This window comes from Enterococcus sp. 2STP (genome assembly GCF_032465635.1).
GTDB classification, from domain to species: Bacteria; Bacillota; Bacilli; order Lactobacillales; family Enterococcaceae; genus Enterococcus_B; species Enterococcus_B lactis.
The window spans coordinates 173,014-288,356 of sequence record NZ_JAWDJH010000019.1 but is presented as its reverse complement, the minus strand read 5'-3'; the positions used below and the strand labels follow the sequence as shown (position 1 = coordinate 288,356).

Annotated in this window: 107 protein-coding genes, 1 pseudogene, 1 riboswitch and 3 other annotated features (2 of these 112 only partly in view); of the genes and pseudogenes, 78 read left to right on the top strand and 30 right to left on the bottom strand. The window is 38.0% G+C overall.

Going from position 1 to position 115,343, the window contains the following annotated elements; translation table 11 throughout:
* From RWU19_RS09040 to RWU19_RS08980, 13 genes are all read left to right on the top strand, one after another.
* Positions 1-252, top strand: partial view of a winged helix-turn-helix transcriptional regulator gene (locus RWU19_RS09040; protein WP_070770432.1) — the 3' portion only. 120 nt of this gene lie to the left of the window's left edge; the window shows 252 of its 372 coding nt (coding positions 121-372); the start codon falls outside the window, past its left edge; the stop codon is at positions 250-252.
* A 122-nt stretch (positions 253-374) separates the two neighbouring features.
* A complete protein-coding gene (locus tag RWU19_RS09035; protein ID WP_002291148.1) occupies positions 375-701 on the top strand; it encodes a nucleotide pyrophosphohydrolase in 327 nt (108 codons plus the stop codon).
* 67 nt (positions 702-768) lie between these two features.
* Entirely contained in the window at positions 769-1,482 is a 714-nt protein-coding gene (locus tag RWU19_RS09030; protein WP_038398462.1) for a class A sortase, read from the top strand.
* Positions 1,483-1,790: 308 nt separating this feature from the next.
* The gene (licT, locus tag RWU19_RS09025; protein ID WP_002291144.1) at positions 1,791-2,642 is read left to right on the top strand and encodes a BglG family transcription antiterminator LicT; all 852 of its coding nucleotides are present in this window, start codon (positions 1,791-1,793) and stop codon (positions 2,640-2,642) included.
* 121 nt (positions 2,643-2,763) lie between these two features.
* Positions 2,764-4,629, top strand: coding sequence for a beta-glucoside-specific PTS transporter subunit IIABC (locus tag RWU19_RS09020; protein ID WP_123857995.1), 1,866 nt, complete (start codon positions 2,764-2,766; stop codon positions 4,627-4,629).
* A 13-nt stretch (positions 4,630-4,642) separates the two neighbouring features.
* The gene (locus tag RWU19_RS09015; RefSeq protein WP_123838136.1) at positions 4,643-6,085 is read left to right on the top strand and encodes a glycoside hydrolase family 1 protein; all 1,443 of its coding nucleotides are present in this window, start codon (positions 4,643-4,645) and stop codon (positions 6,083-6,085) included.
* A gap of 107 nt (positions 6,086-6,192) precedes the next feature.
* Positions 6,193-6,894 (top strand): GntR family transcriptional regulator, encoded by a 702-nt coding sequence (locus tag RWU19_RS09010; RefSeq protein WP_002308289.1) that lies wholly within the window; start codon positions 6,193-6,195, stop codon positions 6,892-6,894.
* A 540-nt stretch (positions 6,895-7,434) separates the two neighbouring features.
* Positions 7,435-8,775, top strand: coding sequence for a PTS sugar transporter subunit IIC (locus RWU19_RS09005; RefSeq protein WP_002308290.1), 1,341 nt, complete (start codon positions 7,435-7,437; stop codon positions 8,773-8,775).
* Between the two features lie 25 nt (positions 8,776-8,800).
* Positions 8,801-9,889, top strand: coding sequence for a DUF871 domain-containing protein (locus RWU19_RS09000; protein WP_002312111.1), 1,089 nt, complete (start codon positions 8,801-8,803; stop codon positions 9,887-9,889).
* Positions 9,890-9,897: 8 nt separating this feature from the next.
* The gene (locus tag RWU19_RS08995) at positions 9,898-11,010 is read left to right on the top strand and encodes an amidohydrolase/deacetylase family metallohydrolase (RefSeq protein WP_123838135.1); all 1,113 of its coding nucleotides are present in this window, start codon (positions 9,898-9,900) and stop codon (positions 11,008-11,010) included.
* Entirely contained in the window at positions 10,994-12,091 is a 1,098-nt protein-coding gene (locus RWU19_RS08990) for a DgaE family pyridoxal phosphate-dependent ammonia lyase (RefSeq protein ID WP_086323807.1), read from the top strand. The genes RWU19_RS08995 and RWU19_RS08990 overlap by 17 nt, the downstream gene beginning before the upstream one ends.
* A 13-nt stretch (positions 12,092-12,104) precedes the next feature.
* Complete coding sequence (dagF, locus tag RWU19_RS08985) at positions 12,105-12,845, top strand: 2-dehydro-3-deoxy-phosphogluconate aldolase (protein WP_123838134.1); 741 nt, start codon at positions 12,105-12,107, stop codon at positions 12,843-12,845.
* A gap of 10 nt (positions 12,846-12,855) precedes the next feature.
* On the top strand, positions 12,856-13,869 hold the full coding sequence (locus RWU19_RS08980) for a sugar kinase (RefSeq protein WP_104764126.1): 1,014 nt from the start codon (positions 12,856-12,858) through the stop codon (positions 13,867-13,869).
* 55 nt (positions 13,870-13,924) lie between these two features.
* Here RWU19_RS08980 and RWU19_RS08975 read toward each other — a convergent pair whose 3' ends face one another.
* Positions 13,925-14,374 carry a helix-turn-helix transcriptional regulator gene (locus RWU19_RS08975; RefSeq protein WP_123838133.1) on the bottom strand — a complete coding sequence of 150 codons (450 nt, stop codon included), beginning with the start codon at positions 14,372-14,374 and terminating at the stop codon, positions 13,925-13,927.
* A 315-nt stretch (positions 14,375-14,689) separates the two neighbouring features.
* Between RWU19_RS08975 and RWU19_RS08970 the strand changes: the two genes are divergently transcribed.
* The 3 genes from RWU19_RS08970 to RWU19_RS08960 all read left to right on the top strand — a co-directional run bounded on the left by RWU19_RS08970 (position 14,690) and on the right by RWU19_RS08960 (position 16,500).
* Entirely contained in the window at positions 14,690-14,869 is a 180-nt protein-coding gene (locus RWU19_RS08970) for a hypothetical protein (protein WP_002312114.1), read from the top strand.
* 222 nt (positions 14,870-15,091) lie between these two features.
* Entirely contained in the window at positions 15,092-15,268 is a 177-nt protein-coding gene (locus RWU19_RS08965; RefSeq protein ID WP_260241460.1) for a type II toxin-antitoxin system RelE family toxin, read from the top strand.
* Between the two features lie 269 nt (positions 15,269-15,537).
* Positions 15,538-16,500, top strand: a complete 963-nt coding sequence (locus RWU19_RS08960) for a zinc-binding dehydrogenase (protein WP_070770423.1) — start codon at positions 15,538-15,540, stop codon at positions 16,498-16,500.
* 301 nt (positions 16,501-16,801) lie between these two features.
* Here RWU19_RS08960 and RWU19_RS08955 read toward each other — a convergent pair whose 3' ends face one another.
* Positions 16,802-17,542, bottom strand: a complete 741-nt coding sequence (locus RWU19_RS08955) for a hypothetical protein (protein WP_123838132.1) — start codon at positions 17,540-17,542, stop codon at positions 16,802-16,804.
* Between the two features lie 443 nt (positions 17,543-17,985).
* Here RWU19_RS08955 and RWU19_RS08950 point away from each other — a divergent pair, with 443 nt between their 5' ends.
* The 10 genes from RWU19_RS08950 (at position 17,986) to RWU19_RS08905 (ending at position 25,307) form a co-directional block, all read left to right on the top strand.
* Positions 17,986-18,831, top strand: coding sequence for an acyltransferase domain-containing protein (locus tag RWU19_RS08950; RefSeq protein WP_024634940.1), 846 nt, complete (start codon positions 17,986-17,988; stop codon positions 18,829-18,831).
* 796 nt (positions 18,832-19,627) lie between these two features.
* On the top strand, positions 19,628-19,780 hold the full coding sequence (locus tag RWU19_RS08945; RefSeq protein WP_080263436.1) for a CAT RNA binding domain-containing protein: 153 nt from the start codon (positions 19,628-19,630) through the stop codon (positions 19,778-19,780).
* A 93-nt stretch (positions 19,781-19,873) separates the two neighbouring features.
* Positions 19,874-20,323, top strand: a complete 450-nt coding sequence (locus tag RWU19_RS08940; RefSeq protein WP_123838131.1) for a PTS sugar transporter subunit IIA — start codon at positions 19,874-19,876, stop codon at positions 20,321-20,323.
* A 15-nt stretch (positions 20,324-20,338) separates the two neighbouring features.
* On the top strand, positions 20,339-21,208 hold the full coding sequence (locus RWU19_RS08935) for a ketose-bisphosphate aldolase (protein ID WP_123838130.1): 870 nt from the start codon (positions 20,339-20,341) through the stop codon (positions 21,206-21,208).
* A 13-nt stretch (positions 21,209-21,221) separates the two neighbouring features.
* Positions 21,222-21,548 (top strand): PTS fructose transporter subunit IIB, encoded by a 327-nt coding sequence (locus tag RWU19_RS08930; RefSeq protein ID WP_002312117.1) that lies wholly within the window; start codon positions 21,222-21,224, stop codon positions 21,546-21,548.
* 1 nt (position 21,549) lies between these two features.
* Entirely contained in the window at positions 21,550-22,647 is a 1,098-nt protein-coding gene (locus RWU19_RS08925) for a PTS fructose transporter subunit IIC (protein ID WP_024634943.1), read from the top strand.
* Between the two features lie 10 nt (positions 22,648-22,657).
* A complete protein-coding gene (locus RWU19_RS08920; protein WP_123838129.1) occupies positions 22,658-23,164 on the top strand; it encodes a D-lyxose/D-mannose family sugar isomerase in 507 nt (168 codons plus the stop codon).
* A gap of 410 nt (positions 23,165-23,574) precedes the next feature.
* Positions 23,575-24,150: a TIGR00730 family Rossman fold protein gene (locus tag RWU19_RS08915; RefSeq protein WP_002293608.1), complete on the top strand. Its 576-nt coding sequence runs from the start codon at positions 23,575-23,577 to the stop codon at positions 24,148-24,150.
* Positions 24,150-24,590: a nucleoside 2-deoxyribosyltransferase gene (locus tag RWU19_RS08910; protein WP_002308312.1), complete on the top strand. Its 441-nt coding sequence runs from the start codon at positions 24,150-24,152 to the stop codon at positions 24,588-24,590. Before RWU19_RS08915 ends, RWU19_RS08910 begins: the two co-directional genes overlap by 1 nt.
* A gap of 15 nt (positions 24,591-24,605) precedes the next feature.
* Entirely contained in the window at positions 24,606-25,307 is a 702-nt protein-coding gene (locus tag RWU19_RS08905) for a deoxynucleoside kinase (RefSeq protein ID WP_002293604.1), read from the top strand.
* 487 nt (positions 25,308-25,794) lie between these two features.
* On the opposite strand, the gene RWU19_RS08900 is transcribed toward RWU19_RS08905, so the two are convergent.
* The gene (locus RWU19_RS08900; protein WP_024636132.1) at positions 25,795-26,220 is read right to left on the bottom strand and encodes a hypothetical protein; all 426 of its coding nucleotides are present in this window, start codon (positions 26,218-26,220) and stop codon (positions 25,795-25,797) included.
* A 229-nt stretch (positions 26,221-26,449) separates the two neighbouring features.
* Between RWU19_RS08900 and RWU19_RS08895 the strand changes: the two genes are divergently transcribed.
* The 7 genes from RWU19_RS08895 to RWU19_RS08865 all read left to right on the top strand — a co-directional run bounded on the left by RWU19_RS08895 (position 26,450) and on the right by RWU19_RS08865 (position 36,744).
* A complete protein-coding gene (locus RWU19_RS08895) occupies positions 26,450-27,775 on the top strand; it encodes a PTS sugar transporter subunit IIC (RefSeq protein WP_024636198.1) in 1,326 nt (441 codons plus the stop codon).
* Between the two features lies 1 nt (position 27,776).
* Positions 27,777-30,077 carry a glycoside hydrolase family 3 C-terminal domain-containing protein gene (locus tag RWU19_RS08890; RefSeq protein WP_123838127.1) on the top strand — a complete coding sequence of 767 codons (2,301 nt, stop codon included), beginning with the start codon at positions 27,777-27,779 and terminating at the stop codon, positions 30,075-30,077.
* Positions 30,078-30,083: 6 nt separating this feature from the next.
* Positions 30,084-31,055: a LacI family DNA-binding transcriptional regulator gene (locus RWU19_RS08885; protein WP_123838126.1), complete on the top strand. Its 972-nt coding sequence runs from the start codon at positions 30,084-30,086 to the stop codon at positions 31,053-31,055.
* A 21-nt stretch (positions 31,056-31,076) separates the two neighbouring features.
* Positions 31,077-32,474 carry a glycoside hydrolase family 1 protein gene (locus RWU19_RS08880; RefSeq protein ID WP_123838125.1) on the top strand — a complete coding sequence of 466 codons (1,398 nt, stop codon included), beginning with the start codon at positions 31,077-31,079 and terminating at the stop codon, positions 32,472-32,474.
* Positions 32,475-32,629: 155 nt separating this feature from the next.
* On the top strand, positions 32,630-33,253 hold the full coding sequence (locus RWU19_RS08875) for a hypothetical protein (protein ID WP_002346113.1): 624 nt from the start codon (positions 32,630-32,632) through the stop codon (positions 33,251-33,253).
* A gap of 312 nt (positions 33,254-33,565) precedes the next feature.
* Positions 33,566-35,659, top strand: a complete 2,094-nt coding sequence (locus RWU19_RS08870) for an LTA synthase family protein (RefSeq protein ID WP_024634950.1) — start codon at positions 33,566-33,568, stop codon at positions 35,657-35,659.
* Between the two features lie 218 nt (positions 35,660-35,877).
* Complete coding sequence (locus RWU19_RS08865) at positions 35,878-36,744, top strand: Rgg/GadR/MutR family transcriptional regulator (RefSeq protein WP_024636201.1); 867 nt, start codon at positions 35,878-35,880, stop codon at positions 36,742-36,744.
* Positions 36,745-36,765: 21 nt separating this feature from the next.
* On the opposite strand, the gene ndk is transcribed toward RWU19_RS08865, so the two are convergent.
* Complete coding sequence (ndk, locus tag RWU19_RS08860) at positions 36,766-37,203, bottom strand: nucleoside-diphosphate kinase (protein WP_024634952.1); 438 nt, start codon at positions 37,201-37,203, stop codon at positions 36,766-36,768.
* 171 nt (positions 37,204-37,374) lie between these two features.
* A riboswitch (M-box (ykoK) riboswitch) is annotated at positions 37,375-37,549 on the top strand.
* Positions 37,550-37,890: 341 nt separating this feature from the next.
* Between ndk and mgtA the strand changes: the two genes are divergently transcribed.
* From mgtA to nhaC, 7 genes are all read left to right on the top strand, one after another.
* Positions 37,891-40,539, top strand: a complete 2,649-nt coding sequence (mgtA, locus tag RWU19_RS08855; protein ID WP_260241447.1) for a magnesium-translocating P-type ATPase — start codon at positions 37,891-37,893, stop codon at positions 40,537-40,539.
* 87 nt (positions 40,540-40,626) lie between these two features.
* Positions 40,627-41,298 (top strand): HAD family hydrolase, encoded by a 672-nt coding sequence (locus RWU19_RS08850; protein WP_024636204.1) that lies wholly within the window; start codon positions 40,627-40,629, stop codon positions 41,296-41,298.
* Between the two features lie 76 nt (positions 41,299-41,374).
* Positions 41,375-41,608 (top strand) — a binding site (T-box leader).
* A 41-nt stretch (positions 41,609-41,649) separates the two neighbouring features.
* Positions 41,650-41,888 (top strand) — a binding site (T-box leader).
* Between the two features lie 58 nt (positions 41,889-41,946).
* Positions 41,947-43,020 (top strand): methionine ABC transporter ATP-binding protein, encoded by a 1,074-nt coding sequence (locus tag RWU19_RS08845; RefSeq protein WP_316002793.1) that lies wholly within the window; start codon positions 41,947-41,949, stop codon positions 43,018-43,020.
* Between the two features lies 1 nt (position 43,021).
* Positions 43,022-43,702 (top strand): methionine ABC transporter permease, encoded by a 681-nt coding sequence (locus tag RWU19_RS08840; protein WP_002312131.1) that lies wholly within the window; start codon positions 43,022-43,024, stop codon positions 43,700-43,702.
* A 16-nt stretch (positions 43,703-43,718) separates the two neighbouring features.
* Positions 43,719-44,558 (top strand): MetQ/NlpA family ABC transporter substrate-binding protein, encoded by an 840-nt coding sequence (locus RWU19_RS08835; protein ID WP_098041411.1) that lies wholly within the window; start codon positions 43,719-43,721, stop codon positions 44,556-44,558.
* A 31-nt stretch (positions 44,559-44,589) separates the two neighbouring features.
* Complete coding sequence (locus RWU19_RS08830) at positions 44,590-45,813, top strand: M20 family metallopeptidase (protein ID WP_123838123.1); 1,224 nt, start codon at positions 44,590-44,592, stop codon at positions 45,811-45,813.
* A gap of 403 nt (positions 45,814-46,216) precedes the next feature.
* A complete protein-coding gene (nhaC, locus tag RWU19_RS08825; protein WP_002293789.1) occupies positions 46,217-47,635 on the top strand; it encodes a Na+/H+ antiporter NhaC in 1,419 nt (472 codons plus the stop codon).
* A gap of 193 nt (positions 47,636-47,828) precedes the next feature.
* Here nhaC and RWU19_RS08820 read toward each other — a convergent pair whose 3' ends face one another.
* Positions 47,829-48,272, bottom strand: a complete 444-nt coding sequence (locus tag RWU19_RS08820; RefSeq protein WP_123838122.1) for a DUF305 domain-containing protein — start codon at positions 48,270-48,272, stop codon at positions 47,829-47,831.
* Between the two features lie 317 nt (positions 48,273-48,589).
* Positions 48,590-49,930: an amino acid permease gene (locus RWU19_RS08815; RefSeq protein WP_002374011.1), complete on the bottom strand. Its 1,341-nt coding sequence runs from the start codon at positions 49,928-49,930 to the stop codon at positions 48,590-48,592.
* Positions 49,931-50,198: 268 nt separating this feature from the next.
* Between RWU19_RS08815 and RWU19_RS08810 the strand changes: the two genes are divergently transcribed.
* A complete protein-coding gene (locus RWU19_RS08810) occupies positions 50,199-51,095 on the top strand; it encodes a hypothetical protein (protein WP_010732040.1) in 897 nt (298 codons plus the stop codon).
* Between the two features lie 142 nt (positions 51,096-51,237).
* Here RWU19_RS08810 and RWU19_RS08805 read toward each other — a convergent pair whose 3' ends face one another.
* The gene (locus RWU19_RS08805) at positions 51,238-52,179 is read right to left on the bottom strand and encodes a 2-dehydropantoate 2-reductase (protein WP_065763711.1); all 942 of its coding nucleotides are present in this window, start codon (positions 52,177-52,179) and stop codon (positions 51,238-51,240) included.
* 125 nt (positions 52,180-52,304) lie between these two features.
* Here RWU19_RS08805 and RWU19_RS08800 point away from each other — a divergent pair, with 125 nt between their 5' ends.
* The 6 genes from RWU19_RS08800 (at position 52,305) to RWU19_RS08775 (ending at position 59,950) form a co-directional block, all read left to right on the top strand.
* Positions 52,305-53,426, top strand: coding sequence for a glycerate kinase (locus RWU19_RS08800; protein WP_316002794.1), 1,122 nt, complete (start codon positions 52,305-52,307; stop codon positions 53,424-53,426).
* Positions 53,427-53,684: 258 nt separating this feature from the next.
* The gene (gene eat(A) / locus RWU19_RS08795; RefSeq protein ID WP_123838119.1) at positions 53,685-55,187 is read left to right on the top strand and encodes an ABC-F type ribosomal protection-like protein Eat(A); all 1,503 of its coding nucleotides are present in this window, start codon (positions 53,685-53,687) and stop codon (positions 55,185-55,187) included.
* Between the two features lie 66 nt (positions 55,188-55,253).
* Positions 55,254-55,781, top strand: coding sequence for a histidine phosphatase family protein (locus tag RWU19_RS08790; RefSeq protein WP_002320007.1), 528 nt, complete (start codon positions 55,254-55,256; stop codon positions 55,779-55,781).
* Positions 55,782-55,992: 211 nt separating this feature from the next.
* A complete protein-coding gene (locus RWU19_RS08785) occupies positions 55,993-57,054 on the top strand; it encodes a DUF871 domain-containing protein (RefSeq protein ID WP_123838118.1) in 1,062 nt (353 codons plus the stop codon).
* Between the two features lie 3 nt (positions 57,055-57,057).
* Positions 57,058-57,954, top strand: a complete 897-nt coding sequence (gene murQ / locus RWU19_RS08780) for an N-acetylmuramic acid 6-phosphate etherase (RefSeq protein WP_002306098.1) — start codon at positions 57,058-57,060, stop codon at positions 57,952-57,954.
* A 13-nt stretch (positions 57,955-57,967) separates the two neighbouring features.
* On the top strand, positions 57,968-59,950 hold the full coding sequence (locus RWU19_RS08775) for a glucose PTS transporter subunit IIA (protein ID WP_002308350.1): 1,983 nt from the start codon (positions 57,968-57,970) through the stop codon (positions 59,948-59,950).
* A gap of 69 nt (positions 59,951-60,019) precedes the next feature.
* On the opposite strand, the gene nrdI is transcribed toward RWU19_RS08775, so the two are convergent.
* Positions 60,020-60,466: a class Ib ribonucleoside-diphosphate reductase assembly flavoprotein NrdI gene (gene nrdI, locus RWU19_RS08770; protein ID WP_002308351.1), complete on the bottom strand. Its 447-nt coding sequence runs from the start codon at positions 60,464-60,466 to the stop codon at positions 60,020-60,022.
* Between the two features lie 209 nt (positions 60,467-60,675).
* Between nrdI and RWU19_RS08765 the strand changes: the two genes are divergently transcribed.
* Positions 60,676-62,100: a basic amino acid/polyamine antiporter gene (locus tag RWU19_RS08765; RefSeq protein WP_002306103.1), complete on the top strand. Its 1,425-nt coding sequence runs from the start codon at positions 60,676-60,678 to the stop codon at positions 62,098-62,100.
* A 176-nt stretch (positions 62,101-62,276) separates the two neighbouring features.
* Here RWU19_RS08765 and RWU19_RS08760 read toward each other — a convergent pair whose 3' ends face one another.
* The 3 genes from RWU19_RS08760 to RWU19_RS08750 all read right to left on the bottom strand — a co-directional run bounded on the left by RWU19_RS08760 (position 62,277) and on the right by RWU19_RS08750 (position 64,433).
* Positions 62,277-63,050, bottom strand: coding sequence for an ABC transporter permease subunit (locus RWU19_RS08760; protein ID WP_002308353.1), 774 nt, complete (start codon positions 63,048-63,050; stop codon positions 62,277-62,279).
* Positions 63,047-63,952, bottom strand: coding sequence for an ABC transporter ATP-binding protein (locus RWU19_RS08755; RefSeq protein ID WP_123838117.1), 906 nt, complete (start codon positions 63,950-63,952; stop codon positions 63,047-63,049). Before RWU19_RS08755 ends, RWU19_RS08760 begins: the two co-directional genes overlap by 4 nt.
* 160 nt (positions 63,953-64,112) lie before the next feature.
* Positions 64,113-64,433 (bottom strand): DMT family transporter, encoded by a 321-nt coding sequence (locus RWU19_RS08750; RefSeq protein WP_123838116.1) that lies wholly within the window; start codon positions 64,431-64,433, stop codon positions 64,113-64,115.
* A 438-nt stretch (positions 64,434-64,871) separates the two neighbouring features.
* Here RWU19_RS08750 and RWU19_RS08745 point away from each other — a divergent pair, with 438 nt between their 5' ends.
* Together RWU19_RS08745 and RWU19_RS08740 are read left to right on the top strand one after the other, a co-directional pair.
* A complete protein-coding gene (locus RWU19_RS08745) occupies positions 64,872-65,558 on the top strand; it encodes a DUF969 domain-containing protein (RefSeq protein ID WP_002308360.1) in 687 nt (228 codons plus the stop codon).
* A 1-nt stretch (position 65,559) separates the two neighbouring features.
* Positions 65,560-66,504: a DUF979 domain-containing protein gene (locus tag RWU19_RS08740; RefSeq protein ID WP_123838261.1), complete on the top strand. Its 945-nt coding sequence runs from the start codon at positions 65,560-65,562 to the stop codon at positions 66,502-66,504.
* Positions 66,505-66,682: 178 nt separating this feature from the next.
* On the opposite strand, the pseudogene RWU19_RS08735 reads toward RWU19_RS08740, so the two are convergent.
* The 3 genes and pseudogenes from RWU19_RS08735 to RWU19_RS08725 all read right to left on the bottom strand — a co-directional run bounded on the left by RWU19_RS08735 (position 66,683) and on the right by RWU19_RS08725 (position 69,969).
* Positions 66,683-67,369, bottom strand: a pseudogene (locus RWU19_RS08735) (putative bacteriocin export ABC transporter).
* A gap of 7 nt (positions 67,370-67,376) precedes the next feature.
* Positions 67,377-69,422 (bottom strand): bacteriocin-associated protein, encoded by a 2,046-nt coding sequence (locus RWU19_RS08730; RefSeq protein WP_123838260.1) that lies wholly within the window; start codon positions 69,420-69,422, stop codon positions 67,377-67,379.
* A gap of 88 nt (positions 69,423-69,510) precedes the next feature.
* Positions 69,511-69,969 carry a lactococcin 972 family bacteriocin gene (locus RWU19_RS08725; protein ID WP_260241437.1) on the bottom strand — a complete coding sequence of 153 codons (459 nt, stop codon included), beginning with the start codon at positions 69,967-69,969 and terminating at the stop codon, positions 69,511-69,513.
* A gap of 234 nt (positions 69,970-70,203) precedes the next feature.
* Here RWU19_RS08725 and pcp point away from each other — a divergent pair, with 234 nt between their 5' ends.
* Both pcp and RWU19_RS08715 read left to right on the top strand, forming a co-directional pair.
* Entirely contained in the window at positions 70,204-70,848 is a 645-nt protein-coding gene (gene pcp / locus RWU19_RS08720) for a pyroglutamyl-peptidase I (protein WP_123838259.1), read from the top strand.
* Between the two features lie 78 nt (positions 70,849-70,926).
* Positions 70,927-72,204 (top strand): hypothetical protein, encoded by a 1,278-nt coding sequence (locus RWU19_RS08715; protein ID WP_123838258.1) that lies wholly within the window; start codon positions 70,927-70,929, stop codon positions 72,202-72,204.
* A gap of 41 nt (positions 72,205-72,245) precedes the next feature.
* On the opposite strand, the gene pnuC is transcribed toward RWU19_RS08715, so the two are convergent.
* Entirely contained in the window at positions 72,246-72,995 is a 750-nt protein-coding gene (pnuC, locus tag RWU19_RS08710; protein ID WP_002287078.1) for a nicotinamide riboside transporter PnuC, read from the bottom strand.
* 331 nt (positions 72,996-73,326) lie between these two features.
* On the opposite strand from pnuC, the gene RWU19_RS08705 reads away from it, so the two are divergent.
* The 4 genes from RWU19_RS08705 to RWU19_RS08690 all read left to right on the top strand — a co-directional run bounded on the left by RWU19_RS08705 (position 73,327) and on the right by RWU19_RS08690 (position 75,188).
* Positions 73,327-73,707: a VOC family protein gene (locus RWU19_RS08705; RefSeq protein WP_123838257.1), complete on the top strand. Its 381-nt coding sequence runs from the start codon at positions 73,327-73,329 to the stop codon at positions 73,705-73,707.
* A 94-nt stretch (positions 73,708-73,801) separates the two neighbouring features.
* On the top strand, positions 73,802-74,311 hold the full coding sequence (locus RWU19_RS08700; RefSeq protein ID WP_024634973.1) for a hypothetical protein: 510 nt from the start codon (positions 73,802-73,804) through the stop codon (positions 74,309-74,311).
* A 76-nt stretch (positions 74,312-74,387) separates the two neighbouring features.
* Positions 74,388-74,567 carry a hypothetical protein gene (locus RWU19_RS08695; protein ID WP_002308376.1) on the top strand — a complete coding sequence of 60 codons (180 nt, stop codon included), beginning with the start codon at positions 74,388-74,390 and terminating at the stop codon, positions 74,565-74,567.
* Positions 74,568-74,621: 54 nt separating this feature from the next.
* Entirely contained in the window at positions 74,622-75,188 is a 567-nt protein-coding gene (locus tag RWU19_RS08690) for a GNAT family N-acetyltransferase (RefSeq protein WP_002346106.1), read from the top strand.
* A gap of 477 nt (positions 75,189-75,665) precedes the next feature.
* Here RWU19_RS08690 and RWU19_RS08685 read toward each other — a convergent pair whose 3' ends face one another.
* The 3 genes from RWU19_RS08685 to RWU19_RS08675 all read right to left on the bottom strand — a co-directional run bounded on the left by RWU19_RS08685 (position 75,666) and on the right by RWU19_RS08675 (position 78,685).
* Entirely contained in the window at positions 75,666-76,160 is a 495-nt protein-coding gene (locus RWU19_RS08685; protein WP_002308379.1) for a hypothetical protein, read from the bottom strand.
* A 1,114-nt stretch (positions 76,161-77,274) separates the two neighbouring features.
* Positions 77,275-77,790 carry an LURP-one-related/scramblase family protein gene (locus tag RWU19_RS08680; RefSeq protein ID WP_002375323.1) on the bottom strand — a complete coding sequence of 172 codons (516 nt, stop codon included), beginning with the start codon at positions 77,788-77,790 and terminating at the stop codon, positions 77,275-77,277.
* A gap of 25 nt (positions 77,791-77,815) precedes the next feature.
* Complete coding sequence (locus RWU19_RS08675; protein WP_123838254.1) at positions 77,816-78,685, bottom strand: Cof-type HAD-IIB family hydrolase; 870 nt, start codon at positions 78,683-78,685, stop codon at positions 77,816-77,818.
* Between the two features lie 125 nt (positions 78,686-78,810).
* On the opposite strand from RWU19_RS08675, the gene RWU19_RS08670 reads away from it, so the two are divergent.
* The 4 genes from RWU19_RS08670 (at position 78,811) to RWU19_RS08655 (ending at position 81,739) form a co-directional block, all read left to right on the top strand.
* Positions 78,811-79,491 (top strand): uracil-DNA glycosylase, encoded by a 681-nt coding sequence (locus RWU19_RS08670; protein WP_002308387.1) that lies wholly within the window; start codon positions 78,811-78,813, stop codon positions 79,489-79,491.
* A gap of 152 nt (positions 79,492-79,643) precedes the next feature.
* Positions 79,644-80,624, top strand: coding sequence for a phosphate acetyltransferase (gene pta / locus RWU19_RS08665; protein ID WP_002312157.1), 981 nt, complete (start codon positions 79,644-79,646; stop codon positions 80,622-80,624).
* Between the two features lie 124 nt (positions 80,625-80,748).
* Positions 80,749-81,222, top strand: a complete 474-nt coding sequence (gene tsaE / locus RWU19_RS08660; RefSeq protein WP_002308391.1) for a tRNA (adenosine(37)-N6)-threonylcarbamoyltransferase complex ATPase subunit type 1 TsaE — start codon at positions 80,749-80,751, stop codon at positions 81,220-81,222.
* A complete protein-coding gene (locus RWU19_RS08655; RefSeq protein WP_002344486.1) occupies positions 81,215-81,739 on the top strand; it encodes a GNAT family N-acetyltransferase in 525 nt (174 codons plus the stop codon). The genes tsaE and RWU19_RS08655 overlap by 8 nt, the downstream gene beginning before the upstream one ends.
* 494 nt (positions 81,740-82,233) lie before the next feature.
* On the opposite strand, the gene RWU19_RS08650 is transcribed toward RWU19_RS08655, so the two are convergent.
* The gene (locus tag RWU19_RS08650; RefSeq protein ID WP_123838251.1) at positions 82,234-82,767 is read right to left on the bottom strand and encodes a 3'-5' exonuclease; all 534 of its coding nucleotides are present in this window, start codon (positions 82,765-82,767) and stop codon (positions 82,234-82,236) included.
* Between the two features lie 616 nt (positions 82,768-83,383).
* Positions 83,384-84,136, bottom strand: a complete 753-nt coding sequence (locus tag RWU19_RS08645; RefSeq protein WP_123838250.1) for an exodeoxyribonuclease III — start codon at positions 84,134-84,136, stop codon at positions 83,384-83,386.
* A gap of 112 nt (positions 84,137-84,248) precedes the next feature.
* Between RWU19_RS08645 and RWU19_RS08640 the strand changes: the two genes are divergently transcribed.
* The 5 genes from RWU19_RS08640 (at position 84,249) to RWU19_RS08620 (ending at position 90,938) form a co-directional block, all read left to right on the top strand.
* On the top strand, positions 84,249-85,169 hold the full coding sequence (locus tag RWU19_RS08640; protein ID WP_024634976.1) for a Gfo/Idh/MocA family protein: 921 nt from the start codon (positions 84,249-84,251) through the stop codon (positions 85,167-85,169).
* Positions 85,170-85,241: 72 nt separating this feature from the next.
* The gene (gene murB, locus RWU19_RS08635) at positions 85,242-86,177 is read left to right on the top strand and encodes a UDP-N-acetylmuramate dehydrogenase (RefSeq protein ID WP_002375311.1); all 936 of its coding nucleotides are present in this window, start codon (positions 85,242-85,244) and stop codon (positions 86,175-86,177) included.
* Between the two features lie 298 nt (positions 86,178-86,475).
* A complete protein-coding gene (locus RWU19_RS08630; protein ID WP_096541031.1) occupies positions 86,476-87,954 on the top strand; it encodes a helix-turn-helix domain-containing protein in 1,479 nt (492 codons plus the stop codon).
* Between the two features lie 265 nt (positions 87,955-88,219).
* Positions 88,220-90,286, top strand: coding sequence for a bacterial Ig-like domain-containing protein (locus RWU19_RS08625; RefSeq protein ID WP_316002795.1), 2,067 nt, complete (start codon positions 88,220-88,222; stop codon positions 90,284-90,286).
* 82 nt (positions 90,287-90,368) lie between these two features.
* Complete coding sequence (locus RWU19_RS08620; RefSeq protein ID WP_123838248.1) at positions 90,369-90,938, top strand: GNAT family N-acetyltransferase; 570 nt, start codon at positions 90,369-90,371, stop codon at positions 90,936-90,938.
* A gap of 175 nt (positions 90,939-91,113) precedes the next feature.
* Here the strand turns inward: RWU19_RS08620 and RWU19_RS08615 are convergent, their stop codons facing one another.
* A complete protein-coding gene (locus RWU19_RS08615; protein WP_002340928.1) occupies positions 91,114-91,920 on the bottom strand; it encodes a hypothetical protein in 807 nt (268 codons plus the stop codon).
* A 138-nt stretch (positions 91,921-92,058) separates the two neighbouring features.
* Here RWU19_RS08615 and RWU19_RS08610 point away from each other — a divergent pair, with 138 nt between their 5' ends.
* Complete coding sequence (locus RWU19_RS08610; RefSeq protein ID WP_123838247.1) at positions 92,059-93,573, top strand: flavocytochrome c; 1,515 nt, start codon at positions 92,059-92,061, stop codon at positions 93,571-93,573.
* 281 nt (positions 93,574-93,854) lie between these two features.
* Here the strand turns inward: RWU19_RS08610 and RWU19_RS08605 are convergent, their stop codons facing one another.
* The 6 genes from RWU19_RS08605 to RWU19_RS08580 form a co-directional block, all read right to left on the bottom strand.
* Positions 93,855-94,838: an NAD(P)H-quinone oxidoreductase gene (locus RWU19_RS08605; protein WP_024635605.1), complete on the bottom strand. Its 984-nt coding sequence runs from the start codon at positions 94,836-94,838 to the stop codon at positions 93,855-93,857.
* Between the two features lie 4 nt (positions 94,839-94,842).
* Complete coding sequence (locus tag RWU19_RS08600; protein ID WP_002334895.1) at positions 94,843-95,490, bottom strand: NAD(P)-binding oxidoreductase; 648 nt, start codon at positions 95,488-95,490, stop codon at positions 94,843-94,845.
* An 84-nt stretch (positions 95,491-95,574) separates the two neighbouring features.
* A complete protein-coding gene (locus tag RWU19_RS08595) occupies positions 95,575-96,207 on the bottom strand; it encodes an ECF transporter S component (protein WP_002308409.1) in 633 nt (210 codons plus the stop codon).
* Between the two features lie 16 nt (positions 96,208-96,223).
* Entirely contained in the window at positions 96,224-96,775 is a 552-nt protein-coding gene (gene coaC / locus RWU19_RS08590) for a phosphopantothenoylcysteine decarboxylase (protein WP_002340924.1), read from the bottom strand.
* Entirely contained in the window at positions 96,772-97,509 is a 738-nt protein-coding gene (locus tag RWU19_RS08585) for a phosphopantothenate--cysteine ligase (protein WP_070769796.1), read from the bottom strand. The genes coaC and RWU19_RS08585 overlap by 4 nt, the downstream gene beginning before the upstream one ends.
* Entirely contained in the window at positions 97,506-98,495 is a 990-nt protein-coding gene (locus RWU19_RS08580; RefSeq protein WP_123838246.1) for an oxidoreductase, read from the bottom strand. Before RWU19_RS08580 ends, RWU19_RS08585 begins: the two co-directional genes overlap by 4 nt.
* A 268-nt stretch (positions 98,496-98,763) precedes the next feature.
* On the opposite strand from RWU19_RS08580, the gene RWU19_RS08575 reads away from it, so the two are divergent.
* Genes RWU19_RS08575 through RWU19_RS08555 form a run of 5 tightly spaced genes read left to right on the top strand, consistent with a single transcriptional unit; the run spans position 98,764 to position 103,124 of the window.
* Positions 98,764-99,306 carry a helix-turn-helix domain-containing protein gene (locus RWU19_RS08575; RefSeq protein WP_002287040.1) on the top strand — a complete coding sequence of 181 codons (543 nt, stop codon included), beginning with the start codon at positions 98,764-98,766 and terminating at the stop codon, positions 99,304-99,306.
* Between the two features lie 16 nt (positions 99,307-99,322).
* Positions 99,323-100,408, top strand: a complete 1,086-nt coding sequence (locus tag RWU19_RS08570; protein WP_002308416.1) for an ABC transporter ATP-binding protein — start codon at positions 99,323-99,325, stop codon at positions 100,406-100,408.
* Between the two features lie 11 nt (positions 100,409-100,419).
* Positions 100,420-101,226, top strand: coding sequence for an ABC transporter permease (locus RWU19_RS08565; RefSeq protein ID WP_002287038.1), 807 nt, complete (start codon positions 100,420-100,422; stop codon positions 101,224-101,226).
* A complete protein-coding gene (locus RWU19_RS08560) occupies positions 101,227-102,054 on the top strand; it encodes an ABC transporter permease (RefSeq protein ID WP_002308417.1) in 828 nt (275 codons plus the stop codon).
* The gene (locus RWU19_RS08555) at positions 102,051-103,124 is read left to right on the top strand and encodes an ABC transporter substrate-binding protein (RefSeq protein ID WP_002320232.1); all 1,074 of its coding nucleotides are present in this window, start codon (positions 102,051-102,053) and stop codon (positions 103,122-103,124) included. Before RWU19_RS08560 ends, RWU19_RS08555 begins: the two co-directional genes overlap by 4 nt.
* A gap of 534 nt (positions 103,125-103,658) precedes the next feature.
* Here the strand turns inward: RWU19_RS08555 and RWU19_RS08550 are convergent.
* Positions 103,659-104,558 (bottom strand): helix-turn-helix domain-containing protein, encoded by a 900-nt coding sequence (locus RWU19_RS08550; protein WP_123838245.1) that lies wholly within the window; start codon positions 104,556-104,558, stop codon positions 103,659-103,661.
* A gap of 207 nt (positions 104,559-104,765) precedes the next feature.
* On the opposite strand from RWU19_RS08550, the gene RWU19_RS08545 reads away from it, so the two are divergent.
* The 7 genes from RWU19_RS08545 (at position 104,766) to RWU19_RS08515 (ending at position 111,551) form a co-directional block, all read left to right on the top strand.
* Positions 104,766-105,671, top strand: coding sequence for a PqqD family peptide modification chaperone (locus RWU19_RS08545; protein ID WP_123857993.1), 906 nt, complete (start codon positions 104,766-104,768; stop codon positions 105,669-105,671).
* Between the two features lie 39 nt (positions 105,672-105,710).
* Positions 105,711-105,923 (top strand): hypothetical protein, encoded by a 213-nt coding sequence (locus tag RWU19_RS08540; RefSeq protein ID WP_002308423.1) that lies wholly within the window; start codon positions 105,711-105,713, stop codon positions 105,921-105,923.
* A 131-nt stretch (positions 105,924-106,054) separates the two neighbouring features.
* On the top strand, positions 106,055-106,822 hold the full coding sequence (locus RWU19_RS08535; RefSeq protein WP_002308425.1) for an ABC transporter ATP-binding protein: 768 nt from the start codon (positions 106,055-106,057) through the stop codon (positions 106,820-106,822).
* 265 nt (positions 106,823-107,087) lie between these two features.
* Positions 107,088-108,236 (top strand): hypothetical protein, encoded by a 1,149-nt coding sequence (locus tag RWU19_RS08530; RefSeq protein ID WP_260241574.1) that lies wholly within the window; start codon positions 107,088-107,090, stop codon positions 108,234-108,236.
* Positions 108,233-108,934, top strand: coding sequence for a thioredoxin family protein (locus RWU19_RS08525; protein WP_024635596.1), 702 nt, complete (start codon positions 108,233-108,235; stop codon positions 108,932-108,934). The genes RWU19_RS08530 and RWU19_RS08525 overlap by 4 nt, the downstream gene beginning before the upstream one ends.
* Before the next feature lie 213 nt (positions 108,935-109,147).
* Positions 109,148-109,375 (top strand) — a binding site (T-box leader).
* Between the two features lie 59 nt (positions 109,376-109,434).
* Complete coding sequence (locus RWU19_RS08520; protein WP_002312178.1) at positions 109,435-110,565, top strand: 5-methyltetrahydropteroyltriglutamate--homocysteine S-methyltransferase; 1,131 nt, start codon at positions 109,435-109,437, stop codon at positions 110,563-110,565.
* Between the two features lie 194 nt (positions 110,566-110,759).
* On the top strand, positions 110,760-111,551 hold the full coding sequence (locus RWU19_RS08515; protein ID WP_123853060.1) for a hypothetical protein: 792 nt from the start codon (positions 110,760-110,762) through the stop codon (positions 111,549-111,551).
* Positions 111,552-111,842: 291 nt separating this feature from the next.
* Here the strand turns inward: RWU19_RS08515 and RWU19_RS08510 are convergent, their stop codons facing one another.
* Together RWU19_RS08510 and RWU19_RS08505 are read right to left on the bottom strand one after the other, a co-directional pair.
* A complete protein-coding gene (locus RWU19_RS08510; RefSeq protein WP_123837930.1) occupies positions 111,843-113,456 on the bottom strand; it encodes an FAD-dependent oxidoreductase in 1,614 nt (537 codons plus the stop codon).
* A 194-nt stretch (positions 113,457-113,650) separates the two neighbouring features.
* Positions 113,651-115,343: the 3' portion of an ABC-F family ATP-binding cassette domain-containing protein gene (locus RWU19_RS08505; protein WP_070769788.1), read on the bottom strand. It continues 242 nt past the right edge of the window; only the last 1,693 of its 1,935 coding nucleotides appear in the window; its start codon lies beyond the right edge, outside the window; it ends in the stop codon at positions 113,651-113,653.

The window sequence follows — 115,343 nt, the reverse complement described above, 5'->3', positions numbered from 1 at the left end:
AAAATCCCTACGATCACACAAAAAATGCTGACCCAGCAGTTAAGAGAGTTAGAACAAGATGGTATTGTCCATCGAAAAATCTATAACCAAGTCCCGCCTAAAGTAGAATACTCGCTCACTGAAGAAGGAAAATCATTAAGAGAGATTCTAGTAGCGATGTCTGTTTGGGGAGAAGAACGTATCGAAAAACAAAAAGCCTCAGGGGAAGAAGTCACATTACTGCATACACATGGTGGCTACCTAAATTACTGATTTTCTATGACATTTATTTTAAATAAAAGAAAACAGGAGTTTTTTAAAAAGCATCATCTATTTTTTATGTAAAAAAATGGTATGATTAATCAAGTAAGAAATGATTGGAAGAAGGCAAGCAAATGAATAGTATGGAAAAAGTCAACCAGTTTAGAGATGAACGTAATTGGCGACAGTTTCATAACGAAAAAGATTTGGCTATCTCTATTTCTTTGGAAGCATCTGAATTGTTAGAACTTTTTCAATGGAAAACGCCGGAAGAAGTAAAAGAAACACAATTAGAACGAATCAAAGAAGAACTGGCAGATGTATTGATCTATTCATACATGATGGCAGACAATCTTCAATTGGATCTAGATGAGATCATTGAAGAAAAATTGATCAAAAATAATTTGAAATATCCTGTAGAAAAAAGCGCAGGTGTACGAAAAAAATACACAGAGTTGTAGAAATGTGTCATTCAGCTGTTGGAAAGAGCACAAGGAAAACAGTAAAATGAGACTGGAGGGGGAGAAGATGAAGAAAAAAGGAAAAGCAAAAAGATGGCTAGTCAATATCCTCTTGTTCCTCTTGTTATTAGTAGGACTAGCTTTGATTTTCAATGAACAGATCAAAGACTATCTTGTCAGATTAACAGGAGACAGATATGCTATAGCGAATGTAACGAAAGAAGATTTGAAAAAGAATAACGATAAAGATGTCAGTTTTGACTTTGACGCAGTAGAACCAATGACAACAGAAGGAGTGATGAGGTCACAAATGAGCGGAACAGATCTACCAGTGATTGCTAGTATCGCAGTACCTTCTGTTTCGATCAATTTACCGATTTTCAAAGGCTTGGATAATACTTCACTGCTTTACGGTGCAGGAACGTTATCTCCAGATCAAGAGATGGGAAAAGGAAACTATGCTTTAGCAAGCCATCGTGCAACAAATCCCGAATTGCTGTTTACACCGCTGGAAAATTTGGAAATGGGTGCCAAGATCTATTTGACGGATTTAGAAAATGTGTATACATATAAAACATTTTTTAAAGAAAAAGTTGCTCCTACAGATACACAATTATTGAACGAGGTCGAGGGAAAAGAAATCGTCACGCTGATTACTTGTGGCGACATGGATGCCGTCACGCGACTCGTTGTACAAGGAGAACTGGAAAGTGTCACACCGATGAAGGATGCGACCGATGATATGAGAACTGCTTTCAATCTAGAGACAAAAACATTTTAGGATACTGGGACATAAGTTGTTACAAATCAAAAACAGCCAAAGGATATGAATCGATAAGGAAAAACCGATTTGCTGAAAAAAGAGGAACGCAAAGAGGTGCATCTCTGATTTGGTTGTTTTCTAGATAGACTTGTGTTCCAGTATCTTTATTTTTTATATGAAAAGGCTTGCATAAATAAAAAATCGATGGTATGATGATTTTGAATAAGAAATGGATTGTTACTGTACGGCAGGCAAAACCAGAATTCAGCTAAGAAACAGTAGGCGAATTCTAGGTTTTTTTATTTTTCTTGAGAGGGCGAAGCAAAATGAAAATTGATAAAATTTTGAATAACAATGTCGTCATTTCGAAAAATGGATTCGGGGAAGAAGTCGTTTGTATGGGAAAAGGATTAGCTTTTCAAAAAAAGATTGGGGACGAGATTTCGCCAGAAGCGGTCCAAAAAGAATTTGTGTTAAGAGATTCTTTTGCTAAAAACCAATTCCAACAGCTGATGGCTGATATTCCGGCAGAGGAGATCGAATGGGTCAAACAAGTAGTCGAACTGGCTGAAGATAAACTAAAAGTTGAATTTTCGCCTAATATTTATCTGACATTGACCGATCATCTTCATTATGCGATCACACGGGCAAAAGAAAATATCCAACTGCCTAATCCATTATTATTTGAAACAAAAAAATTTTATCCGAAAGAATATCAAGCAGCGAAAGAGGCTCTTTTGTTCGTGAAACAAAAGACTGGTGTGGAACTTTCTGAGGATGAAGCCGGTTTTATTGCCTTTCATTTTGTGAATAGCCAACAAGGAAACGAAGACATGCAAGTGACGATGACCGCTACCACAATGGTAAGAGATATACTGAGTATCATCAGTAAATTCTTCGGCATCGTGTTCGATGAAGAATCTTTGAATTATCAGCGTATCATTACTCATCTGCAGTTTTTTGCCCAACGTTATCTCAAAGGGGAAGGATCTGACGAACAAGATGAATTTCTCTACGCATTAGTTCAAGGAAAGTATCCAAAAGCGTTTCATTGTGTCGAACGGATCAATGAGTATCTTCGACAAACGCAAAAACAGGAAATGGGAATCGCAGAGCAGATTTATTTAACGATCCATATTCAAAGAGTAGTAAGTGAGAAAAAAAGCATCCAATCATAAGGATTGTTACTGTATGGCAGGCAAAACCTGGATTGAAAAAATAGGTTCACGAATGTTTGTGACTGTTTTTTTCAATCTGGGTTTTTATTTTTTAAATAAAAAAAGAAAGAAGGAAAAAACAATGGATAATCAAGCAGTTGGTCGTCGTGTATGGGAAGCGGTAGGAGGACAAAAGAATGTCAAAAGTTTAGTACATTGTGCTACGCGTTTGCGGTTCAGATTAAAAGATGAATCCTTAGCAGATACGCAAAAGTTAAAAGAAGACCCAGACGTGATCCAAGTCGTCCAAAGTGGCGGTCAGTATCAAGTAGTGATTGGCAGTAATGTAGCAGATGTTTATCAATCGATCGTGGATGAGGAAGGTCTTGCAGTTTCGGAGAATGGAAAAGAAGAGTCCAAAAATATTTTGAATCGTCTAATTGATATCATTTCTAGTATATTTACACCTTTTCTAGGGGCGATGGCAGCCGCCGGGGTATTGAAAGGATTCTTGTCATTGGCAACGGTGATGGGCTGGCTGACAGCTGATAGCGGTACTTATGAAATATTGTTTGCTGCAGCAGATGGTGTCTTTACCTTCTTACCTGTCATGCTTGCTTTTACAGCAGCTAAAAAGTTCAAAGCCAACCAGTTTTTAGCAGTAGCAATTGCTATGGCACTTGTGTACCCAGCTATCACAGCAGTTGCTGGTGCGGGAGAAGCTATCAGTTTCTTTGGGATCCCAGTGATTCTTTCGCCGTCTGGTTATACTTCTTCTGTCATACCAATCATTCTAGCAGTATGGGTGCAAAGTAAATTAGAGCCATTCGTAAAAAAAGTGATTCCGCAATTTTTGCAAATGATTTTAGTTCCGCTTGTCGTTTTAGTAGTGATGGTTCCGTTGACATTTCTTGCTTTAGGACCAATCGGGACGGTGGCCGGCAATGCTTTAGGTGGTCTCTTCAACTCGATTTATGGATTTAGTCCAATCGTAGCAGGTCTGATCATGGGAAGTTTATGGCAAGTATTCGTAATGTTCGGCATGCATTGGGGCTTCGTACCAATCATGTTTTTGAATATCGAACAATATGGGTTTGATGTATTGATGCCAATGCTTCTTCCAGCCATCTTGGCACAAGGTGGCGCTGCTTTAGCTGTAGCGTTACGAACAAAAAATACGAAGCTTCGAGCATTAGGGATTTCTTCTACAGTGACTTCGTTATTTGGGATCACTGAACCAACTGTGTATGGTGTGACGTTACCGTTGAAGAAACCATTCATTGCAGCGTGTGTTTCTGGAGGAATTGGAGGGGCTATTATCGGATTTTCTGGAGTAAAAGCTTTCTCCAGCAGTTTGGTCAGCTTATTAACGATTCCGACCTTCATTAGTACGGTAGATGGTGTAGAGTCAAATGTGACAGTAGCAGTAATAGCTACAGGAATCGCTTTTGTTCTAGCATTTGTAGGTACGCTGATTTTAGGATTTGACGAACAAACACAAGACAATCAATTAGAAAACAAACATGCAAATGCAGGAGAACCGATTACTTCAGCAAGGCATACCTTAAAGAGTCCTTTAACGGGTAAAGTACTGCCACTGAGTGAAGTGCCAGACAAAGTTTTTTCTTCTGGCGCGATGGGAAAAGGTATCGCTATTGATCCAGAAGTAGGGGAACTTGTTGCCCCGGCAGATGGAGAGATTACGACTATTTTTCCAACTGGACATGCTGTAGGGATCACAACGACTGACGGAGCGGAGATTTTGATTCATATCGGGATGGATACGGTAGAATTAAATGGGAATGGTTTTGAAATCTTAGTCAAACAAGGGGACCTCGTCAAAGCAGGAGATTTATTGATCCGTTTTGACATTGAAGCAATCAAAGCAGCTGGCTATAGTGTGATTACACCGGTTGTCATTACAAATACCGATGCATTTGCCGATATACTTGAATTAGACCAAAAAGAGATTATTGCGAATGAAGATGTTCTAGCAATTGTAAAATAAGGAGGAAATCAGGATGCAATCACGTTTTTCAGAAAAATTTTTATGGGGTGGCGCAACCGCTGCCAATCAATTAGAAGGAGCTTATGATCGAGACGGAAAAGGGTTATCCGTTGCAGATGCTATGCCTGGAGGTAAGCAGCGTTTTGCAATCATCGGTCGTAAAGAATTTGACTGGACGATCGATCAAGAAAAATATAATTACCCGAATCATCGCGGAATCGATCATTACGATCGTTTCAAAGAAGATCTTGCTTTATTTGCGGAAATGGGGTTCAAATGTTATCGTTTTTCAATTGCCTGGACACGGATTTTTCCAAACGGAGACGAAAGCACGCCGAATGAAGCGGGATTAGAATTTTACGATCAGCTGATTGATGAGTGCTTAAAATACGATATTGAACCTGTGATCACGATTTCTCATTATGAAATGCCTCTTCATTTGGCAAAAGAATATGGTGGCTGGAAAAATCGAAAACTGATTGACTTCTATGAACGATTTGCTCAGACAGTATTAAAGAGATACAGCAGTAAAGTCAAATACTGGATGACTTTCAATGAAATCAACTCGGCCTTTCATTTTCCAGCTTTAAGTCAAGGATTAGTAAAAAGCAACGGAGCAGGAGAGTACCAAAATATTTTCCAAGCATGGCATAATCAGTTCGTGGCAAGTAGCAAAGCTGCAAAAATCGGCCACGAATTGCGTTCGGATATCCAAATCGGCTGCATGATTATTTATGCAACGACTTATAGCATCGATGCCAATCCAGTCAATCAGGCAGCAACTATGATCCAAAATCAAGAATTCAATTTTTTCTGCACGGATGTTCAAGTACGCGGAGAATACCCTGCGTACACAGCCCGTACCTATAAAAAATATGGAGTCGATTCGGAAAAATTAGAGCAAACAGAAGAAGATTTCCAGTTGCTAAAAGAATATCCAGTTGACTACATCGGATTTAGTTACTATATGTCTACGGCAATCAATGAGACTGACCCGCAAGCCGCAACTTCAGAAGGAAACTTGCTAGGCGGCGTAAAAAATCCGTTTCTTGAGGCGAGTGAATGGGGCTGGCAGATCGATCCAGAAGGGTTGAGAATCGCATTGAATGAATTATACAATCGTTACCAGAAACCATTATTCATTGTTGAAAACGGTCTTGGTGCTATTGATCATGTGGAAGAGGATGGCTCGATCATTGATGACTATCGGATCGATTACCTACGTCGTCATATCGAAGCAATGTCCCAAGCAGTTGCAGATGGTGTAGATTTGATGGGCTATACCCCCTGGGGATGTATCGATCTAGTCAGTGCATCGACAGGAGAAATGAGTAAACGTTACGGCTTTATCTATGTGGATCTAGACGATGAAGGAAACGGGACATTGAACCGGTCGAAGAAAAAATCTTTTGATTGGTATAAAGAAGTAATTGCCTCAAATGGCGAAAATCTATAATTAAAACAGTGGAATGAAAAAGAACACACTTCTCCCATGTGATTTGTGTTCTTTTTTTATTTTTTATGTGCTATTCTTTTAGTAATAGTAAAGTAAAGGGTGACGTTATGAAAAGGACACGTGTACTATACTTGGAAGTCGCAGATAAAATTAAAGAAGATATTTTCTCAGGAAAGTATCCAGTCGGTTCGATGCTGCCGACAGAAAGTGAATTAGAAGAACTGTTTCAAGTCAGCAAAATCACTGTCCGAAAGGCAATCGAGCTGCTGGCATCAGATGAATATGTCGAAAAGAAAAGTGGTCGTGGGACGACGGTTCTAAGCAATCGTCCTTACAATCGATTATCCAAAGCGGCAAGTTTTACGCAGATCTTGAAGAACTCCCAATATGAAGTTCAGAAAGAAACGCTAGATTTGCAATTGGTCCATATAAAGAAGGAAGATCCTTTGTTTTCATTTTTCGGTGAGCAAGCTGTTTGTTTTAAGCGCTTATATTATTTGAACAATCAGCCTTATATTTATTTTGTCCACTATCTTCCACAAGAAATGATGCAATTCAGCAGAGAAGAATTTGACAAAGAATCTTTGTATCGTCTGCTGACAAAAAAAGGGTATACCATTGACTCATTTTCTGATGATTTCTCTGCAGTATTTTTAACAGAAGAAGAACAAGAAATTCTGAAAACAGACACACAGATTGGCATCAAACGGATACGGCAATCGTCTACGCAAATGGGGAAAATGATTGAATATTCAGAAGCAATCTATCATACGGAGCTGCATCCTTACCATATTGATTACGAAACATAAATAAAAAAGAAGTTGTGAAATCAGCGGTTTGACCTGAGTATTAGAGAAAAAAACGGAAAAATAGTTCCTCATGTTTTGTCGTTTTTTGAGTTAATACCGAAGAACAGCTGATTGAACACCGTTTAAGGAAGAGGTTGTGAAAAAGTCGCTTAGTTTCGAGTATGAAGAAAAATTTTGTGAAAATGGCTTTCTACATTTTTGCATAAATTTGGCTTAATACCGAGAAACTGACTTTTGAACACCGTTTATCAAGAGGTTGTGAGCCCTGCCGTTCAGCTCTGAGTCACAAGGAACAAGTTCAAAAAACAGCTTCTCATGTTTTTGATTTGGTCGGACTTATTACCGTAGATACAAGGCTGACTCTAGGTGAACATATATTCTGAATAAAGGGGTGTGACACGACTTTTGTTGCACCTCCTTTTCTTTGTAAAACCAAAAGAACAAAGGAGGAATGCATCTTTTGAAAAGCGTTTACAAATTATAGTAAAGTATGTTATTATTCAATTGTAAACATTATAATGTTATAAAAGGAGAAGGAAGATGGATAAATTTATAGGAATTATCGAACAAAAAATCATGCCCGTAGCCAATCGTATCGGTACTCAGCGACATATGACTGCCATCAGAAAAGGAATCATTGCCACTATGCCACTGACGATCGTAGGCTCATTTTTTACGATTTTACTGAATATCCCGATTGAATCAGTTGCGGCAGTCATTGAACCTTACCGTGAGATATTAGATATTCCTTTTCGCTATACAGTTGGTATCCTTGCTCTTTATGCAACATTCGGGATTGCTTCTTCTTTAGCGAAAAGCTATCGACTTGATTCATTGACGGCAGGTATCTTGGCATTAATGTCTTTTCTGATCGTGGCAGCTCCTCCTACACGCATTTTAGAAGATGTAGGAGAAATCACAGCCGGACGTTACATCAACATCGCTAATCTAGGATCGGGCTCATTGTTTGGGGCGATCGTGACGGCAATTATTTCAGTAGAGATCTACCGGTTTTTTATCGAGAAAAAAATAACTATCCGAATGCCAGATGGTGTACCGCCAGAAGTAACAAACTCTTTCGTTGCATTGATACCAGGAGCAGTCATCTTGATTTTCTTTTGGATCATCCGCCATATGCTTGGATTCGATTTAAATGGATTTTTGAGTCAACTACTTATGCCTTTGAAAGGTGTGTTAGCGGGTAACAGCTTGTTTGGCGGTCTCTTGACTGTCTTTCTGATTTGTTTCTTCTGGGTGTTAGGAATCCATGGTCCGGCAATCATGGGTCCGGTTATTCGTCCGTTTTGGGATATTTCGATTGCTGAAAATATCGATGCATTTAATGCAGGGACAAGTGCTCACGCCATGCCAAATATTTTTACTGAACAATTTCTACAATGGTTCGTTTGGATCGGCGGAGCAGGAACCACTCTTGCGTTGGTCGTCTTATTCATGTTTTCTAAATCCAAGTATTTAAAAAGCTTAGGACGTTTGTCCATTTTACCGGGTTTGTTCAATATCAATGAACCGATGATCTTCGGTGCACCAGTAGTGATGAACCCAGTTTTGGGGATTCCATTTATTCTTGCCCCTCTTGTGACGACCACTCTTTCTTATGTTCTCACTGTCAGCGGTGTCGTGCCAATGATGGTTGCGCGTCTGCCGTTTGCGATGCCTGCGCCGATTGCTGCTTGGATGAGCACGAACTGGAGCGTTGCAGCAGGATTATTGGTTATTGGTAATTTCTTGATTACTTTGGCTATTTATTACCCATTCTTCAAAGTATTTGAAAAACAGCAATTGGCTAGAGAAGCAGAGGAGCAAGCGAAAGAGCAAGCAGATCTCACTCTGACAGATGGTGTCACCGAAGAACGACTATAATTGAAAAGAAAGAAGAGAACAAACCATGAAACGTTCATTAGGCATTTCCCTTTACCCAGACCACAGTGATCCTCAAAAAGATCGTGAGTATATCGAAACAGCCCATCAGTATGGATTCAGCAGAATTTTTATGAGTATGCTTGAGGTCACGGAAGATCCGGAAGTTGTTCAGAAAAAATTTCAGCAATTAATCTTTTTTGCAAAAGAGAGGGGATTTGAAACGATAGTAGATGTTTCGCCTGCTATCTTTGAACAATTGAATATTTCTTATGATGATTTAGGTTTTTTCCATAGATTAGGCGCAGATGGCATTCGTTTGGACTTAGGATTTGATGGGCGAAAAGAAGCACTTTTGACTTTTAATCCTTATCACTTGGCCATCGAGTTGAATATGAGTAATGATGTCGCTTATCTAGAAAATATCTTGACGCATCAGGCAAATACATCTTTTCTATATGGCTGTCATAATTTTTACCCGCAAGAAGGAACGGCTTTGCCGTATCATTTTTTTCAATCAAGTAGCGAACGATTCAAAAAAAACGGTATTCGAACGGCAGCCTTCATTACCTCACAATCAGGTACAATCGGACCATGGGATATCAATGATGGACTGCCTACTTTAGAAATGCATCGCCATCTTTCTGTCGAAACAGCGGCCAAGCATTTGTTTGCCACAAACCTAATTGATGATATAATTATTGGAAACGCATACGCAAGTGAAGAAGAATTGAAGTCATTAGGGCATTTGGATCGTTACCAGACTGTTTTTAGAATTGAATTTGTTGCAAATGTAAATGAGGTGGAACGGCAAATCGTATTGGAAGAGCAACATGTTCGTCGAGGGGACATCACAGACCAAGTGATCCGATCAACGGAAGTTCGAAAAAAATACCAAAAAGACGAAAACAAAGTACATGATACTGAGTTTGAATTTGTCGTAGGAGATGTTGTCGTTGGGAATGACCGCTTTGGCAAATATAAAAACGAACTGCAGATCGTATTGGAGCCGCACAGTGATCCGCGAAAGAATAAAGTAGGACATATTACTCCAGAAGAATTGATCTTGCTACCGTTCATTCATCCATGGTCTAAATTCAAATTTATAGAAAAGTAGGAATGATTATGTATGATTTAGTCATTAAAAATGCAAGAGAGCTTAACGGGAAGATCTTCGATATCGGGATAGAAAAAGGAAAGATCTGTGAAGTCGCCCCTCTCATCACACAAAAAGCTCGTCAGGAAATCAGCTTGACCCCTCAGCAATATTTGTCGGCTGGTTGGATCGACGATCATGTTCATTGTTTTGAGGAAATGACTTTGTATTATGATTATCCAGATCAGATCGGTGTGAATAAAGGTGTGACAACAGTCATAGATGCAGGGACAACTGGGGCAGAAAACATTGCTGATTTTTATGAACATGCCAAACAGGCAAAAACAAATGTCTATGCGCTTTTGAATATCTCAAAATGGGGAATCGTTGCACAAGATGAACTAGCAGATCTAAACAAGATTCAAGCTGATATGGTAAAGCAAAAAATCAAGGAACTGCCAGATTTCATTATTGGAATCAAAGCACGGATGAGCAAGAGCGTAGTTGGTCAAAACGGCATCACTCCACTAGAACTGGCAAAAAGGATACAAAAAGAAAACCATCAGCTTCCTTTGATGGTCCATATCGGTTCTGCTCCGCCTGAATTGCCGGATATCCTCTCTTTACTGGAATCAGGAGATATCATGACTCATTGTTTCAATGGGAAAACAAACGGAATCTTGGATCAAGAAACGAAAACAATCAAACAAATAGCTGTAGAAGCAAAAAATCGAGGAATCATCTTCGATATCGGACACGGGACGGATAGTTTTAATTTCCAAGTTGCGGAAACGGCCTATCACCAAGGGATAAAAGCAGATACGATCAGTACAGATATCTATATTCGTAATCGCAAAAACGGTCCAGTCTATGACTTAGCTACAACGATGGAAAAATTGAAGCTTGTCGGATATACGTGGGAAGAAATCATCGAAAAGGTGACGGAAGTTCCTGCACAGAATTTCCATTTGAAGACAAAGGGACAAGTCAGAGAAGGCTTTGACGCTGATTTTACTGTTTTTGAATTGATCAATCAACCCAAGGAACTAATCGATTCCAATGGAGAGAAAAGACAATCAAATCAGCAAATCAAACCAGTGCAAACAATCATCGGAGGAAAAAGTTATGCATGCGAATCATGAGAAATTTCAGTTGAAGAAAGTCATCAATGCTTCAGGAAGAATGACGATTCTAGGCGTCTCGACCCTTTCAGAGACAGTTCTTGACGCGCAACGTTTTGGCGGTCAGCATTTTTTTGAGATGGAAGAATTAAGCATTCAAACAGGAAAATATTTAGCCGATTTGCTAGAAGTAGAAGATGTCCAGATCGTTTCATCCGCCTCTGCAGGAATCGCTCAATCGGTAGCTGCTGTTATAGGCAAAGGAGAACTGTATCCTCTTTATCATCCTTATGCAGAATCCATCAAAAAACGACAAATCATTTTGCCGAAAGGACACAATGTAGATTACGGAACGGCTGTGGAAATCATGGTGCAGCAAGGAGGCGGTCAGGTAGTCGAAGCAGGTTACGCCAATATGTGTACGCCGGAACAAATCGAAATGATGATCACAGAAGAAACAGCAGGGATTCTCTATATAAAAAGTCATCACACGGTACAAAAAAGTATGCTTGACGTGTCAGAGGCAGCACAGATTGCCAAAAAGCACCAGATTCCGTTGATCGTTGATGCCGCGGCAGAAGAAGATCTGAAAAAATATGTGCAAATGGGCGCTGATTTGGTTATTTATTCAGGGGCAAAAGCAATCGAAGGACCAAGTGCCGGAATGGTCATTGGGAAAAAAACGTATGTTTCATGGGTCCGGATGCAATCAAAAGGAATTGGACGTTCCATGAAAATCGGAAAGGAAAATATCCTTGGTTTTGTCCAAGCAGTGGAAGACTATTTGAACAAAGGCAGTGAGTCTGGCCCTGCAATGAAAGAAAGACTACAGCCATTCATTGAACAACTTAATCAGATCAATCATTTAGAAGCTAAGATCGTTCAAGATAGCGCAGGTCGAGCAATCTATCGAGCAAGTGTGAAAGTTTCAGGAGATCAATCAGCTAAACAAGTGATTAAAGCATTGAAAGAAAAAAATCCTGCCATCTATACAAGAGAATACCAGGCAAACAACGGCATCATCGAATTCGATATCCGTTCTGTCAGTCAACAGGAGATGGCAAAAATCATCGATCGTTTAAAAGAAATCTTGAAGAACTAGGAGAGAAAAAGGAATGAGATTAAGTCCCAATTATTTAAAAGATAAGATCTGTCTAAATGTGTTAGCAGATTCTGTAGAAAACGCAAAAGAATGCTATGAGGCAGCAGAAGGCCATATCGTTTTAGGTGTACTTTCAAAGAACTTTTCTGACGACGAAACAGCTATTGCAGAAATGAAAAAATACCAGCAAGCAACAAATAACGCCTTGTCCATCGGTCTAGGCGCGGGAGACCCAAACCAGAGCCAGATGGTCACTCGTTTAGCCGAAGTATTGCAGCCTCAGCATGTCAATCAAGTATTTACAGGAGTAGGAGCTTCCAGAGCAGTATTGAAACAGACAGAAACGGTCATCAACGGTTTGGTTTCTCCCACGGGTAAAGAAGGGTACGTAAACATCGCAACTGGTCCTTTAAGTTCACAAGGACCTGCAGGAATCGTGACACTTGAAACAGCTATTCGATTGTTGAAAGATATGGGCGGCAGCTCGATCAAATATTTTCCTATGAAGGGACTTTCCCATATCAAAGAATATAAAGCCTTAGCGGAAGCTTGTGCTGCCAATGATTTTTATTTAGAGCCAACTGGTGGGATCGACCTTGATAATGTGGAAGAAATCGTACGGATCGCGATAGACGCAGGAGTGAAAAAGGTCATCCCTCATGTATATAGTGCAATTATCGACAAGGATACAGGGAATACACGCCCAGAAGAGGTACGTCAACTGTTGCAATTGATGAAAAAAATCGTGGAATAAGGTGAGAAGAATGAAAATCGGTGCATTTGGGGAAGTCATGCTGCGACTCACTCCTCCTGAACATTTGATGCTGGAACAAACCCATACCTTACGCATGGCTTATACAGGGACTGGCGTAAATCTGGTAGGGAATCTTGCCCATTTTGGTGTTGAAAGTTATTTACTGACGGCTCTGCCAGACAATCGGCTAGGAAAAGCAGCACTCACTAATTTGAACGGCCTAGGTATCCAGACGAAGTATGTGATCCATCAATATCAACACATCGGCACTTATTTTGCAGAAATGGGGTATGGTGTCCGCCCGACAGAAGTCACTTATCAAAATCGAAAACATAGCTCATTTGGTTTATCTGTGATGGAGGATTATGACTGCGTAGCGTTTATTGATGAGATCGACTTGATCCATATCTGCGGGATCAGTTTAAGTTTGTCTGATGAGACAGCTGAAACGGCTATCCAATTAGCAGAACAAGCACATAAAGCAGGGAAAAAAGTTTGTTTTGATTTCAATTATCGTCCTAGTTTGAATCAAGAAGATGGAAAAAAAGAGCAGATGAAGAAGCGTTATCATACAATGTTACCTTATTGTGACATCTTGTTTGGCTCAGTCAGAGATCTGACAGAGCTAGTGCAGTGGGAGGAAACAGCCGATGTAGAAAACGAACATGATCCTGTTTCTTATATCCAGTCCTTTATGAATCACTACGATATCCAATGGTTTGCTGGGACAAGGCGAGAAAGTGTAGATGGAAGAAAACAGTTAAGTGGTTATTTGATCACACAACAAGAAGCAGAGAAAACAACTGTTTATCCCTTGGATGTACTCGATCGAATCGGGGCAGGGGATGCATTTGCTGCAGGGATCTTACTCGGTTTCTCTGAGAAGTGGTCCTTACAGAAGACCGTTTATTTTGCCTTAGGAAATGCTCGATTAGCTCATTCGATCCAAGGAGATGTTCCGTTAACGACAAGAGAACAAGTCGAACGTCTGCTGAATGATCCTGAAACAGACTTGATCCGGTAAAAAGATTCAGGGATAAAACAGGTTAGGATGGTTTGTTGTCCTAGCCTTGTTTTTGCTAAAGGAGCTGAAAGTAAAATAAAAGGAGTACACCAAGACAGTTACATAAAACTAAAAAGTACATGAAAGGATAACACAGGCGAAGAAAATGCGAATGAATGTATTTTTTCCACATGTTGAAAAGAAATAGAGCAATCACAGAAACAAAAGGGATCAGGAAAGACAGAACAACGAGTAAACAGATGAAAAATCGAATCAATTGTATTCTTTCCGAAGATATTTCCTCTGCTTCCATGGGCGCTTCAGGGAGATCAGGAAGAAATATAGAGAGTGTTTGACCATATAATTTAGCTAAGCGATAAACATTTTCGTGATCTGGAAACGAGCGGCCATTTTCCCAATTTGAGACTGTCTGTCTAGTAATCGCGAGCTTTTTTGCTAATTCTTCTTGCGTATGTCCATGTTCTTTTCGTAGTTGTTTTAATTTTTTTGGAAAAAGATCCCTCATAAATACTCTTCCTCTCATTATGTAAAAGCGCTTTTACATTCATTTAACTCATTGTAAAAAGATTTTATCTATTCAGTCAAGAACAAAATAGGCAAAATAGAATTATCAAAAGAATGAGGTGAATAGAATGAAAAAAAATAATTTTAACTCTTACTAGTATAAGTATGCTGGGTGTATCATTCAGTCCAAGTGTCTCTGCTTTCACGATACAAAATTCAGCAGAAACAAGCGATAGACAAACTATTGAGATGAACGAATTTGATAACGACATGTACGGCCGCAACTAACGAAAAAAACGTTGAAAGTAGGAATATAATGGAATGGATTCGCACAGCTTTTCATATAATCTTTATTGAAAACGGATTGATTCTAGCTATTTTACTGTTAAGTATTGCAGTTGTTTCCAATAGTTTAGTCATATCTACTCAGAAAAAAGAAATGGAGATTCTTGAAAAGCGTATGAGTTGTTTGGAAAAAAAGCAAACATCAAAATAATAAGCTATTTAAGTGAATGAACGAAGGAAAAAGTTTATCTGATTTATTGAAATCAAAAACATTAGATTCTCTAGAAAATGCGTATGATACTCATGTAGAAGACATTGCTTACAAAGAATATTTGAACGATCCTTAGGTGTATGGATGAAAGAAACGGGTATCGAAAAGTAATATGAGGTATCATGTAGAGACCACGAAAAAATTTGAGAAGCAAATCGAAAAATGGATAAATTCGTTGCAAAAAACATCTTGAACTGGCTATTTAAAAATCTAGAAGACTGCGAAAATCCCAAGGCATTCGGAAAACAGTTGCTAGGTATTTATGCTGGTAAGTGGCGTTATCGAGTGGGCGTCCATCGAATGATTTGTAAAATCGATCATGATAAAAGAAATGTATGAAAAATAGACGAAGTGTGCATAGATAAAAAAGCTTTTGGTTAATAGAAACCGATGAGTTGAGTAAAATCAAAACTGGGTCAGGATGAACATCATTCTGTCCCAGTTTTTTTCCATCCAAAAAGAAAAGGGACAGTCAAAGAATCACTAGATTTTTATATTTCACTATACCTTTTTCCTGTGTTATGATTTGAAAGTACTTTTGCTGATAGTAAAGCAAGTACATTGGTATTTTTAGTGTGTGAAATGAAAAAGAAAGCTGGCGTATTTTTTTGAAAGCATTATATTTTTCAACTTTTGGTTCAAGTGAAGTGTTAAGGTATGGAGAGCTTCCAAAACCGAAGTTAGGTGAACAAGAGGTATTGGTACAAACCGAGTATATTGGATTAAATTTTGCAGACATCTATCGTAGAAGAGGCACTTATCATATCGAGAAACACTCCCCATATATCAACGGATATGAAGGGGCAGGAACAATTGTAGATGCTGGTTCATCAGAACTGAAAGCGTTGATTGACAAGAAAGTCCTTTTTGTAGATGTTCCTTTTGCAAATGCTGAATTTGTAGCAGTTCCTGTTGAAAAGTTGATTTTTCTCCCCGACAGGATTGGAATGAAAGAAGCAGCCACAATTGGTTTACAAGGATTAACGGCCGATTTTTTGGCTCATGATCTTGGAAACAATGCACCAGGAGACAAGGTATTTATTACTGGTATCAGTGGTGGTGTCGGACAGCTTCTTTCTCAAATTCTGATTGCAGATGGCGTCAGAGTATTTGGCTCAGCTTCTACAAAGGAGAAGCAAGAAATAGCACTTTCTTTAGGAGTAGAAGAAGTATTTTCCTCAAGAGAAACCGATTGGCAAGCAGCTAACAACAATCGCTTCGACACAGTATTTGATGGAGTTGGCAAAACATTGGAAAGCAGTATTGAATTACTGCATAACAGGGGAAAAGTAATCTTTTTCGGAATGGCAGGAGGCAATCCGCCAGCTATTGATCTAGTAGATATGCTTGCTCATTCGAAAAGTATCCTTACAGGAGACCTTTGGGATTATCTTTCTTCTTTTGAGGAAAGAGAAAAAAGGAGCGAACGTCTCTTTTCTTATCTTACAAATAACAAGATAGTGATCCATGAACCGACAATTTTTTCGTTAAAGGATGGAAAAACAGCCCACGAATATCTTGAATCGGGAAAAAACATCGGAAAAGTATTGTTGAAGACAAAAGAGAAATAAAAATGAAAATACTTATAATTGTTAGGAAACATACTAAGATTAGAGGGGAACATCATTCGTCAATGATGTTCCCCTCTAATCTTAGTATGTTTTTGTTTAATATTCAGTACTTTGTTGCATTCCTGTAATAGTTCTTAGTATATGACAGTTTAATGATCTGTTAGTTTGATAGTACTAGATGTATCTATCTTTTAACAGAAGGTTTCTGAATCCATATAAGGATGGTACGCCTTTTTGTAGACTTCCTGTCTCAGTCGAAGAAAGCCAACTTGTTAAATGGATGTTTTTTTGTTGCCCTCGTTCAATTGTCGATTACCATAACATCAATAAGCTGTTTGATATCTTCAGGAGTGTTGGTAGGGATACTGACTGTAGAAGCTTCATCTAGTATTTTTTGAGTCTTTTCTTTGACTAGCTCAGGATGGTCAGAAGTTTCATCATGTTGCCAGTGAGAAGGAACAGGATATTGAGTTATTGTACCGTTATGATTGCTAGAATAAACTACTAAACCTTGGAAAGTTATATTTCCACTAAGTGTGACTGTTTCAGCTGGAAAAGCGACACTTCCTGGGTCATAAGGGTCAATTGGTGTTCCTGCTGGAGACTTAGAAACATGCAGTTCAAAACCAGTACTTGGATCAGCTAACCATTGTTTATATTGTGTGCCCATCACAGCTAGCCAAACTCTAGCGTATTCTATTTCTAGATCAGAATAATTACTTAACAAATCAGTTGAATTACTAACTTGTGGACTTGTCGATTCACTGACAGAAGCATAAGTCTCACTACTATTTGTTGACGGTACAGTTGACGACGAAGGAGTTGATGGAACGATGGAAGAACTAGTGGTTTGTGAAACTGATTCACTACTGTTTTTGGTAGTAGCGCTTGATTCGTTATTCGTTTTACTGTCAGTTGTTGCTTCACGAGAAGTAGTGTTTTCAATAACAGTCGAATGAGGTGTTGACTGACGAGTGTTTTTTTGTTCACAACCAACAAACAGAAGTACGAGAGGGAGTAAAATGAATATCCTTTTTTTCATGAAATTAGCCTCCAATTATCTAAGAAAATAAAATAACGTTTTTCTTTTTATTTATTGTACACCTGTATAATAAAGTGGAAAAGGATATTTGGTTAAGAAATCTCTCTGGTTTGGAGAGAATTAGATGAAAATTAAAAGCTAATCTGAATAGAATTTTTTTATAACCATATGATACAGCAAAGTTATTCTTTTACTTAGTATGGAAATCAAATTATTTAGCATAAGTATTATTTTTTTTACATAAAGTGGTTGTTTTTGATATATATTTATTTGGCACTTTGTGATTATGTAAAAGAACAACGTGATGCTGGGCGAATCAAAGTAGTGACAGCATCTGATCTTGCAAATGATGTACAATAAAGAAGATGATCAAAGATTCGAAAAACGATGATTGATTATTTGAGCCACACACTTAAGAAGAGGGGAATGAAGAAAAAATTTTGATGGAGGAAATAGTGTATAAAATCAAGAATCTAGCGGGTGACTTAGATTTCCCAGAAGCCGTGATAGAACAAATGATGATGGAATTAGAAAGTATTTCTAGTGAAGTGCTTGAACAATATAGTCGTGAATTACTGGATGCTAATAAAGCAAAAGCAGCTGCCAAAAAAATAGACGAAGTTTATGGAGAAGAGCCGTTTGTAGCATTAACAATTTATCTATATGCAGCTTCTCAAAGTTGGTTAAAAATTTATCAACCATTGAAGATTCCAAGAACTGTCTATTTGGCAACAATGAATGCTTTTACTAGATTTATTCATGAACATTTTCAAGTAACAGGAAAGTATCGCTTTGACCGTGGTTTTTGGATTTGGCGTTACACTAGCGGATTGATCTTTCGGATTGGTGAATTGGAATACGAAAGGACATATTTTCCAAAGGGGCACAAAGAGCTAAAATTAGAGGGGAAGCAGTGTCTTTCTCTTCATATTCCTTCCGATGCAGATTTATCCCGCAATAAGATAAGAGATAGTTACGAAAGCGCCATTCGTTTTTTTGAATTGTATTTTCCTGATTATCATTACCAAGTGATGTACACAGATACTTGGTTACTGTCGCCAAATCTTACTAAATGGTTGAAACAAGATTCAAAAATCCGACTTTTTGCAGCTGATTATCGCCTTTTGTCAGTGGACGAACAAGATGATAGCGGAGTTCCATGGATCTTTGGACGAGTAGATGCTCATGTACAAGACTATCCAGAAAAAACGAGTTTACAACGACAAGCGAAACAACAGTTACTTGCAGGTGCACACATTGGCTCCGCTTTAGGTATTCTTTCCCTATAACTTTAACACTTCAAAATATTTTAAACATATAAATAACTGCATTAACCAAAAAATTAGGCTTCTATGGATGAGGGAAATCTACTCATTCATAGAAGTCTAGTGATTAAAGGAAGCTTTTAATTCATTGAAGCTACGATAAGCTACTCCACCATTAAATGAATCACACGCCTCACCTCTCATCTTGAAACTATTAGAAGAAAGAAGAAGAGAAGGGGCACTCGAAAAAAGTGTATTTCGCAAATGGGTCATAAAAGAATAAGAAATGTTGCTTTTACAAAAACCTGACCGAAAAACAGTACACATTTTCGTGTTTTTTCGTTTTTTCTTGACTACTGTTGGCGCTATCAGTATCATAAATGGCAGATAGAAACAGCCAAATAAAAAAAGGCACCTCTGCTTCTAGTGGCAGCTAGAAACAGAGGCCTTGAAAAGTCATCACACGTGACCGTCCAAGTTTGCCATAGTCAATGTAAATACATCAACCTTGCTTATTGTATCGAATCTAAAAGGAGAAATCTACCCTTTAGAGGAGAAAATTTAACAAATTGTATGCGTTTTATTTGCTGAGCAAAAGGTATTGGACATTGTGTTCAATACCTTTTTTATCTGAACATACACCTGAAGATAAATCTGCTCTATTCGAAGATTTTCAATACTTTTAATAGAGATGCAGTCAGCAGATACGGTCAGTGTAAAAAGATGCTTTTTTCGTCAAAGGAACCAGCCTTTGCGTATCATATTATGAAAGCAGATTTTATTTGGCTGTTTTCTATCACTGAAAGGAGAGGAGCAACCGATGCAAGTGGTCGCTGTTTTGAATCACAATGCTATCATTGCGAAATCAAAGGAAGGAGAGTGGGTGTTGATCAAAAAAGGAATCGGATTCAAACGAAAGATCGGGGATTCAATCAATGAAAGAGAGGTGGAAAGTGTCTATCAAAAAATCTAAAATTCGGGGAGTCACTGTTCGACAGGCTTGACCCATTTCGCTGAAGCGGAATGCGTCAAGCCTGTTTTTTGAAGGGAGGAAATATCACTGGAATTGACTCAAGTCATTTATGAAGAGTTGCTGATCATTCATTCGAGTGCACGAACGAAACGTCAAATCTTAAAAGAATTAACTCAACTTATGACGGATAAAGGCGTAATATCCGATACAGAAAGTTTCTTAGAGGATGTCTATCAAAGAGAAGCAGAAGGAGCAACAGGAATCGGACAAGGAATCGCTATCCCTCATGGTAAGTCAACAAGCGTCAGACAGACAGTAATCGCGGCTGCTACTTTAGCTAATCCGATCCCATGGGAAACATTAGATGAACGACCTGTAGAGATTGTGATTTTATTTGCTGTACAAGAAGGAGATAAAAATAAAGGACATCTTCAGCTTTTGCAAAAAATTGCTGTACTTTTGGCAAGAGAGAGGTTTATCAAAGAACTGAAAAAAGCTGCTTCAATCGAAGAATTGTATACATTATTGACACAAAATGATTAGGAGGAACGATAACGTATGTTAGTAACAGGAAAAGAAATACTAGCTGTAGCAAATGAGAAAGGCTTTGCCGTACCTGCCTTCAATGCAGGTTCTGGACAATTATTGAATGCAGTGATAGAAGCTTGCGAAGAAGCACAAGCTCCTGTCATGATTGCGATCCATCCAGAAGAACTGAAATTTTTGACAGATAGTTTCGTCGCTCAAGTAAAATATGCGGCTCAGCAGACAGATATCCCTATATGTATCCATTTAGATCATGGTGCTGACTTTAACCAAATTATTCATGCCATCCGCCTAGGTTTTACTTCGGTCATGATCGATGCATCTCACCTATCATACGAAACAAATGTTATGTTATCTAAAAAAGTAGTAGAAGCTGCTCACGCTGTTGGTATTTCTGTAGAGGCCGAACTGGGAACGATTGGCGACACAGGTAATACCATAGAAGGGGGTGTCAGCGAGATTATTTATACAGATCCGTCAACAGCACAAGCATTCATTGAGGAGACAGGGATCGATAGCTTGGCGATCGCTATTGGAACAGCTCATGGAATCTATCCTAAGGAACTCAAACCTAAGCTGCGACTCGATATTTTGGAAACGATACGATCATTGACCACTGTTCCTTTAGTCCTCCATGGAGGATCGAGCAACCCAGATGAGGAGATATGTCAGGCAGTTGAATTAGGAATAAACAAAATCAATATTTCCAGTGATATCAAAATAGTATTCGCAGAAAAACTCCGAGATATCTTGAACTCGGGAGATTTAGAGATCCGTGAACCGAATGTGCTGTTTCCGCCTTGTATGGAAGCTGTTAAACAAGTTGCCTTAGATAAAATTCATTTATTCAAAGCAGACAATAAAGCAAAATATTATATGTGAGGGGGAGTGCAAAATGAAGATCGTAGGGATCGCAGCTTGTACTGCGGGAATTGCACACACGTATATCGCAAAAGAAAAATTGCTTCAAGCAGCGGAGAGTCTTGGTCATGAGATCTGGATCGAGACACAGGGGCTTGCTGGGACACAAGATCTACTGAGTCAAACGTGCATCGCGGATGCAGATGTTGTGCTTATCGCTGCAGATATCAAGGTGAATGGGAAAGAGCGGTTTCTTGGAAAAAAAATAGTCGAAGTACCAACTAGTCTAGTTGTCAAATCTCCGAGAAAACTGATTGAAAAATTAGAAGAGATGTTGGATGGACGAACGAAAGGAGTATAAGATGGAGAAATTGAAATCAATCGGCTTCAAAAAACATTTGATGACGGCGATCTCTTTCTTTTTACCTATCGTCGTTGCTTCTGGATTCTTGCTGGCTATTGGAAATATGTTGGATGGTACAACGATCGAATCCTTCACAGATGGTTTTTCTTTTGCAGATACGATGACAACGATGGGTGGATATGGTTTAGGTTTATTACCGATGATCGTTTCCTGTGCGATAGCTTATTCAATGGCAGATAAGCCTGGTATTGCACCTGGTTTGATTGTCGGGATGACTGCTAGTGGGATCGGAGCGGGTTTTTTAGGTGGGATGGTTGGCGGATATTTATCTGGATTAGTCGTTATTGGATTAACGGCAGGAATCAAAGTACCTAAATGGATGGATGGTCTAATGCCAACTCTGGTTCTGCCATTCCTCAGTTCTTTCATCGGCGGGTTGATCATGTACTATGTAATAGGAACACCCATCAATTGGCTTACAGAGATGCTTACAGGTTATTTAAGTGATTTGGATACTTCTTCGTTATTTTTATACGGAGCAGTAATTGGGGTATTGTCATCAATCGATTACGGCGGAGCTATCAATAAAGTCGTATTTGCGTTTGTGTTTGCTTTGTTTTCAGAAGGAATCTATGAACCAATCACTGTATTGATCTTAGCTTCAATGGTCACCCCATTCGGCTTGACGATTGCTTATTTCTTAGGGAAAATCATTCGTAAAAATATATTCAATCGTCAAGAAATCGATACATTGAAGACAGCTTTTCCTATGGGGATTTGTCAAATCACTGAGGGGTGCTTTCCTATCGTATTGAATGACTTGGCACGTAATGTCATAGCAACAGGAGTTGGTGGGGCAGTCGGCGGTGGATTGAGCATGCTATGGGGAGCAGATAGCCGTATCCCAGCATCAGGAATGTTTGCAGTCGCTACGATGACCAGACCATGGTCATTCATTGGCGCTTTATTAGCTGGTTCTTTTGCTACGGGAATAACTATTTTATTTTTGAAAAAACCAGTTGACCCAAATGCAGAAGTCATCCAAGAAGAAAAAGAGGAAGAAGAGATATCTTGGGATGACTTGACAATCAGTTAGGAGGAACAGAATGGATTACAAGAAAAGAGTACAACAAATGTTCCTAGATTCAGGAGTAGTATTGAAAGAAACAGAATTAGAAAGAATAGAATATACAGATTTTGGATTAGGAGCAATCGAGACTGAAGGATTGAATTTATTTGTTTATGAAAATAATGAGCGATACTGCGGGAAAGAACTGGTATTATTGCCTTATCAAACTTGTCCAGAGCATCGGCACCCACCTCGAGATGAGAATGAAGGAAAAAAGGAAACCTTTCGTTGTCGAAAAGGCTTAGTATATCTTTATGTCGAAGGAAAAGAAACAAAAAAACTTTCCTGTACTATTCCAAAGGGGCAAGAACGTTACTATACGGCAAAAAAAGAAATCATACTTCACGCTGGAGATCAGTACACGATCGAACCAAATATCAAACACTGGTTCCAGGCAGGTGCAACAGGCGCGGTTATCACCGAATTTTCTTCCAGCAGTGATGATTCAAGTGATAGTTTTACGAATCCAGCTATTTATCGTTAATACAAAGGTTTGGGAACAAGCTGATGAACCAAAATGATCAAATTTCGATCATTTGGTTCGTCGGCTTTTTTATTTAGAGAAACACCAGGCGTTGGTGAAACATAACACGAGAATAAAATGGATTTTTCATTAATAGGAGAAATAAGTGTGTGACGATTTAAATAATGCGTGTTATTGACATACAGGACGAAATCCCAATTTCTTCTATAAGTAAGTCGTTTCAATTTTATATTTACTAGTTATTTATTTTTTTGGTTACTGTAAAATAGCTGAAAAATTATTTTTTTGAAAATACTATATATAGTGGTGTTTGATCTATATACCACTAAAAAACTACAAAATCTAGTCTTTTATTTTAAAAAAACACGTGTAGAATGAAGATAGACTTTTGAGTTAGGGAGTGTTTTTTTATGAAACTTACTGTTTTTTGCGGTTCCCGTTTTGGCAATAAAGAAAGTTACAAATTTATTGCGCAAACGTTAGGAAAATATATGGCACAAGAAGAAATCGAACTGGTTTACGGTGGTTCATACTCCGGGATTATGGGAGTGATTAGTAAAACAGTACTGGAAAATAACGGAAAAGTCACAGGTATCTATCCAAATGGCCTTTTTGAAACTGAGCTGCCAGGGAAAGATGTTACTACATTTATTCCTACAGAGACAATTGATGAAAGAAAGGTATTATTATTTGAAAAAGGAGATGCTGTCCTCGTTTTCCCTGGAGGTCTAGGTACATTGGAGGAATTTTCGCAACTTCTTTCTTGGATAGCGATCGGCCTGACGCCTGATAAGCCAATCGGAATATTGAATATTGGCGGTTATTACAGCGGCTTGCAACAATTATTAGAAACTTTTGCAAAAGAGGATTTTATGGATAAAAAATGGTTGGATCAAGTGATCTTTTCCAACAATCCATTGGAACTGGTCAATGAATTACGAGCAGTATCTATTAAAAATCAGTTATTATTGAAGGAGGCAAAATAATGAGTCAAATATATTTAGCAGGACCATTTTTTTCAGAGGAGCAAATCGATCGAGTAAGTCGTATCGAAAAAGCGTTGGAGGAAAACAAAACAGTTACAAGTTTCTACTCTCCACGTCATCACCAAGAAAGCAATTATGAACTATTCAGTGCTGGTTGGGCGCAAGAAGTATACGAAAAAGATATGGAAGAGTTGACAAATGCAGAATTTGTTGTGGCTATCCTTGACTTTGAGCATCAAACAATCGATCCAGGAACGGCTTACGAATTAGGTGTGGCAACTATGTTGAAAAAACCGATGATCATCGTACAAGAAGAGACGGTACCTACGAACTTGATGATTACACAAAGTCTTCACACGTATTTAAAATCAGACCAAGCTGTACGCGAATATGATTTTGAAAAATTGCCTGTTGAAACTTACGTAGGCGAGTACTTATAGAAGAGGAAGGGTTGTATGTCAGTGATTTTGATTTCAGGAACGATTGGTGCAGGTAAGAGCAGTTTGACGGATATGCTTGCAAAAGAGATTGATTCTAAACCATTTTATGAAAATGTCGAAGATAACGAAGTATTGCCGCTTTTTTATTCAAATCCTGAGCAGTACGCATTTTTATTGCAAATCTTCTTTTTGAATAAGCGATTTTTAGCAATGAAAAATGCTTTAGTGAACGATGACAATGTGCTAGACCGCTCCATCTACGAAGATAGTCTGTTGTTCCATCTAAATGCTGATTTAGGTCGGGTAACGGATATCGAAGTACAGCAATACGATAGCTTATTAGATACGATGCTAAACGAGTTAGATGATGTTGCTCCAAAAAAACGGCCCGATTTGATGGTCCATATCAAAGTTTCTTTGGACACGATGCTAGAACGTATCAAAAAACGCGGGCGTGACTATGAACAGCTAGAAAGCGATGAAACGTTATACACCTATTACGAAACATTGAACACCCGCTATAATCAATGGTATGAAGATTTCGATGTATGTCCTAAAATACAAGTGGATGGGGATACATTCGATTTTGTAGAAAATCCAGAAGATGCAAAAAAGGTGATTCGTCAGATCCAAGAAAAATTAGCTGAATTGGAAGGAAAGCCTGCTGGAAAATATTTTACAGATAATCAGCATGCGAAAGGTCAAGAATTAGGCTAAAAATAAAAAACCAAACGACGGGAAAGAAAAATTACTACGTGATGTAGAATAAGTCTTTCTATCGTTTGGTTATTTTATATTCAAAGATGTGAAATAAATAAAACGTTACTCTTTGATTTGTGAACTGAAATGATCCACTGTTTGTTTTACTGATGAAACTTGATCAAAGGAAGAAGCTCAGTTTGAAGTTCATAAAAATCAGCCATAGTGAGTTTTGCTTGATTTTGCTTATCTTCTTTTGCTTTTTACATAATTTTTGACAGGATAAGATTCAAACGATTTAAAAGAATCTTTGACTAGTTTGTGGCAATTATCGCATATACTCAAACTTCCTTGATCATTAAATTCTGTATGGATATTTTTGTTGTTATTACATGTACAATAATCAGGACTATCGATCATCCATTTCGTCTCCTTTACAGTCATCTTGCTTCTTTACTATAGCAGAAAAGAAGGGGAGAAACAAAAGAAGATCCAACAGATGGCACTATAGACTGTAGATGTTGCCATCCTCATCCTTCAAACGGTAATTACCGATTTTGGTAAATGTGACTGTTGCTTCTTTTTTATTTTCTTTTCCTGAAATAATATATTCGTCATCTTTGGTAGTGATCTTGATATCTGTCAGCACTGTTTTTTCTTCAGATGATTCAGAAGAATCAGCTCCTTGTGTCTGATACGTGCGTGTCCATTCCATTTTTTTATCTGTAAATGTCAACTGTCCCGCGGATAAATCCATATCTTTACGTACTTTTAGCGTATATACACTGTTGGTGATATCTGCTTTTTCCGCTTTTAAGACAGAAGAATCGGTTGTTTCGTCCGAGGATTGGTCAGAGCCGCCAAACAAATTACAGCCAGTCAATGTCAAAAGTCCCGCAGACAAAATAAATAGTACGATTAATTTCTTCAAAATACTTCCCCCATTTGATAGGATAAAGAAATTATACCATTGGAAAGTAAAACTTCAAACGGATGGAAGAGAAAAAATTCACAAAATACCATTAAATAGAATAAATTTTCAAAAGTCATAAAAAATCCACCACCTTTAGAAAGCGTTTTAAAAAATGTGTTGCAATCTTTTAGAAAAGTGCTATATTAAAAATGAACCGGTTCAATTTTAGAATCTAGGAGATGAAATAATGAAAGTCGTAGACAGACTATCTGAAAAAATGCTACCAATCGTATCTAAGATGAGTAGCCAGCGACACTTGCTGGCCATTCGAGACAGTTTTATCGTTACTATGCCGTTAGTAATGGCTGCTTCTGTCATGGTTTTGCTGAATGCTCTGATTTTTTCAAATGCAACAGTCCAAAGAATACTTGATCTAAGTCCATTGGCTGAACTTGCTTCAATCGTGAATAATGGTACGATGAGTATTTTAGCTATTATCGTGTGTTACAATATCGGCTGGAATTTGGCAACCCACTATATCCAAACAGGCGTGATTGATGATCCATCATTTAGTCCTGTTCATGCAGGAATTCTAAGTACAGCCGTAATGTTTATTTTGATGCCTTTATCAAGTACAGTCACTTTGATGGACGGAAATACAGCAGAAGCTACAGGGGTTTTCTTACAAAGTCTGACTTCTTCGTCTGGCTTAGCAACGGCGATGATTGCTGCCCTTGTCAGTACAGAATTATTTATCAAATTAGCGAAAATGAAGAGTTTTAAAATCAGGATGCCAGAAGGAGTTCCACCGGCAGTAGCTACGTCATTTAATTCTTTAGTACCAGAAATAGTTGTCATTTTATTTTTTTCAGTTGTCGTTTTTACTTTAAACCATACGACTGGTTTGAATGTTCCGCAATTAATTGAATTAGCGATTCAGACACCATTGAAAGCTTTTGTTTTATCCGTCCCAGGCATCTTATTTTTACAGTTTTTCTCTGATTTCTTATGGGTGTTTGGTATGCATGGTTCGAGTATTTTGGCTCCTATACGGCAAGCACCTTTGTTACAGTCTATTCAGGAAAACATGGATGCTTTTTCAGTAGGAAAAGAAATTCCTAATATTATTACGGAGCCCTTTACCAATGCATTTGGATTGATCGGAGGTGGCGGGTGTATTTTACCGTTAGTTATTGCTATCTTGTGGGCTTCTAAACGTCAAGAACAGCGATCGATCGCTAAATTTGGTCTGACTACTTGTTTATTTAATATTACGGAACCAATTATGTTTGGATTACCAGTAGTCATGAATCCAATATATATGGTTCCTTGCGCTATTATACCATCTATTAACTTGATTATTGCCTACGCAGCCACAAGTCTTGGAATCATCAGTAAAACAGTTGCTGCTGCACCTTGGATCACTCCGCCGGTTATACAATCTTTTATTGCTACAGGAGGCGATATACGAGCAGCAGTCTTAACAGTAATACTTATCGTTCTAGATGTATTTTTATTCCTGCCATTTGTGTTAGCCGCTAATAAGGCAAAATTGGCAGAAGGAGGATATTAAGGTGTACGATTACCCGTATCAAAACCCAAAGTTGACCATCCGCCAAAGAGTAGAAGATTTACTTTCGCGGATGAATATTGCTGAAAAAGTAGGACAGGTAAACCAGCATTTGTATGGTTGGGAATGTTATGAAAAAAACGGAGACAAGATCGAATTAACAGAAAAGTTAAAAGAACATGTTAAATGGGGAGGCGGTCTGGGTGCCTTATACGGTCTGTTTCGCTCTGATCCGTGGTCTAAAACAGATTATAAGAATGGGATTCTTGCAAAAGAAAGCTGGAAGGTGGCTAACCTAGTCCAAGAATATGTACTAAAGCATTCGCGATGGAAAATTCCAGTTTTGCTTGTAGAAGAATGTCCACATGGTCATCAAGGTTTGGATGGGATTTCTTATCCAACGAATATCGGCCGTGGAAATACCTTCAATGTAGCGTTATTAGAACAAACGAGCCGATTGATGGCAAAAGAACTGGCTGCTAAAGGTGTTCATTTAGCGCTGGTGTCGACTTTGGATCTGGCAAAAGATCCTCGTTGGGGAAGGACAGAAGAGTGCTTTGGGGAAGATCCGATTCTCTCAGCTCGTTTTTCTGAAGCGGTCGTTCGAGGGTTCCAAGGAGAGATTATTTCAGAAAAAGTTTCTTTTCTTGATCAGACAGTAGAGGAAATCAATAAGAAGAAGGATCAGATCGGTGTTGTGTTAAAGCACTGTATCGCACAAGGAGAAGCTTTAGGCGGTCATAATTCAGGCACAGTGACGATTGGACGCAGAGAGTTCTCCGATATTTACGGGCCATTATTGAAGAGTACAAGAAATGCAGTAGGTGTCATGGCTGCTTATAATGATATCGACGGGGTACCTTGTCATATCAATCGAGCGCTTTTTGAGCAAACATTAAGAAAAGAGATCGGTTATCAAGGGATCGTTATGGCAGACGGTGTTGCTTTGGATCGTTTATCCGATGTTTTTACAGATAAAAAGACTGCTGCAGCATATGCATTAGCGGCAGGAATCGATCTCAGTTTGTGGGACGAGACCTATACCAAGATTGCAGAAGCCATTGATGATCAAGTCGTAGATGAAAAGCTACTAGATCAAGCAGTTCGCCGAGTTTTATCTGTCAAATTTTTATTAGGTTTGTTTGAACAACCATTTGCAAACGATCCAAAGGAGTATTGGGATCATCTCATGGAGGAATCAGAGCACTTAAATTTAGAGACAGCAAAAGAAAGTATCACTTTACTAAAAAATGACGGTATATTGCCGTTGGATCAACAAGTAAAAAACATTGCTGTTATAGGACCAAATGCTCACGATGTTTACCACTTGTTGGGAGACTACTCTGCACCACAAACAGAAGACCGTTTGAAAAAAACGATAGTACAAGAGATAAAAACAGAGTTTCCCCAATCAAAGGTTTCTTATGCACAAGGGTGTGAAGTAAGAAATCAGGAGGATCAGGAAGAAAAATTATTAGAAGCGGTGACCCTTGCTCAAAACTCAGATGTGATCATTGCAGTTCTAGGTGGATCAAGTGCGCGGAACTTTGATATGGAATTTCTTCGTAACGGGGCAGTTTCATCGAAAGGGATCAACATGGATTCTGGAGAAAATGTAGATGTTGCTTCTCTTTCTTTAGGTGGATACCAAGAACAACTGATTGAACAATTGTATCAACTAGGCAAGCCAATCATCACGATACTTGTGCAAGGAAGACCCTACGATTTGATGAAAATCGAGTCATTTACGAATGCCATTGCAACAGCATGGTTTCCTGGACAGGAGGGTGGAAAAGCCATTGCGCAGATGATTTCTGGAAGAAATAACCCAAGCGGACGATTGAGTTTGTCTTATCCTAGAAATAGTCAGCAACTACCTGTTTATTACTATCAGCGTGCTGCTTCTAAACAAGAGAATTATTATGATTTAAGCGGCAGTCCATTTTATCCTTTTGGACATGGTCTAAGCTATACAACATTTGAATACAGTCAGATGGAAGTCAAAACGGATATTGACAAAGTAATAATATCAATTAAAGTTAAAAATACAGGAAGTGTTTCAGGTAAAACAAGTACTCTTGTCTATGTCCGATTAATTGACGGCGCTGTCATCCAAAGAACGAAATTATTGAAAGCTTTTCGTAAAGATGAATTGCAGTCTCAAGAGGAAAGACTGCTTGTTTTTGAACTCACTTCTGAAGACTTTAGTTATATGGACATTGATGACAAGCGGCATTATGCAAAGAAAGCGGTCATTATGGTCGAACAACAAGAAAGAGAAATCAAATGTAACTGGCAGGAGTGAAAATGTATGGCATCAATCCGTGACGTGGCTAAGATGGCTGGTGTTTCAGTGGGAACAGTTTCCCGCTATTTAAACGGTCAGCAGCTGAAGGAAAAGAATATGGAAAAAATAGCAGAAGCGATTTCAGCGTTGGACTATAAAGAAAACATCATTGCTAAAGGATTGAAGAATAATCGAAGTTTCTCTATTGGACTTTTGATAAACGGGATATCTAGCCGTTTTGGTTCGGAGGTTGTTTCAGGGATCGAAAGAGTAGCTGAAGAAAATGGGTATAGCTTATTATTAAGCGGGTTTGCCGATCAGCCAGAAAAAATCGATCAAAAAATCGAATACCTGATGAAGCATGCAATCGATGGGTTGATTGTCTTCTTATCAGAAGAAGAGTGGTCTGGATTTGAAATGCTCACAAAAATGAGTATCCCAGTTGTCGCATTGAATTGTCCGGATGGGCCAGCAGGTATTGATACAATAGTAGTGAATGATCGAGAAAGTGTAGCAAGAGTGATTGCTCATCATGGCGAACAAGGACATAAAACAATAGGATTTATTGCTGCCGCTCAAACAGATTACGTAGCAAGAGAACGTTTAGCTGGAGCCAAAGAAGCGGTACAAAAGGATCCGTCTATCCATTTAGAGATCTTTACAGGAGACTATTCTAGAAAAAGCGGCTATTACGGGGCAAAAGCATTATTAGAAAAAGGGGCAACTGCTATTTTTGTCAGCAATTACAATATGTCGATTGGTGCCATCGAATGTTTCAATCAAGAAGGTGTCAGAATCGGGAAGGATATTGCGTTCAGTCACTATGATTATTTAGATAAAAACGATCTGAGTATCCTTCCGAAAATCACGATCACGCCACCAACAGATCAAATCGGGGAACGAGCAGCAGAGCAGCTGTTGAAACGAATCAAAAAAGAAGAGGAAGAAAATGAAAAAGTGATTGTGATGGAAAATATCATACATGGAATCAACTAAAAAAGAAAAAGAGGTGCTTTGATGAAAAGATATCAATTTCCAGAAAATTTTTGGTGGGGCTCTGCAGCAAGTGGTCCACAAACAGAAGGAAGAATTTCAGGCGATGGAAAAGGAGAGAACATTTTTGATTATTGGTACAAAAACGAACCGCAAAAGTTCTTTGATCAAGTAGGACCTGAAAAAACCTCGCAAGTTTATACGAAGTATCAAGAGGATGTACAGTTGATGAAACAGACTGGGCATAATTCATTTCGAACCTCTATCCAATGGAGCCGTTTGATACCTGATGAATCTGGAACAATCAACGAAGAAGCCGTTCGTTTCTATCATCGCTATTTTGATGAGTTGATTGAAAACGGTATCGAACCCTTTGTTAATCTGTATCATTTCGATATGCCAATGTATCTGCAAGAAAAAGGCGGATGGTTGAACCGAGAAACGGTTGAAGCCTATGAAAAATACGCAAAAAGTTGTTTTCAGTTGTTTGGCTCGAAAGTAAAAAAATGGTTTACCCATAATGAACCAATCGTTCCAGTCGAGGCAGGCTATTTGTATCGATGGCATTATCCGGAAGAATCAGATATGAAAAAGGCAATCCAAGTTGGTTATCATGAAGCGTTGGCTTCAGCATTAGCCATCAAAGCTTATCATGAAATGGACCAAAGCGGTGTCATCGGAATCATCTTGAATTTGACACCGAGTTATCCAAGAGACGAATCAAATCCCGAAGATGTTAAAGCAGCACGAATAGCAGATGCGTTCTTCAATCGTTCATTCCTTGATCCAGCTGTAAAAGGGGAGTTTCCAAGTGAATTGATCGAGAGAATAAAAGAACTCGATCTAATGCCGGAGATCCATCCAGATGATTTGACGATCATTAAAGAAAACACAGTAGATCTTTTGGGAATTAATTATTACCAGCCACGCCGAATAAAAGCAAAAGAAACACCAATCGATACTAAAAACGGTCCTATGCCTGAGGATTACTTCGACAATTATGAAATGCCTGGTCGTAAAATGAATCCTTATCGCGGATGGGAGATCTATGAAAAAGGAATCTATGATATTTTGATCAATGTACGAGATCATTATGGGAATATCGACTGTTTTATTTCTGAAAACGGCATGGGTGTAGAAAATGAAGCACGATTTATCAAGGAAGATGGTATGATCCACGATGATTATCGGATCGAATTTGTTCAATCTCATCTGAAATATGTCCATCAAGCCATTCAAGAAGGTGCCAATTGTTTAGGTTATCATATGTGGACATGCATGGATAACTGGTCGTGGACCAATGCCTATAAGAATCGTTACGGTTTTATTTCAGTAGATTTAGCACAAGATGGAAAAAGAACGATTAAGAAATCGGGTCATTGGTTCAAAGATGTATCAGACAGAAATGGATTTGAAGCTTAAAGAATAGCCAAGAGAGAATGTATGAAAATTCCCGTTCTTACCGCTTCAGGAAAAAGAAGTTCAATTATTTACGATCTTTTTCAACTTTTTTGTCTTTCTATTTCATTTTTTGTATATAATAGAATAGTCAAAATTAAATAGGAGTGGAGGAAGGCATGAGGAAAAAAAGACCGTTTCTTCTCTTTTGGTTATTCGGTTTTTTCTTACTGCTTATTTTATCCGCAGCATTTTCAGGAAAAATGACAGCAGATCTTGCTCAGAAAGAAACAGAAAAAATCGTAGCAAGCAAAGAATCAGTAGATAATTTCAAAAAAGAATTCTCAACTTATTGGTGGGAGGAATATAAATTAACTGCCAATTACGAAAAAGGTGAATTGGACATCTATTTGCCAAAAGGAAAAGAAGAAAATCAATTTATCAATATCGATGACGTACTTAGTGCGATTTCTCTCAGACAATATCAATTCAAAGACAAACATTTGGCCGTTTTGCTTTTGACTCATGATGGCGACAAGGTAGCTCGTTTGAAAAATGGAAAAGTGGTCACAGCTTATTCTGAAAAAGTGGACAAAAAAGTGGTGGCCGATCGACTAGCGGAATGGAAAAAAACCAATGAACAAGTCAAGAAAACAACTGCTTCTTCTCAAAAAAACGAGTCGACAGAACCAAGCCCTTCAGATTCTGGCAGTGGACAAACGATAACGGGAAATGAAGAAAATCAAGCCTCAATCATTACGAATGAGTCATCAGAAGGACAATATCAAACCTATGGACAATGAAAAACAGAGGTTGTGAAAAAGCTGTCCTGCATCAAGAAATAAGGAGCTGCGACAAGAATTTTGTCTCAGCCTCTTTTTTTTGTACGAATACCGAGAAACTACTTTTGAATACCGTGGAGTGAAGCGGTCACCACAAGACTTTTATCTCTTCATTCGTTTAATCGCTTACACCACAGCGGTTTTATGCTGTGAAAAATGGACGGAATAATCTTTAGAAAGAATAAAAAAATCTTAAGATAACAATTTTTTTAGGAAATTTTCATTTTTCAGGAGCAAAATAAGAAAAAATGTGAATAGAGAGAAGTGATATACGTGACACAACTTAAAAAATTGTGCCAAAATCGTTTAGCAATCGTTTTGACAGCTGTTTTCTTTTTTTGGCTGAAGACGATCATTGCTTACTATGCAGATTTTTCATTAGGTGTGGAAGGTACGATCCAGTACTTTATCTTGTGGATCAACCCGATTGCGACTACCTTATTGTTTTTTGGCCTTTCTTTGTATATTAAAAAGCCAAAGCCAGCGTTAGCCATTCTTTTGATCATTGATATTTTAAATACGCTTTTGTTGTACTTGAATATTATTTTTTATCGAGAATTCACAGATTTCATTACAGTCAAATCTGTATTAGGCTTTTCGAAAGTGTCGCAAGGGTTGTCAGGAAGCTCCTTTTCTTTGATGAAACCCCATGATGTCATCTACTGGTTGGATATCGCTGTGTTCATTGGGCTACTGGTTTGGTTGAAGGTCAAGAAAATACCTATCAAAAGCAACCCTGTCAGCAAACCGATGGCTATCGCGGTTACCTGTCTTTCAGGATTGATTTTTTCAGGAAATCTAGCGTTGAGCGAAGCCAACCGTCCACAATTACTGCAGCGGACATTTGACCGTTCCTATATTGTCAAATATCTAGGAATCGATGCGTACACTATTTATGACGGGATCAAAACAGGAATGACCAGCAGTGTTCGCGCGCATGCAAGCAGTAATGGAATTGATGAAGTTTTAGACTATACAAAGAAACATTATGCAGAGCCAAATCCTGAAACATTTGGGCTCGCTAAAGGAAAAAATGTGATTGTCCTTCATTTAGAAAGTTTTCAACAGTTTTTGATCAATATGAAGGTAGACGGACAAGAAGTCACGCCGTTTTTAAATAGTATTTTCCAGAATCAAGCAACGATCAGCTTTGACAATTTCTTTCATGAAGTAGGACAGGGAAAGACAAGTGATGCTGAAAACATGTTGGAAACTGGCACATTTGGTTTACCTCAAGGCTCATTATTCACAGAACTTGGGTCAGATAATGTCTTTCAAGCAGCACCAGCGATCCTTGGACAAACAGAAGGCTATACAAGTGCTGTTTTCCATGGGAATGTAGCTAGTTTCTGGAATAGAGATCATGTATATAAAAATTTAGGGTATGACAATTTCTTTGATCGATCTTATTTTGATGAATCCGACGAAACGTTAGGTTATGGGATATTAGATAAAGATTTATTCAGAGAATCTGCCCAATATCTTGAACATCTACAACAGCCGTTTTACACGAAATTTCTTTCCGTAACCAACCACACGCCTTATTATACGGATGACAAGAATTTCGACTTTCCATCTTTGAATACTGGCAATAGCACAGTAGATAATTATGTTCGAACGGCCCATTATCTGGATCAATCATTGGAACAATTTTTTACGTATTTGAAAAAATCTGGTATTTACCAAAATTCAATCTTTGTGATTTACGGAGATCATTTTGGGATCTCGAATACAGATAATAAAGATTTAGCAAGTGCTCTTGGTAAAGATCCAGATACATGGGATGAATTTGACAACGCACAGATGCAACGAGTGCCATTGATGATCCATATGCCTGGTTACACTAAAGGGACAGTCAATCATGAATACGGTGGAGAAATCGATGTTTTGCCGACATTACTACATCTATTGGGAATCGATGATAAAGATTATCTTCATTTTGGTACAGACTTATTATCTTCTCAGCACGATCAAGTAGTTGCTTTTCGAAATGGGAACTTCGTGACACCCAAATATACCGTCTTAGGAGGAAAAGCTTACAATAATCAGACAGGAGAAATCATCGATACGAAAGCAGCAGGAATCGACGAGGAAATCTCCAAAGATCAGGAAAAAGTCAAGACTGCGTTAAGTCTTTCAGATAAGCTGAATCAGGAAAATCTCTTGCGGTTTTATGTGCCAAACGGATTTGAGACGATTGATCCGAAAAAATATGATTATAAAAACGAAGCGGAACGTAATGAAGCAATCGAAAAGCAAAAAGGTGAACATTCGACCAGTGTCTTTTCAAAAAACGGCAATAAAACAACGACTAACCTATATCCAGTAACAGGAACCAATGCGGAGCAGCAAAAAAATAATCAATAAACAATCAAACCAACCTTCAGGGATTAGACAGCAGTCTCATGCTTGAAGGTTGGTATTTTTTATGAGAAAAACATTTTTTTATTTTTTTCGTGTATTTTTTATTTTTAACGTATCTATTTATTGAATGCGGAAAATTTAAATTGAAATAATCATTCCTCTTATTGGCAAGCATTCTGGAAAAGCCAAGGGTTAATTTCAATTAAAAAAGGAGAACTATTATGTATGATGGAGAATTGATCAAGAAACTTCGAGTCAACAAAAAGCTGACGCAGTCCCAATTAGCGGAAGGAATCTGTTCTAAAACTTCGCTAGTCGGGATCGAGACGAATTCAGTGAAAAAAGTATCGTTTGGAACATTGAAATCATTTTTAGAGCGAATGAACATGACACTTGCCGAATATGAATGGATACGAAATCAGCTTGATGAGCCAAAAAAATTAAAGAAAAAAAGACGAATGCTAGATCGGATTCAAGAAGACAGCTTTGATCCTTACAAAGAAATTGCTAATAACCGCAGGCACTATAAGAAAACAGAAGATCTGTACTATTTGGTTTTGAATCTGCACATGTCCAAAAAAACAGAAGTATCTGAGACGGAATTCGAATTTTTGCGTTATGAATGTCGTATCATTGAAGAATATTTGATGCAAGTACCAGAGTATGGGCAATTTGAAGTATCTATTCTAGCTGATTTTCCTTGGATATTCAGTGATCGGTTTATTGAGAATAATTATTTGAAAATCAAAAAAAGAATGCGACGGATCGCGCAACTGAATAATCACGAGCAGTATCTTTTTACTTTTTTGACGAATTTGACTTTGTTTTATATAGAAAATGGTCGCTTAAAAAAGGCACGTAGCGTGAATGAAGATATGAAACGGAGTTTAGCGCATAAAGAAAGAAGTACAGTGATTTATGAAACATTGATGGCGGACTATTACCAACGACTGATTTCCGCTGCTTTAGGGGAAGAAAAATCGGAAGACTACCAAGAGTTTTTCTCAGTGATCGAATATACATTAGGGAAGAATCAAAGGAATTCTTTAGAGAAAAAACTGCTGGCCGTTGCTAAATCCAGCAGTTAGACCAACAGTTTAGGATTTGTATCACTTCGCCGCTTTTTCAGCCGGTTTGTTTGTATCGAATGGCGGGAAAAAGCGGGCGATCTCTTTTGTTGCAGCATCACGGGAATCAGAAGCATGGATGATGTTTTCAGTCCCCGGCAGTGCATAATCTCCTCGGATCGTACCTGGAACGGCATCAGCCGCTTTTGTTGCTCCGACCATCTTACGGACGATATCGATCACTTCCTCGCCGACCAGCACAAGATAAACGACCGGACCAGAAGTCATGTAATCGATCAGTTCATCAAAAAAACTGCGTTCAGTCAAGTGCTGATAATGCTCTTTTGCTAGTTCAGGTGTCATCGTTGCAAATTTCATTTCAGCAATGGCCAGTCCCTTTGCTTCAAAACGTTGGATGATGCTTCCGACCAAATGGCGTCTTACGCCGTCTGGCTTGATAATAACAAGTGTTCGTTCCATAACAGCACCTCGTTTCCTACTATAATTCTATTATAGCGGGAGGTGGAAAATGAGACAAATAAAACTGCGTGAGACGGAAATATAACACGTGTATTTTAAAAAAGTATGAAAAACATGGAAAATTGATTTGACATCCTCTTTTTTAGTTGTTATATTAACGAAGGAAAACCGAATAGGATTTGTTAGGTGAGGCTCCTATACAAACATAGGCTACTGCCCAAAAACGTCGAGAGACGCCAATGGGTAGAACAGGAATTGTCGAGATAAGGCTTTTCATAAGGTAGCTAAAAGCAGATATCTGCTTTTTACGTTGTACAGTGTCAAAACTCAACGATGAGATCTGAGAAGCTTTTTTGATTTGCTTTTTCAAACCTTTCGCTGAGTATTTGGCGAGAGGTTTTTTTGTTGCCGCAAATCCCATCGGTGAAAAAACAAAAAGGGGGGTGAGCGAGTTGGGAAAATAACTATTCGAAAAATGATTGGAAGTCATGAATTAAAATTACTTAGTAAAGGAGATGAGAACAAATGGATGACAGTCATTCGAAAAACAAGGATTTAGAGGAAAGGCCAGGGCTATTATCTATCTGTTCTCAGCCCCTTTCAGCATTTTCTCTATCGATCCGATAAATAGCAAAAGACCAGAAACAGCGAAAACAGCTGTCTTTTGGACACAAAGGAGAGATTGAGATGGAAAAAAAGAAAGATACACAAAAAATCTATGCAGCTTTTGCTGGAAAAACGAAGCAAGAATTATTTGAATTGTTCCATGCATCAGCAAATGGATTGTCAGAAGAACAAATCGAGCGTTCAAGAGAAACTTATGGTGAAAATGCGATTTCATATGGCAAAAAAACACCATTCATTATAGAAATATTGAAAGCATACATCACACCCTTTACATTAGTGTTGATTGCATTAGGAATTATTTCATTCATTACGGAATACGTATTAGCTGCTCCAGGAGATAAAGATCTCTTTGGTGTAGCCATTATCTTCACTATGGTTATCGTCAGTGGGACGATGACGTTGATCCAGTCTGTGCGTTCTAATCAAGCAGCTGAAAAACTGAAATCACTTGTGAAAGTAACGGCAGCTGTCAAACGAAATGGCGAGTATACAGAGATTCCTATGGAAGAAATCGTCTGCGGAGATCTTGTGCGGCTTTCAGCAGGAGATATGATACCAGCGGATATGCGTTTATTGTCCGCAAAGGATCTATTCATTTCCCAAGCAGCACTGACAGGGGAAAGCTATCCAGTAGAAAAGCATGCGAAAGTATGTGAAGACGATCAGCAAAGCGAAACAAGTTATGAAAATCTTGTCTTTATGGGAAGCAATGTCATCAGTGGAAGCGCGGAAGGAATCATTGTTTCTGTCGGAAATGACACACTATTTGGGCATGTAGCAGAAACGCTATCTGAAAAACCCATCCAATCAAGTTTTGAATTAGGCATCCACAAAACATCCATGCTGCTGATCAAATTTATGTCATTGATGGCTCCAGCAGTTATCGTTATCAATGGGCTTACAAAAGGAGATTGGTTAGAAGCTTTTCTTTTTGGATTATCTGTAGCAGTTGGTTTAACGCCTGAAATGCTTCCAATGATCGTTACGACGAATTTGGTCAAAGGAGCAAGTGTGATGGCCAAAAAAGGGACAGTCATCAAAAATTTAAATGCTATCCAGAATTTTGGTGCGATCGATGTGTTATGTACGGATAAAACGGGAACATTGACACAAGACAAAATCATTCTTGAATATCATATGGATTGTGAAGGAAATGAAGATGATCGTGTTTTGCGCCATGCTTATCTAAACAGCTACTATCAAACAGGGCTGAAAAATTTGTTAGATGTGGCTATCATTGATGAAGCAGCAGAAACTTTAGATACAGATACGATCAATTATCAAAAAGTAGATGAAATTCCTTTTGATTTTGAACGTCGCCGTATGAGTGTTGTGGTCGCTGATCCAGCTGGCAAAACACAGATGATCACAAAAGGCGCGATTGAAGAAATGTTGAACATTTCTAAATTTATTGATCTTGGTGGTACTGTCGCACCATTAACAAAAGAACGAAAAGAAGCGGTGCTTGCAAAAGTACAATCACTTAATGAAGACGGCTTGCGAGTGATTGGTGTCGCACAAAAGACCAATCCAAGCGTTGTTGGAGAATTTTCAGTCAAAGATGAGTCAGACATGGTTCTGATTGGTTATCTTGCTTTCCTTGATCCACCAAAAGAAACAACAAAACAAGCGTTGAAAGCTTTAAAAGAACATGGTGTAGCTGTAAAAGTTCTGACTGGGGACAATGAATTAGTCACACGGTCTGTGTGCCGTCAAGTAGGCCTAGAAATCAATGAATTGATTACTGGTGAGAAAATCTCGGAAATGAATGATCGTGAATTAGCGCAAGTAGCTGAAGACCATGAAGTATTCGTAAAATTGAATCCTCAGCAAAAAGCACGATTGACGACAGCTTTACGTAAAAATGGTCATACTGTCGGATTTTTAGGAGATGGTATCAATGATGCTCCAGCAATGAAAGTGGCTGATATCGGTATTTCCGTGGATACAGCTGTGGATATCGCAAAAGAATCAGCAGACGTGATCCTTTTAGAAAAAGATTTGACGATTTTGGAAAGAGGCCTTCTTTCTGGGCGAGAAACTTTTGGAAACATCATGAAATATATCAAGGCTACAGCAAGTTCTAATTTTGGCAATATGTTTTCCGTACTGATTGCCAGTACGTTCTTACCATTTTTACCAATGTTGCCTTTGCAACTTCTATTTTTGAATCTGATCTATGACGTTTCTTGCATTTCCTTACCATGGGATCGGATGGATAAAGAATATTTGGATGAGCCAAAGAAATGGAATGCATCTAGTATTGGAAAATTCATGGTTTATTTTGGTCCAACAAGTTCGATTTTTGATATCACTACTTACTTGTTGATGTATTTTGTTATTTGTCCTGCTGTAGTTGGTGGAAGTTTCCATACATTGGATAGCTCACAACAAGTGATTTTTATCGCATTATTCCATGCAGGATGGTTCGTCGAATCCCTGTGGACACAAACATTAGTGCTCCATGCATTGCGTACACCGAAAATACCATTTATCCAAAGCAATGCAACATTTGCCATGTTGGTTATCACTACATTAGGAATCATTGTCGGTTCAGTCCTTCCATTCACAGGATTTGGTGCTGAGTTAGGCTTGATGCCGCTCCCTGGCAATTACTGGTTATGGCTGCTTGTAACAGTCGTCGCTTATCTGGCGCTTGTGACAGCTGTGAAGAAAATCTATATCCGTCGATTCCAAGAACTCTTATAAGCGATGCGGCTGGGCTCTATGCTTCTGTTCATTTTGGATCAATCATGCTAAACTAGGTGTATTGTTTTGGAAAGGATTAATGTATAGATGAAAGGTGCAATATTTGATTTAGATGGTTTGTTAGTGGATACGGAAAGAACGTATCGGGATGGTTGGCTTTGGGGATTCCAGCAATTTGATATTCATATCCCGAAAGAAATCGTTGACGCTTGGGGCGGAAAAAACTGGAAACAAAGTTTTGATATTTTAGTGCAGGCAGCAGGCAGTCCTGAAAAAGTGCAGGAAGTCCGAGCAAAGCGTGAAGAATATTTTTATCAACAGCTGACAAGTGGAGCTATCCAATTGAAACCCTACGCAAAAGAAATATTGACAGACTTAAAAGAACGTCATATGAAACTAGGGATTGCTACAACAACTGTTACGAAAAGAGCAACAGATATCTTGGATCACTTTCAATTAGCCGATTACTTTGATACGTTTACGTTCGGAGATGAAGTATCGGAGAACAAGCCTTCACCGGTCCCTTATCTGACAGCTTTGGAACGAACAGGATTAGAAGCTCCTTCAGCTTTTGCAGTGGAAGATTCTTTAGTAGGAGCGACAGCCGCTTCACGTGCTGGACTAGGTGTTGTTTTGATACCCGATTCCAGTTTCGTTCGAAATTATAGCGTCGAAGAAAAGGAAAAATTGAATCTTCTTGCGGAAGGGAAAGATCTTCGAACTGTTATTGAAATGTTAGATAAAAAAACAGAAAAATAAATATAGAAAAAATAATTTGAATTTCATGCTTGACTTTTCAGTTTTACTCCTGTAGATTATTCCCAACAACAAAATATTGATTTCGTTGAGAAGGAAAGTAAGTTTGGAAACTTTGCAGAGAGGCTCTGGCTGGTGTGAAGAGTCAAGTAAGAAAAGCTGAAAATGGCCTTGGAGAATAATTTGTCGATAAGTAGGAAAATTCGGAAATGTTCGACCGTTAAAACGAACGCCAATCTCTCTTTTTGAGATGTTGGGCTTGAGGGAAGGAAACTTCCGAAAAAAGGTGGTACCACGATACGTCGTCCTTTTACTGACATAGTTTATGTTAGTAAAAGGATTTTTTTTTGAATATTATTTGCATTGAAATGGTAAGTACGATAGAAGAACCTTTGACAGAGAGCTTCGGTAGCTGAGAAGAAGCAAGGAACGACTATTGGAAAATGGCCATCGAGCAATTCATCCCGAGCATAGATGTAAGGCGATGACGGCTGCGACCGATATCTTGCTAGAGTATGATGGTACTTGAAGAGGAGTTGTGTGTGAACACAGCTTGAACATGAGGTGGTAACACGCAAAAAGGCGTCCTCAAGAAAATGACTATTTTCATTTTCTTGAGGATGCTTTTTTTATAGACAAGGAGGAATGTTAATGATTGAATTGCGAGATGTTTCTGTATGTTTCAAACAAAAAGAAAAAGAGATACAGGCAGTAGATTCTGTAGATTTAACGATTGAAAAAGGGGATGTTTATGGGATCGTCGGTTACTCAGATGCAGGAAAGAGTACGTTAGTCCGCGTGATGAATTTGTTGCAGAAACCAACAGCAGGAGAAGTCATCGTCAATCAGACGAATTTAAGCCAGCTCTCTCCAAAAGAATTGCGAAAAGAAAGAAAGGCTATCGGTATGATCTTTCAGCATTTCAATCTAATGGAAAGTCGAACGATTTTTGACAACGTAGATTTTTCTCTAAAGTATTCTGGAAAATCAAAACAGGAACGTCGTCAAAAAGTGAATGAACTACTGGAACTTGTCGGTCTGGAAGAAAAAGCATCTGCGTATCCTAAACAACTGTCGGGGGGACAAAAACAACGAGTGGCAATCGCACGAGCTCTGGCAAATGAACCTAAAGTGTTGTTATGCGATGAAGCAACTAGTGCACTTGATCCGAAAACGACCCTTCAGATCCTTGCACTGTTAAAAAAACTAAATCGTCAACTAGGTCTAACGATCGTCCTGATTACTCACGAGATGCAAGTTGTCAAAGAAATCTGCAACAAGGTGGCGGTTATGGAAGAGGGAAAAATCATTGAAAAAGGCAGCAGCATCCAGATTTTCAGTCATCCTGAAGAAGAATTGACTAAAGATTTTATTCGGACAGCGACACACCTTGACCAAGCATTGGAAACAATCAGTGCCCATGCTGCTTTTGCCGATCAGATTGCAAATAAATGGTTGGTGGAATTAAGTTATATCGGCAACCAGACGAACGAACCTCTAATCGCTCATCTTTACAGCAAGTACCAAGTAACAGCGAATATCTTATACGGTAATGTAGAGCTATTACAAGAAACACCCTTAGGAAGTTTGATTGTTACTTTAGCTGGAGAAACCAAACAGCGGCAAAAAGCATTGGATTATTTGATCAAATCTGGTGTAAAAGTAACTATTTTACAAAAAAACGAATTAGATAACCGTATCAAAGTCATCGAAGGAGGAAGCTAAAATGACTGAATTTTTTAAAACATATTTGCCGAATGTCTATTTGATTCCGGATGAATTCATCGAAGCAACAAAGCAAACACTATATATGTCTTTTTGGACGGCATTCATTGGTGGGATTATCGGAATCATCCTAGGTGTGACGTTAGTAGTGACGCGTCCAAATGGATTACTAGCTAACAGGCTGCTGTTCGAAATACTTGATAAGTTGATCAATATCATTCGTTCCATCCCTTTCATTATCTTGCTTTCCCTTTTGGCTTTGACTACTCGTTTCTTAGTTGGAACGACGATCGGTGCCAAAGCAGCTTTAGTCCCTTTGATTTTTGGCGTTGTCCCGTTTTTTGCCCGTCAAATCGAGAATGCACTGCTAGAAGTTGATCCTGGGGTGATCGAAGCAGCAGAAGCGATGGGCACGAGCCCAATCGGCATCATTTTACGTGTTTATTTGTTAGAAGGGTTACCTGGTATCATTCGGGTCTCAGCGTTGACGATTATCAATGTGATCGGACTGACTACCATGGCCGGAGCAGTAGGTGCCGGCGGATTAGGGAATCTTGCTATATCGAGAGGATATAATCGATTCCAAACAGATGTAACGATTGTCGCTACATTATTGATTCTGGTCTTAGTTTTTTTGAGTCAATTTATCAGTAATCAACTGATTAAAAAAATCACACATTGAAAATGGAGGAGAAAAAATGAAAAAAATTATTCGTTTTGCAGTCATTACATTTGTAGCAGTTATTTGGTTGGCAGGGTGCAGCCAAGGAAAAGCAGCTACAACTGACAAAAAAGAAACGACCGTAAAACTAGGGATCATTGGGGAAGATACAGATGTATGGGACGATGTGAAAGACCGTTTGAAAAAGGAAAACATCCATTTGGAATATGTGAAATTTACAGATTACAATCAGCCAAATGCGGCTTTAGCAGATGGATCGATCGATTTGAACTCCTTCCAACATCAATTCTTTTTAGACAATTACAATGAAGAACACGGAACTGATTTAGTATCGATTGGGAATACGGTTAATGCACCGTTGGGAATTTATTCCAATACGTTAAAAGATGTGGCTGATATCAAAGATGGAGCGAAAGTTGCCATCCCTAATGATGTCACGAATGGCGGCAGAGCTCTTCTGTTATTGCAAACTGCTGGATTGATCAAAGTGGACAAGGCAAAAGGCCAAGCGCCTACCGTTTCTGATATTACCGAGAATAAAAAAAATCTAGACATTTCTGAGTTAGATGCTTCCCAAACAGCACGTGCTTTGTCGGATGTAGACATTTCAGTCATCAATAGCGGTGTAGCTGTAGATGCTGGATTTAATCCCGCTTCTGATGCAATCTTCTTAGAACCAGTCGATGACCATGCACGTCCTTATGTCAATATCATCGTTGCAAGAAAAGAAGATGAAGACAATAAAACGTATCAAAAAATAGTAGATGCCTATCAAACAGAAGAAACAGCCAAAGTAATCGAAAAAACATCAAAAGGTTCAAGCGTACCTGCGTGGGAAACATTCGGGAGAAAATAAGAAAAAACGACTAGCATAGGAGGAAATTTTTATGACAACCACACTCTCAACAAATCAATTGAAGGATCTGATCCAATACCGTTTACCAGAATATCAAGCACTTGCACTAGCTATCCACGACCATCCTGAAGTAAGTAATTATGAATTTTATTCCTCAGCAGCTTTAATCAAACAATTGGAAAAAGAAGGGTTCTGGGTAGAAAAAGAAGTAGCTGGGCACCGAACAGGCTTTGATGCACGTTATATTTCCAATAAACCAGGTCCGACAATTGCCTTTTTGGCAGAATTTGATGCTTTACCAGGTATTGGTCATGCATGCGGACATAATTTATTTGGTACTTACTCCGTATTAGCAGCCAGCATAGTGAAACAATTCATTGATGAGATTGGTGGAGAAATCCGTGTGTATGGTACTCCGGGGGAAGAAGGAGGCGAAAATGGATCAGCTAAGGGCAGCTTCGTTCGGGAAGGGTTTTTTGAGGATGTCGATGCAGCATTATGTGTCCATCCAGCTTTTCGTTATGGGAAAACGACAGAATCTTTAGCAAATGATCCAGTCGATATCAAATTTTACGGTGTCGCTTCTCATGCAGCAGCAGCACCTGAAAAAGGAGTAAATGCTTTGGAAGCCTTGATCCAAGTGTTTAACGGAATCAACGCTCTACGCTTGCAATTGCCAAAAGATGTCAATATCCATGGAATCATTACAGATGGAGGCGTGGCGGCCAACGTCATACCAGACTACGCTGCTGGACGTTTCTATTTACGTGCAGGAAATCGACAAACATTAGACAGAGTATATGAAAAAGTGGAAAATATCGTACGAGGTGCTGCATTAAGCACGGGTACGACTTTTGAGTTTGGATTGTTCCAAAATGCAGTCGATGATGTCATCGTCACGCCTTCTTTCGATGACTTATTCTTCCAACATGCAAAAGAAGCAGGTGTTCCTGATGAAGAAATAGAAACGGAACAAAGAACAAGTCTAGGTTCTTCTGATGTAGGAAATGTCAGCCAAGTCATTCCAACGATACAGCCTACTGTAGCAATCTCTGAGACATACATTGCCGGACATACAGAAGAATTCAAAGCTGCTGCTAAAAGTGAAAAAGGACTTGCTTCTATTGCGATTGCAGCGGAATTACTTGCCAATACAGCTCTAGATTTATTGAGAGAACCCAAGCTATTAGAAAAAATCAAACAAGAACATCAAGAAATAGTAGCAAGAAAAAAACAAGAGGGCGCTACTTTCTAGTAAAAAGATAAAGTTGTGCGTGAAAGTGATAAAAATAATTTTCAGAAAAATGAAAAAATATTTTCTTTTTCATTGACAAATGATCTTATGGAAGGTAAACTTCATACAAGTCAACTTTTCACGCAGTAGCGGTTAGGTGTTTTGTTCAGAAAGTCGGTGGTCGCTGCGAACCGATCAAGCCTAATTGACGAATTACATGGAAAGTCCATACATTTGAATAATCGTTTGAAAGTGAAAAACAGATCTGTTTTTAATTAAGGTGGTACCGCGGAGTCATTCGTCCTTAGTTGAAAGCAGGTCTTTTTATTTTTATAAAGGAGGAATCGCGGATGAATTGTGGCGGAGTAATCCGATATCTTAACTTTTTTAGAACATAAGAACAACTAAAAAAGGAGAGATTATCATGGAAAAAAAAGGAACACCAAGTTTTTTAGAAGCAACACTTGTATTAATGGTCATTGTTTTAGGCATTGCGATTGGCGTTGTCGGATTAAAGGTTTCGCCTAATATCACGATTTTGGCAGCTATCGGAATGGTCATGTTGTACGCAGTGATAAAAAAATACCCGACAGATTGGCTGCACGAAGGGATCATCAATGGCATCAAACCGGGGATCATTCCAATCTTTATTTTTATTTTAGTCGGTTCATTGATTGCTGTATGGATACAAGCAGGAATTATTCCAACCCTCATGGTCATTGGATTTAAATTGATCAGTGTCCAGTGGTTCGTCCCTTCTGTATTTGTTGTTTGTGCAATCGTAGGTAGCGCTGTAGGGAGTGCCTTTACGGTTATGTCAACGATTGGGATTGCATTTTTCGGTATTGGGACAACACTAGGACTAAATCCAGCCCTTGTAGTTGGAGCCATTGTTTCAGGTGCCGTTTTTGGAGACAAGATGTCTCCATTATCCGAATCAACAAATTTAGCAGCAGCTATTGTTGATGCCGATTTGTTCAAACACATCAAGCATATGATGTGGTCGACTGTTCCGGCATTTGTTGTTTCTTTCTTTTTATTCATGATTTTAGGACACACAAGTAAAGCCGCAAGTCTTTCATCTATTCGTGAAGTGACCGATATTCTAGAAGCAAACTTTACTATTTCGATCTGGTCACTGATTCCTCTATTTTTAATGCTCTTGTGTGCATGGAAAAAGGTGCCGGCAATTTTGACGATTTTGTTGAATATCGCTGTAGCAGTAGGAATGATCTTTATTCAAAACCCACAAACTTCTTTAACAAAGTTGGCAGGGGTCATCGAATCTGGATTTGTTTCAAATACTGGAAACCAACAAATCGATTCACTGCTTAGCCGTGGAGGAATCGAAAGTATGATGCCAACTGTGTCATTGATTATTCTAACATTGTCATTAGGTGGTTTGTTGATCGAATTTGGGTTGATCTCAACCGTTATGGAACGAGTATCAAGAAAGATGACGAACACCCCAAAATTGATTTTTACAACATTGATGACAAGCATCGGGGTAAATATCTTTATTGGAGAACAATTTCTATCTGTTATCCTGCCTGGTAATGCATTTAAAGAAACTTACGAAAAAGCAGGCTTTGATCCAACTGTACTAGGGAGAACACTAGAAGATGGTGGAACAGTGATCAATTACTTAGTGCCTTGGGGGATCGCCGGAAGTTTCGTAGCAAGTACATTTGGCATTCCTACACTCACTTACTTGCCATTCGTGTTTTTCAGTTTGCTTTCACCTGTGTTTTCGATGGTCAGTGCCTTTACAGGTTGGGGGATCTCAAAGAAATTTGTGAAACCGCAAGAAGCAGTAAGCAAGACAGCGCAATTGGAACAATAAAAACGGAAAAAGGGAGTGTGACAAAAGTCTTGTCACACTCCCTTTTACGAATAAACGGTGTTCAAAAGCCAGTTTCTCGGTATTAAGCCTAATCAAACGAAAAATATGAGAAGCTATTTTTGTTTGGCTGTTCTTATTACTTGATGCAGGGCAGCTTTTTCACAACCTCTTTTTCTGTTTGGATAGATAATGGTCATTCCATTTCTTTGATCATTTTTTTCATTTTATCGATCTCTTCTTCTTGTGCCTGAATGATTTCTTCCGCTAATTTTTTTACTTCAGGATCTTTTAAATCAGCTCGTTTACTTGTCAAGATAGCAATAGAGTGATGAGGGATCATTGCCTTCATCCACGCCGTATCGTTGACAGTTGTTTGGCTTCGTACCATAAATAAGGAACCAGCAAAAACAAGAAGACTAGCGGCTAAAATCATAGCATTTATCTTTTTGTTTTCATACATTTTCCACATGAACAACAACATAATGACTGCCATGACTGCACCCATCATCAGCGCCATGAATACACGTGTGCGACTGAAGAAGATATGGTCGAGCGCATAAACATTCAAATACATCATACCAAACATGACTACCGTCGAAATACCAATCATCAACAAAAACTTCCAATACTTTTTCATTTAAAACAAACTCCTTTTTCTTCATTCCTTTCTTCTATCATGTCATGAGCGTGGAGAACAATCAATTAATCTGCACAGATGGTTTTTGGATACCGTTTATCAAGAGGTCGTGAAAAAGCTGTTCTGCATCAAGTAATAAGAACAGCCAAGTAAAAACAGTTTCTTATGTTTTTAACTTGGCTGGACTTATTACCGCAGATGTAAGTTTTTGAACACCGTTTATTCGGAAAAAGGAACTGCAACAATTTTTGTCGCAGCTCCTTTTTTTTAATAGCTCCAGCTATTCAATATAAATAGAATAAAATTCTCTATTGGTTTCATTCATTCGTCAAGACGAAAGCATCATTCTTTTTTTGATAACTGAAATAAATGAACAGGTAAAGCAGACCGGTCAATACAGTTACCCCAATGGAGTTCGTGAATAGGATACCAAGGAAAATCAATCCTAAGACTGCTAATGCAAAAAAGCTGATTCCTTTGTCCCATAACGTTCCTTTCCTTAGTGCCAGTACAAAGGACGCAGCACTGATAATGATCCAGATCAATAATACTGTATAGGAAAGAGAACCTGCCAGATAGCCAAATAATTTGTCACCGACAAAATAAGAAAGAGCCACACCTAGATAAAGAACACTGGTACAAAACAGCACAGCACGTTGCGGTACTTGATGCTTGTTTAAAACAGCTAGTTTTCTAGAGGAACCTTTTCGATCTTTCAAGCGGAAGAACAAAATCCTCGAAGAAGCATACACACCTGAATTGATAGACGAGAACAGAGCAAGAACAATCACGAAATTGACGATATCTGCTGCAAATGGAATATTCATTTTTTCAAATACCATCACAAAAGGACTAACGTTCGTACCTGCTAAAGTATTCCAAGGAAAAATAATCAAAAGCAAAAATAAAGGAATAATGTAAAAGGAAATGATTCTTCCCATAACGCCTTTGATTGCTTTAGGAATCGCACGTTTAGGATCATCTGCTTCGCTTACTGTGATAGCAATCAGCTCAGAACCGCCGTAAGAATAGATAACTACAAGCAAAGAACTGATGATTCCCTTCATACCATGGGGAGTAAAACCACCATGATCAGTCAATTGTTGAAGGGTAGGAAAAACACCAGTACCCAACATTTGCTGACCAACAAGATAAGCAGCAAAAATGATCAATAGGATAATGACACTGATTTTAGCAAAGGCCAGCCAATATTCTGTCTCTGCGAATAATCGTACCGAATAAAGATTGATGATAGTCGTTAAAACAGCCAACATAAAAACAAATACCCAAGCTGGGATGTGGGGGAACCACAACTGTAAAAAGGAAGCAGCTGCAACAGCTTCAGCAATGATATTGATAATCCACATGGACCAGTAGACCCAATCGGTAAAATCGGCAGAATGAGCACCTAGATATGGACGAATCAATCCAGATAATCCGTGGTGCGTATCGCCACCACTTAAAACGATTTTTCCCAGACCTTTCATCACGATATATAAAATTATGCCGCCAATCAAAAAAGCGATCAATACAGAAGGGCCGGCGATTCCAATCGCTTCGCCACTTCCTTTAAATAGACCTGCACCAATCGCTCCACCCAAAGCTAGCATGGTGATATGTCGGGAGCTAAGTTGTTTTTTCAATTTTTTATCTTCCATAAATGACCTCTTTCTTTTAAATTCACAATCAAAATGTATAGTAAGAATAAATAGCAATAATAACAATGACTAATGATAACAAATTTTCAGACAATTACAACTATTCAGAAAACTTTTAGGCATATTTTAATGGAAGAATGATTTATTTCATCGTATTTTCATAGAAATGTTAAATTTTTATAAAAATAATAGGAAGCGTTTTACTAGCTTTTTACTATTTAAACAGGCTATCATAGGAAAAAGTGACAGAGAAAGTGAGGCGGAACAGATGAACAAAAACGACGTATTGCTAGTTGCGAAAAATAAATCACTTTATTTTTTCCCTTCCATCCGCTCTTTAGATGTTTGGTCCGGAAAAGATTTACTACAGTCGGAATTCATTAAATCGGCTCGACAACAGTTGGCAAATTATCAGCTGATCGTTTTTTTAGATTATGGATTTGATATGGAGATGGCTCGACGCGTGCGTCCATTTACCAATGCAAAAATCGTGTTATTTTTTTGGAACCACTTCAAAGCAGAACACGAGGCGATGCTGAAACAGGCACAAGATGAACCGGCAATCGATGAGATTTATCATTTTGATTTTTTGGAAGCAAAAGAACTTGGACTAAAACATAATAGTTCCTTTTATTCGAAACATATGGATTTTTCTTCTAGCGAACCAAAGACGGATCTTTTTTTTGGTGCAACAAATAACGGCAGAAAAGAACGGGCAGAAAAATATAAGCAGGAATTTACAAAAAGAGGTGTTACGACCAATTACTTTATTCTTCCGCTTCGAGGAAATGAACAACCTGGATACCTTACTTATGAAGAGTATCTGAAAAAAACTGGGGAATCGAGCGGGATTCTAGAACTGTTGCGGGAAGGGCAGCAAGGAGTGACTTTGCGAACGTTTGAATCTATGTATTTTCAAAAGAAACTAGTGACAGATAATCAAGCCATAGCTCATTATCAGTTTTATCATCCTGAAAATATTTTTTTGCTTCAAGAACGTGATTTAGATGAATTACCGGAATTTCTGCATACGCCATTTCAGCCAATCCCATCAGAACTGTTGGAATTTTTTGATGCAGAAAATTGGGCAAAACGTTTTTTCACTACTGACTCCGCTATTTATGAACAATATGAATACGATCTTTCCTCTGTTAAAAATAAATAAAAGTGCCAACCAATCATAGATGAAAATAAACAAGCGCAATTCTTATGGCAACATGAGAATTGTGTTTTTCTTTTTGATCTTTCGTGGGGGTAAAAAAATGAGAACCAGCTGCTGATCCAGCTGATTCTCATCAGAGAGCCTTTTATTCTGCGCCAAGGATTCCTTCTTTTGCATGGACTAATTGGGTCAAAAAGGCACAATAGGGTGTAGCAATATCATATTTTTGTCCTTTTCGCCAAACGGCACCATTGATGTAGTCGATTTCAGTCAAACGATGGTTTTTGATCAGGTCTTGGTACATAGATGGGTAATGCAACCCGATGTTGTCAGGATCATAAGTAGAAGCAATATGCTGGTACACTTCTTCTTGATCTAATGTGATTCCTTCTATTGCTGCGATAGAAGCAAACTCAGATACGATCGTTCGAACCATGCCCTCTGCCGCTTTTTGCGCACCTAGTTCAGCAATATTACAATCCAAGATCGTGCATAATCCATTTAATGTTCCGTTTACACAAGCTTTTCGCCAAATGGAATAACGAACATTATGACTATAGATTGGATTCAATCTTGCTTCTTGAAAGACTTCTACAACTTTTTTTGTAAATGCTTCGCCTTCTGGTTCCAAGTTCTCTAGTTCGATTTCTCCATCACCTAATAATGTGACTTTTCCGGGACCAGCTAGACCAGCTGTCCACATCGTGATCCCAAATAAGATATTTTTCTTTGGTACATATTTTTCCAGTACATCTTCATGACCTAATCCATTCAGTAAACACAAAACATAAGTATTCTCAGTAATAATGGATTGGATCGAACGAAACATATCATCTAATTGATTCGCTTTTGTCAAGGCTACGATCAAATCCACGTGTTCGTTGCTTTCGATGATTTCTTCTGGTGAATAGATTGGCAGTTTTGCAACTACTTCTTTGCCATTAAAGTCAGCAATCAATCCATTTGTACGAATGGCTTCAATGTGAGCAGGCCAGCGATCGATCAAGACGACCTCATTTCCGCTTTGATGCAACATCAATCCGATTCGGCTGCCCATTGCTCCGGCTCCAGCTATTGCGATTTTCATGTTTTTTCTCTCCTTTATTCAATGAGTTCCCTTTTAGTATATAGAAAAACAGAAGAAAATAGCATTGTTTTGTTTGAAAAAAGTGAAAAAAAGTGTCTTACTTAAGAAGAAAGTGAGGGATATAGATGGATATTTTAGCGGCAATCGATTCATTTAAAGGAAGTGCTTCTTCATTTGAATTAAATCAGGCAGTTCTAAATGGCTGGGAAGACCGTAAAGGAAGAAAAATCAATGTGCCGATTGCAGATGGCGGAGAAAATACTGCAGAAGCAATCTATTACGCGCTCGGGGGAACCTGGCGTACGATTGATGGGATGGATCTTTTATTTCGTCAGCGAAAAATCACTTATTTATTGACGAACTGGCAAGGAAAAAATACCGCAGTCATTGAATCTGCACAAGTATTAGGATTAGATTTACTTGATAAACCAACGGATCAAACCATCCGACTTGCTTCTAGTTATGCCTTGGGAGAGCTTATCAAAGATGCACTGCTTCAAGAAGTGGAACAAATCATTGTCACTTTAGGAGGAAGCGGATGTAGCGATGGTGGTCTAGGATTACTCCAATCCTTGGGTGCTTCTTTAGAAGGGTACACAGAAGGAAATCCTTTGTTATCTACTAAAAAACTTCATTTGGATCGAAGGAACGTTCTTGTTTCTAAAGCAAAAGTGATCATCGCTGCAGATGTGACCAATCCATATACAGGTCAACAAGGAGCTGCTTGGCAATTTGGAAGACAAAAAGGAGGAACGGATACGACGCTAGCTTTCTTGGATAAACAAGCAGAAAAGATTGCTCAGCAGATAAAAGATGTTTGGGAGGTAGATTTAGATGACATCCCAGGAAGCGGAGCAGCAGGCGGTATTGGCGGAGCCCTTTTTTTGTTAGGAGCGAAGATGGTCTCTGGTTTTGAGTTGGTCAGCCAAATCACTGGATTAGAAAAACAGATCGAACAAGCAGATGTCATCATTACAGGAGAAGGGCGGATTGATCAGCAAACAATCCACGGAAAAGTTCCATATGGCGTAGCAGTGCTTGCAAAAAAATATCGAAAACCAATAATCGCTATTTGCGGAAGTAGAGACCAAGAGTTGAAAGGACTCTCTGATTTTCTCCCCATTGTCTTAAGCATTCAATTAGGACCAATCGATTTAGAGGAAGCAATGGAACACAGGCAAACATTAGAAAAAACAAAAATCTTAGGACAGACACTCAGCAGATTTTTCACCATCCTCCCGAAGTAGTTGACAAAATCAATTTCTTTATGCTATCGTAATTTCAAATATAGGACAAAGTGAGGGATCCGTGCATTGAAAAATTAAGTCGATTGATGAAAGCTGCATTCAGACTGTACCTTGTGGAGACAAGGGAGCAGTGTGCAGATTTTCAGGATTGGCTTGGTTCTTTCGATGTATGGGTCTTTTTGTGTGCACCAAACCCTTGCATCCTCTTTAGCCAGTTCTGAAAATAGGACTGGTCTTTTTTTATGAGGTGATGGAATAATGTCTAAAATCGAAATAAAAAATCTGACATTCGGCTATGACAGCCAAGGCACATTATTATTTGAACAAGCCAATCTAAACTTTGACACCCAATGGAAACTAGGACTTATCGGACGAAACGGTCGAGGAAAGACAACTTTACTGAATATCCTGCAAAACAAACTCCCTTATCAAGGGCAAGTGATCCATCAGCAAGCGTTTGTCTATTTCCCGCAGCAAACAAAAGATAAAGAGCGTTTGACCTATTATGTGTTAAATGAGATTACGGATTTTGAGATATGGGAAATTGAAAGAGAGCTCCAACTGATGCAAACAGACCCTGAAATCTTATGGAGGGAATTCAGCACACTATCAGGAGGAGAGAAGACAAAAGTCCTACTGGCACTCTTATTTGTGGATGACACTCATTTCCCGTTAATCGATGAGCCAACGAATCATTTGGATATCTCTGGGAGGAAACAAGTAGCGGCTTACTTGAAAAAGAAAAAACAAGGATTCATCGTGGTGAGTCATGATCGGGGATTTATCGATGAAGTAGTGGACCATGTTTTAGCAATCGAAAAGAGCCAACTGGAACTTTATCAAGGGAATTTCTCTATCTATGAAGAACAGAAAAAACTTCGTGATGAATTTGAAATAGCTCAAAATGAAAAATTGAAAAAAGAAGTCAGCAGGCTAAAGAAAACAGCGGCAGAAAAAGCAGAATGGTCTCGTTCCCGAGAAGGAGACAAAACAAAGAAAAAAGTCGGATTCATCGATACGGAATCTAGGCGAGTGAATAAAGGAGCAGTAGGCGCTGATGCTGCACGGACGATGAAACGATCTAAAGCAATCGTGAATCGGATGGAAACCCAGATCAGTGAGAAAGAAAAATTATTAAAAGATATCGAGTATATCGATGCTTTGACGATGAATAGCCAAGTGTCTCATCATAAACGGCTGTTAAGCGTAGAAAATCTTCAATTAGGGTATGAAAATCTGTTATTCGAGCCAGTTCACTTTACGATCGAACCTCATCAGCGGGTGGCAATTTCAGGTCCTAACGGCGCGGGAAAGTCATCCATTATCCATTATCTTCTGGGAATATTCAGCGGCAAGGTTGTAGGAGAAAAATCCCAGCCCAAACATTTGACCATTAGTTACGTACGCCAAAATTATGAAGACAATCGAGGGACGTTGGCGGAATTCGCGGAGAAAAACCGAGTAGACTACCAAGCATTTTTGAATAATCTCCGAAAGCTTGGGATGGAAAGAGATGTTTTTCATAACAAAATCGAACAGATGAGTATGGGGCAACGGAAAAAAGTGGAATTGGCTAAATCTTTATCACAACCAGCTGAGCTATATATATGGGATGAACCATTGAATTATTTGGATGTCTTCAATCAAGAACAATTAGAACAACTGATTTTGAACGTGAAACCTGCTATGTTACTAGTAGAACATGATCAAACCTTTCTAGATAAAGTATCTACTGAGATTATTTCTCTTGAGAAAATCTAAACCTTGTAATCTCAAAGACAACAAGGTATGGTTAAGGAGAACTTTGTCAACGAAGGAGAGAATCACATGCTTTATGTAACGAGACACGGAGAAACAACTTGGAACGCACAAGGATTAGTTTGCGGGCGAGCAGATGTGCCGCTGACTGAAAAAGGACAGATGCAGGCACAGGCACTAGCAGAAAAGGTAGTAGATTTGCCTGTTCCAATCACGAAAATCATCCATTCCCCTCTTCAACGAGCAAGAGATACAGCACAAGCAGTAGCTGATCGTCTCAATTTGCCGATGACCGCTGATGAGCGATTGGTAGAAATGGATTTTGGGGATTATGACGGACTGCCAAGCAAAGATGAAAACTTTCAAAAAGCGCGTTTAGCGTTTGCTGTACGTTTCCCAAATGGAGAGTCGGTCTTAGATGTGTACGCACGGATCGTTCCTCTATTGAAAGAATGCATGGAAGACGAAGAAAATGTCTACTTGTTAGTCTGTCATAATGCCTTGATAAGAGTGATCAATGCTTATTTTCATCCGATGCCTAATGAAGGGTTCTTTACATTCATGGTAGACAATACAGAATTAATTTCTTATGAGTAATTAGATTTTTGTGTTATTTAAATAAAATGTTTCAAGGCACTGCTTTTGCTTAGCAGTGCCTTTTTTGTGGCTGTGTCAATTCTTTTGGCATTATAAATCCAATTTTTAGAAATAAAATTTAATTATTTTAACAAAAGTATTGAAATTTTGTTTCTTTAGATATATACTCTAGTCATAGAAATGAAGACGGATACAGAAAAAGAGGGATAATATGTTTGGCTTTTCAATATTTATGAATGATCCTTTGTCAGAAGAGAAGAAACAGTATATCCGCCAAATGGCATCCAATGGCTTTGTCGGTATTTTCACTTCCATGCATATACCGGAAGATGATGTTTCGGCTTATCAAAATCGATTGATCGAACTAGGAAGCGAAGCGAAAAAGAATAAACTAGAGTTGATGGTCGATATTTCAGGAGAAGCATTGAAACGAGCTGGCTTTTCATTAGAAGATCTAACACCCTTGAAAGCAATTGGTGTAACAGGGTTAAGAATGGATTATCATATTTCTAATCAGCAGATCGCCGACTGGTCACATCAATTGAAAATCAGTTTGAATGCCAGCACGATCACGCCTAAAGATATCGATGAGTTGAAAGAAGCAGCGGCTGATTTCTCACAGATCGAAGCTTGGCATAATTATTATCCACGTCCTGAAACAGGGCTGGACAAAGAATGGTATCAGGAAAAAAATCAATGGCTCAAAACTCAAGGATTCCTTGTCCAAGGCTTTGTACCAGGAGATACAGAGTTGAGAGGTCCACTGTATCAAGGATTACCGACTTTGGAAGAACATCGAGGGATCCATCCTCTGGCAGGCGCTCTTGATCTATTAGCAAGTAACACGGATATTGTTTATATCGGAGATGCAGGTCTGTCAGAACACGTTCAGGAGCAATTTGCTTCTTTCCAAAAAGAACAGACAGTCTTGCTGCATACGGAATCTGTAGATGAAGATTTTTACGAATATATATTAGGAAAACATACGAATCGGCAAGATGATGCAAGAGATGTCATACGAAGCGCAGATGCTCGTTTTCGAGAGATTCCGCCAATCCCTGTAAGAAATACAGCTAAGCGTATGAAAGGATCTATTACTTTAGATAACGAAAAGTATTTGCGCTATATGGGCGAGATCCAATTAACTAAATATGATTTGCCAGCGGATGAAAAAGTGAATGTAATAGCCAAAGTCATCAAAGAAGAACTACCGCTGATCAACCAAATCAAAGCTGGTATGAACTATCAATTTATAAGAAAAGAAGGAAGATAAAAAATGAGCAAAATCAATTTAGAGAACCTAACAACGGAACGCAGAAACCAAGAAACTTTTGGATTAGATGAAATGAGTATTTCTCAAGCAGTCCAACTAATGAACAAAGAAGATCAGAAAGTGGCCGCTGCTGTTGAAAAAGAACTGACAAGTATCGAGCCAGTGATCGCCAACACGATTGAATCCTTTAAAAAAGGTGGTCGCTTGATTTATATGGGAGCTGGAACGAGTGGTAGACTTGGTGTATTAGATGCTGCTGAATGTGTACCGACATTCGGTGTAGAACCGGAAATGGTCATAGGTCTAATTGCTGGTGGAGAAGAAGCAATGACTGTAGCCGTCGAAGGAGCCGAAGATTCTTATGAATTAGGGCAAGAAGATCTAATCAAGCTGAATTTAACAAAAAATGATATAGTTATTGGTATCGCAGCTAGCGGTCGTACACCATATGTGATTGGTGGATTAGATTACGCAAAATCGATTGGTGCTGTTACAGGAACGATTTCTTGCAATAAACAAGCAGAAATCAGCAAGCATGCGGATTTCCCAATCGAAGTCGATGCAGGACCAGAATTTTTGACAGGCTCTACTCGATTGAAGTCAGGAACAGCACAAAAACTGATTTTGAATATGATTTCTACTATCAGTATGATCGGTATCGGTAAAGTATTCAATAACTTGATGGTCGACGTCAAACCAACAAATGAAAAACTAATCGAACGCTCAAAACGAATCATCATGCAAGCGACAGAAGCTGACTACGAAACAGCTGAAAAGTACTTTGAAGAAGCAGATCAAAATGTCAAACTGGCTATCGTCATGATTTTGACAAATAGTGATAAAGAGGCAGCTCAAGCAAAATTAGCTGAAGCAAACGGTTTTGTAAAAGGAACCTTATGAGGGGGAAAAGACCATGGCAAAAAACGAATTGACTTTGGAAGAACTGGCAAAACAAATTTATCAAGGAGCAGGCGGTATGGGCAATGTTGAAAGCATTGTCCACTGCATGACTCGTGTACGTATGAAGGTCATCAATGATGATCTTGTAAATGTCTCGGAATTAAAAGCGATTCCAGGAGTACTTGGCGTAGTAGAGGATGAACAGCTCCAAGTCATCATCGGACCTGGGAAAGTGAACAAAGTAGCACAAGAAATGGTTGACTTAGCAGGCGTGAAATTAGGAGAAAAACTTCCTTCTGCTAGTGCAACTACAGCAAGTTCTTCTGCATCTGGAAAAGACCGTGTAAACGAACGGGCACAAGAAATGAAAGCGGCACAAAAATCGAAACAAAAACCCTCTAAGATCAAATCGGTATTAAAAGACATCTCTAATATCTTTGTACCAATGATCCCTGCATTTGTCGGTACTGGGATCGTGGCAGGGATTGCCGCAGTTTTAGCAAACTTAGTCACAGCTGGAACACTAGACGCAGGAACATGGCAACAATATATCGATGTGATGAACATCTTGAAAAACGGGATGTTTAGCTATCTAGTTATCTATACAGGTATCAATGCTGCACAAGTTTTTGGTGCAACGCCAACGCTTGGTGGAGTTATCGGGGCCGTTGTGATGCTGACAGGGATGAATCCGGAAGCACCACTGAAAAACTTGTTTACCGGTGAAGCTCTTGCAGCTGGACAAGGCGGGATCTTAGGTGTTATCTTTGCAGTTTGGTTATTGTCAATCGTTGAGAAAAAACTGCATAAAGTAGTACCTGATGCGGTAGATATCATCGTTACGCCAACTCTTTCACTGATTGCCATCGGTCTGATCGAAATTTTCTTCATCATGCCTTTAGCAGGGTTCATTTCTGACGGCATGGTCGGTGGGATCAACTGGGTACTTGGTGTTGGAGGAGCATTTGCCGGCTTCGTTCTAGGTACATTATTCTTGCCAATGGTCATGTTCGGACTACATCAGATCTTGACGCCAATCCATGTACAAATGATTGATGAAACTGGTCGTACCTTATTGCTTCCAATTCTTGCGATGGCCGGAGCAGGACAAGTGGGTGCAGCATTGGCATTATGGATCCGCTGCAAAAAAGACAAAGAATTAACAGAAATGATCAAAGGGGCTTTACCAGTCGGAATCTTAGGAATCGGCGAACCATTGATTTACGGAGTAACATTACCTCTAGGACGTCCATTTATTACTGCTTGTATCGGTGGAGGTATCGGTGGGGCAGTGATCGGAATGATCGGAAATGTCGGAGCAATCGCTATTGGACCTTCAGGAGCCGCTTTGATCCCATTGATCTCTGACGGTAAATGGTTAGGCTATATCCTTGGTTTATTGGCCGCTTACGCTGGTGGATTCGTTGCTACATTCTTCTTCGGTATTCCTAAAGACCGTTTAGAAAAAGAAGAACTAGCGACCGAAACAGCCACAGTAAATGAAGTGCCTGAAAAAGCAGTACCTCAAGCTTCAGCTGAAAGTGTGACTATCCTCTCATCAGTCGCTGACGGAACAGTTGTTTCTTTAGATAAAGCAAGTGATCCAGTTTTTGCACAAAAAATGATGGGTGAAGGTTACTTTGTAGAACCAGAAAACGGACATATCTATTCTCCGGTTACTGGAGTAATAAGTTCTGTTTTCCCAACAAAACACGCTATCGGCATTACGACACCAAATGGCTTAGAAATCTTGCTTCACATGGGCATCAACACAGTTGACTTAGGCGGTACGCCATTCGATGTGAAAGTAACAGAAGGACAGCAAGTGACACCTGATACGCTTGTAGCAGAAGCTGACCTAGAAGCAATCAAAGCAGCAGACAAAGAAACCTCCATGATCGTCTTGGTAACCAATATGGATCGTGTAAAAAACTTTGTCTTGGAAAAAACAGGTAAAGCGAAAGCAAAAGCACCTGTGATGGATGTCAAAGCTTAATAAGAATAGAAACAATAGAGAACATAAAAAGAAGAAGCCGAAATCTATTTTTCAGCTTCTTCTTTTGTGTTATTTATTTTTTTCTGCCAAAATTTGATAAACGCGTGTCACATCAGATGGTGTTCCCCGTAATTCATAATCTGCCAAGAAAGGAAAGCCGAATCTTTGTGCGTATTGTTTGGCTGTCAGACAATATTGATTGTTGAAGTTTTTATTACCGCTACCGACTACACCAAGGCAAAGTTTATGATTGTCTTCGTATTCCAGATATTCGCGCATCGTTTCGGTCAAGATTTCTGTGTCACCGTTGTCTAACCCATTCCCACCGTCTAAATAAGTAGGAACGAAAGTAAAAAATGGTTCTGTTTCTTTCGTAAAATCACTATTTTCATGGATTTCTTTTAAAGTAACTTCAGGATTGACAGGATCTTCTGCATGCATTTTTTCAGCATATTCTGCTAGATGTTTGGCAAAAGCACGCGTATTTCCTGAAATCGATATATATAAAATGTTCATGGATCATCCCCCAATTCTTTCCCTTTAGTATAGCATCTTTTTAAGTTTTTTGGTGGTGTAATTTGGAAAGGGACTAGGCGCTTTGCTTGTATAATGAGAAAAAAGTCGGTAGAATTATATTTCTATTAAAGTTTTTATTAATTAAGTAAAAATAAAAAAGGTTTGTTATACTTTTTGATAAAAGCGGTTTTACTTTGGAGGATGCTTACATGGATACAGAGCAACAGAAAAAAGGAATTGGTTTGATTCCACTTGCTGCCTTAGTGATTGGTTCAGCGATTGGAGGTGGCGTATTTGGTATTATGACGGACATCTCCGGATCGGCTGGCGGCCCAGCTATTTTCAGCTGGGTACTCGTAGGAACAGCAATGTTGATGCTCTCCTTATCGATCAATAATATCAATAAAAAACGTCCAGATTTAAAAGGCGGGATCTTTAGTTACGCAGAAGAAGGTTTTGGCCGTTTCGCTGGTTTTATCAGCGGTTGGGGTTACTGGCTCACATGCTGGTTAGGAAACGTGGCGTTCGCAACATTGTTAATGAGTGCATTAGGTTATTTCTTCCCCGTATTCGAAGGTGGTCAAAATGTGGCATCGATCGTGATGAGTACGATCTTCTTATGGGGATATGCATGGCTAGTGAATCGGGGAGTTGAAAATGCTAGCTTTGTCAATGCTATCGTCACGTTTTGTAAATTAGTGCCATTATTTTTATTTATTGTAGTAGCTATCAGCACCTTTTCGATCCAACAATTCATTAATAACTTTTCTAGCGATATCATATTGAATGCGAATGGGCAGCCGATCCCGTTTTCTAGTCAAGTATTGAGTTGCATCATGGTGATGCTCTGGGTATTCGTTGGTATTGAAGGAGCTTCTGTCGTAGGCTCACGAGCAAAAAAACAATCGGATGTTGGGAAAGCAACGATTCTAGGGATATTCGGTTTGATCATTATTTACGTCTTGGTTTCCATGCTTCCATATGGCACAATGACGATGAATCAGCTGCAAACGATCAAAGCGCAACCTGCTATGGGATATGTATTTGAAATGATGGTTGGTAAATGGGGGGCGGTCGTGATCAACGGCGGTTTGATCATTTCTTTAGTTGGGGTTTGGCTCTCATGGACGATCTTGCCGATTGAAACAATGGGGAATATGGCTGAGGATGGACTTTTGCCTAAAGCATGGGGAAAACTCAACAAAAATGGGGCACCAACTTATGCTATCGTATTGACGACGTTATGTACGAATGTCTTTTTACTTTCATTATTATTCACTGACAGTGCGTATAACTTTGCTTATACACTTGGTACAGCAGCGATTTTCTTCACGTGGCTTTTCTTAGGGCTGTACCAAATGAAGCTTTCTTATCAGCGAAAAGAATGGGTCCAATTTTTAGTAGGATTTTTAGCAAGTGCTTTTCAAGTATGGGCCATGCTCGTCGTAGCCTTTAATGAAGTGATGCTTGTTCTTGTTCTTTTCTTACCAGGCATTTATTTTTACCTCAAAGCACGTAAAGAGCAAAACGAACCTGTACAACATATCCACTTAGATAAGATTTTACTTATCGGTGTGACGATGGTCGGAGTAATCGCAATGGTTTTATTTGCCACTGGGATGCTTCACGTATAGAAGTATAAAGAGAGGCTGTGAAGCCTGTCGTTTATTCAAAAAAGAAGCGGTGACAACATTCGTGTCACTGCTTCTTTTTCCGAATAAAGGGTGTTCAAGAAGTAGCTTCTTCTAAAAATAAGCCGAAATTTCTTGAAACTGACCACTTCTGTCACAACCTCTTTTTTAATGAACCATCATACATTTTTTCGCTTGAATACGAGGTATCCCAATGCTAAGAACAAAGCAATGTAAGCTAAATTGCCAAACAGCATTTGATTAGTAGAAAGATGAGTCAATTGCTTCATGATCTCTTCGTTGCCAATTTGGTTTTGCAGATTCAGCATACTGATTGGATTCCATTTGATCCACTCCCATTTTTGAATGAGTGCGATGAGGATACCAGATATGATTGATGAAGCAAAATAAAAGACGATCCCTGCTGAGATGGAGGCACCGGAACTATTGATAAAACAAGCAATCATCAACACTAAACTTAAAATCAGCCATAAACCGATATAACTACCCAAAGTATAAGTGAACAAGCTTTGGATTAGTGTCTGACCAGTAGAAATCTTCTCCGTAAAGGAAATCGAAGGGAAAAGGATCAGTTTCATCAACACGGTGACAATAATAGCTAAAAGGTATAAATAAATAGAATAAATAACTAATGTGATCCATTTGCTTACTAATATTTCTCCTCGAGAATACTTTCGATAAAGGAGATTTTTCAATGTACCATATTGTGATTCCATTGAAATGATCGTACTTGCAGCAGCAATCATGATAAAGACGATCCAAGATGTGGCACTGAAAAGCTGAGCAGTCATTTCAACTGGATCAATGATCGTCGTGTATTTTTTGGCTAGAAGTGCTGTTCCTATGAGCAAAGCGACTAATAGAACAGATAAAACAGCAGTTGACTTTTTCTTGATCAATTTAAATAATTCTTGTTTTACAAGCAATGTCATTTTTCTTCTTCCCCCTTTACTGAATCCAGAATTTCCAATAGGGAAGATTCCAAATCATTCGTCAGATGCTGGACATCTGTCACATGGATATTTTCTGCAGACAATAACTGGATCACAGTTCCTAATAATTCTTCGTTTTCTTTTAGAAGCTTGATTTTATCAGGATCTTCCAAGGGATATCCAGCGTATGTCAAGATCGTTCGAGCAGCTTGATCATTTGTCGTAGAGATAACGATGAAATCTTGCGCTGTTTGGTTCAATTCAGCCATTGTACATTGTTTGATGATCTTTCCTTGATTGATCAGGATCAGCTCATCGACCATTTTTTCAAGCTCGCTGAGTAAGTGACTGGAGATCAAGAAAGAGGTGCCCTGAGTAGCCAAGTCGGTAATGATTTTTCGCACATCTCTTGTTGCTTGTGGATCCAAACCGTTCATCGGCTCATCTAAAATAACGATAGACGGATGGTTCAGTAAGGCAAGAGCAATTCCCAATTTTTGTTTCATTCCCAACGAGTAGGATTTCGCTTTTTTGTGAATGTACTTTTCCATCTTGAGCTGATTCACGATAGTGTCGATAGCAGATACATCATTTGTTTCAGAGAATAACTTCAGATGATCATAACCTGTTAAGAATGGATAGATACCCGGATATTCGATCAATGCTCCTACTTGTTCTAATCCTTTATGACTAGAGGGAGAAATCTCATTTTCACCAATACGGATCGTTCCTTCCGAGTAATGGATCAGTCCTAAAATAGCTTTCATGATTGTTGTTTTTCCAGCGCCATTAGGACCTACTAATCCAACGATTTTGCCAGGAGATAAGCTAAAACTGACATCGCTGAGGGCTTGTTTGTGACCAAAGTTCTTGGATAATTCTTGGACCGAAAGACTTTTCAAAAATATTCACTCCTTTTCTATAGATAGTACAAGCATACACCTGATGAGTAGAGAAGTCGCTAGGTCATTAGTCTTATTTTCTTGTTTTTTCATAGAAAGAGGAATATCAAATAAAAAGCCCCGCTTTTTCTGATCATTCCTTGTCTGCTTGTCTAAGTATCTAGTGACCGCTAGTGATCTTGATGCCAATGATGCTGATGAGCAGCAACCCGACAAAGAACCAAGTGGAAAGATTCAGCTTATCATGAAACAAGACCACACCAATAATGACCGAACCAACTGCGCCAATCCCTGTCCAAATAGGATAAGAGAGACTCATCGGCAAACTTTTGATTGCCTTTGACAAAAAGTAAAAACTAGCAATCATGCCAATCACTGTGTAGAAAGAATAATTGACTTTGGAAAAACCATCACTCCATTTCATCATCGTTGACCAGAATACTTCCAAAAGCCCTGCTATGATTAATTCCATCCATGCCATACTTACATTCCTCCTTCACTATAAAAAAATACACAAAAAGAGGAAAATCATCCCTTCAAAGACCTAATGGAATGATCATCCTCTTTATCCTACCCGGTGGCAGTTCGTATATCTTTTTCTGTAGTATAGCACACCTATCCAGATATCGGCAATCTGATTCTTCTTAGTAAGGTGTATCAAGCATTGACGGATACAGCATAGAACTAATCTGTTATTTATAAATCATTTTAAAAAAACGGTAGCTGTTCCTTATTTTTATTTATTATCAAGCATTAGATTGAAAAAAGCTTTATCTTACAATAAGTAAGGTAAATTATATAATAAAAAAATAACGAAAAATATTTAAAAATAGTGTCTATTTCGTGAGAAAACAGCTATATTTTTTATGTGTTTTGCATTATAATTAAAAAAATATTGTCATTTTATGGAGGGAAATACATGGAAAATTATCTTAGCCTTTTAGGCGTATTGATCGTTATTCTCGGATTCGCATTTAAATTAGACTCGATATTGATCGTAATGGTTGCTTTAGTTGTGACAGCTTTGACTGGCGGTCTTGGCATTCAAGGAATGTTAGAACTTTTAGGCACAAGTTTTGTGAACAATCGTGGGATGGCGATTTTCATCATCATTATGTTGGCGACAGGAACACTTGAAAGAAATGGTCTGAAAGAATCAGCGGCTTCCTTGATCAAGCGATTCAAGAAAGTATCTGCTGGCATGATCGTAGATATTTATGGGATCTTTCGAATGATCTTTGCAGCTTTTAACGTGAGTTTTGGTGGAGTTGCTGGATTTGTTCGTCCGATCATTCTACCTATGGCATTGGGGACCATCGAATCAAAAGGGTTAGAAGTCCATCCGAAGCATGAAGAAGAACTAAAAGGGATGGCTTCAGCTATGGAAAATGTCTGCTGGTTCTTTGGACAAGTACTGTTCATCGGAGGAGCAGGGGCATTGCTAGTCCAATCCACATTGAAAGATCTAGGATATGACGTAACATTGGGACAGCTTGCTTTAGTGGAAGTTCCAGTGGCCATCACAGCTTTAGTCGTGGCAAGTGTCTACTTCTATCTTAAAGAAAAGAAGCTAGCGAAGAAATATTATTCAGGAAAGGGGCAATAAGATGGACTTTTTTACAAATCCTGATATTTTGTTAGGCGATAAACTATTGGAGATTCTTTATATCGTGATGGGACTTGTGTTGATTTACACTGGAGTAAGAAACTTAACAGATCAAACCAATCCTCATCGTTACGGCTCAGCCTTTTTCTGGACGGTTTTAGGGGTAGTTATTGCAGGAGGAAGATGGCTTCCGGCAATCGTGAACGGCGGCTTGATCTTTGCGATGACCATACCGGCGATTGCTAAGAGAGTCAGCAAAGGAGAAAGTCGGCTTCCATCAAAAGCATATATGGAAAAAATGTCAGACAAACTAGGAATGAAAATATTTATTCCAGCTTTGAGTATCGGTGTCTTTGCGATTTTGTTTGCTTTATTCACCAATTTAGGTGCTTTAGTCGGTGTGGGTGTCGGTGTTTTTGCGGCTATGCTGATCTTGATGTTCTTTTCTCGAGATAATCGCCCAAGCACATTTTTAGATGACGCAGCAGATATGCTGGGCACAGTAGGGCCGTTAAGTATGTTGCCCATGCTTTTAGCTTCTCTTGGTGCGGTATTTACAAGTGCCGGAGTTGGGACAGTGATTTCCAATGTCGTAGGTACGATCGTTCCAGAAGGAAATGTGAACATCGGTATCATCATTTACGCTCTTGGCATGGTGATATTTACGGTAATCATGGGGAATGCATTTGCGGCTATCACCGTGATGACGGTTGGTATCGGTGCACCATTCGTATTTAGCCATGGAGCGAATCCAGCATTAATAGGAATGGTCGCGTTGACTTGCGGTTTTTGTGGAACCTTGCTGACACCGATGGCTGCTAACTTCAATATCGTGCCAGTGGCGATGCTGGAGATGAAAGATAAATACGGCGTGATCAAAAATCAACTTTTCATTGCATTGTTCATGCTTGTTTTCCAAATTGCTTACATGATTTTATTTAAATAAAAAAAGAGGTTGGGACAGAAGTGTTCAGCTTCAAGAAATAAGAAGAAATTGACGAAAATGGCTTCTCAAATTTTTGTGGAATTTCGGCTTATTTTTCGAAGAAGCTACTTCTGGAACACCATTTATTCGGAAAAGGAGGTGTGACACTAGTCACACCCCCTTTTTGTTTCTCTAATACTCAGGTCAGAGCGCTGATTTCACAATCTTTTTTTTTAGTTTCCTGCCAAGAATCAATTGAAAAAGAGCGTGGACTTTTTTCGATGATATAAGGATCATGGGTCACAACGATGACTGTTTTCCCCGCGCGATGCTGTTGGAATAGCAGATCCAAGATATGGTTACGGTTCTCGTTATCTAAAGAGCCAGTGGGTTCATCTGCTAGGATCAATTCTTTGTCTTCTAGTAGGAGTTTGGCAAAAGCTAGGCGTTGCTTTTCTCCGCCAGAAAGACGATAAACTTTTGTTTTCAATGGATAGTCTAAGGAAACCTTGGCAAGAGCTTCTTGCTGCAGCTTGATTTTTTCTCTTCGTCTGGTCTTTCGATAGATGAAGGGGATGTTTAAATTGTCCATGATCGTTTCATCTTCAATCAATCCATGATTTTGGAAAAGATAGGAGATTTTATTTCTCCGTAGTAAAAGAGCTGCTTTGCTGTTGATTTTCGGCGCATTTTTTCCAAAGAGCGAGACCGTTCCTTCATCGAATGAATCAATGAGTCCCAAAAGATTCAATAGGGTGGATTTTCCTGCACCGCTTTTTCCGTGGATCGTCCAAAATTCTCCTTGATCGATCGACAAGGAGACAGCATCCAGAACAAGTTTTTGTTTGTAGGTTTTCGTTACATGATCTTATTGGATGAGAGGCATCAGGCTATCATTCTCCTTTTAATATAGTTGCTTTTTCTTTTCTTTCCAAACGGTGCAAGGTGAAGAAAATCATTCCCATCTCTAAGATAGAAAAAAGAATCAGACTTTGGATCCAAGCAAAAGGCGCATCCATGAAAGTCGTATATAAAACCAATGCACCATATTGTATGAAAAACGGCAAGAAAATCATACGATAAGTTTTGATCATGGAAATACCATTCAATCGCCAAATCGTATATTTCTGCTTTTTGATCTTCAAAGAAATCAGCACGAGATAAGCAATCATCGTGATCAAAAGATAAAGAGCGAAGAGAATTTCCAGACTATGTCGTTTGATTTCACCAAGTTCTCTTTGTAAATCTACTTTTTTGATTTCTGAAAGCGGAGTGAGGACTGGGTAGTTGTCCAATAAATAATTTTCTTCCAGTACCTTTTTGATTGGTTCGAATGTTTTCTCGACCGATTGAGTGATAGGAACTTTGATTGGGTCGAAATATCCACCACCATTAATGATTTGCCGGAGGTTTCCCGCACTGTTGTTTCTTGTTTGGACTTCGATGACATTCGGATAGTGAATGATCTCTTCATCTGGATGGAATGTATGGATTTCTTGTTTGGACCGGATGAGATAAAAATCAGCTTGTGATTCATCCAGAAAGTAGCCATGCAAGTAATGTTCTTTGATTTCTTGGAACTGGTTCTCCAATCTTTCCGGTATTAGAAAGACACGTTGTGTTTCCTCGGGAGAGATCGCTATTTTTTGTCCAGTTACGCTGATGATCGGGTATTTTTGCAAATAATTGACATTTACACAAATTTTGCGGTTGATTTCTTCTTCTTCCATAAAGTAACTGATGGTACCAATCAGTAGCATCCCGTTTTCTTCTAGATATTGATACAAGCGGTCTTGTTGGGCACTTAATACATTGTTTTCGATACTAATGACTTCATGGTTGTTTTTCCCTGAATAGATATTATAAAATACTGCATACTCAGAAAATTCATCCGGATACGTAGAAGGAAGAAGCGACAGATTGACCAGTTCTACAAGTGGAAGGAGACTCGCCAAGCACCAGACAAAGGCGATTGTCTTGAAGAAATAAAGTGAGAAAATAAAAGTTCTGGCATACGGTTTCCTATTTAGATTCTCCACAAAAGAAGTGGTGCATAAGAAATAAACGACACATAGCAAACTAATGATAGATACGGTAAAAAAAGCGAATTGGTGGAACATGTTCAAAAGGAAGATCGATGAATCAAAAATTAGCTGGACCAAACAACACGATCCGAACAGGAAAAGTAGATGTTTTATCAGTACTTTATACAAGATCGCTGCACAGGAGAGTCCGTTCAATCGTAGGATCGATAACTTTCTTGCATTGTCGAATAGCCATAGAGCGGTGAATAATAGAAAGAAGACCAGACTGATAACAATCAGGTTTCTCACAGGGCGATGATCAAGCGACATGATAGTTTCTGGATGGTCGGTATATTGAAAATCCTGCACCGTGAATGAAGGTTGGTAGAGTTCATTATACTTAGTCGTCAAGCTTTCGATGAACGCTGATACCTGCTCTGTATTTTGGCTCTCTACAAATTTCGTCGCTTCTTTAAAGGAAGGCAGCTCTGCCAATGGATGATTGTTGAACGTAGCGTAATTGATCGTATAGTGTTGGGTTGAGAGGTGCTTTGCCGAAGGCTGATTCAGCAGTGTTCTCAAATCAGGCTCATTGGAAAAATAGTCGATCACGACTAAATCAACACTTGGGTCAGGCTTTCCGTTCGTGATTTTGGGTGTGAAATTTGTTTCACGAAAAAGTACGTTCAACTGTTCTTCTTCTGCCGTTTCGAGCAAAATGGACAGGTTTCTCGAAAAATTTTGTCGATCGTCTTGGATCGTTCGAGGTAGATCGAACGATTGGTATTGTTCAGGAAGTGAATAGCTGTCGGCGATGATCCTTTCTTGTGTCGTTTCTCGGATATAAAAGAAAATCATGAATGAAAGGATAGAAAAAAAGACAAATAAATTCAACCGAATAAGTTTATTGTTCATGAAATGTGATCCTTTACTGTTAAAATAGGTAGCAACTTTTTAATGACGTCTGATGAAAACATCGGTGTGGTTACTTAGAAGTGGCTAATCACCAGCCGTAATACGCTAAGCCAGTGTATTTGCTGTTACCTGTTGCAGTAGCATAGGCATAGCGATTTGCCGGAGCGAAAACAGTACTTGACTTAGCTCCTACCACTGCTCGTGCATAGTGATAGTAATCATAATGATTAAAATTTGACCAAGCTTGTTTGGTTCCCCATGCTACTCTCGGCCAACTATGCGTCCCGTATGTCCAATGTCCGCGGTGGATATGGACAGATCCTCTACTTTCTAAAGGGGCATCCGTTATGAGAGAGGGATCTGTCGTGCCAATCACTTTCCCGCTATCATCCAAAATGACCCCGCCTGATCGAGGCATTTGCTCGGTTATCCGTATTTCGTTTTTTGAGTCTGTGACTGTGTCAGCATGTACTTCTGCTTGCACCATGCTAGTGACGGTACTTCCTAAAAGAAGTCCTATTTTGCAAACTAGTGTTATTTTTTTCATTTCTTACTTCCTTTCTTTAATAAATGGTATAGGTGATATTTCCATCAGACAATCTTTATTTTATAGCAAAATAATCCGCTTTCAAAGTAGTGGAACACCATTTTTTTATAAGAATATATTAAGTTTACACTGTTATGTTATTTAAACTCTTCTTTCCTTTATTTACGCTGTTCAAGGAAAATGGTAAGATAAAAGATAATCATATGTTAAATCAATCGGACGGAGGAACAACAGATGAAAGTACTAGTAACAGGTTTTGATCCATTTGGTGGGGACAAAGTGAATCCAGCCTATGAAGCAGTAAAGAAAATGCCAGATGAAATCAGCGGTGCTGAAATAATCAAAGTGGAAGTACCGACCGTATTCGAAAAAAGCAGTCAAGTAGTCAAAGAAGCCATCCAACAGCACCAACCAGATGTCGTGATCTGTGTCGGACAAGCAGGCGGACGGTCAGCAGTCTCGTTCGAACGTGTCGCAATCAATCTAGCAGAAGCAAGAATTCCTGATAATGAAGGAAATCAGCCATTTGATACGGCTTTAGAAGAAAACGGTCCAGCCGCTTACTTTACTTCATTGCCAATCAAAGCAATGACAAAAAATGTACAAAATCATGGTCTACCAGCGTACATCTCTTATACAGCAGGAACATTTGTCTGCAACGATATCATGTATCGTTTGCTTCATTTGATCGAAACGCAATTCCCTGCAATTCGCGGTGGGTTCATCCACGTACCATTCTCACCAGATCAAGTGATCGATCGTCCAGTGGGTACACCTTCTATGTCTCTGGAAGACATTGCTTCTTCTTTGACTTATGCAGTTGAAGCAGCAGTAGAAAATAAAGAAGATATTTCCGGGAATGCCGGAACAACTCACTAATTTAGCAAGAAACACTGGCTGGTTGCTAACGTTATGTTAGTAGCCAGCTTTTTGTAATTAGAAAGGAAAGAAATAGCCGTGGAAGAATGGCAATCCGTCTTTGAAGAATGGTTTCCAAAAGAAATCAACAAAAGCTATCCTATTAAGATCTCTAAACAATACACAAGCAGTCAACGTTGGGAGATCTATGCAAAATTAACAAAAAAACAGCGGGAACTAGTCGATAAGCACCGCCGATATCTAATCAGCTCTCGTTTTATGGAAGAACATTATTTGGCAGCAACAGATTGGGTGTTTTCTGACTTCAAGATCAATCCGTTTTTTCGAACAAAACGAAGCCAGCAAAAATTGTATTGCGAATGTGGGAGAGAATTAAAAGTGCAATATATCGTCAAATCGCCAAAAACCGGAAAGACCCTAAAGCTAGGTATCAACCACTTTGCCGATCACCTGCATGTTTCTCCGACAGTAGCAGCTTCGATCCATCAGGGAATGACAAAAGTCGATCTGGCTTTAGATGAATTATTATGGCTTAAGCAAAAGAATATCGATTTTCCTGAAGAACTATGGCAAAAATACTGTTTTGTCCTATACCAAAATCGACGGATGAAACAGCCATATTTACCGGATATAAAATTAGCACAGCGCCTCGCAGAATTTCGCCAAGCGGCAATGCCGATTTACATAGCGGATTATCAAGCATTGGAAAATGAAATCAAGAAAATCAGTGAACACATCAATGGGCAGCCAAAAAAGCGACAGATAAAGAAAGAACTGTTTGACGCCTTTGCAGAAGAATTAGTAAAGGATGTAGAAGAATTCTTGAACAACTATCGCACATTTTTACGTAAAGATTGGCAATCCATCGTTTACGAAGAAGTGCCAGCACATCCTAGTGCTTATTTTGAAACGTTTATTTCCGCATTGAGAAAGACAAAACGTCAGCGAACACCAGAAGTCATTGCTCAGATGGAATATTTTGCGAAAAAACAACGGTTCATCCAACCAAAAATCTATCTATTTATTTGGAAGCAATATTGTCGCTATGGTTTTACGGAAGGGTTCTTCGATAGCATTCCTCGGATAGTCAGAAATGGTTTTTTAAAAGTATTGCGTAAAGAACGAGAAGCCGTACAATCTGCTGATAAGAAAGAGCACACAGTCTCAAAAGAAAAATGGCAGCTAGTAGTGAAGGATATCCATTCTGGGCATGTACAAGAGACGATCGACAAATGGAAAGGAAAACATTATCGTTTTACTGAAGCGCAAAAACAAGCGTTAGAATATTATCAGAAATTAGAAGAATCACTGCGTTTCAATGATGAGGCAAGAAAGTATCTGAAGGAATTACTATAAAAAATAGGCTTTCTCTCTAAAAATAGAGAGAAAGCCTATTTTTATGCGTGTTGTTGTGCGTTGTAGTATTCTTCTTCCATTTTTTGCATACGTTCACGTTCTTTTTGGTTATACCAAGGAGAAACGGTAAATGCAAGGACATCATTCAGCAAGTAAACAGAGCTGTTCACGAACATTGCCAAACTTGCAGATCCATGCGTAAATGAAATATACCAAAGGACCATTTGTGCAAGCCCTGAAGCTAACCACCAGTAATATTGGTTATTGTAACGCAAGAAACTGATGATGCCAGCAGTCAAGCTAATGGAAAAAGCAATGGCATCTACCCATGGGCGAGGATCATCTGTATAACGACCAATCAGGAATCCTGAAACAAGATAGACAAGGAAAGTACTGATGATTGCGATAAACCAGCTTTTTCCAGTGAATTTTCGGATTTTTGAAGCCATATTATGATTCCATTCTTTGCTTAACAATACGGGGATATCCAATGTGATCATATAAGCAATCTGTTCACCGATACTTAAATAGTTTTTTGCTGAAAATCCAACGATAATAAAACAAATCGCAGACAAAATACCTAAAATACCGTTGACTGATTTTGCCGCATTGATGGATAAAATACACAATACACCAAGCGTGGTACCGATAAATGTGATAACGGACAGCCAAGTGATGGGACTATTGACAAGAGTCATGACCTGACAGCCAAGACTGAAAAAGAAAAGATAATAATTTTGTTGCGGCCAGCCTTTTAGCTGATGAGCTAAAAACTGAAAATATGACTTCATGTATGAGGACTCCTTAAGACACTAAATGTAGTGTGTTCTGTATTTACTAACACAATCTATTGTATGCTTTTCTTGAAAAAAAACTAGTCTTTCAATTATAAATAATTTGTGTTATGATAATTTTCTGTTTGTTTTCTTGAAAATATAATTTCTTACTTTCATTTATTATATTGGGAACAGGAAGAGTGTCTTGGAGGACCTACTTTCTGTTTTTTTTTTGCCTTTTTTCTTATAAAAAGAAAAAACAGCTATTTTTTTCAAGCTGACACATTTACAATAGAGCTGGAGAATAAGATAGATACGAATTTAAACGAAGAATAGGAGTGCTTATATGAACCTTTCAACGATCCATCATGTAGCCATCATTGTTTCAGATTATCAGAAATCACGTGATTTTTATGTTAATAAATTAGGATTTGAAGTAATCAGAGAAAACTACCGCAAAGAACGAGATGACTATAAATTAGATCTGAAACTAGGAAGTGCCGAATTGGAGATTTTTGGAATTGCCAATGCACCACAACGACCAAACTATCCAGAAGCTTGTGGCTTGCGTCATCTTGCTTTTAAAGTAGACGATATCGAAGAAACGATTGCAGAATTGCATTCCCTAGGGATCGAATCTGAACCGGTAAGAGAAGATACGTTTACAGGTAAAAAAATGACGTTTTTCTTTGATCCAGACGGATTGCCGTTAGAACTACACGAATAAAGATAACAAAATTGTCACTTTTTTTTCGTTTCATTCGATTTTTCGTTCGTTCATTTCTTGATATTCTTTAAAAAAAGAAACAGGAGAATGAAGAATGAAAAAAATGATGTTTGGTGCTGCTGCCCTCATCGTAATATTGTTTACCGGTATGACAGGATTGCTCAGCGCCGCTTTTCACTTGGATGATATTAGTGATCAAGAATATCGGATCTCATTGAACGAAGCAGCAGCAATCGCTAAAAAAGAAACAAAAAAACATAATATATCTTCTATCCATTTTGCAGTGGAAAAAGAATTGGATAATCCTACGAATGCAACATATGAATACCAGTTTTTTTGTGAAGGACAAGTCATAGCAGTCAATCCGTCCACTGGGAAAGCAACTGTAAGGAATCATACAGAAAAAACAGCAGAACCTCTATTTGACATAGAAAAAACGGAAGAGTTCAAGCAACCGCAAGCAGCGATGAAGGAAGCAGTCAGCTACTACGGGAAAAAAGCAAAAGTGAAAGAGTGGGCAATTGTAGTTAAAGATGAACGTCCGTATTATCAAGTCCAATTAATTGATGGAAAACAGACTCAACAGGTATGGATATCTGCATAGAAAAAGGCTATCGCTTCTCTTTTTTTCAATATAAGAGTAAGCTAAGAGGGTAAAGATGAAAGGAAGTTGAGATAACATGGAAAAAATGAAATGCCCTAATTGCGGAAAAAAATTTGCATACGAAGAAGTCAATAATGTAGTCGAACATAATGATAAAGAAATGCCAATCGTCTGCCCTTATTGCCGAACTGAAGCGGCAAGAATCGTTACTCATGGTTATTTCATTACTGAAAAGATAGAAGATTTTTTAAAATAACGATTTTGCGATTTCTTTTTCTGCATGTTAGAATGGAGAAAAGGAGAGGAAACTATGATTCGTTTTGCGAGAAAAGAAGATGCTCCAGAAATCGCCCCATTGATTTTAGTGATTCTAAAAGACATGGAATTGCCATTTTTGAAGCAGACAGGGGAACAAAAAACTTTAGAGATTTTAGAAGAAGCAATCACTGATCCAAATTATCGCTACAGTTATTCACGAGGTATCGTAGAAGAAATAGACGGTAAAGTTGCAGGAGTTGCTTACGGTTATACAGATGAAGAAGAAGCAATCATCGATCAGCCACTAGTACCTATCTTAGAAAAATATCAGTTAGATGCGTCTACACGTTTGTTCATTGATAAAGAAACGTTTCCCAATGAATGGTATTTGGACTCTATCAGTGTATCAGAAGATTTTAGAGGGCAAGGCATCGGTTCACGATTATTAGAAGCATTACCTAAATTGGCGAAGAAAGCGAATCGCTCCGTCATCGGACTAAGTGTGGATGAAAAAAATCCAAAGGCTAAAAAATTATACGAACGCCATGGCTTCAAAGTGGTCGGTCAGCGGATGATCAGTGGTCATCTTTATGATCATATGCAAAAGAAATTAAATTGATTTAAATGGTCAAATAGTAAAAAATAATAATAGTGTAAAGAAGAATAATTGTTACTAAAAATTGAATAGGTTTTAATAAGGTTGTGACAGAAGTGGTCAGCTTCAAGAAATAAGAAGGAATTTACGAAAATTGCTTCTCAAATTTTTGTAACATTTCGGCTTATTTCCGAAGAAGCTACTTCTGGAACACCGTGAATCAGAGGTTGTGAAAAAGTCGCTTAGTTTCGAGTATTAAGAAAAATTTTGTGAAAATGGCTTTCTACATTTTTGCATAAATTTGGCTTAATACCGAGAAACTGGCTTTTGAACACCGTTTATCAAGAGGTTGTGAAATCAGCGTTTTGACCTGAGTAGTAGAGAAGCAAACGGAAAAATAGTTCCTCATATTTTGCCGTTGGTTGAGCTAATACCGAGGGTCAGCTGTTTGAACACCGTTTGTTCGAAATAAAGGACTGTGACACGATTTTTGTCACAGTCCTATTTGCTATCCGTTGTAAAACTGTATTCGACCCCGAATGAATCTTTTAGCCTTGCTTGATTGTCAGCTACCCATGTAAATTCCTTTTTGTAATCTTTTCCGATTAGATAAGTTTTTTTATTATCAGAATCGATTTCCACTCTTCCATTTTTGACTTTCCTGTTGAAACTTTGCAGTAATTCTGGATTTTCAGTAGAAATAGTTTCGGAAGGAAAGTCTTCTTTAATCATTTCAGCCAGTAACAGTCGATCGGTTTCGCTTAACAATTTTGTTGGAGAGGTATTTAAATTTATATTTTGTTTAAATTCTTTACTGATTTCTAAATACCCATTATCTAAAATATAAGTTCCTCTAGTTTGTAAGGTTCCATTAGCTGTAATTTGTTCTATTGTGACATAAGTTATTTTATTGTAATTCGAATTGCAACCGCTGATTATGAATAATAATAACAAATGTGATGTATAAATAGTTCTTTTTAATAACTTTTTTTTCATGTGATCCTCTCCTTTAATCTCTATTTTTCTTATATTTTACCATATTTGAAGAATGATGGTAATATAATTGAAGTTTTGTTTGATGTGCATAAAAATTCAATGTATGAACAGAGTGTAAAAATAGAAATGGAGGTTTTTTATGATTAAAAATGTTTTTTATTTAGCTGTTTTTTACTGTCCGTTGCTGTTTTTTATTAAGTAATAACGGTGTCCATGCTGAAACAAAAGATTTTAGCTATGGTGAGGATGCTCCTTCTCACATTGTAGAAACCACTATTTTTGATTTCGATCAAATGAAGTTTATCGCTATTTCTCCACAAGCTATATTGACACGTTATTGGACAAGTGGATGGACAACGACTGGAAATCCTGCTCCAGCTGTTGCATTCTTCCAATCTGGAGCCTATCGAGGTTGGCTTGGAAAATATAGGGAAATGCCTGTTTCAAATGGAACTCGAGGATATTATGAGGGATATTTTTATCACCATTCCTTACCTTTACCGATTCCTTCAAAAATAAATTTCAGGGAAGGAGATATATAAGCGAAAAAATTTAAGAATTTATTTATTTTAACAATGGTTATATGGGGATTAACCGCTTTTTCACAAAAAATACATGCCGATACAAATGATTTAAGTGCTGAGCAGGTAATGAGTACTATCAATAGCAGAGGTAGTAAAGTTATCTACCATACAAGACGATCGGCTACTTTAAGCGGTCTAACAAATACAATTATATATAATGATGGTATTTATTGTGGGCAATTATATTTACAAAGTTGGTCTTACGACAAAGATTTTGCTACAGGAAGATTCTGGTATGTAGGGATATACAGAGGGACGGTCAGATCGAATGGAGGATGTCCTATCGGTCGATTAAAGTCTTAATATGTGATAGGAGGATATAGACGGATGAAATAGCACTTTTTTAGTTCATCAAGAGTGTTTGAATAGCTCTGCTTCGTGGGGAATTTTGGTATTTTCTATTATTGATAAGAAATATTGGGAGTCGTTACTCGATCAAGTAACGACTCCCAATATCGTAGATTCTTCATTTTGACTTAGATGTTGAGGTTGTTTATTATTGGCTTGTCTTCATGCTACTTTTATTTTTTCTAATTCACATCAAATCGATAGGATAAAGGCTTTTCTTTGTTTTTGTTCTTTCGGTAAAGCCAGTAATCTAAAACCGCAGCAATACAAATACAAACAGGAGCATCTTCATCATTTGAGATATCCAGTACATAGTAATCTCCTGAAAAAAGCGTAGCTTTATCCATCTTCATGATTTGTTGATTGAAATGATGGATTTGATATTGATGATTATAGATATCACCTTGGACTGTCCAGTGAAGCCTACGAATATAATAAAAATCACCGGGCCAATTGAATATTTTCTGCATGGTTCCCACTTTTTCGAACTCCTTATACAGTTCAAAACGCGTACCGAATGTCAGGCTTATTTGCTTGATGTGGGCAACAAGATCGCCATTCATGGCATAAAGAGACAACGCATCGCCCTTTGTTCCCCAGCGACCAACCATCAAAAACAGGGAATGCCCTTTTTCGTTTTTGACGATTGTCCGAGTTGCACGTCCAAGCTGTTTTTCCTGAATGAAAAATTCTGACATCTATCTCCCTCTTTTCTAGATAAAACTATAAGTCTTCTGCAATCGCGCGCAATATGGCTTTTCCTACGCCAGATTCAAGGTTCGTGTCCGTTGTATATTTGGCATAATCTTTTACTTCGATTTCTGCATTTCCCATTGCAAAACTGACTCCTGCCACTTGCAGCATGCTGACATCATTGAAATTATCACCAATCGTCATGACTTCTTCTAAAGAAATGCCACGCTCATGCGCGACATGGGCAACGGCAATTCCTTTTTGAGCGTTTTTATGGTTCACTTCAATATTGTTTTGACCAGAAGAAGTGACAGCTAAATCGCCTAAAAGAGAAATCTGCTTACCAACTGGTCCTAACACAGCAGGTCCTTCTGTATGAAAACAGATGATTTTCAAGACTTCCAGATTCTTTTCTTCCAAAATGGTACGAATACTGTCTACATATGTGATGTGCAGCAACTCCAGCTTAGCTGAGGCCATGGCAATCGCCATTTTATACGTAAGGTGAGGTAAATGGGTAGCGACCATGGAAGCAAAGCTTTCGATCCGCTTCGCTTGATTTTCAGAATAAAGACCATCGTTGGTTGCTACTTCATAGTAAATACCGTTAGCGTCTAAAATATCCAAAACAGAGGTTGCTTGATTAGTTGGGATGGATACGGTAAACAAGGAATTTCCTTCTTTATCAAATACTTGTGCCCCGTTCAAAGTGATCATCGCACAATCGATTCCTACTTCATCCAAAGCGGCGCGAGCTTCTTGATAGTTTCGTCCAGTAGCGACCATGAACTCAACGCCGGCATCGTTTGCAAAACGTATTGCTTCGGCATTTTCAGGAGAAACACTCATATGGGCATCTAATAATGTGCCATCCATATCTGATGCAATTAATTTGATCATAATGATTATCGTTCCTTTCTGCTTCTTGTTCCTAGTTTACCATATTAATCAAGTGCTGAGGGGGAAGATTGTCCCTTGTGATTGAAGAAAATGTGAGTTATTCTTTTTATTAGGAGGTGGAGGTTTTGAAAGAAATCATTCATAACAGTTGGCAAGAAGTTTTGTCCTCAGAATTTTCAAAAGATTATTATCTGCATCTAAGAGAATTTTTAAAGAAAGAATATGCGACCCAAAAGATCCATCCAGATATGTATCATATCTATGAAGCGTTGGAATTGACTCCTTATGAAGAAGTCAAAGTAGTGATCTTAGGACAAGATCCTTATCATGGAGAAAACCAAGCTCATGGATTATCTTTTTCTGTGCAGCCCGGCGTGAAGATCCCGCCATCTTTAAGAAATATCTACAAGGAGCTTCATGATGATCTTGGTATCGTACCTGTTCAACATGGAAACCTAGTATCATGGGCTAAACAGGGAGTCCTCTTACTCAACACTGTTCTTACTGTTCGGGAAGGGCAAGCTTATTCACATCGCGGGAAAGGTTGGGAAAGATTAACAGACACGATCATTGAAAAATTAAATGAACGAGAAAAACCAATCGTGTTTATCTTGTGGGGAAAACCGGCGCAAGAAAAAATCAAAATGATCGATAAGAGCCGTCATATCATCATTACATCTCCACATCCCAGTCCGCTATCTGCAAGCCGTGGCTTTTTCGGTTCCAAACCCTTCTCGAAAACGAATGATGCACTCCTTGCGTTAGGAGAAGAACCGATTGATTGGCAGCTGCCTGAAACAGTGTAATAAAACAGCGCTTTCCTGTTATAGCGCAGTTTGCCATATATGTGAAAAACTTCATTTTTCCGGCATTTTTGACTGATACAGATAAAATAAACTGTTCTTTTTTTATGGAATAGTGTATGATAATACATATAAAAACGTCTGGAGGTCATCTTGTGGAATTGTTTGATAGTTTAAGATTTAAGATTGTTCGCCGTGGGATCAAAATCGTTTTCCCGGAAGCTACTGATGCTCGAATTTTAGGTGCAGCTGCCCGGTTGAAAGCAGAAGAACTGGTGGAACCCATTTTAGTAGGAAACGAAGAAGAAATAAGAAATGCAGCACATGCCAGAGGAATCAAAACATCTAGCTTTACGATCATTAGTCCTGATACTTACGATAAGTGGGATGAAATGGTAGATGCTTTTGTCGAACGTAGAAATGGAAAGGCATCCAAAGAACAAGCAGAAAAGATTTTAAAAGATGTGAATTACTTTGGCACGATGCTTACGTATATGGGTGTTGCAGACGGCATGGTCTCTGGAGCAATCCATTCGACTGGTGACACTGTTCGTCCAGCACTTCAAATCATCAAAACAAAACCTGGTGTCAGTCGGACAAGTGGTGCGATGATCATGGTACGTGGAAGAGACCAAGAAAAATATGTCTTTTCTGATTGTGCAATCAATGTGAATCCAACTGCACAAGAATTGGCAGAAATCGCTGTAGATTCTGCAAAAACAGCTGAACTGTTCGATATCGAACCAAAAGTGGCGATGATGAGCTTCTCGACAAAAGGTTCAGCGAAATCGCCAGAAGTAGACAAAGTAGTTGAAGCCACTAAAATCGCTAAAAAACTAGCACCGCAATATTTGATCGACGGCGAATTGCAATTTGATGCTTCTTATGTTCCTTCAGTTGCACAACTGAAAGCGCCAGATTCAGAAGTAGCTGGTCAAGCAACAGTCTTTGTATTTCCAGAATTGCAATCAGGAAATATTGGCTATAAAATTGCTCAACGTTTCGGTAACTTTGAAGCAATCGGACCAATCTTGCAAGGTTTGAACAAACCGGTTTCTGATTTGTCTCGTGGAGCAAATGAAGAAGACGTATATAAATTATCGATTATCACAGCAGCACAAACATTGATTGATTAACAAATACACACGGACTAGTCCAAAAACGGCAGCTGCTGTTCTTGACTAGTTCGTTTTTTTCTTTAAAAAAACTTCATTACGCGATATACTGGCAAAAAGAAAGAAGAGCGGGAGAAGATGAAAAATGATCGAACTATCAGGATTAACAATGACAGAACAATTTGCAGAGGCAATTGGTCATTCCGCCATGCCAGGTGATAATCTGATATTGACTGGTGATCTAGGTGCGGGTAAAACAACATTGACGAAAGGTATCGCCCAAGGACTGGGAATAACGCAAATGATCAAAAGTCCGACATACACGATTATTAGAGAGTATAATCAAGGCAGGATTCCGTTGTATCACATGGATATTTATCGGGTAGCAGCTAGCGGAGCTGACTTAGGGTTAGATGAATATTTTGAAGGAGATGGACTTTCCGTTGTCGAATGGGGAAATCTATTAGAAGAAGCACTGCCAGAAGATTATTTGGAACTGATTTTAGAAAAAAGTGATACAGATTTAGAAAAGCGTTATGTGAAATTGATCTCATATGGTGAACAAAGTGAAACATTCAAACAGCGAATCCTAGAAAAATGGGTTGAAAACCATGAGTGAAGAAATTGGAATCATCTTGCGGGAAGCAGTGCCAGATGATGCAAAAGATATTCTTTCGATGATGGAACAAGTCAATAGCGAGACAGAATTTTTAGCTTTAGATGAAGCTGAACTTCTTTTACCCCCAGAAACTTTATCAGAAGAGTTGGGTTATATGTACGAAAGCAACAATAATTTATTGCTGCTTGCTCTCAATGAAGGGACGATTGTTGGAACAGCATCAGTCAAAGCAGACAGTCAATTTCGTTTATCTCACGTGGGAGAAGTCGGTATCAGTATCCTGCAGGAATATTGGGGGATGGGACTAGGTACTCTTATGCTAGAAGAAATCATCAATTGGGCGAAGGAAATGGGTGTACTTTTTCGATTGGAGCTGGATGTTCAAGTTCGTAATGAAAGAGCCGTACACCTTTACCAGAAAATGGGTTTCCAAATCGAAGCGGTCATGCCTAGAGGGGCAAGAACAGATTTAGGTGAATTTTTAGATGTATATAAAATGAGTTATTTGATTGAATAGAAAAAATAAGAAAAGAGTTAAGAAACTGTCAACCTTTTGGGAAGGCAGAAAAACGCACGAATGGACTGTGACAAAAGTCGTGTCGCAGTCCATTTTTTTGAATAAACGGTGTTCAAAAGCTTGCATCTGCGGTAATAAGCCCAACCAAACGAAAAATAGGAGGAGCTATTTTTGTTTGGCTGTTCTTATTACTTGATGCAGGACAGCTTTTTCACAACCTCTTCCTTAAACGGTGTTCTCCTGCCAACTCCTCGGTCACAAGCCACAACATTCATCAAACATGAGAAGCTGTTTTTTGAACTTGCTCCTTGTGACTCGGAGCTGAACGGCAGGCTCACGACCTCTTGGTAAACGGTGTTCAATCAGCTGACCTTCGGTATTAGCTCAAAAAACGGCAAAATATGAGGAACTATTTTGCCGTTTGTTTCTCTAATACTCAGGTCAAAACGCTGATTTCACAACCTCTTTGTGCGTTTCATAAGTAAATGATTATTTTACTTTATAGTCACGAGTTTTTTCAATGGATCTGTCCCGAATTTTTTTTCTTGATAAAGCAGGATTTCCGCACACGCACGACTATCTTCCAATGCATCATGATGATGATCTAATTGGATGTTCAAATTTTCGCACACAGTGTTCAATCGATGATTTGGAAATTCAGGAAACAAGCGACGACTGCTTTTCACTGTACATAAAGAAAGATAACTAGGCTGTTCGAGATGGTAATAATCTAAACAACCTGCTAAGACCTTTGTATCAAAAGCAGCATTATGTGCAACAACTAAACGATTTTTTTGAAAATATGGCTGGATAGTTTGCCAGACTTCTGGAAATTTCGGCGCATTGCGTACGTCTTCTTGATGGATTCCGTGAATTTGGACATTTCGCCAGAAAAAAGGAGTTTCCGGCTGTATCAATGTATAGAATTCATCGACGATTTGGCTGTTTTTTACCATGACTAACGCAAGAGAACAAGCGCTATAAGGCTGATGATTGGCAGTTTCAAAATCCATGGCAACAAAATTCATTTCTGTAAAACCTCCTTGGGAAATTACTGTAACATACTTTTGAAAAAAACAAATAGTTTTAACAAAAAACATAGGATTTTTTATGTAGTTTTTGTAGAGAAAAGCTATTTTTTGAACTCATTCCTTGCGACTCGGAGTTAGACGAGAGGATCATGACTTCTCGGTATCAGCCAGAAAACGGCAAATATGAGGAACTATTTTGCCGTTTTCTTTCTCTAATACTCAGGTCAGGACACTGATTTCACAACCTCTTGATAAACGGTGTTCTCCTGCCAACTCCTCGGTCACAAGTCACAATATCCATAAAACATGGGAAGCTGTTTTTTGAAATTGCTCCTTGTGCCTCAGAGTGAAACGGCAGGCTCACAATCTCATGGTAAACGGTGTTCAATCAGCTGACCTTCGGTATTCGCTCAACAAACGGCAAAATATGAGGAACTATTTTGCCGTTTTCTTTCTCTAATACTCAGGTCAAACGCTGATTTCACAACCTCTTGGTAAACGGTGTTCAAAAGCCAGTTTCTCGGTATTAAGCCAAATTTATGCAAAAATGGGAAAGCCATTTTCACAAAATTTTTCTTCATACTCGAAACTAAACAGCTTTTTCACAACCTCTTTATTTTAAATCTAATTCTACTGGACAATGGTCACTGCCCATAATGTCCGTATGGATCTTTGCATCAGCCAGTCTTGGCGCTAAATCTTTGCTCGTCAAAAAGTAATCGATCCGCCAACCAGCATTGTTTTTTCTTGAATTGAATCGGTAATTCCACCAAGAGTAAACACCTTCTTGGGTTGGATAAAAATAACGAAATGTGTCGATAAACCCGTTATCCAACAGTCGAGAAAGAGCCGCTCTTTCTTCCGGAGTGAATCCAGCATTTTTTTGATTCGTTTTCCAGTTTTTCAAATCGATCGTTTGATGCGCGACGTTTAGATCCCCGCAAACGATGACTGTTTTTTGTTTCTTTAGATTTTCCAAATAATTATAAAAGGCTTCTTCCCATTCTAATCGGTAATCTAAACGTTTCAATTCACTTTGAGAATTTGGCGTATAACAAGTTACAAGAAAGAAATCGGAATATTCCAAAGTGATCAGACGGCCTTCTGTGTCGTGGATATCGATACCCATTCCGTAAGTGGCATTCAATGCAGGTTCTTTAGCAAAAATGGCTGTACCAGAATAGCCTTTTCGTTCCGCATAATTCCAATATTGATAATAACCAGGAAGATCTAAATCGATCTGTCCTGCTTGGAGCTTTGTTTCCTGCAAACAGAAAAAATCGGCGTCTAACTCATGAAAAACTTCTAAAAAATTTTTATTTACGATGGCACGAAGCCCGTTCACGTTCCAAGAGATAAATTTCAATAAAAGCACACTCCTTCAAATTAAATTCCTTACCTTTGCGATACTATTGTACCTCATTTTAGTAAAAAATGGTGTAAGATGAAAGTAACTAAATGATCCAGGAGGAAAGTCGATGAAGATTGGTGTAATCGGTGTAGGGAATATTGCAGAAAAAGCATATTTACCAACCTATGCGAAAAAACAAGGAACAGTTGATTTTTATTTTGCAACACGAAATAAAGAAACAAAAGAAAGAATCCAAAAAGAATATGGGTTCCAACATCTATATGAAACGATCGATGAGCTCTTAGAAGAAAAAATCGAAGCATGCATGATCCACGCAGCAACAAAAGTACATTATGAGCTAGCAAAAAGATGTCTGGAAAATGGTATCCATGTTTATATTGACAAACCGTTGAGTGTCCATCTAAACGAAGTGCGTGAATTGCAAGAATTGGCTGATAAGAACCAAGTGATCTTGATGGTCGGTTTTAACCGACGCTTTGCTCCTATGGTAGAAGAATTGAAACGTATCCCAGAGAAGCGGCTGATCCAACTGCAAAAAAATCGAATAGCGGCAAAAGAGACGACAGAATTCGTCCTTTATGATTTATTTTTACATCTCATTGATACAGCGGTGTATTTATTGGATGAACCCATTTTGAGAACAAAATATCAGATAAGAGAAACAAAGGAATATTTGGAATATGCCATTTTACAATTAGAAACACAAAATCAAACGGCTATATTAACGATGGATTTGGCAAGTGGTGCTAATACAGAAAAATATCAAGTAACAAGTAAGAATGGTACTTATGAAGTAAGCGACCTGACCCAGCTTGTCATTCAAGATGCTGATGGAAAAAAGGTGAAAGAATTTGGCGACTGGACGAACACGCTAGTCAAACGCGGATTTGAGCCAATGGTAGAGGCCTTCTTATCTCAGGTACGTTCAGGTAAACCGGAAGCAGAACTGCTTAAACAGCAAGAAGTTGTAAGAAGTCATGAATTATGCGAGGAAGTGCTTAAAGAGCACTACCGTCACCAACTTTGAACAAGACTGGCAAGATTGTATTAAGCGTGATAGAATAATGGGGACGTTTGAGAAAAGAAAGGAAAATCCTCAGTGAATAAAGAAGAAATAGTTGAAAGCTTAGCCACGATCACTTTATTGTTTGATGAACCATTGATGAACTATACGTTTACGAAAACAGGCGGACCAGCTGATGTCCTTGCATTCCCGAAAAAGCAAGAAGAAGTAAAGCAAATCATCGATTATTGCCGAATCCATGATATACCTTGGATGGTACTAGGAAACGCAAGCAATCTGATCGTTCAAGATGGCGGAATCCGCGGTGTAGTCATCATGCTGACTGAAATGAAACAGATTCATGTCAAAGGAACGATGGTCATTGCGGAAGCAGGTGCCTCACTGATTGATACGACTTATGCAGCTTTGGCCGAATCATTGACTGGATTTGAATTTGCTTGCGGCATCCCTGGAAGTGTCGGTGGAGCGGTTTATATGAATGCAGGTGCGTATGGCGGAGAGATCAAAGATGTTTTTGCTGAAGTGGATCTTTTGCTTGAAGATGGAACATTGAAAACTTTGACAAAAGAAGAAATGGTATTTTCTTATCGTCACAGTAAAGTCCAAGAACTACGTGCTATCGTATTGGAAGCTCGATTCAGTTTGCAAACAGGGGATTATGAAGCAATCAAAGCAAGAATGGATGAGTTGACAGAATTGCGTCAATCAAAACAGCCATTAGAATATCCTTCATGCGGCAGTGTCTTTAAGCGCCCAGTAGGACATTATACGGGTCAGCTGATCCAGCAAGCAGGATTGCAAGGTCTGAAATGGGGCGGTGCACAAATCTCTGAAAAACATGCTGGATTCATCGTTAATATCGATCATGCGACAGCGACAGATTATATTGAATTGATTGCGCACATCCAAGAAGTAATCAAAGAAAAATTTGATGTGTCTTTAGAAACAGAAGTGCGGATCATTGGAGAGAAACAAGCACTATCAGAAACAAGCAGAAGTTTAGCGAATTAATAAGTAATTGCACTTAAAATAAGTAAAAGAGCAGGACGGTGGACGCCCTGCTCTTTTTTGTGGTTGTTTACGCAAATGGTGCAAATCTTGTATATTTTAACACAATAAAACAAAAAATATAGAATATTTTCCCGTAAATTTTTCCATTTTTTGCAATATTCTCAAAAAAAAGATAAAAAATGAGAATAACTGATGAAAAAACAGGTGTAATCCATCATAAAATCAGTATAGGTGAAAAGATGAACTTTCATCTGCATATCAAGTGATTGGTATGAGGCATTTTTTTGAGGTGTAGGATATGAAGTTGGATTACCTTATCGAAGAGGAAGATAGAGAAAAACTGCTGTTAGCCAGATATTTAGAATTTGAGAAAAAGAATTACGTCGTGTTGTCTAAGTTATATGAAACATTAGGTTTATCTAAATTTAAAACAAGAAATTATATCATAGAATTAAATAAAGAATTTTCTGAATTCAAATCAAAGCCAGAGATCCAAATCTCAGAAGAAGGAGAGATTCATGTTGAACGGCTAAATTTGACGGATATTAAAAATTTAAGAAGAATCTACTTTCAACGATCAAAAATTGCTCGACTGTTAACGGAGATCGTAGATTCAAAAGTAACAATTGAAAAATTTGCAGAGAACCATTTTTTAAGCATATCAAGAGCTTATGTAAAAAGAAGAGAATTAGTCTCTTTTCTTGAACAGCATCAAATAAAGTTAAAGAAAAACATATTAGTTGGGGAAGAAATAAACATACGGAACGTATTATTTGGGGTATATTTTGGGGTCTTTAATGGTTTTTCTATGCCATTTAGAGAAAGCGTCATGAATGAAGCAAAAAGTATCGTGCAATATTTTGAATATCTGTTCAATTTAAAGTTGTCTGCCACAAAGCGAATCAAATTCAATTTGCTAACTACTGTTAGTTTGTTGAGGATTTATGGAAATCAACCAATAGGAAAACGTTTCTTTTCAGATGAATACTTTAAGAGCTCAGAAGGAATGAAGATTATTAAGGATTTATCGCATATTTCTTTTCTACATATCCCTAAAGAGCAGATCATTGATGAGATTTCTTATATCATGTTATTTTTGATTACGGAAGAAGAATTTGAATTAGATGGTGCGTTTGGACTTGCGGAAGCTCATTTCCATGATATCCATATGATTAGTCAAAAAATGTCAGTGGAATTGATTGATCAATTACCATTTTCAACTGAAGTTTCTGAAGAAGAAAGACTCCATATACGAAAAGAACTTCGTATGGGGATGATGCATGTCAATCGGAAAAATTGGATATTCGACTTTGAGATGACTAGTTTTACGTCTAAAAAGCAGTTGCAGTTTTTCTTCGAAACGTATCCAATATTCAGTACAGCGATCCAAAATGTCATACAAGATAATAAACGCTATTTCTTGGAAAAAGATGAACGTTTCATGATTCGCTTATTTTATGATTATCTTTTTTTATTGGTCGGTATTTGTCCAGTCTCTTATTTTGAATCACCAATCTATGTCTGTATTGATTTTTCTCAAGGATCTGCCTATACCGATTATATTATTTCTCAAGTGAAGGGATTTAAAAATTACAATATTGTGATTGAAAATCGAATCACTTCCCGTACGGATATTTATTTATCTGATTGTTTGCTTGAAAAATTCAACAAAGAGCAGATAATATGGAAAAATCCGCCGACTCCAGATGACTGGGAATATTTTGGGAATATCATTATCAGAGAAAAAAATAGACATTTAACTGAAAAAATCAGCTAATATTTATGGATGACAACTTTGTCTCACTTATTTATTAGCTGATTTATGTATTTTTTCAAAGAAAAGATGACTAGATATCAAGAGATATTGCTTGACAAAATTAAAAAGTACATAAGTTATTATTCCGATTTTCTTGAAACAATAAAAAATCAAGAAAAATACTGTCCCAATTGCCCATCTTTTTTTGATTTTATCTATATAATAAAATCATCTTATGAAAATTACTACTTCATGCCGAGGCAAGAGTAGGGAGGACTAAGAATAAATGTGTTCAAAAAGACAACCTAAAAAACTAAATAAACACGCTTGCCGTTTAGACAAAGAACGATCGTGTTCTGAAAACCGCTACGTCAAATTTGTGATGCGTACGATGCTGATCAGCTTATCTGTAGGTGTCTATATGAATGTACCCGTTCAGGCAACGGCACAAACCATCAAGATCGTACGTACATCTGTCTCTGAGACGACGACTGATTCCCCTATTACTATTACCCATACTTTCACTGATGTAAGTGGAACACAGCTACTTCCTTCTTTGAATTCCTATAATAAAGTCAGTTATCCTCCAACGATAAACCACTATTGGTTAATTCCTAACAAAACATTATGGACATCAGAAACTGGAAGCAGCGTGCCGCTTTCTGTCTTTTCCGGTATGACTGATCCAACAAAAGGGGATCAGCTAAAACAGATCATTGATAGTTTAAATCATGCTTTGACAGGTGTGAAGGACGGTGGAAGTGCACAAGTCTCTTATGTATATGGAAAAGATTATTCACAGTTCGAAGGAAAGGAAATCGACGTTCTGGCAGGGACAAAAATTTCGATATCGAATCTGGTAGAAAGCTTGAGGAATGCAGATGGAACACAAGGAGATATGTCCAAAGTAATTTCAAACAATGGGAATATCATAGACACGACAAATCCAGGAGTATCTACTATTGACTTGTCTTATTTTGATCCAATTGCTTTAAAAACAATGACTGCATCTGCTGTGATTCATGTTCATGCTGATCAAACAGCTGTCAAAGGCAAAGATCTTCATCTAATAACAGGAGAGAATTACGACCCTAAAGCTCTTATCGAATATGTAACAAAAAGCGATGGAACTTCAGGGAATAAAGAAGAAATCAAAATGAGCGGGACAGTAGATCCTGCCACACCGGGAGAATATCCCGTCGTATTAACTTATGTAGACCCTCTTACATCAAAAGCGGTGGAAACAACAGCTGTCGTTTATGTAGAAGCACCTGCTGCTTCATCGACTGTCATCACTCATTTTATTGATCGTCAAACGAATAAAGAACTGCAAGCAGAAACACGCATAAGTAGTGTAGAACTTATTCCAGATTTACAACTCCCTGCTGAATTTTCTGATCGAGTGCCAAATGTAGATTTGTCGACTTATGAACAAGACGGAAAAGTCACTTATATTTCTGACTGGATGCAAGCAAACGGATTAGACAGAAATAGTAACTGGTCGGTGATCCTTGAAGCCCTTCACTCAGAACTGATGAATAATAGAAAGCAATCAGGAGAGGAAATTACCTTCACTTATGTTTATGTACCGGATAATAGTTCATTAGAAGGTCACGTTGTTATTGCTCAGCCAAATGAAAAAATAAGTAAAGAAGAGTTGATCCAATCCGCAACAAACTCCTTAGGTAAACCCGTACCGTCAAAGGATGTAGAGGTCACAATCAACGGAGAACCATTGGAGGATGGTTATTTGACCAAACAAACAGGCGATTTTACGATTATGTATAGTTACCATGACCCGTATTCACTCCAAGAACTCCGTGCTCAGTCGCTATTACATGTTTTACCATTAAATAAACAGATAAACCAAAAAGAACAAAAAAAACAAGAAGAAAGCTTGTCAGAAAAAAAACAACAAATGGCTCCTACAGTTTCTCCAACAGGGGAAGTAAAACAAACAAGAAGCCTAGAACCAGCAAGAATATCTATAAAAAGTTCAGAATCTAACAAAACGATAAGGCAAGAAGATCGTTTGATCCCACAAGTTTCTGAATCGGAAAATGAAATGTTAGAGTCTAACATAGAACAACAATTAGAAAAAGAAATTGTTGCTAAACAGCCGGAAGATCAAAATGAATCAGAGAACCACAAGGAAACGAAGAAAAAACGCTTGTCTACTATTGATTCCACCGATGAGCATCTGCAGCCGCAAGTACCACTTCCTAGTCCGGGAACACCCGCACCTGGTGGAGGTGTCCCTTCTTCTTCCGCTTTAGGAGATGTCATGCGAGGTATGGCAGGAACATGGGTATACGCTAATCGAAATGAATTTGACGCAGATGACTGGTTCTGATTCATTCCCCTATCTGTTATAGTCAAATAAGTAGCTGAGTTATCTGTTATTTGGCATAATGGATACGAGGAGGGATAGAAAAATGTTAGATAAAACGTTGTCTTACGCAGAAATCTGGATGACAAGACCACTTCAACTGCCTGTGCCAATGACACCTTTAGCGGAAGGTTTTGAATTTCGAACCTATCAAAAAGGGGACGAATCTGCTTGGTCAGAGATTGAAACTTCCGTTGGGGAATTTCAAACGACAGATGAAGCACTTGAGTATTTTCAAAAAAACTTTGCTCCTTATCCTGAAGAACTTGAAAGAAGGATGTTTTTTGTAGAGACAAAAAATGGAGAAAAAGTAGCAACCTGTACCGCTTGGCGAAAGAAATCAAGAGAGCGAGTGTATCCGGTTTTTCATTGGTTGGCAGTTAAACCAGTTTACCAAGGAAAAGGGCTCGCAAAAGCATTGACTGCTAAAGTCTTACAAGAATTTCCTACTCTCCATACGGATGGACCAATCTATCTTCAAACCCAGACATGGAGCCATCAGGCGATTGCTCTTTATAAAAAAATGGGTTTTTCTTTTATTGCTGAAAATCTAGATGGCACACCTAATCCAGACTATGAAAAAGTTATGCAGGTTTTAAGTAAATTAGATAAATAAAAAAATGGTGAAATCAGCTCACAATAATTAGAAGAAAAACGGAAAAGTAGTTCTTTCTATCTTACTGTTTTTGAATTCATCCTGTTGGCTAGCTGATGATACGCTATTTATTCGAAAAAGAAGAGGTCGTGACAAAAGTCTTGTCACTGCCTCTTCTCTTATTTCTTTAGTATGTTTATCGTTTGATTTTCTTGGGAATAAAATTCTTGATGAAAGTAAATTTTTGGTAATCATTTCGACTATAAAGGTAACCAAATATACTGAAAACGACTGCTCCAATAAAATTAACAAATAAATCCTTCATAGTATCCATGATTCCCACATCTAAATAACCATTTTGGATGATTATTTTATCTGTTTTACCGTCTGCATTCTGACTTTCAATGATTGTCCGAGTGATATCAGGAACATGATAGACAGTGTTTCCGTCTTTGCTTAACTCCACACTATTGATTTGCTGGACGATCGTATCTTTTTGCATATCGAATTGTAGCAATTTATCTGCTGAAAATTCAACAAACTCCCACATAACACCAACTGTCATCGAAAAACAAAAGGAAACGACTGCTAATAACAAAGGAGTCAAGTTCATCGTTTTTGTATTTTTATTGAGCAAATAAACAAGTGAAAAACCGACACCCCCAGCTAAAAATCCGCTGAATGCATGTAGAAAAGTATCCCACATTGAAAAATAGCCATAAAAATCGCTTAATTCTCCTAAAACCGTTGAACTGAAAATAAAAGATAACAATATGATTTCTAACATATTTGGAATCTGTATCTTTAATATCTTTTCCAGGAAATAAGGAATTTCAAATAAAATCAGTGTCAATAATAAAAGCATCGTATTTCCCCAATGTTGGTTCCAAATCTGATCAGCCAACATAATAACAACGATGATACGTAATAAAATATAGATTCCATTTGTGATTCTGCCAGCAGTCTTTGTACTGTTCGTAAAAAAGGTTTTCAAATGATTCATAAAATAACTCCTTCATGTATATCCTTAATTATACTAAGAAGCGTGCGATTACCAAAACTATATGTCTTAAAGAAAAACAGAGTTGATATTGTGAAAAAAATCACTTAATATAAGCATAAGGAGAAAAGGGGGATAAATATGAAAAAATTAGTTGTTGGTTTATTAACGGCGGTTTCGCTTCTTGCCATGAGTGCATGTGGCGCAGATCAGAAAAATACAGCACAGACAAGTTCTAGTACGAAGGAATCTGCCGAAGTGTCATCAGGTGCTTCTGAACAAGCATATACTGATCCAAAAGAAATGAAAGAATCTTATGATATCGTAATCGTGGGAGCTGGCGGTGCAGGGATGGCAGCCGCTATCGAAGCAAAAGATGCTGGCTTGAACCCAGTGATTTTCGAAAAGATGCCTGTTGCCGGAGGAAATACGTCTAAATCATCAAGCGGAATGAACGCTTCTGAAACCAAATTCCAAAAAGAAGAGGGAATCGAAGACTCAAATGAGGCATTCTATGAAGAAACGCTAAAAGGTGGCGGAGGAACAAATGATAAAGAAATGCTTCGTTACTTTGTCGATCACTCTGCTGATGCAATCGATTGGTTGGATCAAAATGGGATCAAACTAGATAATTTAACGATCACTGGAGGGATGAGCGAGAAGAGGACGCATCGTCCGTCTGATGGCTCGGCTATCGGTGGATATTTAGTGGATGGATTATTGAACAGCGTCCATGAGCGAAAAATACCGATTTTTGTCAACACAGATGTGACAGACATTAAGAAAAATGGCGAAACAGTCAATGAAGTGACTGTACATGTCCAAGGAGAAGAACCAAAAGAGATCACCGGTAAAGCAATCGTCGTCACTACAGGCGGTTTTGGTGCTAGCAAAGAATTTATTGAAAGATATCGTCCCGATTTAGCTGATTATATTACGACAAATCAAGAAGGATCAACTGGAGATGGTATTACCATGATCGAAAAGTTAGGCGTACAAACCGTTGACATGGATAAAATACAAATCCATCCAACCGTGCAACAGGATGAGGGAATCTTGATCGGTGAAGTGGTTCGCGGAGAAGGAGCAATCTTGGTGAATCAAGAAGGCAAAAGATTTGTGAATGAAATGGATACAAGGGATAAAGTATCTGCAGCCATCACAGCGTTGCCTGAAAAATCAGCGTATTTGATTTTTGATCAAGGCGTGCGTGATCGTGCCACTGCCATCGAATTTTATGACCAAAAAGGATATGTCACAACTGGAAAAACAATGGAAGAATTAGCAGAAAAAATTGATTTGCCAAAAGAAACATTAGCAAAAACAATTGATGGATGGAATGCGGATGTTGCCAAGAAAAAAGATGCTCAATTCAATCGTGCCACAGCCATGGAACATGATCTATCGTCTCCAAATTATTATGCAATCAAAATCGCGCCAGGGATCCATTATACGATGGGTGGTGTGAAAATCAATACGAATACCGAAGTATTGGATAAAGAAAATCAGCCGATCAGCGGGTTGTATGCTGCTGGAGAAGTCACAGGTGGCTTACATGGAGACAATCGGATCGGTGGAAACTCAGTTGCAGAAATCATTATTTTTGGGCGACAAGCGGGCATACAAGCAGCTCGGTTTGCTTCGCAAAATGAATGAAATAGAACGTAAATAAAAAGAGGTTGTGAAATCAGCGTTTTGACCTGAGTATTAGAGAAACAAACGAAAAAATAGTTCCACATATTTTGCCGTTTGTTGAGCGAATACCGAGGGTCAGCTGATTGAACACCGTTTGTTCGGAAAAAGAGCGTGGGACAAAAGTAAAGAACACTTTTGTCCCACGCTCTAAACACGTATAAACGGCGGAAGCAGAAGCAACTCCTTCTTATTTCTTGGAGTTAAACGCTTCTGTCCCAGCCTCTTTTTTGATCAGCATGGTTTTATTCAGTTATCTTCAAAATGATTTTTCCGATGTTTTTGTTTGCTTCCATATATTCATGTGCTTGTTTGACTTCGCTGAATTGGAATGTACGGTCAATGATTGGCCGAATCTTGCCACTTTCTAGAAAAGGCCCCGCTTTTTCCATAAAAGTTTGTGCGAGCTCTGCTTTATACTGATCACTTCTAGGTGTCAATAATGTACCAAGAAGTTGGACACGTTTCCCAATCAATACACCAAGGTCTATCTCAGGCACAATGGTTCCGCCAAGCATACCAATCAAGACCCAGCGACCATCAACGGCTATAGAAGCTAAATTCTTTTCCCAGTAAGAAGCGCCGATGAAATCCAAGATAACATCGACTCCTCGACCATCAGTGATTTTTCTTACCTCTTCTTGAAAATCTTGTTTTTTATAGTTGATCAATTCATCTGCACCAAGTTCTTTACAAAAGGCGAGCTTTTCTTCTGATCCTGCAGTAACGATGATTTTCGCGTGAGAAAGTTGTCTAGCTAATTGGATCGCTGCTGTTCCAACACCACTTGCTCCTGCGTGGATCAAAACAGTTTCGCCTTCTTGTAATTTTCCAAGCCAATAAAGTGTTTGATAAGCAGTCAGAAAAACTTCTGAGATTCCAGCAGCAGAAACATAATCTAACGTATCAGGGAGAAGGATTGCTCGATCGGCAGGCATCACAGCATATTCAGCATAACCACCTAGATTGACTAATCCGTACACTTTTGTCCCAGGAGTAAAAGTGGAGATATCACTTTTATTCTCAACTACCTCTCCAGCTACTTCGACACCCAAAATAGGGTAGGGAGGTTTTAAAGAGACTGATTCTCTTTTCATGATATCTGTTCGATTGACCGCTGCTGTATGGACTTTTATCAATAATTCGCCTTGTTTTGGTTCAGGAACAGGCACTTCTATTTGTTCTAATACATCTACAGAACCAGGATGCTTGATTGAAATGGCACGCATGGATCTATTCCTCCTTTGCCCATTCTTGGAATGCTGTATTCAACTCTTTGCTACCTTCAGAAAGTACTAGAGTCGTACGGGAAATATCCGTTTCTTCCACAAGAGCGGCAAGTACAGCAGCAACTGTAGAACGAGAAATCGTTTTGGCTGCTTTTTCATTAGGCTTAGTCAATTGAATGGAGGTGACTTCTTCATCGTTCGTCAATGTGACTGGTTGAAGAATGACAAAATCTAAGTTAGTTCGTTTCAGCCATTCATCTGCATAATGTTTAGTAATATAATAATCTGTCATGGACTCAGGCCATTTTGCTGGTTCATCTGCATAAACAGCACTGACCATCAGATAACGAGAGACATGCGCATTTTCAGCTGCGATAACTGTTTTGATTGCACCATCCAAGTCTACTTGCAGAAGATTCTTTCCTTGAGAACCGGCAGCAAAAATCAATACATCGATACCTTTGAATGCTTCAGCCATTTTTTCCACGGACCAAGTCAAATCAAAAGAGACATACGAAACATTCTCTTTTTTCACTAATGTCTGGGAAGCGACATCTCTTACCCCAGCAAAAATTTCGTGGGGACTTGAAGCTAGATCTTTTATCAGGTGTCGGCCAATCTGTCCGTTTGCACCTACAACAAAAATTTTCATTTGGATCATCCTTTCGACGTCAAATCTTACTATTTAATAGTAACACCAAAAGAGAAAAAAATCAGACATCGGCTACGATGACTATCAGTGATGAAGAGAAGGGCGCTTGAAGTATCTTAACAAGACATTGCATACTGCTGCAGTCGCAAGACCAGCGACGATTCCTTCAGGTACGCCACTTGTAAAAATAACTGCAAGAATAGCTGAATAAACAGCGTTTAAATTTGTCCCGATGACTTTGGCGTAATCTTGCTGGAATAAAAAGTAGATCATATTCATCACTAAAATCGTATTGGTCAATGAGCCGGCAAGTCCTGCTAAGAATAAAGAGACGGTATCTGCTTTTTGTTTCATCAGTTTGCGCAGACCATTATAAACGAAATAAGGAACAACACCAATCAAGATCCGAGGGATAAACGCGATCAACAAGGCTTTCCAGCTTCCGTGTTCAGTTCCGATGACTGGGATGAACGGAGAAAAGACAAAAGACAAAGGTGTTTGGATAACCGTACTTCGAATCATACTGATCAGTCCAAATGTACCGCCAAGAAAAGCACCTAGTCTTGGTCCTAAAACGATCGAAGCAATGATTACAGGTATATGCATGGTTGTTGCATTTATTGGGCCAATAGGAATAAACCCTAGAGGCGTAACAGCTAATAAAATCAAAATAGCTAAAAACATCGCAGTCAAAGTAAAATTTTTTGTATTTTTCATAAGTACTCCTTTTTCACTAAGCATTTCTTTCGTTAAGAGTCAGCATGACCTGTTCGATGATCGTCTGAATATCAGCTAAGGCACCTTTTCCAAAATCTCCGCAAGCTAAAAGAGATTCTTTTGGTTCGATTTCCTGATAGCCGACAGATCTCAATGTTTCCAGATTACGCTGAGTGATCGGGTTTTGATACATATTCGTGTTCATGGCAGGGGCAATCAGTTTTGGTGTTCCCTCCGGAAGCGCCATTGCGACTGTTGAAAGGAGATCGTCTGCAATGCCGTTTGCTAGCTTGCCGATAATGTTTGCTGTAGCAGGTGCGATGAGAAACAAGTCAGCTTGTTTGGCTAGTTCGATATGATTGATCACCTGTGGATTTGATTCTTGCATGACATCTGTATGGACTGCTCGCTTCGACAGAGATTGCAAGGTTAATGGCGTGATAAAATGTGTGCTGCTTTGAGACATAATCACATCTACTTGGACACCTGATTTGACAAATTGACTTGTAAGATCGGCGCTTTTGTAAGCAGAAATACTTCCGGTAACGCCTAATAAGATCTTTTTCATTTTGATTCCTCCAATCTAATTTTTTCAGTAATCAATGCAGCAATCTCAGATTTGCTTTGTGCTTCTTCCACTGTCCCATCTTTAGATAAGAGATATCCGTGGTGTGTCTCGCCATGGATTTCTGTCAAATCATTTGCGAAAATAAAATCAGTTTTGTTATTTATCAGACTGTTTTTGGCGACTGTAAGAAGTGATTCCTTTGGTACATCTACTAATAGTTTGAAACCAATGATTTTCGCTTTCGGCTGCCATTCACGCAGATAAGAAATGATTTTTGGCGTTTTCTTCAAAACGAGCACAAGATGCTCGGTGTCAGAAGAGATCTTTGAAGCAGAGTTCTTTGTTTGTTCATTTTCTGCAAACCAATTGGCCAGTTCTTCTTGCGTTGAAGAAGCGGGTAGTTTTTTTGCCAACTGTTCTTCTGAAAAACTAAAAGCAGGAGTAAAATCACTGACTGCCATACTGTGGATAATTGCATCATAGTGTTCTTCTCTTGTGAGTGCTTCTAATTGTAAAAACAAGTCTTGGGCAGACTCAATCGTATAGATCGTTATATTGGAACGTCTTTCCGGTTTCAGTGCTTGTCTCGTAGTCACGTAATCGACTGTGGTATCTGGGTTGGCAGCTAAGTGATCAGCTAAAGCTTGTCCTAATCGTCCTGTCGAATGATTCGTAATAGCGCGTACCTGATCGATTTTTTCAGTTGTCCCTCCAGCTGTGATCAGAACCTTCATTTTTGGTCACCTACATTTACCAGTGTTCTTCCTTGATGTGTCCCAGCAAGTAGTTTAGTTGCTGTTTCAGGCAACTGCTCCAGAGTAATTTCTTGGGCAACTAAGTCATCTGCTATCTGCAAATCTGCCATCTGTTGCCATAAAGAAGGACGTTGTTCAATAGGTACATTGACAGAATCGATCCCAATCAATTGGATGTTTCGCAGAATAAAAGGCAAAACGGTCGTGTTTAATTTGATTCCCCCTGCATTGCCGCATAAAGCTGCTACACCGTTATAAGAGATCAATGGAAGAAGACTACTTAGTTGCTCACCACCTACTGTGTCGATGACAGCATCGATTTGCTGTTTTCCTAAAGCTTTTGTTGTTTCTGGCAGAAATTCATCAGGTCGTACGACTTGAGAAGCACCTAGACTTTTTAGCCATGTGACAGACTCTTCTTTTCTGGAAAAAGCAATGATTGACTGGAATCCGAGTTTATGTAACAGGGCGACAGCTACACTGCCTACACCGCCAGAAGCACCAGTAACGACAACTTTTTTATTAGAGGTTATGCCTTGACGGATTAAAGCGTTCACACACAACATAGCAGTAAACCCTGCTGTACCAAAAATCATCGCTTGACGCAGTGTCATATTTTTCGGTAGAGGGACTAACCAGTCTCCTGGTACTTTTTGGTATTGGCTGTAACCGCCTGGATAGGTGACACCAAGCCCAAAACCAGTAGCAAGTACAAGATCTCCTTCTGAAAAACGTGAATCTTTACTTTGGACGACAGTTCCGGATAAATCAATCCCTGGAGTCATCGGATAGGTTCGTATCACCTGACCAGACTCGCTCATTGCCAATGCATCTTTATAATTGACATCAGAATAGGCAATTTTTACCAAGACTTCATTTTCAGCCAATTCAGTAAATGGCAGATCACTGACTGCTGTATGGAAAACAGGTTCATTTATTACCTGAAAAGATCGAAAAGCGTTCATTCGTGAGACACTCCTTTTAAAAATTTTCTTTTATCATACCACAAAGCCTACTTTTTTATTCTGGTTCTTCCTTAAATTTAGACAAAAATTAGGTGAAAGAGGAAGAAAAAAGAAAGAATCGAATAAGTAGAAATGATTCGAAAAGATAAAGAAATATTCAGCAAAAAAAATGTTAAAAAGGGTTGCCTTTTGCAATAAATTTCGTATACTAATACGAGTGGTAGTAAACTGGAAGTTTACTATTAGAAAACTTCATACGGAGGAAATTATGGAAATTGGTGAGAAGTTAAGAAATTTGCGCATCCAAAAGAATTTGACACAAGAAGAACTAGGCGAACGCACAGATTTGTCAAAAGGGTATATTTCCCAGTTGGAACGAGATTTAAGTTCACCATCAATGGAAACATTCTTTTCTATTCTTGAAGTCTTAGGTGTGACTCCAGAAGAATTTTTTCATCAAGAAGCAGCGAATCTGCAAGTGGTTTATTCAAAAGAAGATCATACGGTTTATTTCGATGAAGAAAACGGGTATGAATTGGAATGGCTGGTGGCTGATTCGAATGAAAAAGAAATGGAGCCTGTTTTACTAACTTTTGAAGGTGCAGGAGAATATAAGACGTTTGAACCTTCATTATCTGAAACGTTTATTTTTGTATTAGAAGGGGAATTAGAGTTAAGCTTAGGAGAGACGGTCTATGTGGCAAAAGCAGGACAGTCGATCTATTATCAAGCGACAAAACAACATCAATTAAGGAATCATCTCAAAAAACGAACAAAAGTATTGATTGTCGCGACACAATCATATTTGTAATATAGGGGGTAAAAACGTGGGAAAACCAATCATTTCATTTGATCAAGTAGTGAAACGCTATGATGATGAAACAGTATTAAAAAAAGTAAGTTTTGAGATTGAACAAGGAAAATTTTATACACTGCTTGGTCCTTCCGGCTGTGGTAAAACAACGATCCTACGTATTATAGCTGGATTCACTGAAGCTACAGAAGGGGACATCTATTTTGAAGGGAAACGGTTGAATGATTTGCCAGCTAATAAGCGACAAGTAAACACCGTCTTCCAAGATTATGCACTTTTTCCTCATATGAATGTTTTTGATAACGTTGCTTTTGGATTGAAGATCAAAAAAATGTCCAAATCTGATATCGAAAAGAAGGTAAAAGATGCATTGCGTATGGTCCAGCTTCCTGGATATGAGAAACGGGAGATCAGTGAAATGTCTGGTGGTCAAAGACAGCGTGTAGCGATTGCACGAGCAATCGTGAACGAACCTAAAGTATTGTTACTAGATGAACCGTTATCGGCGCTTGATTTGAAACTACGTACAGATATGCAGTATGAACTGCGGGATCTGCAACAACGATTAGGGATCACGTTTATTTTTGTGACTCATGATCAAGAAGAAGCGTTGGCGATGAGTGATGAGATTTTTGTCATGAATAAAGGGAAAATCGTCCAAAGTGGTACGCCTGTAGATATTTATGATGAGCCAATCAATCATTTCGTTGCTGATTTTGTTGGGGAAAGCAATATCGTGGACGGTGTGATGATCGAAGATAATCTAGTTGAGTTTGTTGGTAAGCAATTTGAATGTGTCGATGGCGGGATGCGCCCGAATGAGCCAGTTGAAGTTGTTTTACGCCCAGAGGATTTGACGATCACGACACCAGATAAAGGAAAGCTAGTCGTAACGGTCGATACTCAGCTGTTTCGTGGTGTCCATTATGAAATCATCTGTTATGATGAACAGCAAAATGAATGGATGGTCCATTCGACGAAAAAAGCTAAAGAAGGAAGCAAAGTAGGATTGGCCTTTGAGCCAGAAGATATCCATGTCATGCGTTTCAACGAGTCTGAAGAAGAATTCGATGCACGTCTTGACAGTTACGAAGAATAGGGGGGACAAGAATGAAAACAATGCGCAGGATCTATTCCGTCCCTTATATTTTGTGGCTCGGTTTATTCGTGATCGCGCCTGTATTAATGATCATTTATCAATCTTTTTTTGATATGAATGGGCAATTCACGCTGAATAACTATCTATCTTATTTTACGTCGGGGACATCGCTTTCTATGACGATCAATTCTGTATGGTATGCATTTTTGATCACGTTTTTTACACTGATCATTAGTTACCCGACTGCTTATTTTTTAACAAAACTGAAGCACAAGCAATTATGGCTGATGTTGATTATTTTGCCTACATGGGTGAATCTGCTGCTTAAAGCTTACGCATTTATTGGAATTTTCAGTGTTCACGGCAGCGTGAATCATTTCTTTGATTTTATCGGGATCGGACCGAAACAGATATTGTTCACAGACTTCAGTTTCTTGTTCGTCGCAACGTATATCGAGATTCCATTTATGATTATGCCGATTTTCAATGCATTGGAAGAGATGAATCCTTCTTTGATCAGTGCCAGCAGAGATTTAGGAGCGAATAGCTTTGAGACCTTCCGACGAGTGATTTTTCCATTATCATTAAATGGTGTGAAAAGCGGCGTCCAAGCAGTCTTTATTCCTTCTCTTTCTTTATTCATGCTCACTCGTCTGATTGGTGGAAACCGAGTGATCACTTTAGGAACAGCTATCGAACAGCATTTCTTGGTTACGCAAAACTGGGGGATGGGTTCTACGATCGGTGTGATTTTAATCATTGCTATGTTTATCGTGATGCTCCTGACAGGCGAGAAGAAAAAAGGAGGTCGCTCATAAATGAAAAAATTTAAATGGTCGTATCTTTATTTAGGGATCGTCTTTTTATTCTTATATGCACCGATCTTCTATCTGATTTTTTATTCCTTCAATGAAGGAGGAACGATGAACAGCTTTACAGGGTTCACTTGGGAAAATTATGAAGCTGTTTTTGAAGATACTCGTTTGATCATTATCGTATTGAATACGTTCATGCTGGCTTTTTTATCTGCATTGATCGCCACGATCATCGGGACATTTGGGGCTATGGGGATCTATTACACGAAGAAACGACGTGCACGGACAGCGTTGTTGAGCATGAATAACATCTTATTAGTCTCTCCTGATGTTATTATCGGTGCTAGTTTCTTGATTTTCTTTACACTACTAGGATTCGGATTAGGTTTTCAGAGTGTATTGCTTTCCCATATTGCTTTCAGCATTCCAATCGTCGTCTTGATGGTCTTGCCAAAATTGCAAGAAATGAACGATTCAATGGTTGATGCGGCTAGAGATCTGGGTGCGAATAATTTGCAAGTAGTCAAAAATATCATTTTGCCTTATCTTTCTCCAGGGATCATAGCTGGGTATTTTATGGCATTTACCTATTCTCTTGATGATTTTGCGGTTACGTTTTTCGTCACAGGAAATGGCTTTACGACGCTCTCAGTAGAGATTTATTCTCGTGCAAGACAAGGAATCAGTTTAGAAATCAATGCGCTAAGTGCATTAGTTTTCTTGTTCTCCATGATATTGGTCATTGGTTACTACTTCATTAGTAAAGAAAACCGTCCAAAACGGTTGAAGAAAAACAGAAGGGTACGCGAGGGGGTGGCACGGCTACGATGAAAAAATTACAATCTCTGTTTTTAGGTATTCTCATCATTATTGCGGTGCTGCTGCTTGGTGTTCGTCAACTTGAAAAAACAAGTGGCATGAGTGGAGCAAAGGTACTGACGATCTATAACTGGGGGGATTATATCGATCCTAGTTTGATCACGAAATTTGAAAAAGAATATGGATACAAAGTAAATTATGAAACATTTGATTCTAATGAAGCGATGTTCACAAAGATCCAACAAGGTGGAACAAACTACGATATCGCTATTCCAAGTGAATATATGATCCAAAAAATGATCAAAGAAAAACTAGTGCTACCCTTAGATCATTCAAAGATCAAAGGATTAAATAATATCGATCCACGATTTTTAAATTTGGATTTTGATCCAGCTAATCAGTATTCGATTCCATATTTTTGGGGAACTTTAGGGATCGTATATAATGATAAATTCTTTGATGCAGATCAAATCCAGCATTGGGATGATTTGTGGAAGCCGGAATTGAAAGACAGTTTGATGCTGATTGATGGTGCACGAGAAGTTATGGGGCTTTCTTTGAATAGTTTAGGCTATTCTTTGAATAGTAAGAATATGGCACAGCTGACAGAAGCAGCAAATAAATTGAATCATCTAACACCAAATGTCAAAGCAATCGTGGCTGATGAAATCAAAATGTATATGATCAATGAAGAAGCTTCCGTGGCAGTAACATTTTCTGGCGAAGCTGCCGATATGATGTGGGAAAATGAACATTTACATTACGTGATCCCACCAGAAGGGTCCAATCTTTGGTTTGATAATATCGTTATGCCAAAAACTGCGAAAAATAAAGAAGGTGCCTATGATTTCATCAACTTTATGCTAGAACCGGAAAACGCGGCACAAAATGCAGAGTATATTGGTTATTCTACACCAAACGAAAAAGCAAAAGCGTTATTGCCAAAAGACATTTCGTCGGACGAACAATTTTATCCATCTGATGACACGATCTCTCATCTTGAAGTCTACGAAGATCTAGGATCGAAATACCTAGGCATCTATAATGATCTATTCTTAGAATTCAAGATGTATCGGAAATGATGGCAAAACTCAGTAAAACTTGGGATTTATCAACCTTCTAAATAGAGAAAAAGCGACCTATTTCTACCTGATTTTTCCAATTTTCTACCAAAGCGGCTGAAAATTCCATAAGGTAGGGGATAATTTGATATATAGAAAGAACAATAAACAAAGTTGGTTTGATTTTTTCTGAAAATATTGTAGCAAACGTCGTCACAGTTTTTCATGTATCAGTTGGTAGGAATATGAAGACAGAAATAAAGAGAAAATAAAAAGTACTAAAGCTTCTAAATTTTTAGCTTTAGTACTTTTTAGTATCCAATTTCTCAGTTTAACTCAGAAAAAGTGAGTCCTGTAACTGATAGCTCAGTGTGATTTATTGCCTTTCAACTCCTTATTTTTGTTTATTTTGACGGAATCTATTACTACTTGGTCATTAAATATCTTCTTTTTATTCATTATTGTTGTTTCACCGTTTTTCTACATACATAATAAAGATCATAATTGTTTAAATTCACAGTGATTGTTCCCATTTTTACTACTTACCTACAATGATTAATCTACAAAAATTATTGGTGTGATATTGTAAATAAGCTCAAATTTCTTTAAGTCGTCTTTGAAACGTTTAGATAGGTTATGTGAACCAATCATTTTTAATCCTTGAAAATATTCTAATAAATCATTTGCTCGTCCAGATTCTTCTGTTAAATGATCGAAAAGTAATTTATAAAAATTACAGTAAACACCTGTATCTCCAAAAAATAACAGTCTGTGACGAACATCAGCTATCTTCTCTAAATATTTTTTAGCTAAAACGGTTTCTTTTCGTTCGAGCATTAATAAAAAAGCATTGTTATACATACCAATCAATATGGAATGAAAAATCTCAAAATCTTTATTTTTTTCTATTTTTCTTTCAATGTCTGATAATCTACCGTTTATGTAATTTGTTTCAAAAACAAATAAAAGAGTAGTAAAGGTTGCCATTTCAAATCTTCCCCAATCATCAACAGCTTCCAAATAATTTTTTAACTTGGATAGATATTCTTTATCAGAGTTGTTTAGTTTTCTTTCGCTATCTGCTAATTGATACCAACCGATCGTCTTAGCAACTAAATAATTCCTGATATCTACTATATTATTTGTATTTCTGGCTTTTTTTCGAAGTGCTTGCAACATATGTTGAGAAATTGATTTGTCTTCTCTGATTTTCTTTATTAATTTCTTTAAACTCCAATTCTTTTCTCTTAGGATATCTTTGTCTAAATAAAAAATAAATTCATCTAAACTTAAATTCATCTTCTCCAGTAATTCAATTAAAACAAAAAATGGAATATTTGTTTTGCCATTTTCGTATTTCACAAAAGTTTCTCTAGTTATTATTCCCTTTGATAACTCTTTTTGAGAAAGCCCTCTTTCTACACGGAGTTTTCTCAATAATTTATGAATTTCCATATTTCCTCCGTTATTTTAATTTTTATGATGTGAAAATTTTGACCATAATTTAAATTTCTGTTTCTTAGCTACTATAATAACACATAAATAAAACATGCAAAGAACAAAACAAAGAGGTGGTGAAAATATGTTTGCTATTTCTTTTAAATCATTCAAAGATTGGTTCATTGATGTTCGCTGATTTTTTAAGGGTAAGGAGAAAATTTTTTGATAAATGAAAAGATAAGAAATGTGATTTTTTTCAATGATAACACAATTTTTAGTTTTGATATTTTTATACATCCGGAGATTTATATAGAAAATCAAAGAATATTTGATAAAAGAATTCCCAAATTGGAAATGATAGTAGATTCAATAGGATTACTAATTTGCAATAAATTAATAGAAACCAAGAAAATCAGTTTGAAAGAACTATTTCAATGGTTTCAAGAAGAATTTCCTGATGTGCCAAAAGAAAATTTAAAAAAAGACCTAGTAGTTTTTCTACAAACCTTAAATAATAGGGGGATTATCAATTATACACTTCCTAAAAGAACCTCTATTAAAGAAAAAATCTCTTGTAGTATTAAAAAAATTCAAAAAAATTTGCGAAGCAGTCATAGTATTCATAACGAAAAAACGTTAAAAATTTTCTTGGAAGTGTGCTTTCATGTTTTAAAAGAGAATTTCCCAATAATTACTTTCATATGTGGAGTAAATTTATTATGTTTACTTTTTCTGTTCTTATCTTTTCAAGAAATTCGTTTAGAGTTTTTATGGATTCTATTCCCAGCTTTTTCCTATCTCGTTTTGCTAATGAGCATCATACTTCATGAAACCACTCATTTGATTTTATATAGGAAGATCACTCATCATAATCACGGGTATTTATCAATAAAAACTTTATCTATGTCAATTGTTAGAGAAAAAGTATTAGATAGAAAATCAAATATCCTCATTACGTTTTCAGGAGCGTTTTTTGTTTTCTTTTTAGGTGTTCTACTCTATTTCTTATCAGATAATTTGTGGATAAGAATACCTGCTTTTATTTTTATGTTTCACATTATCAATTTATTGCCCTTTTTTGGTGACGGACATACGATTATTACAGAACTACTAAATTCTAATGATTAGTAGTTTTGAAATGATAAAAAAATTAAAGGAGATTCTATTATGGATTATTCAGCACCAACTATTACAAGTCAAAATATTTATTTGGCAGAAGATCAAGTTGTTTGGTATACCGTTGCAATTGCTATTCTTCTATTACTTGCTGTTACAATTGTTGCGGCTTGTGTTTTGTATTGCTTGACTAAAGGGAAGAGTTTCACTGGTTCTTGGAGTTATGTAAACGGAAGTGGGTCTGTAAGACTGGGCTGTAAGTAGCAATTACTGTCTACGATCATTTATTTAGCCCATGTGAAAGTATGCAATTTGTTAGAAGCTATCCATATCTTTATTTAATCGGATAGCTTTTCTTTTGTTTAATCAATTCTATTGGATGTAGAGGATAAAATATGTTAGCTATTAATGATTTAAATAAAATATACAAAAACTCTGAAAACGGAGTAAAAGAAATTTCTTTTCAAATTTCAAAAGGAGAAATTCTTTGTTTGGCAGGACCGAATGGTTCAGGAAAAACAACTTTACTAAATTCTATTCTCGGAATAATAAAGAAAGACAAAGGAAGTATTTCTTTATTTGGACAAAATGTTGATAATGATGCTATAAAAAATAGATTTGCCTATATTTCTGATGAAATTATCTTAATCGAGGAATTGACAGGTTTTGAATACCTTGCATTTATAAAAAGTATGTATAAGGGAATCAATAAGAACCAGATTATTACATTATTAAAAATATTTGATTTGGAAAAAGATATAGACAAGCTAATCAGTTCTTATTCTCACGGTATGAAGAAAAAGTTGCAGATTATTTCAATGATTATGAAACCATTTGATGTCTTAGTTTTAGACGAACCCTGTAGAGGATTAGATGTCGAAGCTGTTTATGTTCTGAAAAAAATAGTGGATTCGTTTAAACGCAAGGGGAAAATGATACTTATTACTAGTCATGATTTACTCTTTATTGAAGAAATATGTGACAAAATTTTAATTTTAACTCGTGGAATAGTAGTAGGAGGTGGTACTCCTGAAGAAATCAAATCCCAATATAAAAAAAATAAAATAGAAGAGGCATTTCTTGAGGCGGCATTTTTGAAAGAAAGGGAGAATGAAATTGATTGTTATCTTGAAGATTATTTCGATGTTATCGAAAGTATATAGAAATAAAATCAATCAAGTTCTAAATTCAAAAGAAAAGAGAATTGGAATGTTTCTTTCTGTTTTTATCATAATCGGAATTTCTGCTTTACTAGCAAATATTCTAACACATGATGTTGTATCTATTTTTTTAAATGGGAATTTAGAGATACTTTATTCTGCAAATTTAACCTATTTAATATCGCTATCAATCTTTACTTTTTCTCTTTTTATTGTTTTAAAATTTCTTGATCCAGATGAATCTAAAATTTAAAAAAACTTGGATAGGTTGCCTATATCTAAATTAGCTATGTATATTGGATATTATTCTTTTCCGTTAAGCATACAGGTAGCAATACCTTCTATCTTATTTTCTATAATTATCATTCCACAACTTGTAACAAATGGAATATCAGTTTCTCTGTCATTAAGAATAGCAGGAATTTTCTTATTACAATCAATATTTATCACTTTATTAATGAATTTGTCTTATAATATTTTATTTTTTTTAGGAATACGCATGAAAATTCCCTTTGCTAAAAGTGTTTCTTTATTGGTGCAAACGATTATTATATTGAGAATTGTTGTTACTTTGCTTGAAAATATTCAAAATATCTTACTAAATTACGAAACATTTTCTTATAATATCTTATTCTGGAACTTGGGATTTTTAGGCCATATTATTTTAGAGAATACCTTTTCTGTTAATCTTTTACTTCTTGTTTTAGTACAATTAGTAATATTTATTGCTTGTATCCATAGTTTTGCTTTGCTTTCTTCCATTCAAGATAAAAATGAATATCAATCAAAAGTATTTGCTAAAATCAATAATACCAAAAGCTTAAATATTAGTCTTATTCTTAAAGATATGAAATTATTGTTACGCTCTGAAAATACAATTCTTTTAATTCTTCTACTATTAGGATTAAATATCTTTACACTACTGAGTCATCTTCCAATATTAGATATTCTTATTAAGATAGATGCTGGCTTGTTAGGTACACTTGGCTTTCTAAGTTATGGCGTAGATGAAAAGATGTTAAGTTTTTATAGAATTTTAGGAGTTAAGAGAAGTCAATATTTTTTAGGGAAGTTCATCAGCACATTTGTTGTTACCTCTTTCTTCTTTTTATTAATGCTTCTTTTTAAAGTTCCAAGTTTAAGAGAATGCCTTTTTGGTTTAGGAATTTTAGCAACTTCTACTCTTAGTTCTATTATTTTGGGTGTTTTCTTTCCATACAGTAAAGAAAATCCATTATCGCAAACTAGCCTTATATTGGTTTGTGTACTAGGCTTATTTCCGATTACTTATTTAATTAACCTTTTTAATAGTTATTCTAGTATTATCCAAATCACATTAGTAACAATTTTTATTGTTACTGGTTTTATCATAACAAATCACGTATTTAATACTAAATGGGAGAAAGAACGACTATGAAAAAAATAATTCTTGACATCTTTAAATATAGCGGCGTTTCATTTTTTGCAACATTTTCAATTCTAGTTGCGTTGATAATTCCTAATGGAGTAAATAGTTTTTTAAACGGAACAACTTTTCAGGCACCATTGAACCTGTTAACTATATCAGGAATTGCAAATGGTTCTGAAAATTCATTAGAAATACATTTTACACGAATCTTTTTTTGGCAAATATTACTTTTATATACTTGTTTGACATTTATGATTTTTGGAATAGTGTATGCTAAAAAAAATAAAAAAGCTGTTTATTTGGTAATATCATTAGCAGCAATGGTTACACTTGTATTAGGTTCTACTCAATTATCAAGAATTCAACAGGAGCCTTTAAAAACAACTACAATTCAAGGTATAGACTCTATCATGGATAGTAAGGGGAATAGTATTGTTTACATTGGTAGAGAAAATTGTCCAGACTGTATATTATATAAACCAAAATTAATTTCTTATTTGGAAAAGGAAAAACTAGAAATTAATTACCTAGATACTACTGGAAATAAAACCGATGTTGATAATTTCAGAAAATATTATAATAAATTAGGTGTCGAAAGTATTCCTGCTGTAATTTTTATAAAAAATGGTAAAGTAGAACGCATCTTATATGGGGATAAGGAAGCTGAAAATATAGAACGTACCATAAAACTTTTTAAAACCTCATAAGACGGAAATAATGAAGAAATCAGCAAATTTGCATAACTATAATAAAAAGGACTTAGTTTTGATGGGAAATTTTTCAAAATTAAGTCCTTTTTATGTAGTTGAAACGGGTATGATTATTTTAAGGAAGTGATCTAAGGATACCAAATTAGTATTTATTTGTTCTTATCCCCTATTGACTTTTCTTTCAAACATGCTATTCTAATTTTATTCTAATAGTATCCGATGAGAAGGAAAGTAGACAGGAAATGGTTCAAGAGAGGCTTTGGTTGGTGTAAAAAGCTAGAAGTTGACTGTCGAAAATGGCCTTAGAGGATTTTTTGTCGAAAGGTAGGCAAAAACGAACAGTCTTTCGTTACCAAGACCACTGATTTTATTGTCAGGCTGAGAGAAAGAATGTTTTTTCTGAAAAAAGGTGGTACCACGAGTATAATCGTCCTTTTACTAGTATTTGCTAGTAAAAGGATTTTTTTTTACAACAAACAAAGAAAAGAGTGAGTGAAATGAGCAAAAACAAACCATTTACAGTAGATCATGTCGGAAGTTTCTTACGTCCACAATCGATCAAAGAAGCAAGAAAAAAAGTTCAAGAAGGCTTACTTTCAAAAGAAGAACTTCGTACAATCGAAGATCAGGAGATAAAGAGATTAGTAGAAGATCAAAAAGCAGTGGGCATCAAAGGAATTACGGATGGCGAATTTCGGCGCGGATTTTGGCATCTTGATTTTTTAGAAGAACTAAATGGTATCGAAGGCTATGTTCCAGAAACTGGATATAATCAAACATTCCACGGGAAAGCAGCTCCAGCTTATAATATTCGGGTAGTAGATAAATTATCTTTCAATCCAAACCACCCATTTTTAAAAGATTTTGCTTTTCTGAAAGAAGTAGTGGAAACAGATGATACTTTTGTTGCAAAAGCAACGATCCCTAGTCCCACGATGATTTTACGACAAGAGATTCTATCTAACGATGGTTCTTCAAAAATCAATGAGATCTATCCTGATCTATCTGATTTTTATGAGGACTTGTCATCTACTTACAAAGCAGCCATCCATGCTTTTTATGAAAAAGGTTGTCGCTACTTGCAATTCGATGATACAAATTGGGCGTTTCTAGCTGATCAAACTAAAAGAGAAGCACTTCTTCAAAAAGGAATTGATCCGAAAGAAATGGCCCATATTTGTACAGAGATTATCAATAACGCACTGGAAGACAAACCAGAAGATTTGACGATCACGACACATATCTGCCGCGGGAATCACGCTTCTTCTTGGCTGTTCTCCGGTGGATATGAACCCATTGCAGAAGAGTTGTTTTCAACGAATTATGATGGTTTCTTTTTGGAATACGATTCTGACCGAGCAGGTGATTTTACCCCTTTAAGACATTGGAATAACAAAGAAAGTAAAGTTGTTTTAGGATTAGTTACTTCTAAGTTTCCAGATTTGGAAGATACGGAGAAAATAAAAGAACGAATAAAAGAAGCACAACAATTTGTACCATTGGAAAATCTAAGTATCAGTCCTCAATGTGGGTTTGCTTCAACAGAAGAAGGAAACCATTTAACAGAAGAAGAACAATGGAAGAAAATCCAATTATTGCAACAAGTCGCAAAAGAAGTTTGGCTATAAAAAATGTAGTATTCCAAAAAGCTAGATTTTTATGAAGTGGAGAAATCCACTTTTTTTATTTTCTGATGACTAGCCGTATCCCATAAATCCTTCACTATATTTTTCATTTTCTATAAACCAAAAGGAAAAAAATGACCTTTCCCTCTTTTCGATAAAATGATACGGTAATCGACAAAAGAAAGGGAGGAGACTATATGAATAGATATGAAATATTATCGAGATTTTTCAAAAAAAATAAGCGATATGATTTTGTGACTAAACGTAACGAAAACCAGCAGCAATCCAATGCTCAATTTCAAGCTGTGGGATTTGATGTAGATATGGATGTGTTAAAATATTTGCGCATTTACGAGAAGAAATACTATGCGGAAGAAACCAGTCAGTCTAATTCTTTGGAAGCATATTATCGGCTGAACTATGTTGCAAATTTAGCACAAATGACCTGGGGACCACCTTTTACTGGGGATACATCATCAAGTGAATTTATAAAATATTTTAAAAAAGACATGGTTGGTCAACTACAAGATAAAATTTATTTATCTGATTATCTTCATTATTGGTTGAATATAAAAAAAGAAAAATTGAACTATATAAAATCTACATGGCGATACGATGAAGAATTAAAAAAACCTTTCGAAGAAGAAAATAAAAAAACTTTCCAAATACACTATACTCTTTTGTTTTGGTGTCTTGATGGAAAAATTCCAAACAGAAAATTGAATAACCAAGCTGTAAATGATATAGTCAACCGAATGTCCGTTCATCATTATGCGATTCATGAGGAAGTCAAAAAATATTATAACAATAGAAGAGACATTTTTGGAGAACTAGTTCCTAGCGTCTCACAACGTAAGCCAATCGACCCGGCTCAATTAAAGAAGTTACAGCAAATTTTGTTAGAAAAAAGAATAGAAAACAAAAAAGAAAACAAAAAAACATCTAATAGAAATATCATATTAGGCCCTGGTGCTGAGAAATTAATATGAAGCCTTATAACATTAGGCGCCGTTATTCTAGAGACGACTATGCGTTAAGATTTATCTCAGAACCAAAAGACGGTTTTTCTAATGAAAAGAAACGCCTAAAATAACCAAACTGCGGGATGTTTAAACTTTCTTAAACTATAACCTAATAAATGTGAAGAAATAATGCACAATTTCTTCACATTTATCTTCTATTCTATATACATACCAACCAACAACCCTATATACTTTTTCATTTTTACTCCTCAAGTAAAAATAACTCCTAGACCGCGGCTACCCACCGCGGTCGTTTTTTTATTCTTCGATCAAAATCGCTTTGATACCCAAACCTGACAAGATTCGTGCAGAAGTATAAGTATTCAATCCTCTTCTAAAAGTAATGTAAACTTTTTTATCTTTTGGGATTTCATTGATTCGATCTCGTAACTCATTCATTGGAATATTTTTTGTTGCCGAGATACTGCCAGAAGGTGCTTTATTAGGTTCACGTATATCTAAAAAGAATGCTTCTTTCAAATCGTTTTCGGGTATATCGCCTGCTTTGATCGTTTCTACGATATTTGTCATTTGATTGATTGCGACATAACCAGCTATATTCAGCGGGTCACGGGTAGTAGAATATGGGGGAGAGTAAGGCAACTCAAGATCGGGTAAATCAAAGACTGTCAAGTTTCCGGTGATCGCTACAGAAAGTTCTCCCATCCGTTTGTCGACTCCCTTTTCTCCAAATGCTTGTCCACCTAAAATCCGACCGCTATCTGCATCAAAAATTAGCTTTAGATTTAATCTTGTAGCTCCTGGATAGAAATAGGCATGGTCAAAAGGAGTGATAAAAACAGTTTTGTAATTCGTTATGCCTGATGCTCTTAGTGCATGTTCTGTCATTCCAGCATAACTTGCTGTATGATCAAAGATTTTTGCGACACCCGCACCAATATATCCGCGATAGCGCATAGGCGTACCATTTAAAATATCTGCCAGCATGTGTCCTTGACGATTGGCCGCACTGGAAAGCATACTTTGAATCGGCTGCCCAGTCACTACACTAGTCGTTTCGATAATATCGCCAATCGCATAGATGTCCGGAAGATTGGTTTGTAACTGGTCATCGACAATGATCTGTCCTGTATCAGTTAATTGTATGCCGGCTGCTTTCACCACTTCATTATTCGGAGAAACGCCAACAGCAAAGACAAGCATATCAGTGGAAAGGACGGAGCCATCTGATAATACTAATTCTCGACCTTTTTCACGGATCTCAGTAACTGTTGTTTCTAAATGAACGGTTAGTCCTTCTTTTAGCAATTTGTCATAAACTAGATCAGCGATTTCTGGATCATAAGGGAAAGCGACTTGCGGCAATTGATCGATTAAAGTCACGTCTAAGCCGCGATGTTTGAAATTCTCAGCTAATTCCAGACCCATGACACCTGCGCCAAGAATGACGACATGTTGTGGATCTTTTTCTTCCAAGAACGATTTGATTCGATCCGCATCCGTCACACTGCGAAGGACAAAGCCGTTTTCTGCTTCAAAAGCTCCGGGAATATCCGGGTAAGCTGGTCTAGCACCAGAAGAGATGATCAACTTATCGTAATCCGTTTCTGTCTCTTTATTTGTAGATAGGTCTTTAACTATTAATCGCTTAGCAGATGGATCGATTGCTGTTACTTCGTGTTTAGTAAATACGTCGATGTTGTTTTTTGTTTTCAATATTTCTGGTGTACGTTCGATCAGCGAGTCACGGTCCGTGATCACACCACCTAAATAATAAGGCAAAGCACAACTTGCGTAAGAAATATTCTCTCCGCGTTCATAGATAATGATTTCGTGTGCTTCATTCAATCGACGGAAACGAGTGGCAAATGAAGGACCGCCAGCTACACCGCCAATGACAACAACTTTCATAAAAACATCTCCTTTTCTATGTTGATCGTACTATGTTATGGCAAAAAACAGCAAATAATTGTGCCGGAAAATTATTGTTTATTTTGTCAGTAGAGAAAAATAGTAAGAAAAAAGAGAACGGTTTCGCTATGTTTCTGCATAAAAAAGAAAGAGGCTACGACAACAGGGCTGTCACAACCTCTTTCCATTGGCTTTTAATTCTCGTATTCTTCTAATTCCAAGCTTAGTTCTTCCCATTCCGACAATTTTGTTTCTTGATCTTGTCTAGCTGATTCTAAAGCTTGGTTCAGCTCATTGAGTTTTACGTGATCTTCCAGATTTTCTGGTGCGACCATTTCTTGTTCCAACCGATCGATCCATTCATCGATCCGCGTCATTTCTTCTTCAATCTGAGTGATTTTTCGTTGAAGGCTACGGATAAGCTTTTGCTGTTCTTTGCTCTGGTAATAATCGGATTTATTCGTAGGAGCAGGAGCGGATTCTGGCTCATCTTGTGCCAATAATTCGGCGATTTCTTCTTCTTCCTGTTTCTTCTCTAAATAATAATCATAGTCTCCAAGATAGACTTTACTGCCATTTTCAGAGAGTTCGACGACTTTTGTCGCGATCCGATTGATGAAATATCGGTCATGGGAAACAAAAAGCAGTGTGCCATCGTAATCGATCAATGCATTTTCTAATACTTCTTTGTTGTCAATATCTAAATGGTTTGTTGGTTCATCCAAAATCAAAAAATTTTCTTTGTTCATCGCTAGCTTGGCTAAAGCAACCCGTGCTTTTTCACCGCCGCTTAGCAGAGGGATTGGTTTTTCTACATCTTCGCCAGAAAATAAGAAAGCACCTAAAGCACTTCGAATGTCTTTTTCTGGAGTGGTAGGATGCTCATCCCACAATTCTGCTAGAATCGTCTTGTTTGTATGCAGATCAGCTTGCCCTTGATCATAATAGCCGATGGTGACATTTGTACCTAGCGTTTCTTTGCCACGGATAAAAGGGATCTGGTGGATGATCGATTTCAGCAACGTCGATTTTCCGATACCATTCGGACCTACTAGAGCAATCGCTTCTTGTCGGCGGATATCCAAATTGATTGGTTCAGATAAGGTGACATCATCATATCCGATAGCGGCATCTTCGATTTGCAAGACAACATTTCCAGAAGGTTTTTCTATACTGAAAAGAAAGTTTGCTTGTTTCTCATCCCCTTGAGGACGATCCAGACGTTCCATTTTTTCTAATGTCTTTCTGCGACTTTGCGCCCGTTTAGTGGTAGAGGCACGAACAAGATTCCGAGCAACGAAGTCTTCTAATTTGTGGATCTCTGTCTGCTGCTTTTCATAAGCCTTCCATTCACTTGTCAGCTGTTCTGCTTTCAAGTCTAGATACTTCGAGTAGTTGCCTTTGTAATGGCGCATTTTTCTTCTGCTTAGTTCATAAACTTCATTGACTACTTTGTCTAAGAAATAACGGTCATGTGAAACAATCAGTAATGCACCCGTATAGCTTTGCAGATAATTTTCAAGCCAGGAAAGTGTCTCGATATCCAAGTGGTTCGTGGGTTCGTCTAGAATCAAAATGTCAGGGTGTTGCAAAAGCATGCGAGCTAAAGCTAAACGTGTACGCTGTCCACCTGATAAAGTATCGATTTTCTGGTCATAAAAGGAAGAATCGAATTTAAAACCATGCAATACGGAACGAATTTCATTTTCATAACCATAGCCGTTTCGATCCGAAAAATCGTGTTGCAGCCGATCATATTCTTTTAAATAAGAAGTATAAGCGGGTGTATCTGGCGTACCTTCGCTAATGAAAATCTCTAGTTCACGCATCCGCTGTTCCATTTGTCTAACTTGTTCAAAAGCTTTCAGCATCTCGTTCCACACTGTT

Excerpts from the sequence above, each read along its gene's own strand:
- RWU19_RS08945 (WP_080263436.1), top strand. The coding sequence starts at position 19,628 with ATGCAAGTGGTCGCTGTTTTGAATCACAATGCTATCATTGCGAAATCA.
- RWU19_RS08975 (WP_123838133.1), bottom strand. The coding sequence starts at position 14,374 with ATGAGGGATCTTTTTCCAAAAAAATTAAAACAACTACGAAAAGAACAT.
- RWU19_RS08820 (WP_123838122.1), bottom strand. The coding sequence starts at position 48,272 with ATGAAAAAGTATTGGAAGTTTTTGTTGATGATTGGTATTTCGACGGTA.
- licT (WP_002291144.1), top strand. The coding sequence starts at position 1,791 with ATGAAAATTGATAAAATTTTGAATAACAATGTCGTCATTTCGAAAAAT.
- RWU19_RS08875 (WP_002346113.1), top strand. The coding sequence starts at position 32,630 with ATGAGGAAAAAAAGACCGTTTCTTCTCTTTTGGTTATTCGGTTTTTTC.
- pnuC (WP_002287078.1), bottom strand. The coding sequence starts at position 72,995 with ATGAAGTCATATTTTCAGTTTTTAGCTCATCAGCTAAAAGGCTGGCCG.
- RWU19_RS08655 (WP_002344486.1), top strand. The coding sequence starts at position 81,215 with ATGAGTGAAGAAATTGGAATCATCTTGCGGGAAGCAGTGCCAGATGAT.
- RWU19_RS08765 (WP_002306103.1), top strand. The coding sequence starts at position 60,676 with ATGGATACAGAGCAACAGAAAAAAGGAATTGGTTTGATTCCACTTGCT.
- RWU19_RS08750 (WP_123838116.1), bottom strand. The coding sequence starts at position 64,433 with ATGGCATGGATGGAATTAATCATAGCAGGGCTTTTGGAAGTATTCTGG.
- RWU19_RS08730 (WP_123838260.1), bottom strand. The coding sequence starts at position 69,422 with ATGAACAATAAACTTATTCGGTTGAATTTATTTGTCTTTTTTTCTATC.
- RWU19_RS08565 (WP_002287038.1), top strand. The coding sequence starts at position 100,420 with ATGAAAACAATGCGCAGGATCTATTCCGTCCCTTATATTTTGTGGCTC.
- RWU19_RS08910 (WP_002308312.1), top strand. The coding sequence starts at position 24,150 with ATGAGTCAAATATATTTAGCAGGACCATTTTTTTCAGAGGAGCAAATC.
- RWU19_RS08740 (WP_123838261.1), top strand. The coding sequence starts at position 65,560 with ATGGACTTTTTTACAAATCCTGATATTTTGTTAGGCGATAAACTATTG.
- RWU19_RS08845 (WP_316002793.1), top strand. The coding sequence starts at position 41,947 with ATGATTGAATTGCGAGATGTTTCTGTATGTTTCAAACAAAAAGAAAAA.
- RWU19_RS08980 (WP_104764126.1), top strand. The coding sequence starts at position 12,856 with ATGAAAATCGGTGCATTTGGGGAAGTCATGCTGCGACTCACTCCTCCT.
- RWU19_RS08725 (WP_260241437.1), bottom strand. The coding sequence starts at position 69,969 with ATGAAAAAAATAACACTAGTTTGCAAAATAGGACTTCTTTTAGGAAGT.
- RWU19_RS08705 (WP_123838257.1), top strand. The coding sequence starts at position 73,327 with ATGAACCTTTCAACGATCCATCATGTAGCCATCATTGTTTCAGATTAT.
- RWU19_RS08850 (WP_024636204.1), top strand. The coding sequence starts at position 40,627 with ATGAAAGGTGCAATATTTGATTTAGATGGTTTGTTAGTGGATACGGAA.
- RWU19_RS08775 (WP_002308350.1), top strand. The coding sequence starts at position 57,968 with ATGGCAAAAAACGAATTGACTTTGGAAGAACTGGCAAAACAAATTTAT.
- RWU19_RS08885 (WP_123838126.1), top strand. The coding sequence starts at position 30,084 with ATGGCATCAATCCGTGACGTGGCTAAGATGGCTGGTGTTTCAGTGGGA.
- RWU19_RS08685 (WP_002308379.1), bottom strand. The coding sequence starts at position 76,160 with ATGAAAAAAAAGTTATTAAAAAGAACTATTTATACATCACATTTGTTA.
- RWU19_RS08525 (WP_024635596.1), top strand. The coding sequence starts at position 108,233 with ATGAAAAAAATAATTCTTGACATCTTTAAATATAGCGGCGTTTCATTT.
- RWU19_RS08865 (WP_024636201.1), top strand. The coding sequence starts at position 35,878 with ATGTATGATGGAGAATTGATCAAGAAACTTCGAGTCAACAAAAAGCTG.
- RWU19_RS08555 (WP_002320232.1), top strand. The coding sequence starts at position 102,051 with ATGAAAAAATTACAATCTCTGTTTTTAGGTATTCTCATCATTATTGCG.
- RWU19_RS08690 (WP_002346106.1), top strand. The coding sequence starts at position 74,622 with ATGATTCGTTTTGCGAGAAAAGAAGATGCTCCAGAAATCGCCCCATTG.
- RWU19_RS08915 (WP_002293608.1), top strand. The coding sequence starts at position 23,575 with ATGAAACTTACTGTTTTTTGCGGTTCCCGTTTTGGCAATAAAGAAAGT.
- RWU19_RS08745 (WP_002308360.1), top strand. The coding sequence starts at position 64,872 with ATGGAAAATTATCTTAGCCTTTTAGGCGTATTGATCGTTATTCTCGGA.
- RWU19_RS08630 (WP_096541031.1), top strand. The coding sequence starts at position 86,476 with ATGAAGTTGGATTACCTTATCGAAGAGGAAGATAGAGAAAAACTGCTG.
- RWU19_RS08595 (WP_002308409.1), bottom strand. The coding sequence starts at position 96,207 with ATGAAAAATACAAAAAATTTTACTTTGACTGCGATGTTTTTAGCTATT.
- RWU19_RS08935 (WP_123838130.1), top strand. The coding sequence starts at position 20,339 with ATGTTAGTAACAGGAAAAGAAATACTAGCTGTAGCAAATGAGAAAGGC.
- RWU19_RS08790 (WP_002320007.1), top strand. The coding sequence starts at position 55,254 with ATGCTTTATGTAACGAGACACGGAGAAACAACTTGGAACGCACAAGGA.
- RWU19_RS08540 (WP_002308423.1), top strand. The coding sequence starts at position 105,711 with ATGGATTATTCAGCACCAACTATTACAAGTCAAAATATTTATTTGGCA.
- RWU19_RS08610 (WP_123838247.1), top strand. The coding sequence starts at position 92,059 with ATGAAAAAATTAGTTGTTGGTTTATTAACGGCGGTTTCGCTTCTTGCC.
- nrdI (WP_002308351.1), bottom strand. The coding sequence starts at position 60,466 with ATGAACATTTTATATATATCGATTTCAGGAAATACGCGTGCTTTTGCC.
- RWU19_RS08550 (WP_123838245.1), bottom strand. The coding sequence starts at position 104,558 with ATGGAAATTCATAAATTATTGAGAAAACTCCGTGTAGAAAGAGGGCTT.
- RWU19_RS08785 (WP_123838118.1), top strand. The coding sequence starts at position 55,993 with ATGTTTGGCTTTTCAATATTTATGAATGATCCTTTGTCAGAAGAGAAG.
- RWU19_RS08625 (WP_316002795.1), top strand. The coding sequence starts at position 88,220 with ATGTGTTCAAAAAGACAACCTAAAAAACTAAATAAACACGCTTGCCGT.
- RWU19_RS08535 (WP_002308425.1), top strand. The coding sequence starts at position 106,055 with ATGTTAGCTATTAATGATTTAAATAAAATATACAAAAACTCTGAAAAC.
- RWU19_RS08990 (WP_086323807.1), top strand. The coding sequence starts at position 10,994 with ATGCATGCGAATCATGAGAAATTTCAGTTGAAGAAAGTCATCAATGCT.
- RWU19_RS09015 (WP_123838136.1), top strand. The coding sequence starts at position 4,643 with ATGCAATCACGTTTTTCAGAAAAATTTTTATGGGGTGGCGCAACCGCT.
- RWU19_RS08810 (WP_010732040.1), top strand. The coding sequence starts at position 50,199 with ATGAACAAAAACGACGTATTGCTAGTTGCGAAAAATAAATCACTTTAT.
- RWU19_RS08515 (WP_123853060.1), top strand. The coding sequence starts at position 110,760 with ATGAATAGATATGAAATATTATCGAGATTTTTCAAAAAAAATAAGCGA.
- nhaC (WP_002293789.1), top strand. The coding sequence starts at position 46,217 with ATGGAAAAAAAAGGAACACCAAGTTTTTTAGAAGCAACACTTGTATTA.
- RWU19_RS08805 (WP_065763711.1), bottom strand. The coding sequence starts at position 52,179 with ATGAAAATCGCAATAGCTGGAGCCGGAGCAATGGGCAGCCGAATCGGA.
- RWU19_RS08700 (WP_024634973.1), top strand. The coding sequence starts at position 73,802 with ATGAAAAAAATGATGTTTGGTGCTGCTGCCCTCATCGTAATATTGTTT.
- RWU19_RS09010 (WP_002308289.1), top strand. The coding sequence starts at position 6,193 with ATGAAAAGGACACGTGTACTATACTTGGAAGTCGCAGATAAAATTAAA.
- RWU19_RS09000 (WP_002312111.1), top strand. The coding sequence starts at position 8,801 with ATGAAACGTTCATTAGGCATTTCCCTTTACCCAGACCACAGTGATCCT.
- RWU19_RS08955 (WP_123838132.1), bottom strand. The coding sequence starts at position 17,542 with ATGAAAAAAAGGATATTCATTTTACTCCCTCTCGTACTTCTGTTTGTT.
- RWU19_RS08895 (WP_024636198.1), top strand. The coding sequence starts at position 26,450 with ATGAAAGTCGTAGACAGACTATCTGAAAAAATGCTACCAATCGTATCT.
- RWU19_RS08600 (WP_002334895.1), bottom strand. The coding sequence starts at position 95,490 with ATGAAAATTTTTGTTGTAGGTGCAAACGGACAGATTGGCCGACACCTG.
- tsaE (WP_002308391.1), top strand. The coding sequence starts at position 80,749 with ATGATCGAACTATCAGGATTAACAATGACAGAACAATTTGCAGAGGCA.
- RWU19_RS08925 (WP_024634943.1), top strand. The coding sequence starts at position 21,550 with ATGGAGAAATTGAAATCAATCGGCTTCAAAAAACATTTGATGACGGCG.
- RWU19_RS08835 (WP_098041411.1), top strand. The coding sequence starts at position 43,719 with ATGAAAAAAATTATTCGTTTTGCAGTCATTACATTTGTAGCAGTTATT.
- dagF (WP_123838134.1), top strand. The coding sequence starts at position 12,105 with ATGAGATTAAGTCCCAATTATTTAAAAGATAAGATCTGTCTAAATGTG.
- RWU19_RS08510 (WP_123837930.1), bottom strand. The coding sequence starts at position 113,456 with ATGAAAGTTGTTGTCATTGGCGGTGTAGCTGGCGGTCCTTCATTTGCC.
- RWU19_RS08840 (WP_002312131.1), top strand. The coding sequence starts at position 43,022 with ATGACTGAATTTTTTAAAACATATTTGCCGAATGTCTATTTGATTCCG.
- pcp (WP_123838259.1), top strand. The coding sequence starts at position 70,204 with ATGAAAGTACTAGTAACAGGTTTTGATCCATTTGGTGGGGACAAAGTG.
- coaC (WP_002340924.1), bottom strand. The coding sequence starts at position 96,775 with ATGAAAAAGATCTTATTAGGCGTTACCGGAAGTATTTCTGCTTACAAA.
- RWU19_RS09030 (WP_038398462.1), top strand. The coding sequence starts at position 769 with ATGAAGAAAAAAGGAAAAGCAAAAAGATGGCTAGTCAATATCCTCTTG.
- RWU19_RS08650 (WP_123838251.1), bottom strand. The coding sequence starts at position 82,767 with ATGAATTTTGTTGCCATGGATTTTGAAACTGCCAATCATCAGCCTTAT.
- RWU19_RS08950 (WP_024634940.1), top strand. The coding sequence starts at position 17,986 with ATGGAGGAAATAGTGTATAAAATCAAGAATCTAGCGGGTGACTTAGAT.
- RWU19_RS08695 (WP_002308376.1), top strand. The coding sequence starts at position 74,388 with ATGGAAAAAATGAAATGCCCTAATTGCGGAAAAAAATTTGCATACGAA.
- RWU19_RS08580 (WP_123838246.1), bottom strand. The coding sequence starts at position 98,495 with ATGAACGCTTTTCGATCTTTTCAGGTAATAAATGAACCTGTTTTCCAT.
- RWU19_RS08760 (WP_002308353.1), bottom strand. The coding sequence starts at position 63,050 with ATGACATTGCTTGTAAAACAAGAATTATTTAAATTGATCAAGAAAAAG.
- RWU19_RS08675 (WP_123838254.1), bottom strand. The coding sequence starts at position 78,685 with ATGATCAAATTAATTGCATCAGATATGGATGGCACATTATTAGATGCC.
- RWU19_RS08615 (WP_002340928.1), bottom strand. The coding sequence starts at position 91,920 with ATGAATCATTTGAAAACCTTTTTTACGAACAGTACAAAGACTGCTGGC.
- RWU19_RS08640 (WP_024634976.1), top strand. The coding sequence starts at position 84,249 with ATGAAGATTGGTGTAATCGGTGTAGGGAATATTGCAGAAAAAGCATAT.
- RWU19_RS08800 (WP_316002794.1), top strand. The coding sequence starts at position 52,305 with ATGGATATTTTAGCGGCAATCGATTCATTTAAAGGAAGTGCTTCTTCA.
- RWU19_RS09035 (WP_002291148.1), top strand. The coding sequence starts at position 375 with ATGAATAGTATGGAAAAAGTCAACCAGTTTAGAGATGAACGTAATTGG.
- RWU19_RS08560 (WP_002308417.1), top strand. The coding sequence starts at position 101,227 with ATGAAAAAATTTAAATGGTCGTATCTTTATTTAGGGATCGTCTTTTTA.
- RWU19_RS08520 (WP_002312178.1), top strand. The coding sequence starts at position 109,435 with ATGAGCAAAAACAAACCATTTACAGTAGATCATGTCGGAAGTTTCTTA.
- RWU19_RS08585 (WP_070769796.1), bottom strand. The coding sequence starts at position 97,509 with ATGAAGGTTCTGATCACAGCTGGAGGGACAACTGAAAAAATCGATCAG.
- RWU19_RS09020 (WP_123857995.1), top strand. The coding sequence starts at position 2,764 with ATGGATAATCAAGCAGTTGGTCGTCGTGTATGGGAAGCGGTAGGAGGA.
- RWU19_RS08920 (WP_123838129.1), top strand. The coding sequence starts at position 22,658 with ATGGATTACAAGAAAAGAGTACAACAAATGTTCCTAGATTCAGGAGTA.
- RWU19_RS08995 (WP_123838135.1), top strand. The coding sequence starts at position 9,898 with ATGTATGATTTAGTCATTAAAAATGCAAGAGAGCTTAACGGGAAGATC.
- RWU19_RS09005 (WP_002308290.1), top strand. The coding sequence starts at position 7,435 with ATGGATAAATTTATAGGAATTATCGAACAAAAAATCATGCCCGTAGCC.
- RWU19_RS08815 (WP_002374011.1), bottom strand. The coding sequence starts at position 49,930 with ATGGAAGATAAAAAATTGAAAAAACAACTTAGCTCCCGACATATCACC.
- RWU19_RS08905 (WP_002293604.1), top strand. The coding sequence starts at position 24,606 with ATGTCAGTGATTTTGATTTCAGGAACGATTGGTGCAGGTAAGAGCAGT.
- mgtA (WP_260241447.1), top strand. The coding sequence starts at position 37,891 with ATGGAAAAAAAGAAAGATACACAAAAAATCTATGCAGCTTTTGCTGGA.
- RWU19_RS08965 (WP_260241460.1), top strand. The coding sequence starts at position 15,092 with ATGGATAAATTCGTTGCAAAAAACATCTTGAACTGGCTATTTAAAAAT.
- RWU19_RS08880 (WP_123838125.1), top strand. The coding sequence starts at position 31,077 with ATGAAAAGATATCAATTTCCAGAAAATTTTTGGTGGGGCTCTGCAGCA.
- ndk (WP_024634952.1), bottom strand. The coding sequence starts at position 37,203 with ATGGAACGAACACTTGTTATTATCAAGCCAGACGGCGTAAGACGCCAT.
- RWU19_RS08830 (WP_123838123.1), top strand. The coding sequence starts at position 44,590 with ATGACAACCACACTCTCAACAAATCAATTGAAGGATCTGATCCAATAC.
- RWU19_RS08680 (WP_002375323.1), bottom strand. The coding sequence starts at position 77,790 with ATGTCAGAATTTTTCATTCAGGAAAAACAGCTTGGACGTGCAACTCGG.
- RWU19_RS08970 (WP_002312114.1), top strand. The coding sequence starts at position 14,690 with ATGGAATGGATTCGCACAGCTTTTCATATAATCTTTATTGAAAACGGA.
- RWU19_RS08930 (WP_002312117.1), top strand. The coding sequence starts at position 21,222 with ATGAAGATCGTAGGGATCGCAGCTTGTACTGCGGGAATTGCACACACG.
- RWU19_RS08575 (WP_002287040.1), top strand. The coding sequence starts at position 98,764 with ATGGAAATTGGTGAGAAGTTAAGAAATTTGCGCATCCAAAAGAATTTG.
- RWU19_RS08605 (WP_024635605.1), bottom strand. The coding sequence starts at position 94,838 with ATGCGTGCCATTTCAATCAAGCATCCTGGTTCTGTAGATGTATTAGAA.
- RWU19_RS08620 (WP_123838248.1), top strand. The coding sequence starts at position 90,369 with ATGTTAGATAAAACGTTGTCTTACGCAGAAATCTGGATGACAAGACCA.
- murQ (WP_002306098.1), top strand. The coding sequence starts at position 57,058 with ATGAGCAAAATCAATTTAGAGAACCTAACAACGGAACGCAGAAACCAA.